The organism is Lacticaseibacillus jixiensis (assembly GCF_042847315.1).
Lineage (GTDB): Bacteria > Bacillota > Bacilli > Lactobacillales > Lactobacillaceae > Lacticaseibacillus > Lacticaseibacillus jixiensis.
In genome coordinates, this window is the sequence record NZ_BAAFPR010000002.1 from 114,217 (window position 1) to 229,559 (window position 115,343).

General features: G+C 52.6%; 107 protein-coding genes, 2 tRNA genes and 1 riboswitch (2 of these 110 only partly in view). Of the genes, 39 read left to right on the forward strand and 70 right to left on the reverse strand.

What is annotated here, in order from left to right:
- The 6 genes from ACGG90_RS01945 to ACGG90_RS01970 all read left to right on the forward strand — a co-directional run.
- On the forward strand, positions 1-134 hold the 3' end of the coding sequence (locus ACGG90_RS01945; protein ID WP_390405163.1) for a sulfite exporter TauE/SafE family protein. Its footprint begins 628 nt before the window's first position; the window shows 134 of its 762 coding nt (coding positions 629-762); its start codon lies off the left edge, out of view; it ends in the stop codon at positions 132-134.
- A 485-nt stretch (positions 135-619) separates the two neighbouring features.
- On the forward strand, positions 620-1,921 hold the full coding sequence (locus ACGG90_RS01950; protein WP_390405165.1) for a YeeE/YedE family protein: 1,302 nt from the start codon (positions 620-622) through the stop codon (positions 1,919-1,921).
- Between the two features lies 1 nt (position 1,922).
- Positions 1,923-3,623: an FAD-dependent oxidoreductase gene (locus ACGG90_RS01955; RefSeq protein WP_390405167.1), complete on the forward strand. Its 1,701-nt coding sequence runs from the start codon at positions 1,923-1,925 to the stop codon at positions 3,621-3,623.
- A gap of 83 nt (positions 3,624-3,706) precedes the next feature.
- Positions 3,707-4,477, forward strand: coding sequence for an ABC transporter permease (locus ACGG90_RS01960; protein ID WP_390405169.1), 771 nt, complete (start codon positions 3,707-3,709; stop codon positions 4,475-4,477).
- Positions 4,474-5,457 carry a taurine ABC transporter substrate-binding protein gene (locus tag ACGG90_RS01965; protein WP_390405171.1) on the forward strand — a complete coding sequence of 328 codons (984 nt, stop codon included), beginning with the start codon at positions 4,474-4,476 and terminating at the stop codon, positions 5,455-5,457. Before ACGG90_RS01960 ends, ACGG90_RS01965 begins: the two co-directional genes overlap by 4 nt.
- A gap of 2 nt (positions 5,458-5,459) precedes the next feature.
- A complete protein-coding gene (locus tag ACGG90_RS01970) occupies positions 5,460-6,206 on the forward strand; it encodes an ABC transporter ATP-binding protein (protein ID WP_390405173.1) in 747 nt (248 codons plus the stop codon).
- Positions 6,207-6,276: 70 nt separating this feature from the next.
- On the opposite strand, the gene ACGG90_RS01975 is transcribed toward ACGG90_RS01970, so the two are convergent.
- From ACGG90_RS01975 to nrdD, 11 genes are all read right to left on the reverse strand, one after another.
- Positions 6,277-8,208: a copper-translocating P-type ATPase gene (locus tag ACGG90_RS01975; RefSeq protein ID WP_390405175.1), complete on the reverse strand. Its 1,932-nt coding sequence runs from the start codon at positions 8,206-8,208 to the stop codon at positions 6,277-6,279.
- A complete protein-coding gene (locus ACGG90_RS01980; protein WP_390405178.1) occupies positions 8,208-8,480 on the reverse strand; it encodes a cupredoxin domain-containing protein in 273 nt (90 codons plus the stop codon). The genes ACGG90_RS01975 and ACGG90_RS01980 overlap by 1 nt, the downstream gene beginning before the upstream one ends.
- 18 nt (positions 8,481-8,498) lie before the next feature.
- Positions 8,499-8,870 (reverse strand): cupredoxin domain-containing protein, encoded by a 372-nt coding sequence (locus tag ACGG90_RS01985; protein ID WP_390405180.1) that lies wholly within the window; start codon positions 8,868-8,870, stop codon positions 8,499-8,501.
- Complete coding sequence (locus ACGG90_RS01990; protein WP_390405183.1) at positions 8,867-9,301, reverse strand: CopY/TcrY family copper transport repressor; 435 nt, start codon at positions 9,299-9,301, stop codon at positions 8,867-8,869. The genes ACGG90_RS01985 and ACGG90_RS01990 overlap by 4 nt, the downstream gene beginning before the upstream one ends.
- A gap of 727 nt (positions 9,302-10,028) precedes the next feature.
- Positions 10,029-10,559, reverse strand: coding sequence for an NYN domain-containing protein (locus ACGG90_RS01995; RefSeq protein ID WP_390405186.1), 531 nt, complete (start codon positions 10,557-10,559; stop codon positions 10,029-10,031).
- Entirely contained in the window at positions 10,559-11,422 is an 864-nt protein-coding gene (rlmB, locus tag ACGG90_RS02000; protein ID WP_390405188.1) for a 23S rRNA (guanosine(2251)-2'-O)-methyltransferase RlmB, read from the reverse strand. Before rlmB ends, ACGG90_RS01995 begins: the two co-directional genes overlap by 1 nt.
- Entirely contained in the window at positions 11,403-11,819 is a 417-nt protein-coding gene (locus ACGG90_RS02005) for a Mini-ribonuclease 3 (RefSeq protein ID WP_390405191.1), read from the reverse strand. The genes rlmB and ACGG90_RS02005 overlap by 20 nt, the downstream gene beginning before the upstream one ends.
- Positions 11,816-13,219 (reverse strand): cysteine--tRNA ligase, encoded by a 1,404-nt coding sequence (gene cysS / locus ACGG90_RS02010; protein WP_390405193.1) that lies wholly within the window; start codon positions 13,217-13,219, stop codon positions 11,816-11,818. The genes ACGG90_RS02005 and cysS overlap by 4 nt, the downstream gene beginning before the upstream one ends.
- Positions 13,220-13,332: 113 nt before the next feature.
- Positions 13,333-15,096: a DNA helicase RecQ gene (gene recQ / locus ACGG90_RS02015; protein ID WP_390405194.1), complete on the reverse strand. Its 1,764-nt coding sequence runs from the start codon at positions 15,094-15,096 to the stop codon at positions 13,333-13,335.
- A 121-nt stretch (positions 15,097-15,217) separates the two neighbouring features.
- On the reverse strand, positions 15,218-17,485 hold the full coding sequence (locus ACGG90_RS02020) for an FAD-dependent oxidoreductase (RefSeq protein WP_390405196.1): 2,268 nt from the start codon (positions 17,483-17,485) through the stop codon (positions 15,218-15,220).
- 194 nt (positions 17,486-17,679) lie between these two features.
- Positions 17,680-19,866: an anaerobic ribonucleoside-triphosphate reductase gene (gene nrdD / locus ACGG90_RS02025; protein ID WP_390405198.1), complete on the reverse strand. Its 2,187-nt coding sequence runs from the start codon at positions 19,864-19,866 to the stop codon at positions 17,680-17,682.
- Between the two features lie 266 nt (positions 19,867-20,132).
- On the opposite strand from nrdD, the gene ACGG90_RS02030 reads away from it, so the two are divergent.
- Positions 20,133-20,303 (forward strand): hypothetical protein, encoded by a 171-nt coding sequence (locus ACGG90_RS02030; RefSeq protein ID WP_390405201.1) that lies wholly within the window; start codon positions 20,133-20,135, stop codon positions 20,301-20,303.
- 54 nt (positions 20,304-20,357) lie between these two features.
- Here the strand turns inward: ACGG90_RS02030 and asnB are convergent, their stop codons facing one another.
- The 5 genes from asnB to ACGG90_RS02055 all read right to left on the reverse strand — a co-directional run bounded on the left by asnB (position 20,358) and on the right by ACGG90_RS02055 (position 25,173).
- Complete coding sequence (gene asnB / locus ACGG90_RS02035; RefSeq protein WP_390405204.1) at positions 20,358-22,316, reverse strand: asparagine synthase (glutamine-hydrolyzing); 1,959 nt, start codon at positions 22,314-22,316, stop codon at positions 20,358-20,360.
- A 188-nt stretch (positions 22,317-22,504) separates the two neighbouring features.
- On the reverse strand, positions 22,505-22,792 hold the full coding sequence (locus tag ACGG90_RS02040; RefSeq protein ID WP_390405432.1) for a type I toxin-antitoxin system Fst family toxin: 288 nt from the start codon (positions 22,790-22,792) through the stop codon (positions 22,505-22,507).
- A gap of 69 nt (positions 22,793-22,861) precedes the next feature.
- Positions 22,862-22,934, reverse strand: a tRNA-Ala gene (locus tag ACGG90_RS02045).
- 26 nt (positions 22,935-22,960) lie between these two features.
- Positions 22,961-23,033: transfer RNA gene (locus tag ACGG90_RS02050), tRNA-Ala, on the reverse strand.
- A 970-nt stretch (positions 23,034-24,003) separates the two neighbouring features.
- The gene (locus ACGG90_RS02055) at positions 24,004-25,173 is read right to left on the reverse strand and encodes an MDR family MFS transporter (RefSeq protein ID WP_390405207.1); all 1,170 of its coding nucleotides are present in this window, start codon (positions 25,171-25,173) and stop codon (positions 24,004-24,006) included.
- Positions 25,174-25,401: 228 nt separating this feature from the next.
- Here ACGG90_RS02055 and ACGG90_RS02060 point away from each other — a divergent pair, with 228 nt between their 5' ends.
- From ACGG90_RS02060 to thiD, 3 genes are all read left to right on the forward strand, one after another.
- Positions 25,402-26,241: an SbcC family exonuclease gene (locus ACGG90_RS02060; RefSeq protein WP_390405210.1), complete on the forward strand. Its 840-nt coding sequence runs from the start codon at positions 25,402-25,404 to the stop codon at positions 26,239-26,241.
- Positions 26,241-27,299: a hypothetical protein gene (locus tag ACGG90_RS02065; RefSeq protein ID WP_390405213.1), complete on the forward strand. Its 1,059-nt coding sequence runs from the start codon at positions 26,241-26,243 to the stop codon at positions 27,297-27,299. The genes ACGG90_RS02060 and ACGG90_RS02065 overlap by 1 nt, the downstream gene beginning before the upstream one ends.
- Positions 27,300-27,360: 61 nt before the next feature.
- On the forward strand, positions 27,361-28,182 hold the full coding sequence (gene thiD / locus ACGG90_RS02070; RefSeq protein WP_390405215.1) for a bifunctional hydroxymethylpyrimidine kinase/phosphomethylpyrimidine kinase: 822 nt from the start codon (positions 27,361-27,363) through the stop codon (positions 28,180-28,182).
- A 63-nt stretch (positions 28,183-28,245) separates the two neighbouring features.
- On the opposite strand, the gene ACGG90_RS02075 is transcribed toward thiD, so the two are convergent.
- From ACGG90_RS02075 to mutY, 4 genes are all read right to left on the reverse strand, one after another.
- Complete coding sequence (locus ACGG90_RS02075; RefSeq protein WP_390405217.1) at positions 28,246-28,767, reverse strand: DUF308 domain-containing protein; 522 nt, start codon at positions 28,765-28,767, stop codon at positions 28,246-28,248.
- Positions 28,768-28,837: 70 nt separating this feature from the next.
- The gene (locus tag ACGG90_RS02080; RefSeq protein WP_390405220.1) at positions 28,838-29,011 is read right to left on the reverse strand and encodes a hypothetical protein; all 174 of its coding nucleotides are present in this window, start codon (positions 29,009-29,011) and stop codon (positions 28,838-28,840) included.
- The gene (locus tag ACGG90_RS02085) at positions 29,004-29,597 is read right to left on the reverse strand and encodes an NAD(P)H-dependent oxidoreductase (RefSeq protein WP_390405223.1); all 594 of its coding nucleotides are present in this window, start codon (positions 29,595-29,597) and stop codon (positions 29,004-29,006) included. Before ACGG90_RS02085 ends, ACGG90_RS02080 begins: the two co-directional genes overlap by 8 nt.
- Positions 29,594-30,667, reverse strand: a complete 1,074-nt coding sequence (gene mutY / locus ACGG90_RS02090; protein WP_390405226.1) for an A/G-specific adenine glycosylase — start codon at positions 30,665-30,667, stop codon at positions 29,594-29,596. Before mutY ends, ACGG90_RS02085 begins: the two co-directional genes overlap by 4 nt.
- Before the next feature lie 80 nt (positions 30,668-30,747).
- On the opposite strand from mutY, the gene ACGG90_RS02095 reads away from it, so the two are divergent.
- Entirely contained in the window at positions 30,748-31,431 is a 684-nt protein-coding gene (locus ACGG90_RS02095; RefSeq protein WP_390405229.1) for a type 1 glutamine amidotransferase, read from the forward strand.
- Positions 31,432-31,695: 264 nt separating this feature from the next.
- On the opposite strand, the gene ACGG90_RS02100 is transcribed toward ACGG90_RS02095, so the two are convergent.
- On the reverse strand, positions 31,696-32,565 hold the full coding sequence (locus ACGG90_RS02100; RefSeq protein WP_390405232.1) for a LysR family transcriptional regulator: 870 nt from the start codon (positions 32,563-32,565) through the stop codon (positions 31,696-31,698).
- 97 nt (positions 32,566-32,662) lie between these two features.
- Between ACGG90_RS02100 and ACGG90_RS02105 the strand changes: the two genes are divergently transcribed.
- From ACGG90_RS02105 to ACGG90_RS02115, 3 genes are all read left to right on the forward strand, one after another.
- Complete coding sequence (locus ACGG90_RS02105) at positions 32,663-33,526, forward strand: DMT family transporter (protein WP_390405235.1); 864 nt, start codon at positions 32,663-32,665, stop codon at positions 33,524-33,526.
- A 139-nt stretch (positions 33,527-33,665) separates the two neighbouring features.
- Positions 33,666-34,163, forward strand: a complete 498-nt coding sequence (locus ACGG90_RS02110; protein ID WP_390405238.1) for a glycine/sarcosine/betaine reductase selenoprotein B family protein — start codon at positions 33,666-33,668, stop codon at positions 34,161-34,163.
- A 12-nt stretch (positions 34,164-34,175) separates the two neighbouring features.
- Positions 34,176-35,498 (forward strand): PTS sugar transporter subunit IIC, encoded by a 1,323-nt coding sequence (locus ACGG90_RS02115; protein WP_390405241.1) that lies wholly within the window; start codon positions 34,176-34,178, stop codon positions 35,496-35,498.
- A 43-nt stretch (positions 35,499-35,541) separates the two neighbouring features.
- On the opposite strand, the gene ACGG90_RS02120 is transcribed toward ACGG90_RS02115, so the two are convergent.
- From ACGG90_RS02120 to ACGG90_RS02140, 5 genes are all read right to left on the reverse strand, one after another.
- Positions 35,542-36,141: a TetR/AcrR family transcriptional regulator gene (locus ACGG90_RS02120; protein ID WP_390405244.1), complete on the reverse strand. Its 600-nt coding sequence runs from the start codon at positions 36,139-36,141 to the stop codon at positions 35,542-35,544.
- A 15-nt stretch (positions 36,142-36,156) separates the two neighbouring features.
- The gene (locus tag ACGG90_RS02125) at positions 36,157-37,500 is read right to left on the reverse strand and encodes an Nramp family divalent metal transporter (protein WP_390405246.1); all 1,344 of its coding nucleotides are present in this window, start codon (positions 37,498-37,500) and stop codon (positions 36,157-36,159) included.
- A gap of 933 nt (positions 37,501-38,433) precedes the next feature.
- Positions 38,434-38,574: a hypothetical protein gene (locus ACGG90_RS02130; protein ID WP_390405249.1), complete on the reverse strand. Its 141-nt coding sequence runs from the start codon at positions 38,572-38,574 to the stop codon at positions 38,434-38,436.
- Between the two features lie 95 nt (positions 38,575-38,669).
- Positions 38,670-41,774 carry an AAA family ATPase gene (locus ACGG90_RS02135; RefSeq protein WP_390405252.1) on the reverse strand — a complete coding sequence of 1,035 codons (3,105 nt, stop codon included), beginning with the start codon at positions 41,772-41,774 and terminating at the stop codon, positions 38,670-38,672.
- 1 nt (position 41,775) lies between these two features.
- Complete coding sequence (locus ACGG90_RS02140; protein ID WP_390405255.1) at positions 41,776-42,894, reverse strand: exonuclease SbcCD subunit D; 1,119 nt, start codon at positions 42,892-42,894, stop codon at positions 41,776-41,778.
- A gap of 55 nt (positions 42,895-42,949) precedes the next feature.
- Between ACGG90_RS02140 and ACGG90_RS02145 the strand changes: the two genes are divergently transcribed.
- Complete coding sequence (locus ACGG90_RS02145) at positions 42,950-43,567, forward strand: HAD family hydrolase (protein WP_390405258.1); 618 nt, start codon at positions 42,950-42,952, stop codon at positions 43,565-43,567.
- 1,524 nt (positions 43,568-45,091) lie between these two features.
- Here ACGG90_RS02145 and ACGG90_RS02150 read toward each other — a convergent pair.
- Positions 45,092-46,714, reverse strand: a complete 1,623-nt coding sequence (locus ACGG90_RS02150; RefSeq protein WP_390405261.1) for an ABC-F family ATP-binding cassette domain-containing protein — start codon at positions 46,712-46,714, stop codon at positions 45,092-45,094.
- 165 nt (positions 46,715-46,879) lie between these two features.
- On the opposite strand from ACGG90_RS02150, the gene ACGG90_RS02155 reads away from it, so the two are divergent.
- The 6 genes from ACGG90_RS02155 to ACGG90_RS02180 all read left to right on the forward strand — a co-directional run bounded on the left by ACGG90_RS02155 (position 46,880) and on the right by ACGG90_RS02180 (position 53,187).
- Positions 46,880-47,707 (forward strand): DNA/RNA non-specific endonuclease, encoded by an 828-nt coding sequence (locus ACGG90_RS02155; protein WP_390405264.1) that lies wholly within the window; start codon positions 46,880-46,882, stop codon positions 47,705-47,707.
- Between the two features lie 70 nt (positions 47,708-47,777).
- Complete coding sequence (locus ACGG90_RS02160) at positions 47,778-48,296, forward strand: hypothetical protein (protein ID WP_390405266.1); 519 nt, start codon at positions 47,778-47,780, stop codon at positions 48,294-48,296.
- A 168-nt stretch (positions 48,297-48,464) separates the two neighbouring features.
- Positions 48,465-49,769 carry an ammonium transporter gene (locus tag ACGG90_RS02165; RefSeq protein ID WP_390405269.1) on the forward strand — a complete coding sequence of 435 codons (1,305 nt, stop codon included), beginning with the start codon at positions 48,465-48,467 and terminating at the stop codon, positions 49,767-49,769.
- 108 nt (positions 49,770-49,877) lie between these two features.
- Entirely contained in the window at positions 49,878-50,783 is a 906-nt protein-coding gene (locus ACGG90_RS02170; protein WP_390405271.1) for a quinone oxidoreductase family protein, read from the forward strand.
- A 54-nt stretch (positions 50,784-50,837) separates the two neighbouring features.
- On the forward strand, positions 50,838-51,059 hold the full coding sequence (locus ACGG90_RS02175; protein WP_390405272.1) for a hypothetical protein: 222 nt from the start codon (positions 50,838-50,840) through the stop codon (positions 51,057-51,059).
- Between the two features lie 385 nt (positions 51,060-51,444).
- Entirely contained in the window at positions 51,445-53,187 is a 1,743-nt protein-coding gene (locus tag ACGG90_RS02180; protein WP_390405275.1) for a 1-deoxy-D-xylulose-5-phosphate synthase, read from the forward strand.
- A gap of 208 nt (positions 53,188-53,395) precedes the next feature.
- Here the strand turns inward: ACGG90_RS02180 and ACGG90_RS02185 are convergent, their stop codons facing one another.
- The 5 genes from ACGG90_RS02185 to ACGG90_RS02205 form a co-directional block, all read right to left on the reverse strand.
- Complete coding sequence (locus tag ACGG90_RS02185; protein ID WP_390405277.1) at positions 53,396-54,292, reverse strand: hypothetical protein; 897 nt, start codon at positions 54,290-54,292, stop codon at positions 53,396-53,398.
- Between the two features lie 9 nt (positions 54,293-54,301).
- Positions 54,302-55,471 (reverse strand): hypothetical protein, encoded by a 1,170-nt coding sequence (locus tag ACGG90_RS02190; protein ID WP_390405280.1) that lies wholly within the window; start codon positions 55,469-55,471, stop codon positions 54,302-54,304.
- Positions 55,472-55,475: 4 nt separating this feature from the next.
- Entirely contained in the window at positions 55,476-56,483 is a 1,008-nt protein-coding gene (locus ACGG90_RS02195; RefSeq protein ID WP_390405282.1) for a hypothetical protein, read from the reverse strand.
- Positions 56,484-56,728: 245 nt separating this feature from the next.
- Entirely contained in the window at positions 56,729-57,568 is an 840-nt protein-coding gene (locus tag ACGG90_RS02200; RefSeq protein ID WP_390405285.1) for a hypothetical protein, read from the reverse strand.
- Positions 57,569-57,603: 35 nt separating this feature from the next.
- Positions 57,604-58,482, reverse strand: coding sequence for a hypothetical protein (locus tag ACGG90_RS02205; RefSeq protein ID WP_390405287.1), 879 nt, complete (start codon positions 58,480-58,482; stop codon positions 57,604-57,606).
- A gap of 219 nt (positions 58,483-58,701) precedes the next feature.
- Here ACGG90_RS02205 and ACGG90_RS02210 point away from each other — a divergent pair, with 219 nt between their 5' ends.
- Positions 58,702-58,971 carry a PspC domain-containing protein gene (locus ACGG90_RS02210; RefSeq protein ID WP_390405289.1) on the forward strand — a complete coding sequence of 90 codons (270 nt, stop codon included), beginning with the start codon at positions 58,702-58,704 and terminating at the stop codon, positions 58,969-58,971.
- 68 nt (positions 58,972-59,039) lie between these two features.
- Here ACGG90_RS02210 and ACGG90_RS02215 read toward each other — a convergent pair whose 3' ends face one another.
- Positions 59,040-59,927 (reverse strand): NAD(P)H-dependent flavin oxidoreductase, encoded by an 888-nt coding sequence (locus tag ACGG90_RS02215; protein ID WP_390405291.1) that lies wholly within the window; start codon positions 59,925-59,927, stop codon positions 59,040-59,042.
- A gap of 168 nt (positions 59,928-60,095) precedes the next feature.
- On the opposite strand from ACGG90_RS02215, the gene ACGG90_RS02220 reads away from it, so the two are divergent.
- Positions 60,096-61,448: an amino acid permease gene (locus tag ACGG90_RS02220; RefSeq protein WP_390405293.1), complete on the forward strand. Its 1,353-nt coding sequence runs from the start codon at positions 60,096-60,098 to the stop codon at positions 61,446-61,448.
- A gap of 59 nt (positions 61,449-61,507) precedes the next feature.
- Here ACGG90_RS02220 and ACGG90_RS02225 read toward each other — a convergent pair whose 3' ends face one another.
- The 3 genes from ACGG90_RS02225 to ACGG90_RS02235 all read right to left on the reverse strand — a co-directional run bounded on the left by ACGG90_RS02225 (position 61,508) and on the right by ACGG90_RS02235 (position 63,361).
- The gene (locus tag ACGG90_RS02225; RefSeq protein ID WP_390405295.1) at positions 61,508-61,918 is read right to left on the reverse strand and encodes a pyridoxamine 5'-phosphate oxidase family protein; all 411 of its coding nucleotides are present in this window, start codon (positions 61,916-61,918) and stop codon (positions 61,508-61,510) included.
- A 114-nt stretch (positions 61,919-62,032) separates the two neighbouring features.
- The gene (locus ACGG90_RS02230) at positions 62,033-62,737 is read right to left on the reverse strand and encodes a TIGR00266 family protein (RefSeq protein ID WP_390405297.1); all 705 of its coding nucleotides are present in this window, start codon (positions 62,735-62,737) and stop codon (positions 62,033-62,035) included.
- Positions 62,738-62,833: 96 nt separating this feature from the next.
- The gene (locus tag ACGG90_RS02235; RefSeq protein ID WP_390405300.1) at positions 62,834-63,361 is read right to left on the reverse strand and encodes a GNAT family N-acetyltransferase; all 528 of its coding nucleotides are present in this window, start codon (positions 63,359-63,361) and stop codon (positions 62,834-62,836) included.
- 139 nt (positions 63,362-63,500) lie between these two features.
- Between ACGG90_RS02235 and ACGG90_RS02240 the strand changes: the two genes are divergently transcribed.
- From ACGG90_RS02240 to lepB, 8 genes are all read left to right on the forward strand, one after another.
- Positions 63,501-64,346 (forward strand): aldo/keto reductase, encoded by an 846-nt coding sequence (locus tag ACGG90_RS02240; RefSeq protein WP_390405303.1) that lies wholly within the window; start codon positions 63,501-63,503, stop codon positions 64,344-64,346.
- 561 nt (positions 64,347-64,907) lie between these two features.
- Complete coding sequence (locus ACGG90_RS02245; RefSeq protein ID WP_390405305.1) at positions 64,908-65,525, forward strand: SDR family oxidoreductase; 618 nt, start codon at positions 64,908-64,910, stop codon at positions 65,523-65,525.
- Positions 65,526-65,777: 252 nt separating this feature from the next.
- The gene (gene abc-f / locus ACGG90_RS02250; RefSeq protein WP_390405309.1) at positions 65,778-67,283 is read left to right on the forward strand and encodes a ribosomal protection-like ABC-F family protein; all 1,506 of its coding nucleotides are present in this window, start codon (positions 65,778-65,780) and stop codon (positions 67,281-67,283) included.
- A 280-nt stretch (positions 67,284-67,563) separates the two neighbouring features.
- A complete protein-coding gene (locus ACGG90_RS02255) occupies positions 67,564-67,722 on the forward strand; it encodes a hypothetical protein (protein WP_390405311.1) in 159 nt (52 codons plus the stop codon).
- Positions 67,723-67,736: 14 nt separating this feature from the next.
- Positions 67,737-68,072, forward strand: coding sequence for a helix-turn-helix transcriptional regulator (locus ACGG90_RS02260; RefSeq protein WP_390405313.1), 336 nt, complete (start codon positions 67,737-67,739; stop codon positions 68,070-68,072).
- Positions 68,073-68,085: 13 nt separating this feature from the next.
- Positions 68,086-68,229 carry a hypothetical protein gene (locus tag ACGG90_RS02265; RefSeq protein WP_390405315.1) on the forward strand — a complete coding sequence of 48 codons (144 nt, stop codon included), beginning with the start codon at positions 68,086-68,088 and terminating at the stop codon, positions 68,227-68,229.
- Positions 68,230-68,457: 228 nt separating this feature from the next.
- On the forward strand, positions 68,458-68,892 hold the full coding sequence (locus ACGG90_RS02270) for an OsmC family protein (RefSeq protein ID WP_390405318.1): 435 nt from the start codon (positions 68,458-68,460) through the stop codon (positions 68,890-68,892).
- Between the two features lie 40 nt (positions 68,893-68,932).
- A complete protein-coding gene (lepB, locus tag ACGG90_RS02275; RefSeq protein WP_390405320.1) occupies positions 68,933-69,496 on the forward strand; it encodes a signal peptidase I in 564 nt (187 codons plus the stop codon).
- Between the two features lie 57 nt (positions 69,497-69,553).
- Here lepB and ACGG90_RS02280 read toward each other — a convergent pair whose 3' ends face one another.
- The gene (locus ACGG90_RS02280) at positions 69,554-70,183 is read right to left on the reverse strand and encodes a pentapeptide repeat-containing protein (RefSeq protein ID WP_390405322.1); all 630 of its coding nucleotides are present in this window, start codon (positions 70,181-70,183) and stop codon (positions 69,554-69,556) included.
- A gap of 70 nt (positions 70,184-70,253) precedes the next feature.
- On the opposite strand from ACGG90_RS02280, the gene ACGG90_RS02285 reads away from it, so the two are divergent.
- Positions 70,254-71,057 (forward strand): Cof-type HAD-IIB family hydrolase, encoded by an 804-nt coding sequence (locus ACGG90_RS02285; protein WP_390405325.1) that lies wholly within the window; start codon positions 70,254-70,256, stop codon positions 71,055-71,057.
- Here ACGG90_RS02285 and ACGG90_RS02290 read toward each other — a convergent pair.
- The 5 genes from ACGG90_RS02290 to ACGG90_RS02310 form a co-directional block, all read right to left on the reverse strand.
- Positions 71,046-71,663, reverse strand: a complete 618-nt coding sequence (locus ACGG90_RS02290) for a LysE/ArgO family amino acid transporter (protein ID WP_390405328.1) — start codon at positions 71,661-71,663, stop codon at positions 71,046-71,048. The two genes, ACGG90_RS02285 and ACGG90_RS02290, sit on opposite strands and share 12 nt — an antisense overlap.
- A gap of 317 nt (positions 71,664-71,980) precedes the next feature.
- Positions 71,981-72,199 carry a P8 family protein gene (locus ACGG90_RS02295; RefSeq protein WP_390405331.1) on the reverse strand — a complete coding sequence of 73 codons (219 nt, stop codon included), beginning with the start codon at positions 72,197-72,199 and terminating at the stop codon, positions 71,981-71,983.
- 890 nt (positions 72,200-73,089) lie between these two features.
- Positions 73,090-73,755 carry an EAL domain-containing protein gene (locus ACGG90_RS02300; protein WP_390405332.1) on the reverse strand — a complete coding sequence of 222 codons (666 nt, stop codon included), beginning with the start codon at positions 73,753-73,755 and terminating at the stop codon, positions 73,090-73,092.
- Positions 73,756-73,948: 193 nt separating this feature from the next.
- Positions 73,949-74,647, reverse strand: coding sequence for an EAL domain-containing protein (locus ACGG90_RS02305; protein ID WP_390405335.1), 699 nt, complete (start codon positions 74,645-74,647; stop codon positions 73,949-73,951).
- 175 nt (positions 74,648-74,822) lie between these two features.
- On the reverse strand, positions 74,823-76,289 hold the full coding sequence (locus ACGG90_RS02310; RefSeq protein ID WP_390405337.1) for an MFS transporter: 1,467 nt from the start codon (positions 76,287-76,289) through the stop codon (positions 74,823-74,825).
- A gap of 367 nt (positions 76,290-76,656) precedes the next feature.
- Between ACGG90_RS02310 and ACGG90_RS02315 the strand changes: the two genes are divergently transcribed.
- Positions 76,657-77,154 carry a GNAT family N-acetyltransferase gene (locus ACGG90_RS02315; RefSeq protein ID WP_390405339.1) on the forward strand — a complete coding sequence of 166 codons (498 nt, stop codon included), beginning with the start codon at positions 76,657-76,659 and terminating at the stop codon, positions 77,152-77,154.
- Between the two features lie 141 nt (positions 77,155-77,295).
- Here ACGG90_RS02315 and ACGG90_RS02320 read toward each other — a convergent pair whose 3' ends face one another.
- Positions 77,296-77,796 carry a hypothetical protein gene (locus ACGG90_RS02320; RefSeq protein WP_390405342.1) on the reverse strand — a complete coding sequence of 167 codons (501 nt, stop codon included), beginning with the start codon at positions 77,794-77,796 and terminating at the stop codon, positions 77,296-77,298.
- Between the two features lie 319 nt (positions 77,797-78,115).
- On the opposite strand from ACGG90_RS02320, the gene ACGG90_RS02325 reads away from it, so the two are divergent.
- The gene (locus tag ACGG90_RS02325) at positions 78,116-79,144 is read left to right on the forward strand and encodes a DUF916 and DUF3324 domain-containing protein (protein WP_390405345.1); all 1,029 of its coding nucleotides are present in this window, start codon (positions 78,116-78,118) and stop codon (positions 79,142-79,144) included.
- A gap of 53 nt (positions 79,145-79,197) precedes the next feature.
- Here the strand turns inward: ACGG90_RS02325 and ACGG90_RS02330 are convergent, their stop codons facing one another.
- Positions 79,198-79,731 (reverse strand): phenolic acid decarboxylase, encoded by a 534-nt coding sequence (locus ACGG90_RS02330; protein WP_390405435.1) that lies wholly within the window; start codon positions 79,729-79,731, stop codon positions 79,198-79,200.
- A 121-nt stretch (positions 79,732-79,852) separates the two neighbouring features.
- Here ACGG90_RS02330 and ACGG90_RS02335 point away from each other — a divergent pair, with 121 nt between their 5' ends.
- Complete coding sequence (locus tag ACGG90_RS02335) at positions 79,853-80,389, forward strand: PadR family transcriptional regulator (protein ID WP_390405348.1); 537 nt, start codon at positions 79,853-79,855, stop codon at positions 80,387-80,389.
- Positions 80,390-80,443: 54 nt separating this feature from the next.
- Here ACGG90_RS02335 and ACGG90_RS02340 read toward each other — a convergent pair whose 3' ends face one another.
- The 10 genes from ACGG90_RS02340 to ACGG90_RS02385 all read right to left on the reverse strand — a co-directional run bounded on the left by ACGG90_RS02340 (position 80,444) and on the right by ACGG90_RS02385 (position 91,494).
- A complete protein-coding gene (locus ACGG90_RS02340) occupies positions 80,444-80,896 on the reverse strand; it encodes a hypothetical protein (RefSeq protein WP_390405350.1) in 453 nt (150 codons plus the stop codon).
- A 106-nt stretch (positions 80,897-81,002) separates the two neighbouring features.
- Positions 81,003-82,355 carry a putrescine aminotransferase gene (locus tag ACGG90_RS02345; protein WP_390405353.1) on the reverse strand — a complete coding sequence of 451 codons (1,353 nt, stop codon included), beginning with the start codon at positions 82,353-82,355 and terminating at the stop codon, positions 81,003-81,005.
- A 92-nt stretch (positions 82,356-82,447) separates the two neighbouring features.
- Entirely contained in the window at positions 82,448-83,827 is a 1,380-nt protein-coding gene (locus ACGG90_RS02350) for an APC family permease (RefSeq protein ID WP_390405356.1), read from the reverse strand.
- 13 nt (positions 83,828-83,840) lie between these two features.
- Positions 83,841-84,215 carry a nuclear transport factor 2 family protein gene (locus tag ACGG90_RS02355; RefSeq protein WP_390405358.1) on the reverse strand — a complete coding sequence of 125 codons (375 nt, stop codon included), beginning with the start codon at positions 84,213-84,215 and terminating at the stop codon, positions 83,841-83,843.
- 220 nt (positions 84,216-84,435) lie between these two features.
- Positions 84,436-85,827: an aspartate ammonia-lyase gene (locus ACGG90_RS02360; RefSeq protein WP_390405360.1), complete on the reverse strand. Its 1,392-nt coding sequence runs from the start codon at positions 85,825-85,827 to the stop codon at positions 84,436-84,438.
- A gap of 116 nt (positions 85,828-85,943) precedes the next feature.
- Positions 85,944-87,263 carry an MATE family efflux transporter gene (locus ACGG90_RS02365; protein ID WP_390405362.1) on the reverse strand — a complete coding sequence of 440 codons (1,320 nt, stop codon included), beginning with the start codon at positions 87,261-87,263 and terminating at the stop codon, positions 85,944-85,946.
- A gap of 182 nt (positions 87,264-87,445) precedes the next feature.
- Positions 87,446-87,910: a DUF956 family protein gene (locus ACGG90_RS02370; protein WP_390405365.1), complete on the reverse strand. Its 465-nt coding sequence runs from the start codon at positions 87,908-87,910 to the stop codon at positions 87,446-87,448.
- Between the two features lie 810 nt (positions 87,911-88,720).
- Positions 88,721-89,632, reverse strand: coding sequence for a PTS system mannose/fructose/sorbose family transporter subunit IID (locus tag ACGG90_RS02375; RefSeq protein ID WP_390405367.1), 912 nt, complete (start codon positions 89,630-89,632; stop codon positions 88,721-88,723).
- Positions 89,633-89,648: 16 nt separating this feature from the next.
- Entirely contained in the window at positions 89,649-90,464 is an 816-nt protein-coding gene (locus ACGG90_RS02380; protein ID WP_390405369.1) for a PTS mannose/fructose/sorbose transporter subunit IIC, read from the reverse strand.
- A gap of 55 nt (positions 90,465-90,519) precedes the next feature.
- Positions 90,520-91,494 carry a mannose/fructose/sorbose PTS transporter subunit IIA gene (locus ACGG90_RS02385; RefSeq protein WP_390405372.1) on the reverse strand — a complete coding sequence of 325 codons (975 nt, stop codon included), beginning with the start codon at positions 91,492-91,494 and terminating at the stop codon, positions 90,520-90,522.
- A gap of 474 nt (positions 91,495-91,968) precedes the next feature.
- Positions 91,969-92,138, forward strand: a riboswitch (Lysine riboswitch).
- Positions 92,139-92,238: 100 nt separating this feature from the next.
- On the opposite strand from ACGG90_RS02385, the gene ACGG90_RS02390 reads away from it, so the two are divergent.
- Positions 92,239-93,816, forward strand: a complete 1,578-nt coding sequence (locus ACGG90_RS02390; RefSeq protein ID WP_390405374.1) for an ABC transporter permease subunit — start codon at positions 92,239-92,241, stop codon at positions 93,814-93,816.
- Positions 93,813-94,556 carry an amino acid ABC transporter ATP-binding protein gene (locus ACGG90_RS02395; RefSeq protein WP_390405376.1) on the forward strand — a complete coding sequence of 248 codons (744 nt, stop codon included), beginning with the start codon at positions 93,813-93,815 and terminating at the stop codon, positions 94,554-94,556. Before ACGG90_RS02390 ends, ACGG90_RS02395 begins: the two co-directional genes overlap by 4 nt.
- A gap of 117 nt (positions 94,557-94,673) precedes the next feature.
- On the opposite strand, the gene ACGG90_RS02400 is transcribed toward ACGG90_RS02395, so the two are convergent.
- The 3 genes from ACGG90_RS02400 to ACGG90_RS02410 all read right to left on the reverse strand — a co-directional run bounded on the left by ACGG90_RS02400 (position 94,674) and on the right by ACGG90_RS02410 (position 96,609).
- Positions 94,674-94,964, reverse strand: a complete 291-nt coding sequence (locus ACGG90_RS02400; RefSeq protein WP_390405377.1) for a hypothetical protein — start codon at positions 94,962-94,964, stop codon at positions 94,674-94,676.
- 124 nt (positions 94,965-95,088) lie between these two features.
- Positions 95,089-96,300, reverse strand: coding sequence for a helix-turn-helix domain-containing protein (locus ACGG90_RS02405; RefSeq protein ID WP_390405378.1), 1,212 nt, complete (start codon positions 96,298-96,300; stop codon positions 95,089-95,091).
- Between the two features lie 15 nt (positions 96,301-96,315).
- On the reverse strand, positions 96,316-96,609 hold the full coding sequence (locus tag ACGG90_RS02410) for a hypothetical protein (RefSeq protein ID WP_390405380.1): 294 nt from the start codon (positions 96,607-96,609) through the stop codon (positions 96,316-96,318).
- Between the two features lie 582 nt (positions 96,610-97,191).
- Between ACGG90_RS02410 and ACGG90_RS02415 the strand changes: the two genes are divergently transcribed.
- On the forward strand, positions 97,192-97,425 hold the full coding sequence (locus ACGG90_RS02415; RefSeq protein ID WP_390405381.1) for a hypothetical protein: 234 nt from the start codon (positions 97,192-97,194) through the stop codon (positions 97,423-97,425).
- A 762-nt stretch (positions 97,426-98,187) separates the two neighbouring features.
- Here the strand turns inward: ACGG90_RS02415 and ACGG90_RS02420 are convergent.
- The 8 genes from ACGG90_RS02420 to ACGG90_RS02455 form a co-directional block, all read right to left on the reverse strand.
- Complete coding sequence (locus tag ACGG90_RS02420; RefSeq protein ID WP_390405384.1) at positions 98,188-99,006, reverse strand: HAD family hydrolase; 819 nt, start codon at positions 99,004-99,006, stop codon at positions 98,188-98,190.
- Between the two features lie 10 nt (positions 99,007-99,016).
- Entirely contained in the window at positions 99,017-99,283 is a 267-nt protein-coding gene (locus ACGG90_RS02425; protein WP_390405387.1) for a hypothetical protein, read from the reverse strand.
- 67 nt (positions 99,284-99,350) lie between these two features.
- A complete protein-coding gene (locus ACGG90_RS02430) occupies positions 99,351-100,634 on the reverse strand; it encodes a TPM domain-containing protein (protein ID WP_390405390.1) in 1,284 nt (427 codons plus the stop codon).
- Between the two features lie 505 nt (positions 100,635-101,139).
- Complete coding sequence (locus ACGG90_RS02435) at positions 101,140-102,111, reverse strand: DUF1002 domain-containing protein (RefSeq protein ID WP_390405393.1); 972 nt, start codon at positions 102,109-102,111, stop codon at positions 101,140-101,142.
- Between the two features lie 97 nt (positions 102,112-102,208).
- Entirely contained in the window at positions 102,209-103,132 is a 924-nt protein-coding gene (locus ACGG90_RS02440) for a Ppx/GppA phosphatase family protein (protein ID WP_390405396.1), read from the reverse strand.
- Between the two features lie 8 nt (positions 103,133-103,140).
- Positions 103,141-103,980, reverse strand: a complete 840-nt coding sequence (locus ACGG90_RS02445) for a GRP family sugar transporter (protein ID WP_390405398.1) — start codon at positions 103,978-103,980, stop codon at positions 103,141-103,143.
- Between the two features lie 808 nt (positions 103,981-104,788).
- The gene (locus ACGG90_RS02450) at positions 104,789-106,957 is read right to left on the reverse strand and encodes an RNA degradosome polyphosphate kinase (RefSeq protein WP_390405400.1); all 2,169 of its coding nucleotides are present in this window, start codon (positions 106,955-106,957) and stop codon (positions 104,789-104,791) included.
- A complete protein-coding gene (locus ACGG90_RS02455) occupies positions 106,954-108,483 on the reverse strand; it encodes a Ppx/GppA phosphatase family protein (RefSeq protein ID WP_390405403.1) in 1,530 nt (509 codons plus the stop codon). Before ACGG90_RS02455 ends, ACGG90_RS02450 begins: the two co-directional genes overlap by 4 nt.
- A 198-nt stretch (positions 108,484-108,681) precedes the next feature.
- On the opposite strand from ACGG90_RS02455, the gene ACGG90_RS02460 reads away from it, so the two are divergent.
- Positions 108,682-109,602, forward strand: a complete 921-nt coding sequence (locus ACGG90_RS02460; protein WP_390405404.1) for an aldo/keto reductase — start codon at positions 108,682-108,684, stop codon at positions 109,600-109,602.
- Positions 109,603-109,698: 96 nt separating this feature from the next.
- Here ACGG90_RS02460 and ACGG90_RS02465 read toward each other — a convergent pair whose 3' ends face one another.
- The 5 genes from ACGG90_RS02465 to ACGG90_RS02485 form a co-directional block, all read right to left on the reverse strand.
- Positions 109,699-109,983, reverse strand: a complete 285-nt coding sequence (locus tag ACGG90_RS02465) for a hypothetical protein (RefSeq protein ID WP_390405406.1) — start codon at positions 109,981-109,983, stop codon at positions 109,699-109,701.
- Positions 109,984-109,999: 16 nt separating this feature from the next.
- Positions 110,000-110,950, reverse strand: a complete 951-nt coding sequence (locus ACGG90_RS02470; RefSeq protein WP_390405409.1) for a LacI family DNA-binding transcriptional regulator — start codon at positions 110,948-110,950, stop codon at positions 110,000-110,002.
- A gap of 431 nt (positions 110,951-111,381) precedes the next feature.
- The gene (locus ACGG90_RS02475; protein WP_390405411.1) at positions 111,382-112,239 is read right to left on the reverse strand and encodes a sugar ABC transporter permease; all 858 of its coding nucleotides are present in this window, start codon (positions 112,237-112,239) and stop codon (positions 111,382-111,384) included.
- A 2-nt stretch (positions 112,240-112,241) separates the two neighbouring features.
- Positions 112,242-113,600 carry a carbohydrate ABC transporter permease gene (locus tag ACGG90_RS02480; protein WP_390405413.1) on the reverse strand — a complete coding sequence of 453 codons (1,359 nt, stop codon included), beginning with the start codon at positions 113,598-113,600 and terminating at the stop codon, positions 112,242-112,244.
- Positions 113,601-114,487: 887 nt separating this feature from the next.
- Positions 114,488-115,343, reverse strand: the 3' portion of a protein-coding gene (locus ACGG90_RS02485) for an extracellular solute-binding protein (RefSeq protein WP_390405416.1). It continues 389 nt past the right edge of the window; only the last 856 of its 1,245 coding nucleotides appear in the window; the start codon falls outside the window, past its right edge; the stop codon is at positions 114,488-114,490.

A 115,343-nucleotide genomic window follows, 5' to 3' on the forward strand; every position in this document is an offset into this window, starting at 1 on the left:
GCATTTTTTCGATTCTTGGCAACCATTTAGGAGCCACTTATTTCAAGCACTTCGGCGGCCGCGGTGCGCGACCGCTGATCTTGTTGGTGTTGACGATTTTCTTTGGCAAAACGCTTTGGGATCTGATGCATTAAAACGGTGATCCCATCGTCTTCGACTTTAACGCAGTAAATGACTAAGAATGGGGTTTTGACATTATTTTAGCGTGTAATCAATGAATTCTTGACGAGAAAAATTTAATTTAAGTCTTGACAGCCTTTACTGATTTGCGCATAATAGCAAACAATTACATAAGCGAAAACACATGCTGAGATGAGTAAACAGGGCGTCGTTTTAAGAGAGTCATCATACTGGTGCAAGATGACAACGGCTAAGCGTTGAAGATGGTCTCTAATTGCGTGGTGACACCGAGCGTTAGTTAAGTGTCAACGGGAGCTCCCGTTACAGAGTGACGGTATAAAGCCAGCAGTTGTGGCGAAGTACCCGAGAGGAATGATTCGTGAGAATTATTTGAATTAAGGTGGTAACGCGGAAAAGCACTTTCGCCCTTTGTCAATTTATTGATATTGGGCGGAAGTGCTTTTTCGTCTCTCGCATCGTCACAAGGGAGGTCACCGATATGATCAAGGAATATTTTGTCACTCATCATTTGAGTTATCGTCAACCGTTTTATGCCATTATCGCCATCATCGTGGCGGTTGCGGCGGGGATATTCGTCGCTGGTCGCGCCGCCAATCTGCCTGTATTCTTGATCGCAGGTTTAGCGATCGGTTATGTTTTCACCCGGGCACGCTTTGGGTTTGCCGGCGGGATCAAACAATTATATTACCGCGGCTCAAGCAGTTTAGCCTTAGCCTTGTTAGGTATGATCGCTGCAACGGCGATCCTAACAACTGGGATCCAATGGCACGCCGCGGCAACCGGCGGAGTGGTCGCTTACCTGGCCACAGCCAAGCAAGCAATCATTCCCGGCTCTGCTTCTGTTGAATATGCCAACATTGGTACGATCATCGGCGGCGCACTGTTTGGTTCCGGCATGATTTTGGCTGGTGGGTGTGCTTCTGGTACCTTGACTGATTTTGGTGAAGGCGAAGGCCACGCCATAATTGCCTTACCATTCTTCATCATTGGCTCACCGGTGGGCGTTTGGCTGAGTGCCAAATTAGATAATTCTGCCGTTGGCAAAATCGGCGGTAACGTATGGCTGCCTCAGTACTTCGGCTTTATCGGGTCATTTATCATCTTGCTTGTGTTCTTGGGCATCTTATACTTCATCATCCGCGCCTATCAGAAACATCGCCAAGCCGCTGGGTTAGCAAATGCTAACGCCGACTATGAAGATTTCGAAAAGCCGCTTGCAACTACCGATGCCAACTTATCGCTGTATCACAAGGTCTTCATCCAGCGCTGGTCATTCTTGACTGCCGGTTTGCTAACAGCGATCATTGCCGGCTTCATCATTATCACCACTGGCAACTCTTGGGGCGTGACTAGCGCATTCACCTTGCAAGGCGCACAATTTCTCAAAGCAATCGGCGTCAACTTAAGCGATCCGGTTTTTGCTAAGCTTAACGCACAAATCGCTGCTGGCGGCTTCTTATCCGATGGCTCTTCCATTCGTAATTTTGGGATCATCTTAGGTTCTTTGATTGCATTCTTATTGGCTGGCCGCTTCAAGTTCAACTTCAAGTTTCGCGCCAATGATGTCGCCACTTACGCACTTGGTGGTTTATTTATGGGTATCGGCGCGCGCTTGGCCAAAGGCTGCAATATCGGGGCACTATATTCTGGTATCACCAACTACTCGCTGCACGGCTATATCTTCTTGATTGCATTGACGCTAGGTTCTGTCGCCACAATCGTTGTCTTAGAAGGTAAAGTCAGCTTGCTGCCAAAGCGGCAAGGATTGGAGGTTGCTTAACATGGTCAAGAAAATTATCGTCGTCGGCGGTAACGCCGGTGGGGCATCTGCAGCAGCGCGTGTACGGCGCTTAGACGAGCGTGCTTCGATCACCATCTTCGAAAAAGGGCCGGCGATTTCGTATTCAAATTGTTCCCTTCCCTATCACCTTGACGGCACTATTAAAGACGCCAATAGTATCGTCTTGCTGACCCCGGCTGAGCTCAAAGCTCAATACAACATCACCGCTCACATCAACAATGAAGTCATCGCTGTCGATTCCCATGCTCAAATCGTTACCGTTAGAAATACCCGTACTGGCAAGCAAACCACCCATGCTTATGACGACTTGGTGCTGGCTCCTGGTGCCACACCTGTGATCCCCACTTTGCCTGGTGCTGATCGCGATCACGTCTTCGCTGTTCGCGACGTCGCTGATATCGACCGCTTGGCCAAGTATCTGCACGCCAATGCAGTCCGACATATCGCGGTGATCGGTGCAGGATTTGTTGGCTTGGAACTAACTGAACACCTCGTTAATGCTGATTATCAGGTGAGTTTGATCGAAGCAAAAGCGCACATCTTGGCTAACTTTGATGATGATTTTGTCCAAGTGCTGCATAAGGAATTGATCGATCATGGCGTCGATCTTCACACCGCAACAGCCGTCGCACAAATCGGGGCACATAACGTGACGTTAGCCGATCAAACCACCCTTCCCGCAGAAACGGTAATTTTCGCCGTCGGGGTACAACCCAATACCGCATTGGCCCAGAAGATCGGTATCACATTAGGTGAAACCGGCGCAATCGCCGTTGATCGCCACTATGCCACCAACTTGCCGCACATCTATGCCATCGGCGACGCCATTGAAGTGACCAACACGATCACCCATCAACAAACGCGGCAAAATTTGGCCTATCAAGCCCAACTGCAAGCGCGGATCGCCGCGGACCACATTTATGGCCGCAACAGTGTCCCTATCAGCACCCAAGGTTCACAAGTGCTCCCGTTGTTCACCCTTAACGCCGCCGCGACAGGTCTAAGCGAAGCCGCGGCAAAAGCTGCCGGCATTCAAACGCGGATCGCAGAAATCATCCCCAAAGACAAGGTTCCATTAATGCCTAACGCAAAGCCGCTGCGGCTCAAAGTCGTTTTTCGCTATCCAGACGGTGCATTGTTAGGTGCGCAAGCGATCGGTGCCAGTCAAGTTGATAAGCAAATCGACATCATTGCCACGGCGATTCATTTTCATGGGACTGTGGCAGATCTGCCAGCATTAGACCTGGCTTACCAGCCGCAATTCGCCACGGCCAAGAATGCCGTTCAAACAGTCGGTTTGGTCGCCTCAAACATCCTCAACGATGAATACAAACAAGTGCCAGTCAGTGCTGTGCGCGAGCTTGTCGAAAGCGGCGCCACGATCATCGACACGCGCGAACCGGATGAATATGCTCAAGGCCATATCCACAACGCCATCAACATCCCATTGAGTCAATTCCGCAAGCGGCTGGCAGAAATTCCAACTGACCAGCCAGTTTACCTGCATTGTCTTTCCAGCCAGCGCAGCTATAACGTCGTGCGTGCCTTGGTCAACTTAGGGTACACCAATGTCTACAACATTGTCGGTTCATTCTTGGGTTTATCTGAGTACGAGTATTATCATGATCAAACCTCCGGCCGCAAGCCAATCATCGATCATTATCGCTTCGACTTGCTATAACCGCGTTTTGGCACACCGACCATCCGGTACATTCGTTGGCCGGTGTGTTTTGCCATTGCCGCTTAATAGAATGGAGCTTAATCGTGAAACAAACTCATCATCGTCGGCTAACACTTGGCGCATGGCTTCTGATTATCATCATCTGGCAATTGATCACGCTGACCAAGTTGATTCCTGCTGTCTTGCTGCCCAGCCCGCTGCAGATCGCTCAGACTTTTATCCAGCTGTGCCAGCACGGCTATAATGGCATTAGCTTGGCGAAACATTTTAGCATGACGATGCTGCGCTTGCTTGTTGCGTTGAGCTTAGCGGTTCTCACCGCGATCCCGTTAGGTTTGTTAAGCGGCCATAATGCGCGCGTCAACGCCTTAATCGATTCGTTCGTGCAGTTCGTCCGGCCGCTGCCGCCGCTAGCTTATTACATGATCTTGATCTTGTGGCTGGGGATCGGTGAGCAATCTAAGATCATGCTCTTATACCTGGCGGCGTTTCCGCCGATATATTTGGCGTGCGTCAGTGGCGTGCGCCAAGTGCCAACGGAATATCTCAACGCTGCAGCATCACTGGGTGCCGATAGCACGCAGATCTTCTGGCACGTCTTATTGCCGGCAGCTTTGCCGAATATCATAACCGGCATTCGTACCGCGACCGGTGTTGCTTATACAACCGTTGTAGCTGCCGAAATGGTTGCTGCGACTTACGGCATCGGCTGGATGATCATCAACGCTTCCAAATATCTTAAATCTGACGTCATGTTTGTTGGCATCATCATTCTCGGCGTCACTGGTGTTCTGATCGATGCGCTGCTGCAATGGTTGCAACGCCGATTCGTGTATTGGAGTGATCAAGAATGAAGCGATTAAAGCTAAGCCTGCTGCTGATGGGCTTGTTAATTATGACAGGTTGTCACTCCCAGCGAACAAGTGAAACCACGATTCGCATCGGCATCTTACAAGTGCCTGATGATGTTGCCATTGCGCGGCATCAAGGCTATTTTACCGACTTGGCCAAGCAACAGCACGTCCGCATCCAATATATTCCTTTTGATTCAGGCGTTGATGCTAACAAAGCCTTGATGTCTGGTGATATCGATTGTGCCTCAATGGGCGATACGAATGCATTAGTCGCCTTAAACGCCGGCATCAAAGTGAAACTAGTGTGGATCAATAGCATCATCGGCAATAATGAAGGCCTCGTGGTTAAAAAAGGCCGCGGCATCACCACTTTGGCGGATCTGCGCGGTAAAAAAATCGCCACCCCTTTTGCTTCCACCTCCCACTACAGCCTGATGATGGTACTCAAAAAACAACACTTACTGCATCAAGTCACCTTGATCGATATGGACACCCAAGACATCGTGGCGGCTTGGCAGCGCGGCGATATCGACGCGGCTTACACTTGGCAGCCGACGCTTTCACAACTCACCCAAACTGGCAAGCTGTTGACTACCAGCGCGACCCAAAGCCATCAAGGCAACACGACCGCCAACGTCTTACTTATGCGTACCGCCTTCATTAAAAGCCAGCCCAAGTTAGCCCACGGGATCCTTACCCAACTTGACGCGGCTCACCAGCTTTATCAGCATCATCCCCAACAAGCGATTCAAGCTGCCGCCAAGCAAATCGACATCACCCCGCAAGCGGCGAAACAGCAACTTGGTTCATCCCTCCTGCCGACTGCCGCAACTCAGTGCAGTACACGCTTGTTAAACGGCGAATTTCGCCGCGCTTTGTTACGCACTGGTCAGTTCATGGCCCAGCAACAAACCATCAGGTCCGCACCAACACTAGATCAGCTGATCGACTTTATCGATCTTCCAGCAAAGGAGCCTTAACGATGCTTACACTCAACGATATCGCTGCAACTTATCCAGGCGAACAAACGCCAGCCATTGCCGGGGTCGATTTAACCGTCGCCCCAGGTGAATTGGTAGTTGTATTAGGCCGCTCTGGATGTGGTAAAAGCACATTATTGAAAGTCATCGCAGGATACTTGCCTGCCAGTCGCGGCCAGGTTCTACTGGACGAGCAACCCATCGTCGGTCCAAGCTGGGAGCGCGGTGTCGTCTTTCAAAATGCCAGTTTATATCCTTGGCTTGATGTCGAACAAAACCTTGCTTTTGGCTTACGGATGCGGCATCAAGCCCAAGCCCTGCAAGCCTCGCGCATCGAATTGGCCTTGCACCAAATCGGCTTAATCAACCAGCGCCATGCCCGAGTTGCTTCTCTTTCCGGCGGGATGAAACAGCGCGTCGCCTTGGCGCGGGTGTTGGTCAATCAACCGCGCTTGGCTTTATTGGATGAATCTTTTGGGGCTTTGGATGCATTTACCCGCCAAGAAATGCATCAAGTCATCTTGCAGTTATGGCAAGCAACGCACACGGCGTTTTTTATCATCACTCACGATATCGATGAAGCCTTAAAGCTTGGTCAAAAAATTGCTGTGATGGCTGGTCGGCCTGGTACGATCCGCCACGTCATCGCCAATCCCTACTTTGCCCAAAGCAGGTCAGCACAAGGCTACCCAGAATTTCGCCAACAGTTGCTGGAAGCCTTAGATTCGCGCACCAACATACACCGTTAACGAAACGATAACTTGCATTAAAATAGGCGGGGTCAGCCAGCACATTGTGTTGACTGACCCCGCCTTGATTTTACGCACTAACTTGTGCACTTGGCAGATTGAGTTTGACCTTGTTCAACAAAACCGAACTGGTAACCACTGACAACGATGAGAACGCCATCGCCAAACCTGCCAGTTCCGGGCTGAGGCTCAAACCAATGGCGAAGAACAAGCCTGCCGCCACCGGGATCCCTAAGATGTTATAGATGAACGCCCAGAACAAATTAAGCTTGATGCGATTGAACGTTTTCCTGCTTAATTCCAACGCCAATGCCACGTCGCGCAAATCGTTGCGCACCAAGATGATTCCACCTGAAGCAATCGCCACATCGGTCCCAGCGCCCATGGCAATGCCAACATCAGCTGTCGTCAGCGCCGGCGCATCATTGATGCCATCACCGACAAACGCCACCTTGCCGGACTGCTGCAAAGCTTGAACTTGCGCGGCTTTGTCGCCTGGTAATACATCGGCAATCACGTCGTCGATTCCGACTTGCTTGGCGACAGCTTCAGCCACCCGCTGATTATCGCCGGTGAGCATCACCGTTTTCAACCCGCGCTCGTGCAAAGCGGCGATCGCCGCTTGCGAAGTGGCTTTAGGCGTGTCTTGAATGGCAATGGCTCCGATCAACTCATGGCCAACGCCGACATAAACCACCGTTTTGGCTTGTTGCTGCAAGGCGATCGCTTGTTTCTTCAAATCATCGGCCACAGGATAGTCTTCGATCAATTTGGCATTACCTACCACAGCAGGCTGGCCGGCGACTGTTGCCGCTACCCCTTTGCCTTGGATCGCTTTGAAATCTGCGGCTTGAAGCGGCGTGATCGCTTCAGCTTCAGCTTGGGCCAACACGGCTTGGGCCAAAGGATGTTCTGAAGCAGTTTCTAAGGCCGCAGCCACTGACAAGACGCGCTTGGAATCCCCCAGCACATCAGTGACCACTGGCTTGCCGTTGGTGATGGTGCCGGTTTTATCAAACACCACCGTGGTGATATCATTAACAGCTTCTAAGACTTCACCGTCCTTGATCAAGATGCCAAGCTTGGCAGCACGCCCGGTACCGACCATCAAAGCCGTTGGCGTCGCCAGTCCCAAGGCACATGGGCAGGCGATGACCACAACTGATACCGCAAAGATCAAGGCATTGGCAACACTGGCCCCAATGAACACATACCAGATCAAGAACGTGACCAAAGCCAAGATCAACACCACTGGCACGAAAATGTCCGACACCTTATCGGTCAGCTTCTGAATCGGCGCATGGGAATTCTGCGCGTTCTTGACCATCACCATGATTTGCGCAAGCATCGTGTCGTCACCGACTTTAGTGGCGGTGTAAGTCAGCGCGCCATTGGCATTGATGGTCGCGCCGATCACGCTGTCGCCGACAGTCTTGGCCACTGGCATGGATTCGCCGGTTACCATGGACTCATCAACACTGGATTCACCAGCAACAATCACGCCATCCACAGCGATTTTCTCCCCAGGCCGCACGCGCAAGGTGTCACCGACTTGGATCTCGCTTAACGCCTTGCGCTGCCAAGTACCGTCAACTAACACTTCAGCATCTTTGGCTTGCAGCTGACCGAGCTTGGCCACGGCTTCTGACGCATTGTTGCGCATCCGTTCTTCAAACACTTGCCCCAACAAGACGAAAGCCACCACGATCGCCGCACTTTCAAAAAACACCGCTTGCTGCGTGAACATCGCATAGATGCTGTAGAAATACGCTGTGGCGGTACCGATAGCGACTAACGTATCCATGTTAGCGTGATGCTTGGTGAAACTTGCCCAAGCACTTTGCCAAAACGGTACTGCAGACACTGCCATAATGATCGTCGTCAAGATCAACATCGTCCACTCGCCACCAGGCAGCATGATGCCAAAAGGCTTAAGGATCATCTCTGCAATCATTGGCAAACTTAAGATCAGCGACACCCAAAAGCGCGCAAGAATCGACATTATTGCACCACCACCTTGCCAAAGAACATGTCCATCCCGCAACTGTATTGAAATTCACCGGCTTGTTTGGTATCGATCGTCACCGTTTGCGGCTGGTTCAATGGCAAGTTCTGCTCAAAATCTAAGTCCTTTGAATGCACCACATCCAAACAGCCTTGGGCATTGGTGCGGGTAAAGGTCAGTTCAGCTGGGACACCTTGCTTGACCGTCACAACTTCTGGATCATAGCCGCCGGCAACGTTGATGTTGATGTGTTGAATGTTTTCACTCATGATAATCTCCTTAATTGACTATTCGATGACTAATTGGCCATGGAACATGTCCATGCCGCATGCCCAAGTGTATTCACCTGGTTTGCTGGTGTCGATTTGAATCGTTTGTGTTTCGCCTTTAGGCAAGGCTTGGTTGATCCCGAAATCCGGAAACACCACGCGGTCCAAACAACTTGACGGATCCGTGCGGGTAAAGTTCAATACCGCCGGCACCCCGGCTTTAAGGACGACGCGCTCTGGCGAGTAGCCGCCTTTGACCAGCACATCGACTTGTTGTTTCTGGTCGGCGACGACAGCTTCTTGTGTGGCGACGGCATGCTTGCCGAAGAACCACCATAAGATGAAGCCGATCAGCAACAGCCCGACGATCAATACGATCAATTTGATCATGACGCGTCTCCTCCTTCACAATTACAATCCCCTAAACAGTTACAAGCCACCTGCTTTGGCGCGGTTTGCGCCTTGTGGGCCAAGATGATTTGCATTTGTTGAATGTCTGCTTGGCTTAATGTTGTGGTTTGCAACAAGTCGGCAAGGACCGCGCCTTTTTTCATGTCACACAAGCTGGCAAATAAGTTCTCCGCGGCTTCTTTCATTGCCGGCTGTTCTTGGATCTGCGGCGTATAAATAAATTGCCGCCCTTGTTTGCTGGTGGTTAAGGCCTGCTTGGCCACTAAGCGCCGCAACAAGGTCTTGATCGTTGATTCTGCCCAGTCGCGCTTTTGCTGCATCACCGCGACGATGTCGGTGGTCGATGCCGTGTTTTTGGTCCACACGACGCGCATTACTTCCCATTCAGCGGGGGATAAGGCCTCTGCCATTGTTGCGCCTCCTAAAAACTACATTTGTAACTTACAAATACAGGATACTGCCAAAATTTACATTTGTCAACGATAAAATGTATTTACCGGTTTTGCAGGTCGGACAGGTGATGCTGCGCATTGTGGGGCCAGCCAGTCGGTCAGGCGGTGCGGCCGGCTGCAACCGCGCTGAAGGACGCGCGTTTTCCGCCTAAGTTTCAAGCCCCGCATCGCTGCGCTCAACGCGGGTCTTCAAACTTACCGCGATCAGCAGTGCGAACCAAGCAAATCCCACTTGTTTCGCACTGCCGATCGTTTCACGGCCTGACCAACTGGCTGGCCCCACAACACTCCGCATTACCTGTCCTACATCATTAGTAATCTGTTACAAGATTTTCGACCAACATATGCTCGAGATCAATCGCAACCTTGAGCTGCTTTGGAGGAAACGGCTACTGCGGGCGAGATTCCACTCGACCGTAGCAGAAATGGCCAATTATCACCCCACCACTGCCATTCCACACCATCTAAACGCCACACGATGTGCCCACCAGGCGCTATTTCCTTGAAAATTTGTTTTAGCATACGACGCATGTCGATCACTGTTTCTCCGACAGTCTTTTAACCTGTTGCGAATTGTGTAGGGCATGGGTTGCGAAGCGTCGTGGGGAAAGCGGTGGCCAGGCCCTAAGCCCACACAAATAGCCTTGTTCTGCGATTCAATGAATCGCAGAACAAGGCTATCAATTTAGTCGTCGCCTTCTTCAAGCTTGCGGCGCAAAGCGTCAAGCTCAGCTTGTTGCGCGTCATTCCAAGGGACATTGCGCTTCTTCTCACGCATGATGAAAGGATTAGCCGACTTGGTGAACTCTTTGTGCGAACGGCGCACGTAACCGAGAAAATCTCGCGATGAGATCCGCAAGGCGCCACGGGAAAACACCGTCCACTGCTCAGCTTGATCAGAAGTCACCACGGTCAATTGCACCAGCGGCGTGTTGTTCTTCTCGGCCAAAGCTTCGATGTAAGAATCTGCGGTTTGTTCCTCATCGGTCCAAACGATTTGCATATCCCATTGGTCATATTTTTGCCCGATGCCTGGCACGTACATCGCATCAAACACCACGATCATTTCGGCATTCTCATGAGCGCGGTATTCAGCGAGCACTTGCAGCAGCAGATCGCGGGCGGCATCGAGCTTGCCATCGGCTTTGAGCTTGGCCAGTTGCGGCCAGTTGCCAATGACGTTATACGCGTCCACGATCAGGATATGCCGGCGCATTAGGCCCTCCGGCTATTGAAGGCTTGATACATCAAGATTCCAGCGGCAACCGAAGCGTTCAGGCTTTGTACATGGCCGACCATTGGAATAGTCACGGTGGCATCCATCAGCTTGGCGATACCTGGACTGATACCTTTGCCTTCATTGCCGATCACCAAAGCGATAGCGCCATGCGCATCCCACTGGGTGAAGTCTTGGCCGTCCATGGCGGTACCAAACACCCACACGTTGCGCTCTTTGAGCGTCTTGACCGTGGCGGCTAAGTTGGTGACCCGCGCCACTGGCACGTGTTCAATAGCGCCGGTGGAAACCTTGGCTACCGTTGAGGTCAAGCCCACGGCACGATGCTTGGGGATGATGATGCCATCGACGCCAACGGCATCAGCCGTGCGCATGATCGAACCTAAATTATGCGGATCTTCCAAATTATCCAAGATCAAGAAGAATGGGTCGTGGCCGGCGGCATGGGCAAACAAGTCGTCGATAGTGGCATAAGCATAAGGGCTCATGGCCAGCAACACGCCTTGATGATTGCCGCCGTCAGTCATCAAGTCCAATTTGGACTTAGGCACTTGGCTGACGATGATCTTCTTGGCTTGCGCGGCTTTGACAATCATATGCACTTGATCAGACTTCATGTCGGTTTGCACAAACAGCTTGTTAATGTTGGCTGCACTGCCGACTTTCAAAGCTTCTTCTACCGCATGGCGGCCAAAAGTGAATTCGTTGTCTTCCGGCGCCTCTGGAACTGGCACGACTTGACGGCGATCGTCTTCGCGAGCGCGGGCAACGCGTTGATCGCGGCGCGCCTTTTGTTCAGGATCGCGATGAAATTTGTTGCGATTATTCTGTGATTTGACCATGTCCGGTCCTTCCTGCTTCGACGTAATCGATGCACCATGTTGCTAGCGTCTGGATCCGTTCGTCTTGCTGCGTGAGCTTCAAGTAACCAAATAAGGCCTCAAAGCCAGTGGAGATGCGATAAGTGACCACATCAGTGTGCTTGGCGTGGGTGTAAGACTTGGCGTTTCTGCCGCGCTTATAATAATCCCACTCCGTATCTGTCAACAAAGTTTGTTCTTCCATGCCGGCGATCAGCGCCGCTTGGGCTTTAGCTGAGACAAAATTCGTCGCCGCGTGCTGCAATTGATTCGGCCGCACGAAACCGCGATTTAATAAGTGTTCTCTGACGAAAACTTCATACACAGCATCCCCCAGATAAGCCAAGGCGATCCCATTGAGTTGTTTAGCATCTGTCATTTGCGGCGCCACCTCGTTCCTTGCGGGGTATCTTCTAAGATGATCCCCATGGCTTGTAATTGGTCACGCAGCTTGTCGCTGGTGGCAAAATCCTTGGCTGCCCGCGCCGCGTCGCGCTGGGCGATCATGGCATCAATATCGGCATCTAAGGTTTGCTTTTGGGCAAAGGTGACCCCAAAGATTTGCAGCCAAACTTTGAGTGTTTGGCGCAACAAAGCCAAGCTGTCTGCTTTAGGTGCTGAGGCTTGGGCGTATTCATTCATCAGCTTGGCCAGCTCATACACCACTGCCAAGCCGTTTTGGACGTTGAAATCATCATCCATGGCTGCAATGAACTGCGCCTTCAAATCGGCAACTGCAGCGCTGAGTTGTTCATCGGCTCCTGCTGGCGCATCGGCTTGACGGAAGGCGACGTTGTTGTCGGCGGTTTGCAGCTTCGCCAAGTTAGCGGCTGCTTCTTGCAGCCCGGCTTCTGAATAACGGATCGGGCGGCGGTATTGGGTGCCGGCCATCAAGAAGCGCAAGACGTTGCCGTCGACGGTTTTCAGTAGATCATGCACCGTGATGAAGTTGCCTAACGACTTAGACATCTTCGCGTCATCTTCGCCAATGGTCACAAAGCCGTTGTGCAGCCAATAATGGGCAAACGTCTTGCCAGTCTTTGCTTCTGATTGGGCGATTTCATTGGTGTGGTGCGGGAACTCCAAATCTTGGCCGCCGGCGTGAATGTCGATGGTGTCGCCTAATAAGGTGGTGGCCATCACGGAACATTCAATGTGCCAGCCCGGCCGGCCGCTGCCCCAAGGCGAGGTCCAAGCAATTTCACCGGGTTTGGCCCCTTTCCACAAGGCAAAATCCACCGGGTCTTCTTTGCGGGCAGTTTCTACATCATTGACGTGTTGGCTGGCGCCTAATTCCAATTCATCGATATGCTTATTGGCCAATTGTCCGTAATGCTTGGACTTGCGCACGCGAAAATACACGTCGCCGTCAACGGCATATGCATAGCCTTTGTCCATCAAGGCTTGGATGAAGGCAATGATCTCGGGGATCATTTCACTAGCGCGCGGATGCGCCGTGGCCGGCTCGATGCCAATGGCCTTGGTGTCGGCCATGAACGCATCAATGAAGCGCTGCGCCAATTCTAACGGCGGCACGCCTTCAGCCTTGGCGGCGTTGATGATTTTATCGTCGACATCGGTGAAATTCGACACGTAATCGACTTGATAGCCGCGATATTCAAAATACCGCCGGATCGTGTCAAAGGCGATGGCGCTGCGGGCATTGCCGATATGGATGTAGTTGTATACCGTCGGACCACAAACGTACATGGTCACGCGGCCTGCGGTGATGGGTTTGAATTCCTCTTTGCGTCTGGTCAAGGTGTTATATAGTTGCATCGCATACTCCTTTGAATTCGAGTCTCTTCCTCATCATACCCAATTGTCTGCCATGCATAAAGCCCAATCGACGGAATATTCACGCCAACTGGGCCAGCAATAAACAAAAACGATCACGCGTCTTTTAACAGCGCTAAGAACTGTTCGCCGTATTTGTCGAGTTTGTTTTGGCCGACGCCGCGCACCGAAAGCATTGCCAAGCGATCTTGCGGCCGTTCTTGCGCCAATTGCTTCAAGGTTTGATCTGAGAAAATCACATATGGCGGCACGCCGGCAGATTCGGCTAACTCGCGGCGCAAATTGCGCAGCGCCTGGAACAAATCATCGTCAATGGCCAAAGTCGCCTTGGCTTTGGCGGCCATTTTGCGTTGGACCTGCTGTTGGCCTTTTAACACTTGCGCGCCAGCCATGGTGATGCTCAAGGTCGGATATTGGCCGCCGTTGGCTTGCAAGAACCCGCTGGCGGTCAGAAAATCAATGAAGCCGGTGATGTCCTTTTGCCGTTGAGACGCCATCAAGCCGTAAGTGGACAGTTCCTGCAGGTGCAAGTCTTTAATGCGCTGATTGTTGGCGCCGGCCAGTACTTGGGCAATCAAGCCTTTGCCAAAGCGTGAATGCATGCGCACCACGCAAGACAAGACCTTCTGCGCGTCTTCGGTGACATCAACGAGCTCGCGCTGATCCAAACAATTAGAACACCGCCCGCATGGCGCACTTTTCTCGCCAAAATAGCGCAAGATGAATTGTTGCAAGCAATCGCCGGTGTTGCCATACTGCGCCATGGTTTGCAGCTTCATGTATTCGCGCTGCTTGTAATCGTCATCGCCTTCAGATTGATCGATGAAGAAATGGCGGATCTGCAAGTCTTGCGGTGCAAACAACAAAATCGCTTCACTTGGCAAGCCGTCGCGACCAGCGCGGCCGGCTTCTTGATAATATGACTCCAAGTCGCCAGGCACTTGATCGTGAATCACAAAACGCACATTGGACTTATCGATGCCCATGCCGAATGCATTGGTGGCGATCATGATCGGCAAGCGGTCATATAAGAAATCTTCTTGATTCTGGGCCCGCTCGGTTTCGCTTAAGCCGGCATGATATTTGGTCACTGGCAAATGCTTCTTGCTTAAGAAGTTATACAGCCGCTCCACTTCTTTGCGCGTGGCGGCGTAAATGATCCCGGATTGGTCGTGATTGAGTTTCAGATATTCAGTGAGGTATAAATCTTTATCTTGATCACGCACCACGCTGAAGCTCAAGTTGTCCCGGGCAAAGCCGGTGTTGATCATCTTCTGCGGCGCAATGGCGAGGCGCTGACAGATATCTTCGGCCACTCGCGTTGTGGCCGTTGCCGTCAAAGCCACAATAGTCGGCTGCGACGGCAAGTTGGCGGCAATTTCTTGCAAGTGCAAATAACTCGGCCGAAAATCATGTCCCCATTGCGAAATACAATGGGCTTCGTCAACTGCCATCAAGCTGATGTTCAACCCAGATAATTCTTCTTGAAACTGCGGCTGATCTAAGCGCTCCGGGGCCACATACAACATCCTAACGGCACCTTGGGCCGCTAAGGTCAAGCGATTCTCCGCTTCTTGGTAGGTCAAACTGGAGTTGATATACGTTGCAGCGATACCGTTTTCGTTCAAGGCATCGACTTGGTCTTTCATCAACGCGATCAAAGGCGACACCACCAAAGTCAACCCATCAAGCAATAAAGCTGGGATCTGGTAACACAGCGACTTCCCGCCGCCAGTCGGCATCACCACTAAAGTATTCTCGCCGGCTAACACCTGATCGATCGCCTGAGCTTGGCCTGGCCGAAATTCCGGATAGCCGAATTTATCTTGTAGAATCGCAAGCGCCTGTGCATTGGCCATGGTTTGTTCCCCCGTTTCTATCCATCTATTTTACCGTTCATACTATTAATACGCAAAAGATCTGTTCATTTCACTGCACCAACATAAAACACCACGTCCAAACGGCGTGGTGTTCATCAATTTATTTGGCTTGGCGCAAAGCGTCTTTAACGGCTTCTTTCAACGCACTGCTGGAAACACTGGCGCCGGTGACGGCATCAACGTCAGGTGAGTTCTTAGCAACCATCGCTTGCGGCAAAGCTTGGATCGCTTTGAGTCCAAAATCGCCGGACTCATTCTGCTTCAACACTTCGACATTTTCGATCGTGTGGTCTTTGTAAGTAACGCGCACCACGATTTCATTGCCCATACCGGCAGTTGAGCGGCCGATATATTGATCTGGTCCAGTTGGGTAATCTTCACTGGCGCCGGCAAGATCAGAAGCTGCGGCAGCATGTTGGCTGGCGCCTGATGTCGCATCAGGCGCCGCTGACGCCGCCGCGGTTTGCCCAGCGCTGACTGCGACATTGTGCTTTGGCCGCGCCGCGTTCATGCCGGCGATCTTACCAAAAATCAAGCATTCGGCTAAGTTGTTGCCGCCTTGGTACTGATTGGCAGAAATCCCGCCAAGCTCCCCTGCTGAATACAATTGCGGAATCGGCTTGCCAGTGGGGTCAAGCACTTCACAGCGCACATTGCGCCGTGGGCCGCCTTGGGTATTGAGCATCGACTGGCGCAGCGGCAGCGCATAATACGGGCCGTCGTCAAAAGCCGTCATCGATTGCGGATCCCGATCAAATTGCGGGTCGTCGCCGGCTTTGGCAAATTGATCAAAGCGCTGTTGCGTCTTGGCCAAGTTCGCGGCTGGCACATGCAACAACGCCGCTAAATCAGCGATGTTTGGGGCTTTGATCACTTGCTTCAACCACGCAGGTGATGCTTGTTCAAACGCCGCATACTTCTTGGCATCAAAGATCAAATAAGGGTGCACGTTATTGGCTGGGATCCGCCAAGTGCCATGATCATATAAGTGCCCATGGCGATTTTCTTCGGCTTCATTCAAATACCGCGTCCCGTCATCACCAATCACAAACGCACTGCCTTTGGTCATTGCGGTCCAGTCAAACAAGATCTTGCCGCGTTTGCCTTCAGGTTCGCGCACCGTCAAGCCCAATGACTCATAGTTGTGCATGTGCCACATATCGGCACCAACTTCTTGGGCCATCGCCACGCCATCACCTTTGTTATAAACCGTGCCAAGCGGGGTCAAGGCTTGCGCACCTAAGTAATCTTGGATCATTTGCTTGTTGTTTTCAAAGCCGCCAGTGGCCAGCACGACCCCATTAGTAGCTTGGATGTTTAACAACACATGCTCGCGTTCGATTTGGGCACCGATCACGGCTTTGGTCGTTGGGTCTTGCAGCAAGTGACGGGCTGGTGATGCGAACCACACATCGATTTGGTCGGCGCGATCGACAACTTGTTGCCGCAGCGTTTTCCAAAAGGCCGAATCAAATGTGCCATCATGCACCAGCAACACGTCATACGCCTCGCCGCCTGGATATTCTGGAAATTCCGGCAGCATTGTCTTGAGGTTGGGCTTGGTCTTGGTCCAATCACGCCGCACTGAAAACGGCTTGGCCACGCCCAGATACTTCTGGAAATAATCGCTCATCCCCACCATGCCGTCAACGTAAGTATCGATCATTTCTTCATCAAGATCTAACGGATACTGCAGCCGCTCATAATATTGCTTCATTTCGTCAAAATCGCTGGCCGAGCCGACGATTTGCCCAGCGTAACGCGTGTTGCCGCCTTCATGGCCATTCGGTGCCGCATCCACCAGCAACACCTTGGCGCCGTTGTCTGCAGCAAAGCGCGCTGCAGTTGCGCCAGCGCCGCCAAAACCTAACACGATAACATCATAAGTCGCATCCCATGCGATCTGCGGTTGTTTCATCGTTTCATCCTCCTGTGTCATAGCGGCAGTTAACTTGGCCGCCGCTGCTTTTAATTGCGGCATCTTTGCTTGGCGCCTGGCGTCACCAAGTTCAACTTGGGCGCACAGCGCAGCTTTCACGCCGTGGCCGGCCAGAGTTTGCGCCAATGCTTTCGTCGCCCGAAAACTGTCCATGCTCGTTGCACTGGCGCCGATCAAAAGCGTTGGCATCCCAGCTAACAGCGGCTTTGTTTGGGTCAACGCCGCAATTGCTTGCTGCAAGGCGGTTAAGACGCCTGGCTCGTGTTCTGGTACGACCACGATCAACCCGTCTGCTGCAGTGATCGCCGCTTCAAGCTTAGGCGCATCAGCTGCGATCTTGTGCGCAGGCACCAAGGCGCGCAAGCGATCCAGCACCGTTTGGCTCAACGTTGCCGCACCACTTTCACCTACAAGGGCTAAAACATTCACAAATCATTCCCCCTATCACGGTACACTTTAAGTTTACTGCTAACGGTTACATGTGTGAAGATACACAGCTTGCGTGTCGTTATGCCGCAGTCGGCATAGCGGCTGCCGGACAGGTATCGCTGCGCGGCGTGGAGCCAGCGGCGGCGCAAACAAAAAGCCACGCACTTTTAAAGCGCGCGGCTCAACGATTTCGATTAAGCTTGACCGGCCAAGTGGTCGTTGCCTAAGCTCATATGCTTCTTGCGATGGATGATCTCTTCTTGCCGACCATGAACCATTGGGCGCTTGTTCGGGTTGCCCAAGTAGCCGCATAAGCGCTTGACCACATCACAAGTGTCTGGGTTGTGGTTGCCGCATTGTGGACATTCGTAGCCTTTTTCCGTGGCTTTGAATTCACCTTTGAAGCCGCATTCGAAGCACTGATCGATTGGCGTGTTGGTGCCAAGATAGCCGACACGATCATAGCCATAATCCCAGACGGCTTCCAAAGCCTTAGGATTCTGCTTCAAATTCGGGTATTCGCAGTAGTGGATGAAACCGCCGGAACAATACTTCGGGTAATCCTTCTCGAAGTCCAACTTCTCAAACGGCGTCGGCTGCTTGCGTACGTCGTAGTGGAAAGAGTTGGTGTAGTAGTCTTTATCGGTGATGTCTTTGACCACACCAAAGCGCTTCTTATCGGCGCGGGCAAAAGTGTCAGTCAGCGATTCGCTAGGCGTTGAGTAAACTGAGAAGTGATAGCCGTATTGCTTCTCCCAATCCACACAGTGGTCGTATAGATCCTTGACCACATCAATGGTGAATTGCTTGGCTTCTGGGTTCTTCTCCCATTCTGGGCCATAAAACACCGTGCCGACTTCATACAAACCAATGTAGCCTAATGAAACCGTGGCGCGAGAGTTCTTGAAGACTTCATCGACTTTCTGATCATCAGCCAAGCGCTTGCCGAATGCGCCATACTTATACAGAATCGGCGCAGATTCAGGGGTAGCTTCCTTAGCGCGCTCAACTTTGTAAACCAAACCGGTTTTGCAGATCTTCAAGCGAGCTTCTAAAATCTTCCAGAACTTGTCTTTGTCGCCTTTGGACTCCATAGCGATACGCGGCAGGTTCAAGGTGATCACACCTAAATTCATGCGCCCGGCGTTGACTTCTTTGCCGGTTTCTGGATCCTTCCAGCCTTGCAAGAAGCTGCGGCAGCCCATTGGCGCCTTGAAAGAACCAGTGAGTTCAACGATCTTGTCATAAGACAAGACGTCAGGGTACATGCGCTTAGTGGCACATTCCACGGCTAATTCCTTGATGTCGTAGTTAGGATCGCCTTGGTTCAAGTTTAAGCCGCGCTTCAACGTGAACACCAGCTTCGGGAAAATCGCGGTGCGTTTCTCCTTGCCTAAGCCGCCGATGCGGATCTTCAAGATGTCCTTTTGAATTTCGCGTTCGATCCAGTTGGTGCCCAGCCCGAAGCCAACCGTGACAAAAGGCGTCTGGCCTTGCGTAGAATACAAGGTGTTGACTTGGTATTCCAAGGTTTGTAAGGCGTCTAAGATGTCTTTCTTGGTGCGGCGCTTGGCGTAAGTGTCTTGCTTGGCCGGATCGTCAGTCAATTCAGCGGCCTCAACCAAGTGCTTCTGGTAGTTCTTCTCGGCAAAAGGCGCCAGCACTTCATCGGTACGGTCACTGGAGCAGCCGCCATATTGGCTGGAAGCCACATTGGCGATGATCTGCGTCATTTGGGTGACGGCCACTTGAATGGAGTTGGCCGGTTCTACTTCGGCATTGCCGATGACAAAGCCGTGATTGAGCATTTCTTTGAAGTCGATCAAACAGCAGTTGGTTTCCGCCATGAACGGTGTGTAATCCAAGTCATGCCAATGGATGTCGCCGCGCATATGGGCGTTGGCCACTTCCGGCGGCAGCATCTGCAAGCCCATGGCCTTGGCCACCGCACCAGCGGTCAAGTCACGCTGAGTGGAGAAGACGCGGGAGTCTTTGTTGGCATTCTCATGAACGACCGTCGAATCGCGATCGATCAGCTTCTGGACGTTGTAGTTGACGTCGGCTTTCTTGGCCCGTTCGATATCGCGCTGCATGCGATAGTCGGTGTAGGCTTTGCCCCAGTCATATTGATGCGCGTTTAAGATCGCTTCTTCGACCACAGATTGGACCTCGGCGATGCGCACATCTTTGTCGAAGCGGTCGCACAAAGTCGCCACTGCGTCATCAGAAATGGCGTCAATGGTATGATAATCCGTTGGTGACAGCGGGTTGGTCACTGAAGCTGCCGCCTTGGTGATGGCGCGCGTGATCTTTTGTTGGTCGAAGTCGACGATGCGCCCATCGCGCTTCTTGATGTTGAGTTTGACTTTAATGTCGATCATGAAAATGCCTCCACGTGATAAGCGGAGGCCGTATGGCAACCTCCGCTTGATTGATGTCTATATCATACCACGATATGGGCCTATATGTTGTGGATAAACCAAAAAATTGGCCTTTTTCGTCCTAGATATGGTGTACTTGTCGATTTCTGTCTTTCGGGTTTACCGTCAGTCTTAAGCCTGATTTTACCCTTTTGGGCCCCGAACGTCCGGAATTTGCGGTACACTAAAACCAACAAATCCCGAATCCTGTAAGGAGTCTTACGCTAATGAACGCTAAAACCAAACAGATCCTCACCTGGATCATTATCGCTGTGATCGCCTTGATCCTGTTGCCATTCGTTGCCGGCATCCTCAGCTTGATCGTTAAACTGGTGTTGTTCGTCGTGATCGTGGGCGTCTTATATTGGGTCTATCAGAATTACCTCGCCAAACGTTAAGCCGACAAAAGCGCCGTGAAACTGCAATGCAGTTTCACGGCGCTTTTTGTGTGCTTAGACCAGCTTGCCGCTGGCCATTAATTTGGCCACGTCAGGTTGGACATGGGCATATTTCTCAACGGTTTTGTCCCATTCGATGAAGTACATCTTGTACCACAACAAGAAGGTATACAAGACCCAAATCTGGCGGCGGCCGTCAGTCTTCTGATCGAAGTTATCTTGCAGCAGCTGCAAGATCTTCTGTTGGTCAAACAACTCGCTGACCCAATCTTCTTCAAACAACGCCTTCACCACGTTGCAATACTTGGCTTCGCGCAGCCAAGTCTTCACCGGCACTGGAAAGCCCAATTTCGGCCGCTTGGCGAAGTCTTCCGGCAGGTGCTTCTCAGCAGCCTTGCGGAAGGCCCACTTGCTGCCGTTAGGGTTCAACAGCATGCGGCTGGGAATGGTGTTGGCCAATTCCGCCACTTTGCGATCCAAGAACGGCACGCGCAGTTCCAAAGAATGCGCCATGGAGATCTTGTCGGCTTTTTGCAAGATGTCGTTTAACATGAAGTGATGCAAATCAATGTATTGCATCTGCTTGAGGTCTTCTGCCGATTCAACCTTGGCGAAGTCCTTCTGGTAGATGCCATTGACAGTCAAGTCATTCTGGTAATCGGCTTGTAAGATGCCGTTGGCTTGATCGCTGGTAAAAATAGTCGGCTGACTTGGATCGTAAATAAAGGCTTCGCCGACGTAATATTCAGAAGGCTTGGCGGTCCAAGTGTACAAATGCACCTTGCCTGGGAAAGCCGGCAAGTGCTTGATGCCGCGGCCTAAGCTGTAGCGGATCCCGCGCGGCAATTTGTGCAAGGAGTTGGCGAACACGCGGATCACTTGCTTCTTGGTGTGCATGCCGTAGTTAACGTAACCGGCGAATAATTCGTCAGCACCTTCACCAGACAAGGCGACGGTGACTTTCTTGCGCGCCAAGCGGCATAAGTACCAAAGCGGGATCACTGACGGATTGGCATCTGGTTCATCCATATGATATTGCATCTCGGCAAAATCATGGAACGCTTCATCGCCGTCGACAGTTTCAACGTTGAAGTTCAACCCATTCTGTTCAGCCAAACCGCGCGCGACACTGGCTTCATCAAACGGCCCGTTGTCAAAGTTCACCGAGAACACTTCATGCGGCTTCAATACCGTGGTGACATAACTTGAATCGACCCCTTCTGACAAGAAGCTGCCCACCGGCACATCGGCAACGTTGTGCAGCTTGATGGAATCCACCACTTCTTTGTCAATGGCATCGATGGTGTCGGCTTCAGAGCGGTCTTGGTTAAGTTCGTATTTGGCATCCCAATATTCGTGGATGTTCATTTGGTTGTCTTTGAATTCGAACCAATGACCTGCTGGGAAGCGGTAGACGCCTTTGAAGAAGGTTTCGTCTAAGTCGTTGTATTGGTTCATCAGATACGGCTTCAAGGCTTCTTTGTTGAGTTCCTTCTTGAAGTGGGGATGCTTCAAGAACGCCTTGATCTCACTGCCGACAATGAAGGTGTCGCCATTTTGGTAATAATACATGGGTTTGATGCCAAAGAAGTCCCGCGCACCAAACATGGCGTGCTTGTTTTCGTCATAGATCAAGTAAGCAAACATCCCGCGCACGCGATTCAACGTGCCTGCCATGCCCCATTCTTCATAACCGTGCAACAAGACTTCAGTGTCAGCATGGGTCTTGAACACGTGCCCTGCGGCAATCAATTCGTCGCGCAACGGTTGGAAGTTATAGATCTCACCATTGAAGGTGATGACGATGGTGCCATCTTCGTTATAAATCGGCTGACCGCCACCGCCTAAATCGATGATACTCAAGCGGCAAAAGCCAAGCGCGACTTCATCATTAATGTAATGTCCGCCGCCTTCGATATTGGGCCCGCGATGCCGGATCATCTCCATCATCGCTTCGATGGTTGCTTCTTTATCCAGCACCGTCGGGTCATTAAACGCAATAATTCCACACATGTGTGCTATCTCCTCCAGCCATTGCCAGTAACATAAACTGTTATCAGAGTATGGAAAAAAGCCGACAGTGTCAAGCACTCCCGGCTGAGTTTACACAAAGTACAAGAAACAGCAAATGTAAAAAGGCGTCATCCCCGCAAGAAGATGACACCCTAGTACCAAACTGCTAGGCGCTGCCGCTACTTAACCTACTTGTGGCCGTCTAGCCAGTGGTCTACCATAAGTAAGATCACACCGACAAGTAGGGGCGCGATAATCGCTCGATCGAAAGTTGACATGTTTACCACCACCTTTTGGCGCGGTATCGCGTTCGCAAGGCGCTTGCGGACGACATAACGCACCAAAGGGAAAGGCTGGCAGTTGCCCGGAACGTCTAGCGGTGTTAAACTAAAGTCAGATTGAAAGCTGGCATGTTGCCACATTCCGCACAGTCCGCAAGCTGTGCGGCTTTTTTTGCGCTCAGATACTGCATGCATTAACTGCAACAAAAATAGCGGTACCACAAGCTTGAATAAGCTTCATGACACCGCTAATGTTTCACACTCTGGATCCGACGTGACTTGAACACGCGACCTCCTGCATGCCATGCAGGCGTTCTCCCAACTGAACTACGGACCCGGGATGATCTATTTAATTGTTAACAATGGATCCGAAGAGATTCGAACTCTCGACCTCTGCCATGCGAAGGCAGCGCTCTCCCAGCTGAGCTACGGACCCAAAACACAAAGTTAATTGTATCGAGGCCTATGCCAGTTGTAAAGGCTTTTTTTCAGCCGGATTCGTCCATCGCCAAGATCGAACGGTTTCGCGATCGGATCGCCACTCCGTTTCCGACATTTAAACCAATACTTTAATTGTGAATGCAGCGTGATTACTGATCACTAGCTACTGAATTTATCGCTAACATCCATCTATGATCTCTTAGATTTGGTTTACTGCACGATCTACTATCCTGATTCGACTGCTGTAGGCCGGGGTGGTGCGCAGGCGCGTGGTGCGGCAAGCCGGTCAGGCCGTGAAACGATCAGCACAGTAAGACAAGCGGGCTGTACTTGGCTTACTGTGCTGATCGCGGCAACTTTTGAGATTTGCAAGGCGAGCGCCAGCGAGCGCAAAGCTCAAAAGTTAGGCGGAAAACGCGCGCTTCTCAGCGCGGTTGCAGCCGGCCGCACCGCCTGCGCCGGCTTGCCGCACCACGCGCCGAAGCAGCACCTGGCCGGGCTTTGCCAGGTCCGCGCCTTATACGACTGTGGGCTTCGTCGAGCTCCGTGGCGCAACGCGGCGTGATATAAGTCGTGACGCCGCTTGGGCCAAGTACGCCCAAACGTCATCCCGCCTTATATCCACCGCTAAGTGCGCGCCACTGCGCTCTGGGGTCTTCGTCGAGCTCCGTGGCGCAACGCGGGTGCGGTTAGCTACGCTATCGAACTCGAGGCAAAGAACGCCTCAAGCCCGATAGCTAGGCTACCCGACCCGCTAAGTGCGCGCCACTGCGCTCTGGGGTACTAAAAGAGACCGCCTGGGGTGGCGGCCTCTCTACTTGGGGTTGGCCGTTTGCTTGGGAGGCTTGCGGCCAGTTCACTTCTGGAGGAGTGAATAGAAAATGGGGTTGGGGTGTGAAACAAGCGGGAACTCATTTCACAACCTTATGGTAACCATCGCCTGTGAAGAAAGTGTGAACACAAGCTTAAGGATTCTTCAAAGCCGCCGCACGCCGCGCCTGCAGCGTAAATACCGCATTCACGCAAAGCAAGCCGATAATCAAACCGATAAACAATACATGATAGCTGGTCGCTTCGATCAACAGCGCGCCGATCAATGGCCCCACCGCGCGGCCGGCACTGGCGATCATTTGCACCACGCCTTGATAGCGCCCGCGCGCATCTGCTGGTGAAAACAGATCCACATAAGTCGACACCCCAGGCAGCGCCAAGATCTCGCCCATGGTCAATACCGCCATGGCCACTAAGAACAACCAATACGCCTGGGCAAAACTCAAGATCACAAAGCTCACCGCAAACAACGAGAAGCCCACCGTTAACCGCGCGCGCAAGTGTTTCAGCAGCCAATCATCCAGCATCGTCAACACTGGTTGGAAACACACGATCAACACGGCATTCAACGTCCACACCAAACTGTAATTGCGCACGTTCATCCCCAAGCTCAACATGAACGCCGAAATATTGGATTGCCACTGCTCATAGGCCACCCAAGTCACAAACAACAAAGCCAACAGCCACAAGACATTGGCGCGCTTGCGGGTGTGCTTGGCTTTGACTGCGGCAGAATTGCGCTTGGCAACGGGTTTGACCACGTTGAATTGCCGCCACGCCACCACGAAGAACAACGCAAACATCGCACAAGCCAACATGAAAATGTACTGGATCCCCAGCGGCAACACGAAACCCACCACCAGCGTGCCGATCACCAAGCCTAAGTTGGCCATGAAATACAACACGTTAAACACATAAGAAGGCTTGCGGCTGGTGGCTAATGTCGCATAAGAATTGATCCCCGTGGCCACCACGCCGTTGCCTAAGCCCAATGCGATCAAGAATAACGGATAAGCCGGCCAGCCATGCCACAGCGTCAAACATAACGTTGCCACCACGTTAATACCGATTCCGCCTAGAATCGTCGGATATGGCCGCCAGCGGTCAAACAAGCGCCCGCCGACGTAATTGCCCGTCATCGTCGCCATAGAATTGATGAATAACACGATCCCTGACACCGTTAATGATTCGTGCAGATACTCATGCATGTAAATGGTGGTCAATGGCCAAATAAAACTGATTCCAGTATTGGTGATCAAACTCCCCAGAAATAGCCACTTCAACTGCAAGTGGTCCCGTTGCATAACGCCGCCTCCTTACGCGATTTTGCCAGCCAACAAGCTGCGTTGGCTTCCTCTAGTGTACTAAGCGTCAGCGCTTGAAAACACCTGAATGGGCAATTTCTCATGGAACTTTGGCAAACACTCATCTAATCGAAAGTTTATTTTTGCTTGAATCGTTCGGGAAGCGTTCCCGAATGCCTAGTGTTGCGGTAAACTGGAACTATCAGCAATCATGCAGAGGTGAATCCGATGACAGTAGAATCCAGCTTAAACTACCAACGATCTTTTTTTAATGATTTCGCAGACGCCTGGGCCAAGCGCTCGACGTTTAAATTGTACCAAGGTATCGATAAAACAGCCTCCACTTTACGCCTGGAGGTTTCTGAAACCCCAGGTTATATCTTAGCTTATGACAAAGGTGCCCAAGATGAACTGCGCACTTTCTTGCAGAAGGCTTTCGTCGTGTTCTTGCGCGACCATGTGCCGTTTTTTGAAGTTTCTGACGATGGCCGGGTGTTTTTTGGTGACTGGTACCATCGCCGCCAATTCGGGGTGTTGAGCATTTTTACCCGCACCATTGATCAAACCACCGCCGAAGAGCGCAACATCATGCCGCAGCTTAACGCCTTCGCCCAAGACCCGGATCATTACTTGGACAATCAGCTTGAAGCTTTGCGCAAAGACATCTACCGCGGCGTCAACGACTTGCACAACCAATTAGAAGCCGCCGAAGTCGAAGCACCGGCGCAGCCTACCCGCACGACGACTAGCGGCGGTTCGCTGCGCGGCTTGTTGAAGAACTTCATCGATCCAGACGATGAAGAAGAAGACACGCCAATGCCTAGCCAACCCACTCGGCGCCGCAGCCAAGCGCCAGCAGACTTGAAGCAGCGCTTTGATGCCGCGAAAGCCGCCGCAGACGCAGAATTCGACGCCAAAAAGCGCGCCATGCAAGTGTCTGCTGCGATCACGCGTTACGAATATCAAGCAGTGATCGGCACGTATAGCTCGATCACTCAATTTGAGAACATCCTCGCCAACCTCCAGGATGATTTCATGCGCGCGCTTGAAGTGAAGGAGGAAAACTGATGCTTAACTACCAAGATCCCGCCATTCAAAACATTGTCACCACCGCCTTGTCGGCCAAAGACGCCCGCATCAAAATCACCGAGTCATACGCCGATGCCTTCGCCAAGTTGACCAACTCGGCGATCTTCGCTTCAAACGAAGCGGCCACAGCAGCCTTGACCACCAGTTATACTGCATTGTTGGCTGACAAATTGCATGAAGCGTTGCGCGCCTTACCAAACTTGCATCCGCATGTCGCCGAGCGCTTATGGTTCGCCCCGGAATTGCGTTCCAGCGGCCACAGCCAGATCACGGCATATTTGGCAACTGACAATGAGAATTTGCCATTGTTTGTGATCGATTCACCGCTGTTGGATTCTGCCAGCTTGGTGGCCAAGAACCTGCCGACCCTGTTGCAAGTCACTGCCAAAGACGATACGCCGCTGGCTTTTGACGACAACCAGCTGACGGCTTTGAGCATCTTGACTAAAGGCTTGTATCATGCCGATTACGCCTTCAAAACGGTTGATGAAACGGTGCTGCAACCAGTTGACGGCTTGACGTTCAAGACCAAATACGACAACACCACCAAGCTCACCGCCGCCAAGCATGTTGATGCCGCCGGTGATATCAGTATCAGCTTAGACTTGGCTGATGCCGCAGCGGTTGGCTTCCATGTCTTTGACGATGCTGGTCACGACTGGATGGATCTGGGCACTGACAGCAACGATGGCAAGACCTTTACTTGGGCATCCACCACGATCCCAGAAGAATTGGTTGGCCACGCCTTGACCCTAACCGTAACGGTCCGGGCCGGCGAAATCGCCCCGGCTTTAGACGAATTATTCGTCATTGCTTCCAACCACGCGATCTTAATGCGCCAAGGCAAACAAGCCGGCAGCTACGAATTGGCCTTGCCTAACCATGAGGCACTATCCGTCACCAGCAATGCTGATGATGATACACTCAGTCTGCATTATCCGGATCCAGACGTACAAGTTTTGGAGCTGAATCATCAATATCCGTTCCTAGGCGAATGGTTGAAGGCAGTCCTGCCGCAAAGACGCGCCTTCAATTGATATTCTGAGCAATTGATAGTATTATGATGAGTAATCTATTAGAAAAAAGAGGACTCGTCCTATGGCTAATGAATTTCCACAAGTTTTAACAATTGCAGGGGTCGACTCCGACGGCTCTGCCGGCGCCCAAGCCGACTTGCACAGCTTCTTCATGCGCGGTACATATGGCACTTTGGTGTTGACTTCAGCCGTCGCGGGCAATTCCTATGGTATCCACGACTCGATGGTCATGCCGACGTCCTTCATCGATCATCAATTCGATGACCTCGCCGCTGACTTGCATATTCGCGCTGCCAAAACCGGCATGCTCGCCGACTCCACCACCATCAACACCGTGGTCAAGAATTGGAAGAAATATGATTTCGGCCCCTTGGTGCTTGATCCAGTGATTTCCACCAAGCATGGCAACATGTTGTTGGAAACCGAAGCATTCGATACGCTTAAGCGCGAATTGATCCCGCTGGCTTATGTGATCACGCCCAACTTCTATGAAGCCGAGCACCTCACCGGCTTGAAACTCAATTCTGATGACGCCATCAAACAAGCCGCCCAAGCGATCCACGCCATGGGTGCCAAGAATGTCATGATCAAAGGCCGCCATGATTCTGATGAACAAACCACGGTGCGCGATTACATCCTGCTTGAAGACGGCAAAGAATTCTGGCTGGAGGGCCCCTACTTCCCAACCACGCGCAAGAACGGCACCGGCGACAGCTTAAGCGCGGTGATCACCGCAGAACTTGCCAAAGGCCAAGATATTGAATCGGCAATCCGCATTGCCAAAGCCTTCGTGGATAACGCGATTGAACATTCGATTCCAGTTGGCCATAAATTCGGCCCGATCAACCACTGGGCCAATGAGCTGGTAGAACCGAAATACTGATCATTTTCGCAATATAATAGCCTCAAGCGGCGTGATTAGCCGCTTGAGGCTATATTTGCGTGACTAATGCTTATGCGCATTGACCAATTCCATCACAGCCATCACCAGCATCAATGCCCCGGTGACTTGAAACAACACCAACACCGCATGAAACGGGTTGAGTAACAATACTGCACCAGCCACGATCACTAAGATCCCATACAAGATCTGCGGCAAGGGGCTGACGTTGATGAAACGCTGATCAGCTCGAGCTTTGCGGATCTTGTCAATGCCATATAAGATCACCAAGATCCCAATCAGCGCCGGCAGCATGCTGATCACCGGCTTCAACAAAAGTGCCACCAGTAATGCCGCCACCGCCAAGCTCACGCCGCGCGTCAATGTCCAGCCGCCGTTGCCAGTCGCCTGTTTAGCCTTCAAGCCGTTGATCAAAGCCGGCGCCGCTTCAGCTAACAAGCCGATGACCAAGACCCACTTGATGACACTGTAAACTGTTCCTGGTAAGACGACCCACCACAAGCCGACAACAGCGAGCACTAAGCTGCGCAGCCAAACTGAGCGCAATGCAGACGTGATTTTTGCCATGTTCAACACTCCTTTAGTGCCTCTATCATAACTGCTTTATTGCTGCATTGCGTCGGTCTTGCGGCGGAAATCACCACTGCGTATGGTCCCATAACTCACCATCCAAACGGCCTTGTGCCTGATCGATGCGCTTAGACTGTTCTTTGATGAAGCGCGCCAATTCTTGATAGAAGGCCTGCTGGTCAAATGTTGTCGCTTGGGTTTGCTGGCGCTTAGCTTCTTGCATCAACCATTCGTCATTCATTGTCATCCTCCAATGCCTGTTGCAAACTCACAAGCTGATCTTGCCGCGCTTGCAACGCATCTTTAAGCGGGCCAGCCGGCAGCTGCTGCAGCCACCACGCCGCTTCATCGTTGAAGTGTTGCGGCTGCGGCAGGCTTAAATATTGTTGATACGCCACCAACATTTGGCCGCGCGCTTGCTCATCTAAATAGGCAAATTGCGCAATGACAAAAGGCGGCAGATACTGCATTTGCTGCGTATGTGCCAAGGCGACAAACGGACTTAACAAGGCCTCAAGACTGACGCCAACGCGGCCACCGGCTTGGTAATCTTTCAACGGCCGGCCGAGATTGACGACCACGCCGAATTCCTTATGGGCCAAAAGCGCCAGGTCTTGGTCAGCCAGCCAAGCGGTGAGGCTGGCCGGGGCTTGATACCAAATCAACGGAAACTGAAACAATACCCGATCCGCCGCTTGCAAGTCGGCTGATTGAACGGTTTCAACGGTGCGCCAAGTCGCCTGTGCCAAGCGCGCGCCTTCTTGCAGGAAGGCTTGGGTAGTGGAATCGGCCAGTTGCGGGTGCGCCACGATCACCAATGTATTCAAGCTAACACCTCATTGAGTAATTTCTTCTGCACGGTAGGCAGCGCCAAGTCTTGGATCTGCGCTTGCGGCACCCAGCGTCCGCCGATATCTTTAACGTCAAATTCTGCACACGCTGCAGTCAGGATCGTCAGCTGCCAGCGCCGATGGGTAAAGGTGTGCACGACTTGCTTAAGCCCAGCATCTTGCAAGTTCAACACCTCCCCAGCTACTTGCGCATAGGCTTGGGCCGCAGCCGCAGGCGTCACCTGGGGCAAGTCGGCTTGCGCCACCAGCGGAAACATCCACAAATCCGCCAGCATCCCGTCTTTGGGGCGCTGCACAAATAAATACCCGGCTTCGCTGTGGATCGCCAAAGCGTAATACGGCACCAATACCGGCGGCTTCTTCTTGGTTTTCACTGGGAAATCCAACACACGGCCAGTTTGATACGATTCATCAAATGCCGCCACCGGCGAATGTGCCGGGTCTGGATCTTTGGCCTTCATGTAACTGGCGCCAAGATCCATGATCGCCTGATTGAAGTCCCCTGGCCGCTTCGGGTCGATCACTTGCCGAATCAAATCGTCAAACACTTGGCGGGTCTTAGGCTGTGCGATGTCGTCTGACACGCAAAACAATCGGGCAAACACGCGAAAAGCGTTACCATCGATCGCCGGTTCCACTTCGTTAAAGGCGATGCTGGCAATGGCCCCGGCGGTATAAGGGCCGATCCCTGCCAGCTGCTGCAATTCCTTGGCCGTATGCGGCCATTGGCCTGCATACTCTTGCATCAACTGTTTGGCTGCCTTGTGCAAATTGCGCGCCCGCGAATAATAGCCCAAGCCTTCCCAAGCTTTCATCACCGTTTCTTCTGGTGCCGCGGCTAAATCCGCCACCGTCGGAAACTGCGCGATGAAGCGCTGGTAATAATCGATCACGGTGGCCACTTGCGTTTGTTGCAGCATCAGCTCGCTGACCAACACGTGATAAGGGTCGTGATCCTTGCGCCAAGGCAAATCGCGGCGGTTATGGTCGTACCAATCTAATAATGTCCGGCGAAAGTCCCGGATCTTCTCTTCTGTCCATTGCATATGGCTAGTGTACGGGAATTTTGTGGTAGAATGCAACTATCTTAACGGCGGTCACATTGGATCGTCAGAAAGGACTGCTTATGCGCATTGCCGTATTGCAACACACCCCCAACGAAGGCCCTGGTGCGATCGCTGCTTGGAGTGCTGCTCACCATCATGAAATAACGATTTACCATCCTTATCAATTCAACATCTTGCCGCAAGCTGACGAACTGGATCTGTTAGTGTTGCTAGGCGGGCCAATGAGCCCCAACGACGATTTGCCTTGGATCCATCAAGAACGCGCCTTGATCCAAACTTTGCTGGATGAAGACAAGCCGATGTTTGGCGCCTGCTTTGGTGCGCAACAAATCGCCAAAACGCTGGGCTATCCCGTTGATACCGCCGAAGCCAAAGAAGTCGGCTGGGCCAAGATCTATCGCAAAAGTACGGTGATTCCCAACTTGCCAGAAACGCTGCTGGCTTTGCATTGGCATCAAGAACGCTTTGCCATCCCCGAAGAAGCACAGTGGCTGTTTGCCAGCGACTTGGTAGCCAACCAAGGCTTCGTCATGCGCCATAAGATCGTTGGCTTGCAATGCCACTTAGAGCCCTTAGCCGACAACGTCCGCACCATGGTGGCCAACGACGGCCAATACACCGCCGGCTCCGCCTTACACCAAACCCCTGCTGATATCCTGGCGCAACCGGTGCCTGCCGCAAATCAACAAGCCATCAACGCCATCTTAGACTACATCACCCAAAGCGAAGCAAAGCGGGCCTAGCGGTGGAGATAAGGCGCGATGACGCAAAGGCGTTCTTGGCCTTGGCGGCGTCACGACTTATCTCACGCCGCGTCGCTTTGCGCAGCTCGACGACCAAAGCGAAGCAAAGCGGGCCTAGGGCTGTCTGTAAGGCAAGATGACGTTTGGGCGCTCTTGGCCCAAGCGGCGTCATGACTTACAGATAAGCCCGTCGCTTTGCGCAGCTCGACGACACAAAGCCCGTTACCCCTCAACATAACGCGAGAGGCAGCGGGCTTATTTTCATCAAAGCGGTTCATGGCGCTGCGCTAGCATATACTCGACAAAGCGCTGACTGGCCAATGGCATCGCTGCGCGGTCTTTGAACCCCAAAGCCAGGTCCAACTGTAAAGCGGGGTTCGTTGGCTTCTGCACGATGTCAAAAGGCATGCGGGCCAACACACCAGTCGACAAGATGCTGTAGCCTAAGCCGGCTTCCACCATCCCCATGATCGCGTAATCATCGTGAATTTTAAATTTAATATTGGGCGTGATCCCAACTGCTGCAAACGCGTTGAGCATTTCGGAATAATCACCTTGCTCAACCATGATGTAAGGATCTTGGGCTAATTCTTTCAAGGACACCACTGGCTGATGCGCCAGACGGTGGTGTGGCGGCAACACCGCGCGCATCGCCATTTGGCCAAATGGGATCGTTTCAAGCATCGGCGCAGCTTTAGGTGTCACAATGCCAAAGTCCACCTCGCCAGATTCGATCCACTGACGGTTCAGCGCATAATCGCCTTGATGGAACACGAAGCGTACCTGCGGATAAATCTGCTCAAAGCCGGCGATCAACTTTGGCAACCACTGCCGCGTCACCGAACTGATTGTACCAATGCGAATCACACCGCCGACTAGGCCTTGCACCGCTTCAACTTTAGCTTCAAAAACCTGATACTGTGTCACCATCTGCTTGATCCACGGCAGCAGTTCTTGGCCTTCAGCGGTCAAACGGACCCCGCGGCGGGAGCGGCTCACTAAACGCACACCGCATTCATCTTCCAATGCCTGCACCATTTGGCTGACTGCTGACTGGGTGTAACCCAACACCTGCGCGGCTTGGGTGAAGCTGGCACAATTGACCACTTCCAGAAACACTAAATAGCGATTCATCGTTACATCACCTTTGCTTATATTTGTATTAGCAGAATTCGTTTTTCTAATGTATCGCTCCAGTATACACTAAAGACCAACGAAAGAAGGTCTAACGATGAATAAACAACGGGCGTTCGCCTTGATGGTCGCCGTAGTCGCGGCTTGGGGCGCATCATACATGTGGATGAAAGTGGCATTAGCAGCGGTGTCGCCGTTAATGTTAGTGGGCTTGCGCTTTGGCATCGCGTTTATCGTGACTTGGGCCGTGTTCCCCCATGCCTTGGCCCACCTTGATCGTCAACAGTGGCTAGCCGGTCTCTTGTTAGGCAGCTTGCTGTTTGCCTTATTTGCCAGCGTGATGTTTGGCTTACAAACCACCGCTGCCACCACCGCTGGATTCCTGGTTTCAACCACAGCAATGTTTGTGATGCTGTTTACGGCCATCAGCACCCATCGCCTGCCTAGTGTTACCGCCATGACGGCGACTGGGTTGGTGCTTTTAGGATTATTTCTGCTGGTCACCAATGGCAAGCTGATGATCAGCGGCGGCGCGGCATTGTGCCTGTTGACCGCGGCGCTTTATGCGTTACATATCTTGGCCTCCGGGCAGATCACCAAACACCTGCCAGACACCTTTGCCGTGAGTGTCCTGCAGCTTGGCGTCGCCGGTGGCGAAGGCTTAATCGCTAGTTGGTGTTTTGAAACACCGACTTTGCCGCAAACAATCGATCAGTGGGGTGCAATCATTGCCTTAGGGGTTGTGTGTTCAGCTTTTGGCTTCGTGGCGCAAGTCCATTGCCAACAGCGCTTGAGCCCGACGACAATCAGCATGATTTTCTCACTGGAGCCGCTGTTTGCTGCAGGATTTGGGATGTGGTTATTGCGTGATCAGCTAAGCGGCTTGCAATGGCTTGGCGCCTTGGTGATTTTCTTAGGCGTTTTTGGCCATGAGTGGTTGACTGCGCGCCTGGCTTCATGAACTTTTGAGATCCGTTTGCCACCATGGCAGGCGGATTTTTTTGCAAAATGGCAAGCTCAAATTTGCGATCACTGCCAGCGTTTTGTCACAATGAAGTTAGGAAGAAATTTACTTTCATAAATTAACGAGGTGATGTGCGATGAGAGTCATTGTTGTGTTAGACCAAATCAGAGCCGGGCTAGGCGGCAAAGAGCATGCCGACTTACCATTAGGCGGCAACAAAGCTGCACTAGGCGTGGCCGAACTGCTGGCGCGCCAGTTGCCAAAAGATGCCGTCGTGGCAACTTTCTATTGCGGCCCGGCTTACTATCAAGCCGCTCCTGCCACCGTTGCCGCCAAAATCGACAAAATGGCCGCCCAGCTCGATGCGGATCTGTTGGTGTTGGGGCCGGCTTTTGACGATCCGGCGTTTGCGCAAATGGCTTGTGAACTAGGCGCCGGCAGCCAGCACAAAGCCGTAGTCGCCTTAGCCCAAGAAAACAACGCCGCCACCATCGCCCAATACGCCCAGCAATTGCCGCTGATCCGCCTGCCGAAAAAAGGCGCCACCGGCTTATCCCAAGCCTTGCAAGACCTAGGTCAAGCATGTGTTGATTACGTCGCTGGCCAGCCGATCGACCGCTATTGTTACCCATAAGGAGGGCTCATCATGCAACGTAAACTGGAATCGATTTTAATGCCGATTTCCATCAAACTCGGCAACAACATCGTCTTGCGCTCGTTGCGTGACGGCTTCATGATCGTCACGCCTTTATTGATCGTGACCAGCATCTTCTTGCTGATCGGCAACTTCCCGATCCCAGGCTGGAGCGACTTCTGGACCGGGATCTTAGGCGAAGACTGGAAGACTTGGTTTTCTGCGGTGTCCAATGCGGTGTTTAGTTTCACCGGGATCTTGTCCACCGGCGCCATCGCCTATGCTTATGGCAAAAACCGCGGCTTGCAAGCGATCCACCCGGCTTTTGCCGCGTTAGTCGGTTTCTTGATCGTCACGCCAACGACCATGCTGGTTGGCAAAGAAACCTATGGCGCCGTGCAAACCATGTATCTTGGCGCTAACGGCGTGTTCTTAGGGATCTTTGTGGCCTTGGCCACCGTGGAATTGTATCGCTTCTGCGTACGCCGCGATTGGCGCATCAAGATGCCTGATGGCGTGCCGCCGGCGGTAAGTCAGTCTTTTGACGCGCTGATTCCGACTGCGCTAGTGATCACGTGTTTCTTCTTGGTGCGGATCATCTTTTCCTTATCACCTTTTGAAACCGCTTATAATTTTATCTACACCATGTTGCAAGCGCCGCTGAAGCATGTCGGCAATTCCTTGCCTTCGGTGTTGTTGTATAACTTCTTGGCCAGCTTGCTGTGGGCGTTTGGGATCAATGGCCCGTCGATCACCAACACCGTGTGGTCGCCGATTTTCATGGTGCTGACCCAAGACAACCTTAAGGCCTTCCAAGACGGCATGGCGCTGCCAAACATTTTCACCCAGCCATTCATTGATATCTTCACCACTTATGGTGGCGGCGGCAGCACGTTGTCGTTGTTGATCGTGATGTTTGCGGTGTGCAAGTCCAAGCGCATCCGTGAATTAGGCAAATTGTCGCTGCTGCCAGGGATCTTCGGCATCAATGAGCCGATCATCTTCGGCTTGCCGGTGGTGCTTAATCCGATCATCGCCATTCCCTTCATCTTGGTGCCGACGATCAACACCTTGATTTCAGGGCTGGTGATGAGCTTCGGCTGGGTGCCTTACACCAACGGCGTGATGCTGCCTTGGACCACGCCGCCGCTGATTTCCGGATGGCTGGCGACTGGCAGCTGGACCGGGTCGGTGCTGCAACTGTTTGAAATCGTGCTTGGCGTGGCGATTTATTACCCGTTCATCAAGACGATGGACGATCAATATTTGCGCGAAGAAGCCAGTCAACCAACCGCCGCAGACGAGTTGGACTTCGACGCTTTAGACGTTGATTAACCACCAAAAATCCCGCCAGACACGCCTGGCGGGATTTTTGCGATTAATCATGCAAGATGAAGGCGACTTCTTCTTGCAGCGTCGTTTTCTGAGTTGCGCTTAATTCACGGCGGTTGCCTAACAACAACTCGGTATATAACGGCGTGATCACCAAGGCGATCACCACTTTGGCCAACACCGGCGCTTGTGCTTGGCGATAGCCTAGCGTCGGCATCACCTGCGCCAAAGCCGCTTCAATGCGCTGCTGCAACAAGCTGGTGTATTGCTCCAGCCAACTGGCATTGTGCTTGGACAAAAGCATGCGGTTGCGCACCGTGATCAGAAACGACTGATAATTGTCCTCGCGGGCGAACATCCCCCACACTTGCGCGATCATCGCCACCAAAGTTTCGCTTAATTCCTGGCGCGTGGTTGCCGCAGAGAAGTCGATTGTAACTTCGCCGACGCGTTGGATCAGGCCTTCTTTGACAATAGTGTCTAATATGTCTTGTTTGCCATGCGGAAAATAATAATACAACAAGCCGTCGCTGGTGCCTGCTGCTTGATTCAATGCCTTATTGGTTGTGGCTTCATAGCCTTGCTCGGCAAATAGATCCCGAGCGACATCGATCAAGTGCGCGCGCTGCTGCTCGCCTTTGTGCATGAACTGCGCCTCCTATTAGGCAACGATCCCCACCGTTTGCAGGATCAAGTAAATGTTTAACAACACCAACACCACCGTGGCGAACCAAGAACAGATCCGAATCCAGGTGCGATTGGCGAATTCGCCCATTAAGCGCTTGCTGCTGGTGAAAATAACCAGCGGCACCACTGCAAAAGGCAAAGCGATACTTAAGAACACCTGCGAAAACGTCAGCAGATTCTCGATTTTGGCTTCATTGCCATGGTAGATAAACGCAAAGATCAACACCGGCGTCACCGACAACAGCCGCGTGATCAAGCGCTGCGCCCACATCGGGGCTTTGATGCGCACAAAGCCTTCCATCACCACTTGTCCAGCCAAGGTGCCGGTGATCGTGGAGCTTTGCCCAGAAGACAACAACGCCACCGCAAACAGCATGGATAATACCGGACTGGCAATGGCCCCAACGATCGCCGGGTTGTTCAAGGAAGCAAACAGATCAGCGAAGCGGCCCATGGAAGAATGCGTGCCATAAAACAATGCGGCACCTAAGATCAACAACAGTGAGTTGACGATGAAGGCAATGAACAATTGAATGTTGGAGTCGATGGTGGCAAATTTCACCGCTTGAGCCAATTCTTTGCGATTCTTGCGGTCCACTTTACGCGTTTGTGAAATCGATGAACCCAAGTACAAATCATGCGGCATCACCGTGGCCCCCACGATCCCTAAAGTCAGATACAACATGCCGTGGTTGGTGATGATGCTTGAAGACGGCAAGTAACCGCGAATGATCCCGCCCATATCAGGCTTGGCTAAAAACACTTCATAAGCGAAAACCACTAAGATCACCGCCACCAAAGTCGCCACGATCGCTTCGATCTTCTGAAAGCCCAAGCGCATCAGCAACAATAGCAGCAACACATCTAAAGCGGTGATCATGATCCCCACGATCAAAGGGATCCCAAACAGTAGCTGAATCGCGATCCCAGAACCGATGATTTCCGCAATATCCGTGGCCATGATCGCCAGTTCTGCGATCACCCACAAAATCGTCCCGCCAAGCTTGCCGGTGTGTTCACGCGTCAATTGGGCCAAGTCTTTACCGGTCACGATGCCAAGTTTAGCCGCCATGGCTTGTAACATCATGGCGATCAAACTAGAAATCAGGACCACGGCTAACAGGCGATATTTATATTGCGCGCCGCCGGCAATGGAAGTGATCCAGTTACCTGGATCCATATACCCCACGGCGATCAAGATCCCCGGTCCCGTGAAGGCTCTTAATGTCTTCCAGAATCCCGCATTCTTCGGGACTTCAATGGTGCCATTGACCTCGTCTAAGCTTCTCGTTGGTGCTTCGTTTGCGTTCTTGATCATTATATGACCTCTTTCCTCAGGTTTGGAATTCGGTGTCTCTTGAAAAATTGAGCGCCCACTCAATTTTATTTCCATAGTTCATTCTACGGACTGTACAGCGAAAAGCAAGCACAATCGCTCGATTCTGAGAAAAAATTTAGTCTAGCCAAACAATATGCATTCTGGCATAAGTGCTGATAACAAGGCATAGGCGGCAGTTGACGGCGCTCTCAGTTTTATATTGTTGAGGATGAATTAAACATCTGCAAATCTTATTATCGCGTGTGCTTATTTGTTGATTCCCAAGACTTCCGTGTCTAGGTGACGCACTTTCACAGCAAAGTAACCTTGGCGCCAATTCATTATCAAAACATTGAATAATCATCGTAAATGGTGATTGACTTCGATTTCGTTGATATCTGTGACCAACTGATAGTTGTCCCTGCACTAGCCATATCTTGATCCAGATACGAAGGGCAGGTATTGCGTAGGCGCGCGGTGCGGCAAGCCGGTCAGGCCGTGAAACGATCAGCACAGTGAGACTTGCGGGCTGTGCAAGGCTTGCTGTGCTGATCGCGGCAACTTTTGAGATTTGCAAGGTGAGCCGCAGGCGAGCGCAAAGCTCAAAAGTTAGTCGGAAAACGCGCTTACTTTGCGCGGTTGGAGACGGCCGCACCGCCTGCGCCGACTTGCCGCACCGCGCGCCGGAGCAATACCTGCCCGGGCCTGACCAAAACCGCGCGTTGATCAAGTCCCCGCCTTATACGACTGTGGTCTTCGTCGAGCTGCGTGGCGCAACGCGGGTGCGGTTAGCTACGCTATCGAACTCGAGGCAAAGAACGCCTCAAGCCCGATAGCTAGGCTACCCGACCCGCTAAAAGCGCGCCACTCCGCTCTGGGGACAAAAAAATCCTGCCGCGTAGTTACACGCGACAGGATCTAATCATCCGTAGCTTACCGCTCATTTTCGAGCTTCTCGGCCTCGTGGTCGATTGTAGCAAATCCGGACTCGGTCTTCTTTACAGGATGTTCGGCACGCTTCTTTTCTGCTTCTTGAATCAGTGCCTTGCGTTCTTGCTTACTGAGTTTTGCCATGGTTCTCGCCTCTTATTCATTTGAATTAGAGTTGAGGGGGTAATTGGCTCTCTCTCGACAACTTAGTTATACCACTTTTGGCCAAAGGATGTAAGTTATTGGCCTAAGTGGACCACTTGGATATGGCTGTCGCCAGCACCGGTTGGCACCACGCGCAGTTGGTCGGGGATGCCGGTTTGCAACGACTCAACGTGGCTGATGATCCCGATCATGCGCGATTGGCCATCGATGGCTTCTAACGCCTCCAGCGCCGTGTCGAGGCTGGCGCTGTCCAGCGAACCAAAGCCTTCATCGATAAACAGCGCATCGATGCTGATGCCGCCGGCAGTTTGTTGGATCACCTCGCCTAATGCCAAAGCCAAGGCTAAAGCGGCGATGAACGATTCCCCGCCAGACAACGTGTGCACTGAACGGATCTCGCCGACTTGATCATCATAAACATCGATTTCAAGCCCGGAGTCGTTGTGATAACTGCCTGGATCGGTGTGCAGCTGCAGCTGATAGCGGCCGTCAGACAAGCCTTGCAGGCGCTTGTTGGCCACCACCAGCACTTGTTGCAAATAAGCGCGCAGCACATAGCGTTCCAAGCTGAGTTTCTGGCGGTTGTTGCCGTTGACGATGGCCGCTAAGTTCTGCAAGCTGACTGCGGATTTCAATGCGGTTTGGTTAGCGGCTAATTCCGTTTCGATGGTTTCGGCTAATTGCGTCGCTTGCTGGCTTTGACCTTGCAGTTGGGTGACGCGCTGGGCAGCTTGTGTCGCTGCTTGGTCTGCTTGAGCACGTGCCGCCGCCAGCTGCTCAAGGTCCGGCTGGCTGCGGTTGGCAATTTGGCGCGTGGCTTCTTCAAGTAAAGCGCTTTGTTTGGCTTTGGCTTGGGCAGCTGCTTGCAGTTGTTGTTGCAAAAGCGGGATCTGGGCTTGATCAGCCAATAACGCAGCTAATGTTTGCGCATTGCTGTGGTGTTTGGTCAGCGCCAACGCCAAGCGCGCTTGATCTTGTTGCAAGGTCTTAGCTAAGCCGCTTTGTTGCTGCTGATGATCTTGCAAAGTCGTTTGCAAGCGAGTGTGTTGCGTGCGCGCTTGGTTTTGAGCCTCGCTGTTGTCGGCGATGGCTTGTTCATAGGCGCTGATTTGTTCGCTAAGCTGCTGTTGTTGGACCAACAGCTCATCAAGCGTCGGTGCGTCTTGTGGTAACGCCGACGTTGCCGCATCAAGCTGCGCTTGGGCTGCGGCTTGGGCTAAGGCTTGCGCTTGGGCCGCTTGAGTGGCGGCTTGTTGGTTTTGTTGGGCCTTTGTCAATTGCGCTTGCAGCGTTTGTTGGGCTTGCATTAAGTCGCTTTGCTGCTGGCGTTGTTCTGCCACTGTCTGCCGCAACGCGATCAACTGCGCGCGCAGTGCGTCTAAGGTGGCTTGAGCCGATGCTTGCGCCTGCTCTTGCGCTTGGGCTTGAATCAATGCGGCAGCTTGTTGCTCATCTTGGTTAAATTGCGCGACGTTCTCATCCAGCTGGGTCAATTCAGCTTGCGCGTCTGCTAGTTGTTGTGCGGCTTGTTGCCGCTTGGTATCGGCTTGGCGCAAGGCGCTTGGCGACACCGCTTGCGTTGCTTGCACTTGGGCAGGATGCGGATGCTCTAAACTGCCGCATACTGGACACGGTGCATCTGCAGACAATTGCGCCACTAAAGCCGCGATTTGATTGTTCAAATGCGCATCATGCAGCTTGGTGTAAGCCGCTTGGGTTTGGGCAGCGGCTTGCTGGGCTGCAGTCACTGAATCCTGCAACTTGGGGCGTTTGGCCAGCAAAGCTTTCGCGCGGCGCGTGGCTTGCTGCCAAGTTTTGGCGGTGGCGGACAAGCCGGCAGTTAAGGTTTCAAGCTGTTGCAGCGCCGCGCTTTGATCAGCTTGGGCTAATTCTTGCTGGGCTTGGTGATTGGCCAGCACTTGCTGTTGGATCGCCTCAACGGCCTTTGTCGCGGTGCTGGCTTGCGCTTTGGCCGCAGAGGCCGCCGTTTGGATCTTTGCCAAGGCGACTTGGGCTTGGTGCTGGCGCTCCAATTGTGTTTGCACTGCCGCCAAGCCGCTTAAAGTTTCACGCGCTGCGGCGATGCGCGGGGCTTGCTGCTGCAGCGCTGCAGCGGCATCGGTGGCCGCGCCTAAAGCTGCCGTAGCGCGCAACAAATCAGCTTTGGTTTGGCTGATCTGCTTGGTTAACTGCTCATGGGTGGCTTGATTGTTGGCGATGGTTTGCACCAGCGGCGCTTGTTCATGGGCCCAGGTTAAATCAGTTAATTGCTGCTGGGCTTGCGCCAAGGCTGGCGCTTCTGCTTTCAGCTCAGCCAAGGCAGCTTGGGCATTGGTTTGCCGCTCAAACGCCGCTGCTAAAGTGGCGCCGGTTGTATACGCAGTGTTTGCGGCACTGTAGGCTGCTTTAGCGGCGGCCGCCTGGGCTTGTTGCGCCTTCAATTGCGCAGCCAAAGCGGCCAGGCGCTGGTGCATCAAGGTCACTTTATCAGCAATCGTCGCTTGATTCGGCGGCGTGAGCTCGCCATAGTCAAACTGGCTGGCCAAAGTTTCCAAACGGGCTTGTTGTTGCTGAATCGCCGCAGTTTCTTTCTTGGCAGCGGTGTTTAACGCCGCTTGCCAGCGCGCATATAAGTCCGTCCCGAACAGCTGCCGCAACAGTGCACCTTTGGCATCGGAGTTGGCATCTAAGAATTGACGAAACTTCCCTTGCGGCAGCAGCACCATTTGCCGAAACTGATCGGCGTCCAGCTGCAGCAGACTTTGAATACGGGTGCGCACAGTTTGCACCTTAGTCAGTTCTTCAACTTCTTGGCCATCCACCAAGATCTTCAGCGCGACTTTCGCCGGTACATTGGTCAAGCCGCTGCCGCGCTTTTTGGCAAGTAATTGCTCCGGCGCGCGCGTCAGCAAATAAGTCTTGCCGCCATGAGTGAAGCGCAGGCGCACCACTGTCGGCTCATCAACAGAAGCGAAATTGGCGCGCATTTCGGCACCGCTGCGCTCGCCGCCGGTAGTCGTGCCATACAGCGCAAACACCAGCGCGTCGAAAATGGTAGTTTTGCCGCTGCCGGTTTTGCCGCTGATCAGAAACAACGGTGTCGTTTCAAAAGCCGAAAAATCAACGGCTTCGTCGCGATACGGGCCGAAATTCTGCATGGCCAAATGTTCTAAGCGCATCTCATTCACCATCCTTTTGGGCAGCTGCCAAGGCCTGCTTGGCCCAGGCCACTTGTTGTGCGGTCATTTCGGTGTCTTGCATGGTGCCAAAGAAATCTTCCAACAACGGCATTGGACCGAGTTTGGTGGCGACTGTGGTCGGCGTTTTGGCCAGCTGAACGCCTTTTTGCCGATCCAAGCTGATCACCTGCGGGAAAATGGCGCGCAGGCTGGCCATGACGTTGGGGATCACTTCCGTATCGGTCAAGGTGATGGCGGTATACGCATCACGATCAAGCTTGGCCACGTAAGCTGAATCGCTTAAGTTTGCAAAACTGTCAGTCAGATGCTGCACCTCGCGCTTAGGGGTCAGCGGCACAAAGCGGCGCGCCATCGTTGCGGTATCTAGAATATACACGCCTTTGGTTTGGTCGACTTCAGACACCGAATACTTCAACAAGCTGCCAGCATATTGGATCTTCTCGCTGTCTAAGGCGTGGCGGTTGTGCAAATGACCCAGCGCCACATAATCAAATGGTGCCAGATCTGCCACCGCCACGGCATCCAAGCCGCCGACGTTGACGCGCGTTTCGGAATCAGAATGATCACTGCCTGCCGCAAAGAAATGCGCCACCAACACATGGCGCAGCTTCGGGTCAAATAAGCTTTGCATCTTAGCCACTACCGGCACCATCGCCTTGGCGATATTGGTCAAACTATCGTCATCAAAATACAGCCGTGCATCTACCGGTTCAAAATACGGCAACAAGAAAAACTGCGTGTCGCCGATCACCACCGGCTTAAACGCCTGCGCCAAAGTCGTATTCAAATACAGCTGCGTGCTGCGATACCAATCTCGGCCAGTGTTCAACCGCACCGCTGAATCGTGGTTGCCAGACACCACCAATAGCGGATAATTAAGCTCGCGATTAAGCCGATACAGCATGCGATTGACCATCGTAACGGCTTGTTCGTTAGGCAACGCCCGGTCGTATAAGTCGCCGGCGATAATGATCGCATCCACGGCTTCTTGTTGAGCCACCTGGACAACCTGTTCAAAAATCGCGTCTTGGTCTTCGCTTAAATCAAAACCAGCAAGCTTCTTGCCGATATGCCAATCGGCGGTGTGTAGAATTTTCACGTTTTACAATTCCCCTTTGTTATACTAAAGGCAATAACTAGAAAGGACTCTGCTAATGTCTACGTTTATCTTCGATATCGATGGAACTTTGATCAATTCACCAATGATGTATCTGCGAGGCTTACAAGACGCTTTGGCCAAACGCGGGCGACAAGTTGAAATCGCCGATTTGACCTTCTCCAATGGCATCCCCTCCAGTGAAACTGCCCAACGCCTAGGCTACAGTGATGCTGCAGCTAAGGCATTGGTGCAAGACTGGGTCGAAGACTCCAAAGCCTACGCCGCCAGTGTCAACTGGATTCCAGGCATGACTGACACCTTGCGCCAATTGCGCCAAGCCGGCCATCGCCTGGGCATCGTCACGTCCAAAGCCGCCGCGGAATTTGCGCCAGATGATGAGAAATTCGGCTTCTCCCAATACGTTGACACCTGCGTCTTAGCCCATGATGCCAAGCGCAACAAGCCCTTCGGCGATCCGATCACCTTAGCCCTTGAGCGCCTGCACGGCAGCGTCGATCACGCGGTGTACGTTGGCGATACCATCACCGACTCGCAAGCTGCCAAAGATGCCGGGGTGCCTTTTGCCTTAGCGACTTGGACCACGGCTGCTAGCGGTGAGCTGGCGCCGATCGCCTACGCCTTGAACCAGCCGCAAGACTTACTCCAATTATAATCAAAACTCGGCGCAACTGCGATGGCAGCCGCGCCGAGTTTTTCGATTGCCGCAAGCGGCAATTGTAAAGATTGTAAAAGGTTAGAAAAACGCTTGCATTAGTTTTGAGATAGTGTTATCTTATACTTGCTCAACCGCATAGGGGAGAGGAGACGAACGAAGGCCAAGCTTGTCTGTACCCCAAACCCCCAAACAGGCCGGTCTGGCACGAATGAGTTCTGCTCAGGAGTGTGGCCTGTTCCCCCAGAGCGCGCGCTATGAAGCCCGGTCACCTAGTCCACGGGCAATGCCAGGGCGTACCACAGGACCGTATCACGACCACCTCAGCTGGAGTAGGCTTACGAAGGCTGGGTACTTAAATGAATAATGATTGGCAGACGAGAAGATCAGAAATAAAGCGCCTGCCTTAACAAATACACGATAGCCAGCAAGCTGATCGTGTATTTGTCGCGTGCAACCGGACCAGCGAAACAGAAGCGGTGCATTAACGCTTGAAATTGAAACAACCATCAAGCACAGCGAATGGACCGCCTATCCCAGATAGGTGTTTCTTACAAAAAATGACCCAACAAAAATTTGCTGGGTCATTTTTTTGATTCAGTTGTGAAGTTTTACGTCTATTGGCCAAAGCCAATTGATTCAACCGCTGGCCGATCCGAGAATTGCTAAGTTCACGACTGATACGATTATGGTCTACGTCAGGCTGCGCGAATATCCAATACTTTACTGATACAAACTAAGCGCTTGATCATGAAAACGACATCTGTACGCTCGACAGCTCCCCACCATTTCTGGATCTAACAAAATTCCTGACTCACTTGGCTTTGATTCATCGCGCTTATGACTATCCTCATTCGAAGAACGCAGGTCAGGTGTTGCGCAGGCGCGCGGGGCCAGTGAGACGGTCAGGCCGTGAAACGCTCAGCACAGTGAGCCAAGCGGGCTGTGCTTGGCTTGCTGCGCTGAGCGCGGCAAGTTCAAAGACAGGCAAGGTGAGCGCAGCGAACGCCTGGCTTTGAACTTAGGCGTAAAACGCGCGAACCTCAGCGCGGTTGAAGCCGGCCGCACCGCCTGCGCCGTCTCACTGGCCCCACGCGCCGGAGCAACACCTGACCGGGCCTTACCAAGTCCACGCCTGATACGACTGTGGTCTTCGTCGAGCTGCGTGGCGCAACGCGGGTGCGGTTAGCTACGCTATTGCACTCGGGACAAAGTACGTCCCAAGCGCAATAGCTAGGCTACCCGACCCGCTAAGAGCGCGCCACTCCGCTCTGGTTTTTCGTCGAGCTGCGCAAAGCAACGCGGGTGCAATTAGCTACGCCCCCGCACTCGCGGCATAGTGCGCCGCAAATACGAGGGCTAGGCTAATTGACCCGCTAAATGCGCTTTGCTCCGCTCTGGTTTCTTCGTCGAGCTGCGCAGCCCAACGCGGCGTGATATAAGTCGTGACGCCGCTTGGGCACAAACCGCCCAAACGTCATCCCGCCTTATATCCACCGCTAAGTGCGGGCTGCTCCGCTCTGGTTAATAGATCCCAGCGACTTGCTTTTGGGCGATTTCGTGCTTCATAAATTCATCATAAGTGGTATCGGCACGATCGACGACACCTTTAGGACCAACTTCGATAATATGGTTGGCAATGGTTTGAATGAACTGGTGATCATGGCTGGTGAAGATCACCGCCCCTGGGAAGTCGATCAGCGCATCGTTTAAACTGGTGATTGATTCCAGATCCAAATGGTTTGTCGGGTCATCCAACAACAACACATTGGCTTTTGACAGCATCATTTTGGCCAGGTAAGAACGGACTTTCTCGCCCCCGGACAAGACTGTGACTTTCTTCAACGGTTCGTCGCCGCGGAAAAGCATCTGGCCCAAGAAACCGCGCAAGAAGGTGTTGTCGGATTCTTCCTTGCTGGCAAACTGGCGCAACCATTCCAAGATATCAAAGCGCTCGTCAGAAAACTCCGGCGTCAGATCCTTGGGCATGTAAGCGCGGCTGGTGGTCACACCCCAAGTCACTGTCCCGGAATCTGGTTGCAACGTGCCGGCAACGACTTGCATCAAGTAGCTGGTCGTGACATCTGAGCGGGAAATGAAGGCCGTTTTGTCGCCTGGGCGCAAGATAAAGGACACGTTATCTAAGACCTTCTCGCCTTCGACGGTCAAAGACACGTTCTCCACCCGCAGCAAGTCGTTGCCTAAATCGCGTTCCGGCACGAACTTGATGAAGGGATACTTGCGGGAACTTGGCTTGATATCATCAAGCGTGATCTTCTCCAATTGCTTCTTGCGGCTGGTGGCTTGCTTGGACTTGGAAGCGTTGGCTGAGAAGCGCGCCACGAATTCTTGCAGCTGCTTGATCTGTTCTTCTTTCTTGGCGTTGGCGTTAGAGCGCAATTGCTGGGCCAGCTTGGAAGATTCCATCCAGAAATCGTAGTTGCCCACGAACATCTCGATCTTGCCAAAATCCACATCACACATCATGGTGCAAACAGCGTTTAAGAAATGCCGGTCATGGCTGACGACCAAAACGGTGTTTTCGTAATCGGCCAAGAAGTCTTCCAGCCAAGCAATGGTTTGCGGGTCAAGCCCGTTGGTAGGTTCGTCTAACAGCAACAAATCCGGCTTGCCAAACATCGCTTGGGCCAGCAAGACTTTGACCTTCTCGCCTTCTGGCAATTCAGCCATCAAAGTTTGGTGCTGGGATTCTGGAATGCCCACAGACTGCAACAGCTGCGACGCGTCGGATTCGGCGTTCCAGCCATCCATTTCCGCAAATTCGCCTTCTAATTCGGCGGCTTTGATGCCGTCTTCTTCAGTGAAGTCGGCTTTGTTATACAAGGCGTCTTTTTCAGTCATCACTTGATATAAGCGATCATGGCCTTGCAGCACCGTGTTCATCACGGTTTGATCATCGAAAGCAAAGTGATCCTGTTTCAAGGAACTCATGCGTTCGTTAGGATCCATCGACACACTGCCGGTGGTGGGGGTGAGCTTACCTTCCAGGATCTTCAAGAAAGTGGACTTCCCTGCCCCATTGGCCCCGATGATGCCGTAGCAGTTGCCTGGCGTGAACTTCAAGTTGACGTCTTTATACAGCGTCCGATCAGAGAACGTCATCGACACGTTATTTACTGTGAGCAATTCTTTACCTCGCTATTGATTGAGTCTGACTTTTGCATATTGCAATTATCTTAGCAGATATTACCCTTTGCGGCAATACATCCGAGCGCATCTATAGTAGCAAAAGTCTCCAGCAGTTGCCGAATGCGCACGCCTTTTGTACACTAGCGAGGGAGGATAATTCGCATGTTAATTCTTGGTATCATTGTCGCCTTAGCCGGGGTGATCGTCGGCTTGACCTTGCCTAAACCTAAGCGCGCCCGCGCCAGACGCCGCAAACTGGCCACAAGTTTGGTGATTTTAGGCGTGGCCATTGGTTCAGGCCAACAAGTCCAACAGAAAGTCTTCGGCCCAGGCGAAAGCCAAAGTTCCAGTGTCGTGCAACAAAACACCAACGGCAAACCGACCCAAAGTCAAAACACCACCGCCCAGCCGGTAGCCAAACTGGCTCAGCTTAGTTATAACGGGGATCAAGAAATCACCATCAACAACAATGACCCCGCCTTCACTGCTGAAGAGCTTAGCACAAAAGCCGGGGCGTGGACCAGCTTCTCGGCGCTTGATTCACTTAAGCGCGTAGGCCCTGCCGAAGCGATGCTGAATCAAAGCATCATGCCCACTCAAAAGCGCGAACCTTTATCCGTTGACCCCACCGGCTGGCACAACCAAGAGATCAACGGCACTTGGATCTATAACCGCAGCCACTTGATCGGCTTTCAACTGTCTGGTGAAAACAACAACCCGAAGAACTTGATGACTGGCACCCGCGAACTTAATTCGCCGCTGATGCAAGCACATGAAGACGACATCGCCCATTACCTTAAAGCCAGCCGATCTCGTTATGTCCGCTACGAGGTGACGCCGGTTTTTCGCGACAACGAATTGTTGGCGCGCGGCGTGGCGATGCGGGCGCAATCCGTTGGCGACAACACGATTCGCTTTAACGTCTACATCTTCAATGTCCAACCCGGGGTGGTGTTGAATTACCAGAATGGCCAAGCCCACGCGCAATAATTCCGCCTCTAGACTGAGGTTTGCTGATTGATCCAGGCTTACACTTAAAGCACAATGGAGGGGTTTTATTATGTCGAAGAAATCCACAAGCGTTGGCCTAGATGTCACTTCTGCCAGCCATTATTGGCAACAAAAAGAACGCTTGGCGCGCTTTACCGCATTAGGCGTGGCGGTGTTAATCGCAGCGTTTGCGTTAACGGTGTATCTATCTGACAACGTCAACGACAACGTCAGTGCCGCCGCGTATTTGGTGAGCACTGCCGCCGGTGTCATGTTGATCGTTTGGCCGCATCTGCAGCACACCAAGCGCCACAAACATCACCAAGTGCCGATTGCTGAAACCACCCGCAGCGTGGCCCAACGTCAGCTTGATGCGTATCGCACTCAGCGCTTATTAGGCAACTGCTTTGGCATCGGCATGGGCGTGTTGGCCATTGCCGGGGCCGCAGTAGCCGGCAACTATCCTGATAACACCGGTGTCGTGATCTTCTTCTTATTTGTGGCTATCGGCGTGTTCTTCTTGATTTATGTCAACGTGATCGCCGCCAGCTACAAGCGTTTGACCCGCAAAAAGACGCGATTGGCATAGGCGTCAATTGATTCTGTCAGCAATGCTCACATGAAATTCTAATTTGAAAACGCCGCGGTGACGGCGTTTTTTTCGTGTTCTCAGAAATTTTTCAGACTAAGATTGCTCATATCAGATTGGTATGGCCAAAAGCGGGGTTACAATACTGCCATCAAGGGAGGGATTCATATGAACATCGCCAACACCGCATTCGTCTTGCTAGCCAGCGTCTTAGTCTGGTTTATGACCCCAGGGCTCGCCTTCTTCTATGGCGGGCTGGTCTCCAAGCGCAACGTCGTCAATACGATGCTGTCGGTGTTTTACATCACCGGCATTGCGATCTTGTTGTGGGCCTTGTTTGGGTATGAGATGTCTTTTGGCAAAGATATCGGGGGCATTATCGGCAAGGTTTCCGGTTTGTTTATGAACGGGATCGACTTAACGGCATTGCGGCCGGATAAGTTGTCCAACGCGACTTTTGCCTTATTTCAAATGATGTTTGCTATTATCACACCGGCATTATTCATCGGCGCGGTGGTCGGGCGGATGCGCTTCTCGTTTCTGACTTGGTTCATTGTGTTATGGAGCATCTTCATCTACTACCCGCTGGTGCACTTGGTTTGGAGCCCCGACGGCATCATGGCTGGCTGGGGCGTGCTGGATTTTGCCGGCGGGACGGTTATTCATATCAACGCCGGGATCACCGCCTTGGTTCTGTCAGCATTCTTAGGTGCGCGGCATCAGAAGCAAATCGAACCATCCAATCGGCCTTGGGTCTTGTTAGGTACCGCGATCTTGTGGATCGGCTGGTACGGCTTCAACGCCGGGTCAGCGTTAGCCGCTAACGGCACTGCGGTAAACGCAGCCATGACCACCAGTGTCGCTGCTGCCAGCTCCTTAGTAATGTGGATGTTCTTAGACGTCTACAAACACGGCAAGCCAACACTGATCGGGGTTTGTACCGGCGCGTTGTGCGGCTTAGTCGGCGTCACCCCGGCTTGCGGCTATGTGACGTTGTTTGGCAGCTTCATCATCGGCATCTGCGCGACTGCCGCGTCTTATTGGTTCATCGAATACCTCAAGCCGAAATTAAAAGTCGATGACGCCTTGGACGCTTTTGGCTGCCACGGGGTGTCTGGGATCGTCGGTTCGATTTTAACTGGCTTGTTTGCCACGAAAGCCGCCAACCCCGCCATCGCTGAGAACGGTTTGTTCTATGGCGGCGGCTTGCATTTGTTCGGCATTCAAGTGGCCGGAACTTTGGTCACCATCATCTTAGTGGCGGTAGTGGCCACGGTGATCGTCTTGATCTTGCGCCGCTTTGTACCGATGCGTGTCACCGAACAAGACGAGAAAATCGGCTTGGATATCGCCGAACACGGCGAAGTTGCCGAAAGCACCACTAACGACCACGGGGATGTCTTGCGTTACCCTGATGAATTCTTAGGCCAAATGCGCGGCTTTGATCCGCGTTCGCCGAAATCACCTAAGTAAAACCCGCGCCAACACAAGGTTTTCGCCAAAAGTTTGCGTAAAAATAGGCCTCGCTTCTACAATTAAGACGATCGTAAACATCGTCTTTCTCGTATAAGGAGGCCCTTTATGCAAGCAATTGGTTTGAACCATCCAAATGGTCCTTTCATCACCATGACAGTCCCTGACCCCACGCCGCGCCCTGGCCAATTGGTGATCGCCCCCAGTGCCGTGGGCTTAAACAACCGCGACCGCTTGGAACGCTTTGAAGCACCAGAAGGCCGCTTCACCATCCCCGGCCATGACGTTGCCGGCGTGGTCGTTGATCCTGGCACCACGCATTACACCGTGGGTCAAGCCGTGATCGCGCACACGACGCATGCTTATGCCGAATATGTGCTGGCCACTGAAGATACCACCGTCACCTTGCCGCCGAGTTTGACCCCGGCTAAAGCCGCGGCGTTAGTCACGCCTGGCATCACCGCTTGGCGCGTGGTACACCGTTTTGCCACGATCGATCCTGGCGATACCGTGATCGTCAAAGGGGCCAACGGCGGGATCGGCTCGCTGGTGGTGCAATTGGCCACTGACTTAGGCGCGTCGGTGATCGGCATCGCCAGCGCCCGGCATCAAGAAGCCGTGATCGCAGAAGGCGCTTTGCGCGCAGTCCCTTATGACAACGCCGATTTAGTCAGCGTCTTGGCCAACGCCGGGGATGTGGTGATCAACGTGGCCATGGACGGCGTCGGCTTCGCTGAAGACGCCGCGATGACGCGCCCGGGCGGTCAGCTGTTGACCGTCGCCCATGTGGAAGGCCGCGCCGGCGACAAAGCGATCCAAGTGATCCACATTCAGCCGGTGCAAACGCCAACTGATGCCGTGGCGTTAGATCACTTGGTCCCAGAATTAGCCGTTGGCCACTTGCGCTTGCAACTGGCGCCGACGCTGCCTTTTACCGCCGCTGGGGCCCAAGCGGGCCATGAATTGCTCGCCAAGCCCCACGACGGACGCATCGTTTTGGTAAAAGAGGCTTAACCTCCCTGCCGACTCGGCGTATACTGAAGTTATCTATATTCTGGGAGGCGCGGCATGGCATTTAAGAAACTTCGCAACACCGCAACCAAGATCAAAACCGAAACTCCGAAACCAAACGTCGAAGGCGTCGTGTATTCGATTGTCTTCGGTACCACGGCGGTGATCGGCCTGTTGAGTTTCGGCGTGTACAAATTGTTAACGCCTGAACGCGTGCTCGCTAAGAAAGCAAAGCAAACAGTCGCCAAGCATCGCGAACACGACGGTAAAGAAGATTAAATCAACCAAGCTGCTTGATGAAACCATCAGGCAGCTTTTTTGTGGGCTGCTTTAACAAGCCTTGCAACATGACAAGCAGGCCGCTCTGTTCTCGTTTCATCACCTTGAGTCGGTTACAAGCACCGATTGCTCATAGCTCACCTGCGCTTGATCCGAATCAGAATGGCATCGACACAATCTCAGTTTTCATACACCAAGCAAACGCTGATGCTGATTCAAACCGTGTAGGCCGGGCCTCATCCCTGTGACACCACCAAGGCAAAGACCGCCTTATATCCACCGCTAAGAACGCGCCACTCCGCTCTGGTTTTTTATAAATTAACTTGTACACGCCCTATCGCAACTAATATAATGTAAGTATCATTTTCGTGAAAGAAGGCTCTTTATGTCCATTCTAGAAACGATCCAACAACCCAGCGACTTGCGCACTCACAGTGTCGCTGAGCTCACCCAACTGGCCGAAGAGATCCGCCAGGCGTTATTGACCAAGCTGTCCAACACCGGCGGCCACGTCGGTCCAAACCTTGGTGCCGTGGAATTGACCATTGCCTGGCATTACGTCTTCGACTCCCCGCATGACAAAATCGTCTATGACGTGTCGCATCAAAGCTACACCCACAAGATCCTCACTGGCCGCAAACAAGCCTTCTTAGACCCGGCACATTACCATGATGTTTCCGGCTTCACCGAACCGCGCGAGTCTGAACATGACTTCTTCACCATCGGCCACACCTCCACTTCCGTCGGCTTGGCAGCAGGCTTGGTCTTGGCGCGCGACGCCAAACACAGCCACGATCACATCACCGCGTTGATCGGTGACGGCTCGCTTTCCGGCGGGCTCGCCTATGAAGCGTTAGACAACGCGGCAGTGCTTAATCGCCAGTTGTTGATCATCGTCAACGACAACCAATGGAGCATCGCCGAAGACCACGGCGGCATCTACCAGAACCTCAAAGCCTTGCGCGACAGCGAAGGCCAAGCACCTGACAACTTGTTTAAAGCATTGGGCTTGGATTATCGCTATGAAGCCCAAGGCAATGATATCGGCGCGTTGATCAAAGCCTTAGAAGCGGTCAAAGACCTCGATCATCCCGTGGTGCTGCATGTCAATTCGCAAAAAGGTCGCGGTTATGCCCCAGCGTTAGCCAACGAAGAAGGCTGGCATTGGCATCAGCCTTTCAACTTGGCCGATGGCAGCTTGAAGCATCCGGCGCAAGGCGTGAATTACTGGGATTTGATCTTCGCCGACCTTGATCACCAGGTCCAAGCCGGCAAGCCGATTTATGCGATGAACGCGGCAATTCCAGGCAGCTTCCACCTCAAGAATTGGGCGGCAAAATATCCTAAGCGCTACATCGACGTGGGCATTGCCGAACAAGTTTCGATCACTTTAGCCGCCGGCATGGCCAAAGGCGGCTTGCGGCCGGTGGTGTTCCACTCAGCCACGTTCTTGCAACGGGCCTATGATCAACTGTCGCACGATTTAGGCATCAATGAACTGCCAGTCGTTTTGTTGATCAACGGCGGCCGTATTTCCGGCGGCGACCCAACGCATCAAGCCGACTTGGATCAAGCAGAACTGGCCAACATCCCCAACCTCAAATACTTAGCGCCAAGTGCTAAAGAAGACTTGCTTGCGCAACTGGACTGGGCGTTAGAACAAACCAGCGGTCCAGTGGCGATCCGCGTACCAAGCAACGGCGTGCACAGCGATCCGCTGGCGGCAGATTTTGCCCCAGAGCAGATGCATGTTCTGCATCACGGCAGCCATGTGGCGCTAATGGGGCTGGGTTCGATGCGGCCGCTGGCAGAAGAAGTTGCCGGCCGCTTGAGCCAACACGGCATCGATGCGACGGTGATTGATCCGCGCAGCACCAACACCTTAGACGTTGCCGGCTTAGAACAGCTGCGCGGCTTGCATCAGCTGGTGGTCACCATGGAAGAAGGCACACTAGACGGGGGCTTCGGCCAGAAAATTGCCGCCTACTTTGGCCCAACTGATGTCAAGGTGTTGCCGCTGGGTGCCAAGCGGCAATTCAACCATAACGAAACGCGCGAAGCCTTGTTGACCCAATTCAACTTGACGCCAGAAACGGCCACCCAAGCGATTTTGGACGCCTTGAAATAAGCAAATTAAAGGTGAGACATAAAGCGATTTTAGCCAAGTAACGCAAGCTGCTCTGCACCACGATTCGCACTATGAATCGCGGTGCAGAGCAGTTTGCGTTACTTGGCGTTGCAAAATGTCTCGCGACTATGTGACTTATGTCTTGGTCACTTTGTGCTTAATCGCGCAAAAAAGGCGCCGACTTAGCAGTTCGTCAACGCCTGATATTTTATTGCGGATAAGGTGTGCCCGTATCTGACCAATCTCCCCCGGCAGACACCTGCAGCTGCCCGCTTTCATTGACCCGGTACATATTGCCTAGAGTTTGGAAAGTATGCGTGCCATTCCACGTGTACACTAACACTTCGGCATAACCATCTTTAAATTGCGAATCTAATTTGACCTGATTGGGATCCTCCAGCGCAGCTGCATCTGCGCCTTGGTTAATTAAATCAGCCTTGACCCAATTAATCATTTGCGCCGTGGTCAGATTCTTAACGTCTACTGTTGTCGAATCGGCACTTGCATCTGAAGTACTTTGTGCAGCAGCCGCATCATCAGCTTGTTGGTCTGAGCCAAGCGTGATCTGCTTGCACAACTTGGCCAAATCAGCGCTTTGGAAATTCTTCTGCCACGCCTCTTTCAAGTCCACTTTCAGGGCATGCTTGCTCAAATAGTCATATGGTACTGGACTTTGGGTCGCAAACAAATAAGCAAGATCTCCAACGATCGTGACAAAAGGCGTCTTATTGTCACGTTCAAGGCTTAAGCCATAAACCACCGTCCCGGCTGGCGCGCCATCCACCAAACCGCCACCACCCAAGGTTGCAATGTCTTGGTCACCTGCGGCCAGCAGCCGACTGCCAGCCATTGAATATTGTTCTGCGCCAGGGGTCAATAACACCAAGGCGATTTTTTCAATTGCGTTGGGCTGCCGGGTCGGTTTGGCTGCGGAACTGGCACTGCTGCTGGCGGTTTTGCTGGCACTGGCAGCAGCTTTTGGCTTAGTCTTGGCAACTTTGCTGGACTTGGCACTGCTGCTGGAACTGGTGGCGGGCTTGTTGCTGCAAGCCGCCGTGCTGCTGGCTAACCCGAATAGAGCCAGCGCGATGACAATTTTTTTCATGACTACCCCTTATTGGCGATTAAACTTGCCATAATAATTAATATTCTTAGAACGGATGGTGTACGTGTTGGCATCAATGAGATCAAAAGTGATATCGATGATATTGCTGCTGTCAAACGGCGAAACTGCTTTCCCGGCGAAGATCTGGCCCCCTTTACCATCGCCGCCTGCAGGATGCAATCCGCTCACATCATACTCATATTTCGGCGCACCATCGCCATAATGATAGGCAATCCATTGCCACTGCCCATCTTGGCGATTGACCTCGCTTAACTGCGGCGCGCCGTCTGAAACCGTTGAATCGTCTTCAATGAAGCGCCCTGACACTTGCTGCCACGCGGTATCCAAATCGCCGCTGATGGCATCGTCTTGACTGGACTGGCTGGTACTTGACGATGTGGCATCACTGCTGGCTTCAACGATGGAAAGTTGTTTGACCAGCTTCGCCAAGTCACTGCTTTGCCACAACTCGCGCCATTGGCTGGTTAAGTTGACCGTTAGCGCATCCTGCTTCAAATCTGCAAATGAAACCGGACCAGTGGCTTTGCCAAGATATGCCGTGTCTGCATCGATCACGATCACCGGATAAGCTTGGGTGTTGTCGTCTGCGTTGCTGGCGTGCCACATGGCATAGGTTCTGCTGCCATCAGGTGCATCAGTGACTAAAGTGTCGTCATGCGTCGCTTGTGCCGGTAAGCTGCCATCAACGATTGCCTGACCGCTTGGTGAATACCGCGACGCACCGCTGGTTAACAACACCAACCCTAATTGTTGTTCAGTGGTCGGATCGTGAGTTGGCGTTTGAACACTGCTTGCAGACGCTTTGGCTGCTTTGCTTGAGGCCACAGGCTTCACCGTTGGCGCTTTATTGCTGCCGCTGGTGGCAACCACTGCGACCCAGATGATACCGATCACGACGGCGGCACCAACAAGGCCGCTGCCGACTTTTAACCACAACGGCCATGGCTTGCGTGACTTGGCGCGCTTGGCGTGCGCTGGTTGTGGTGTTGTAGCGGCATCAGGGGTGGCTTGTGGCACTTGGGTGGCTTGCCCGCCGGCAATTGCTGCCAATTGATCCAGCGCAAAGCCGCTGGCCTTGCCTTGTTGGTACTCTTCAACAGTTGGTGCTCGGCCGGTTAATGCTTGAAACTGTTTGACCCACTCTTCATTTGGTGCCATGACTTCACTCTACCCTTCGATTGCGCCCAATCACGTTGATCACAATGCCCAACGCATACACACCCATCACCGCCAGCGGCAAATACTGCCCATAAGCGGCCAAATCACCAACGTCACTCAAGCTCATCCCATTATCATAAGCGGCTTTGGCGGCAGTATACGCGCTATCTAGCGGATGCGCATAGACATAGGTCAAGATCCCGGCGCAGGCGATCGCCGCCAATACGGCTAAGGCCTTAAGTGTCTGGCCAAAATTCCCCTTGTGCAAGAAGCCTTTGACCAAGCCGCCGATCAGCGCCATTAAACCTAAGCGCGCGGCAACATAGCTCCAAATCAGAATATAGCCGTCGCTGCTTAAGCCGCCGTTTTGCAGCAGCGATTGTAATTGGGTCTTGAGATCAAACGCGCCGCCACCCATGAACTGCGTCATGACAAAACCTGCCGCCGCCATGATCAAGCCAAACCAGAATTCTAAATTATTGCTGAAAAGCGGCTGGTGAACGGCGGCTGGCTGGGCCGCAGGGGCAGGGGTCGGCCGCTCAACGCTGGCCTTCAACTTATTGGTTTGCTCAGCCAGATTGTCACGCATGGCCTTAAGCTGCTCACGCTGTTTGGCTTGCAGTTGGACTTTAGGATCGACCAGCCACTTGGCCAAGCGCGCTTCCCAAGCAAAGCGTTCATGGCTTGAAAGCAAAGGATAGCCATAATAAATTACGGTGACCAGAATCAGCCACCACGCCGATTGCGGCAGCAACACCGCCAACCACGCCGCCGCAAACAAGCTGACGCCGTTGTTTTGGACAAACTTCACGACTTGTTGGCGATGCGCCCGATTTGGCACCAAGCGCTGCAAAACGGTGGGTTTGGCGGCCTTTTGTGCTGCTAGTTGCGCTTCAAGTGCTGCGATCTTGGCTTGCAAAGCTTGCGTGTCAGCGTCTGTTGCAGCCGGCTTGCTTTGATCTTCGAGCTTTGCAGTAATGGCTTTGATCTGCTCATCATCTTGATTGCTCATCACAACCTCCTTAAATTTGTCTAGCATCTGCCTCTTGACGGTACAATAAAAGACCGGCCGTTACCAACTCCAGTGATGGAGGCGGTAATTCGAGGTTTACCCAACGTTTTTGCATATTTGCAAAAACTGTTTTGAGTGAAACATCTCGAAGCGATCGGCCGATCTTTTTTCGAAATATCCAGATACTGATAAGGCTATTAAACCTTATGATACCGGCATTGTCAAGGCATACGCAGGCACTTGCGTCAGGTGAAATCTGCAGCAGTAAGCCATCCTTGCTCGATCATGTATTGCGTAAACGACTCAAAGTAGCCTGCCGGATAAATCAGCTTAGTGGTGTTTAAAACAGCGACCAAAGCAGCCTTGTTGGCTGGTGACTGATCGCGTAAATAGTCATATAAAGCCGCGACCACGTGATAGTTATAAGCGGCGATTGGCTGATTAGGCATAGTGGTCAAAGCCTTGGCCATCATGTCGATCATTTCCTTCATCACCGTGAAATCCGGTGCCAACACAGCAGAATTAGCCAAGACGCCGCAAAAAGCAATGAGGATCATTTTCTGCCTGACCGTGGCTTGAGTTGGATCGTCCATCACGCCATGATAAATTGGGTCGATCCAAGCGCGGCATTCAGTGATAGGCGTGTACTCAATTGCAGCCTGCAACAGCACACGTTCCGAATAACCGTATTGATGCAAATTTCTCACGTATTGATTGATTTGATGTACCACGCTTGGGGCAACTCGCGAAGCACGCTGATCATGGATGTTGATCAATTCGTTAAGCACCGCTACGGCGAATTCATTGTACGGGTTCTTCGTCTGCGGGATCCGCGAAGCCAGCAGCCGATCACGCAACGCAACCACCGCTTGGCGGTCCCACAATTCAGGCGCCACTTTCGACCATGCTGTTTCTTGTACATCAGCCACCAGCTCGCGAAGCGTCAAATCATCATAATCGACACCCAGCGGCACCAACATATCCCCCACAACATCCGTCGTGACATCCAATTGTCCTTGTTCCCAGCGTGAAATCGTTGCGATGGAGCGCCGATTGGCCACTGCTTCAAGCGGCACATGCCGCATTAGGCGCAATCTCCGAAAGCACGCACCAAGTGTCGTCATAACACTACCCCTTTGGTCGCACCTGCAGCCAGTGCCATAATGGTGCGGCAATACGCTTCAATTTCGCGCAATTCTAAAACATCGATGGTTTGTCGAAAGTCTGCCAATGCCACATCATCGAAATGTTCAATGCGCAAATCGCCGTAAAGCCGCTGCAGAAAGTTCAACATCAATGAATCTTCAAACGCATAGCCGTTAACACGCAGCGCCTGCAGATCAGTCACATAATGCGGCAGTGCTGTCGGTACCTGCCGCACCAACAAGATGACGCCGACTTGAGTCACCACGTCATTGGCGTAACGCTGATAACCCGCCTGAAGCGTCGGCAACTGCTTGTGTAACAGTTGATAACACCCAACGATCCGCTCAGTATCCAAATATCCAAGCGAAAGGCGCAACAGCAGATAATCATAAATCAACCAATCTGAATTGGCGCTTAATATCTGCTCGATTTGGACTTGGCACTGCTCGGGCAGCAAAACCATCTGCTGCTTAGCCACAACTTGTTGAATATGGTCGAAAAGAGCTTGATTCAACTTGGCGATTGGTCCTTGGGCATGAACTGTTGCCAGATGATATTGGTTAACCAGCGTTGCCACCCCAGCGCTGGTTGGTGCGTACCGATTGGCGATCATACTTTGGGCGGCATGCGTAAACGGTGAGCCGAAACGTTCAAAGTCATCATCAAGATCTCGATAGCGCAAACCGATCCGCGCCATCACGTGATGGAATTGGGCCAAAGCCAAGCCGTTCTTGCCTGCGCAAAACCGTGAAACTGCCGATTCCTTTCCTGGTGCTAACGCCGCAAGCGTCACATGCCTGGCTTGACGATAGGCGCCGAAATACTTCCCCAACGCTGCTTGTTCAGCATCCATTATCTTTCCTCCAAACTAAACCCAAATTAAGCCAATTTTATCATCATTGTTGGCGAAGTTAAATCACACCACCAACCGCATGATTAACCGGCGAGTTGGGTTTGGGTACCTGGCTCATGATTTCATTTGCCGAGGACTTTTTCAGTCTCTGGCCTGACAACTGCGGCTGCTCAACCATGCTATAATGTAGCCAGCAAATCAGAAAGTGAGGCCGTATCAATGAATCAATCCTATCGCAAACTGCGCCGGTCGCGCGACAACGCCGTTATCGGCGGGGTGTGCGGCGGCCTCGGTGAGTATTTCGGCATCGATCCGGTATTGCTGCGCATCGCCTTTGCCGCAGCGTTCTTCTGCTTTGGCAGCGGCTTGGGCATCTACTTGATTATGTGGCTGGTGATCCCCCAAGCCCCGCATGCACCGCATACGCCACACCCAGACGACACCGCCGCTCATGGACATGAAGACGACGATGACTGGTCAGATTTCTAATGACAAAATGCGCGTACCCGCTTGCCGGAGTACGCGCATTTTTTTAATCCGTTCAAAATCGATCAGGCCTATGCTGGATACAAGCGGGCCACGATCTTGGCCACTGGTTCAATGGCGTGAACTTGACTGGCGATTTGCCCAGCCATCAACGTGCCATGTGCCACATCCCCGGCAATCGCGCGACTCAAGCTGCCATCAAGCAGCTTATGCAGCGCGTCTGCGGATGCACCTTGCGCCACTTGGGCAAAATAATCTTGCGTCAGCGGATTCTGCAAACACCGTACCGCATCACCCATCTCTTGGCCGGTGACGACGGTACTGGTGTCGCCGGCATCGATCACGGCTTGTTTGTAAGCGTCAGCGATCGGGGTTTCTGCAGCGGCTAGAAACGCCGTACCCACTTGTACCCCAACAGCCCCTAACGCTTCCATCGCCGCAACCCCGCGCGCGTCAATGATGCCGCCTGCGGCAAACACCGGCAAGTCTACCGCATTAACCACCGCTTGCACCAGACTCAGCGTGGTTTCTGTGCCAATATGGCCGCCTGATTCCAGGCCTTCTGCCACCAAGGCGTCAACGCCAAGCGCCTGCATTTTGACGGCGACTTTGACATTGGGGATCACCGCGATCACCTTGGTGCCAACCGATTGCAGTTGCGCGGCAAAATGCTTCGGCGAGCCGGCACTGGTGGTAACTGCCGGCACCGGATGCGCCAGCAAATAAGTCAGCAGCTCGGCAATATTAGGTTGCTGCAACATCAAGTTCACGGCAAAAGGCTGGTCGGTTTGCGCCCGCACTTCAGCGACAGCTTGTGCTAAATCAGCGGCGGTTAAGTCAGTCGTCGTTAACACGCCTAACCCGCCGGCCTTGGCCACTGCTGCGACTAGCGGCGGGGTTGAGATCTGCGCCAAGGCGCCTTGGATCAAGGGTAATTTCGTGCCTAATACATTCGTCATCGTATCCCTGCTTTCTCATCTGATTCCATCTATAGAATACACGCGTCTATAGGAAAACGCCACCATCCGACTTGGTGTTTACGATTCGTGACACGTGTTTGCCATTCGTGAATGAAAGGCGTATAGTTTTTAACGTTGTCTGTCGCTGAGTAATATAGGAGAATCTTCATGCAACGCAAACTTTCGGCGCGCCACATGCAAATGATCGCCCTAGGCGGCACCATCGGCGTCGGGTTATTCATGGGCGCCACCGCCACCATCAAGTGGACCGGCCCGTCAGTGTTATTGGCCTACGGGATCGCCGGTATTTTCTTATATTTGATCATGCGCGCGTTAGGCGAGATGTTGTATGTCGATCCGGCCACCGGCTCTTTTGCCAAGTTTGCCACCGAATACATGCATCCGGTGTTCGGCTACCTCACCGCTTGGAGCAACGTGTTTCAATTCGTGGTGGTGGGCATGTCGGAAATGATCGCGATCGGTGAATACTTCCAATTCTGGTGGCCAAACCTGCCAGGCTGGCTGCCAGGGCTCGTGGCCATTACCACCTTAGTGTTGGCCAACTTGATTTCCGTGCGGATGTTTGGCGAAATGGAATTCTGGTTTGCCTTGATCAAAGTCGTGACCATCATCTTGATGATCGTAGCCGGCTTAGGCGTGATCTTGTTTGGTTTTGGCAATGGCGGCCAGCCTTTGGGCATCAGCAATCTTTGGACCCACGGCGGCTTCTTCACCGGCGGGGTCAAAGGCTTCTTCTTTGCTTTGGCCATCGTGTTAGGGTCGTATCAAGGCGTTGAGCTCTTAGGCATCACGGCTGGTGAAGCAGAAGATCCCAAGCCCACTATTGTCAAGGCGGTTAAAGATACGGTTGGCCGGATCTTGATCTTCTATGTTGGTGCGATTTTTGTGATCGTGGCGATTTATCCTTGGAATCAATTGTCGGCGATCGGCTCGCCTTTTGTCCAGACTTTCTCCAAAATCGGCATCACCTTCGCTGCCAGCTTGATCAACTTCGTGGTGATCACCGCGGCGTTGTCTGGTGCCAACTCAGGCGTTTACTCAGCCAGCCGCATGCTGTACACCTTAGCCGAAGAAAAGCAGCTGCCTAAGAAATTCAAATTACTTAACCGCCATGGAGTGCCCTTGTATCCAGTGTTGCTGATTGGCTTAGGCATCGGCTTAGGTGTGCTGCTTAATGCGCTATTGCCGCTGATTGCGCCAGAGGCTGGCAATATCTTCGTGATGGTGTACTCCAGTTCGGTGCTGCCGGGGATGGTGCCTTGGGTGGTGATCTTGTTATCGGAAGTTCAATTTCGCAAACAACACGCCGCTAAGATGGCCGCGCATCCCTTCAAGATGCCAGGGGCACCTTACACCAACTACATCACTTTGGCGTTTCTGGCGTTGACTTTGGTATTTATGATCATGAATCCAGAAACGCGTATCAGCTTGTTGATCGGCGTGATTTATCTGGCAATTATCGTGGTGTTATACTTCACCCGCCACGCCAAGCGCGCTTAATCTAAAATGGCCCGCATCCTGATGAAAAGGATGCGGGCCATTCTGATGTACAAGGTGGTTTATTCAGGAATATCAACGGTGCTGGTGACGCCTGCGATGGTGACTTCGGCTTGTTTGAAACTCAGCGCGAAGAAATCAGAATGCGCCGCGTATTTGGCTGTTTGCGGGTACTTATGGTTGTACAAGGCCAATTGCGCATCTGTTGGCGTGATCGGCTTAACGGTGGCTTGGCGAATGCGCGCGGCATCTTCACCAAATTGCGGTGTTGCCAGTGACGCTTGGGGATGGGCGGAAATTTCTGCGACTTTCTGCGCCTTGTCCGCCGACATGAACAACACTTGGTCACTGGCTGGATCGTACACGCCTAAAACGATGCGCACATCAGGCGCACTGCCGTCTTCAGTCAGCGTGGCCACGGCAATTTGTGACGCGCTATCAATGATCCTGGCTAAATCTTCACGACTACTCATAAGGTTCCCTCCAATTGTTTGTGGGTTCATTCAGCGACAAGAAAGCTTCGCCTAATTATCATGGTAAGCGCTCACCAAAAGAATGACAAGCACGCTTGGCGAATCGTCACCGCACTAAGATTGTTTCGTTGGCACAAACGGCACGATCAGCTTCGCCAACGCTTCAACGTTGCGGGTTTGAATATAAATGCGGCCTTGCCCAGAGAAGCGGTTGACCAAGCCTTCGCCAGTGGTAAAGCCAAACACCCCGCTGGCGGCTTCGATCCGATAATCCAGCGTGTCTTCCCAAGCCACCACATGTGCATTGTCGACCACATATTCGTGGCTGCCATCAAGATCCACCGGCAGCATGTCACCATATGCACTGACCAAGATCGTGCCAACACCAGTGGTTTGCATCACAAAGAAGCCGCCGGTGCCGCCAAACAAGGCGCCGCCAACTTTTTGCGAGATCATTTGATAACTCGTGCTGGCATCCCCGGCTAAATAAGCACCGGTATTTAACAAATATTGATGCTGGCTGTCCACTTGCAAGGCCTTGATCGCCCCAGGATTGCCTGGCGCGATCCCCAGCTCACCGCCGGCGGCTTGGCCAATGGCAGTGGTGATAAAGAAGCTTTCGCCGCTGGTCATACTGCGCGCTGCCGCTGACAACAAGCCGCCAAGGCCGCGACGGCCGTTGCTGTTCATCTTGCCTTGCAAGTCGACGGCACCATTGTGATAGATCATGGCACCAGATTCGATTTGCACCGCATCGCCTTGATCCAAGGCGATGACCACGATTGGAAACGTTGTCGAACCTTTGAGTTGATATTGCATAATATTCCCCTTACCATGTTGATTTGTAGAAATTATACCAAAAAGCCCCTTCGGCTCACAACGAACAAAATTTCGATAATGCTTATCTATATTTCGTTAATGCCGCTTGCTTATGGGGTTGGCCGCGTAGAACCCGTAATGCGGCATCTGCAGGCCATAATAGGTTTTGACTTGGCGGCCTTGCACCAGCATCCCGTTTCTGATGGCCACATTCATCGACGCATAGTTGTTGTCGCGAATGATCGACCACACGCCAGACACCGCCAAGTCGTTAAACGCATAAGCTTTGGCCCCTTGCGCCGCTTCGCTGGCATAGCCGTTGTGCCAATAACGCCGCTCAAGCAAATAGCCGATTTCAACGACTGGTTGAGCTTGCCAAGTCTGCATCGTCAAGCCGCATTGGCCGACAAATTGATCGTCTTGTTTGCGGATCAACGCCCACAAGCCAAAACCATCCGCTCGATAGCGGCGCTGCTGATTTCCTAACCAATCTGTCACTTCCTGATTTGAGAAAGCATGCGCATAGGCGTACATCGCCTGCGGATCTTGCAAGGTCCGCGCCAAATTGGACCAATCTGCGTCTGTCAACGGCCTGGTATATAGCCGCTTGGTTTGATAAATCATTGTTTCACCTCACTATTGTTCACTTCAGATACGCTTGTCACTTGCTGCTGGTAAAGCAAGTTAAGGGCCTGATTTAACACAAGCAATCGTTTACAGTATAATGAAGACGCACACACAAAATCAAAGTAGGTGATCATTCTTGAAAACTTTTCAACTTGCACAAACAACTGTACCGGCACTCGGTATGGGCACTTGGTACCTTGGTGAAGGCGACCAGGCCACCAGCCAACAAGAGATCGCTGCTTTGCGCTATGGCTTAGACCATGGCTTAACGGTGATCGATACCGCTGAGATGTATGGCGAAGGCAAATCCGAAACATTGGTCGGCCAAGCCATTGCGGGATATCCGCGTGAGCAATTGTTTCTGATCTCGAAGTTCTACCCGTGGCACGCCGGCGCCCGCCAAATGCGCCACGCTTTGGAAAACAGCTTGGCGCGCTTAGGCGTCGACTATCTGGATCTGTATTTGTATCACTGGCGCGGCACCACCCCGCTTGAAGAAACCATGGCCGGCATGCAAGCGTTGCAAGAAGCCGGCTTGATCCGCCATTATGGGGTATCAAACTTCGATGTCGGCGACTTGCAAGAAGCTGCCACTTGCACCGGCGGCGAAAACATCGCCGCCAATGAAGTCTGCTACAACCTCGCCGCTCGCGGCATCGACTTTGACTTGCGTCCGTATCAGAAAGAACATCACCAAAGCTTGATCGGCTATTCCCCATTCAACTCCGGATCAGGTGATACCATCCGCTTGCCGCAAAGCGTGCAAGCCTTAGCGCGCGCCAAGCACATTTCCAGCCATCAATTGATGTTGGCTTGGACCATGCGCGACCAAGATGTGTTACCGATTCCTAAAGCCAGTTCCGCTGCCCATATGCAACAAAATATTGCCGCATTAGACGTGACCTTTACGCCAGATGAATTAGCCGTGATCGACGCAGCCTTCCCGGCACCAACCAAAAAGCAGCCGCTGACTATGATCTAAACCAGAGCAGAGCAGCCCGCTCTTAGCGGTGGATATAAGGCGGGATGACACAAAGGCGGTCTTTGCCTTGGTGGCGTCACGACTTATATCACGCCGCGTTGGGCTGCGCAGCTCGACGATAAACCACAGCGGAGCAGCCCGCTCTTAGCGGTGGATGTAAGGCACAAACTTGGCAGTGGCCCGGACAGGGGTGGCTTCGGCGCGCAGAAAACGCGTCGGCGCAGGCGGTGCGGCCGGCTGCAACCGCAAAGTACGCGGTTTACGCCTAAGTTTAAAGCCCGCATCGCTGCGCTCAACGCGGTCTTTAAACTTACCGCGTGTGGTGTCGGGTAAGCCTCGCATCTAGCTGCGCTGCGCTTGCGTCGACGCGAGGCTCACCTGACACCACACGTTTCACGGCCTGACCGACGCGTTTTCCACGCACCTACGCCACCCCTGTCCTACAAATTCGAATCAGGATAATAAATCGCGCAATCATCAAAATACAATGAAACAACCTGTTATTAGCCGCTCATGCCAATCAACTCGTCGCTTATCTACCCCCTCAAAGGAGGATGTCTTATGAAAATTTTTGTTATCGGTGCCCATGGGCAAGTTGGACAACATGTGATCGACACCTTGTTGGAGAATGATTATCAAGTCGTCGCCGGTTACCGCGACCCTGAACATCAAGCACCACAAGCCACCACGGCGATGAAGCCTGTCTTGTGTGACCTTACCGGCTCGATTGCTGATTTGGCCAAAGCCATGCAAGGCTGTGACGGGGTGATTTTTGCCGCGGGTTCACGTGGTAAAGCCTTGTTGGCCGTTGATTTAGACGGGGCCGTGAAGGCGATGGAAGCCGCGCAATTGGCTGGGATCCCGCGCTTCATCCACTTAAGCACCTTAAACGCCGAAAACCGCGCACAATGGCCGGCAAGCTTGAACGATTATTACATCGCTAAATACTACGCCGATGAATGGCTGCAACATCACACGACTTTGGACTATGTGATCGTGCAGCCGACCACGTTGACTAACGATGAACCAACTGGGGCCATTAAGTTTGCGCCGACTTGGCAAGATACCATCACGCGCGCCGATGTCGCCACAGTCCTAGTCGAAGCGCTGGAAGCTGACCAACATCGCACCACTATCAAAATCGCCAACGGCAACTTGCCAATCGCCCAAGCGCTGTAAGCAGCCTTGACAAGTATTGTCAGACATGATAACTTTTGTGATAATCAATAACAGAACGGAGTGAAGCCCTTGAAGTAAGCCCATAGTCAATTTGTACCCGATTCGCAACGCAATTGCGTAGTTTGGTGTGCCAACACACCGGATCAGGACATCTGTACTATGGACTGACTACCAAGGGGTTCATTGACCCTTGGACGATCAGTGTGCTCGTCTTTTTTTGCGTGCGGATCCGCCATTCACGGAGGAATTCTCATGTCTACGATCACCTTAAATCATCTTAACTTTGCTTATGACGGCCAAGCCCCGCTGTTTCAAGACGTGGCCTTTAACTTCGACACCAGCTGGCATCTGGGCTTGGTCGGCAGAAACGGCCGCGGCAAAACGACCTTGTTGCGCCTGTTGCAACACCAACTCGATTACACTGGCACCATCAGTGTGCCAGTGGCGTTGAATTATTTTCCCCAACCGATCAGCGACCCGGCGCAGCTGACCTTGTACGCCTTACAAGCGACCAATGATTTCGAGCAATGGCAGCTTGAGCGGGAAATGAACTTAATGGGCTTGAATCCGGAATTGTTATGGCGGCCTTTTGCTGACTTATCCGGCGGCGAACAAACCAAGGTGCGCTTGGCGTTGCTGTTCACCGACCATGACCGCTTCGCCTTGATCGATGAGCCCACCAATCACCTCGACCAAGCCGGCCGTCAGCAAGTCGCCGCTTACCTCAAGCAACAAAGCGGCTTCATCACCGTCAGCCATGACCGCGACTTTCTGGATGCGGTGTGCGACCACATTCTGGCCATCGACCGCCAGCAAATCACCTTGCATCAAGGCGATTACACCACTTACGCCACCGCCAAGGCCAGCCAAGATCAAGCCGAAGCCGCGCAAGATCAGAAACTGCGCCAAGACATCAATCGCTTGCAGCAAACTGCCGCCAAGAAAGGCGAATGGGCCGCGTCGCGTGAAAAGGACAAATACGGCGATCGCCATGTCAAAGGCTCAGGTGCCGTTGCCGACAAAGGCTTCGTGGGAGCCCGCGCCGCGCGCGTGATGCAAAAGCGCAAGAACCTTGAACACCGCATGGATAAGGAAATCCAAGCCAAATCTGCCTTATTGCAAAACGTTGAAACGGTAGCACCGCTGACGATCAGCGTTATTCCTGATCATCATGACGTTTATGTCCATGCTGAAGATATCACGTTAAACTATCCTGGTGCCAAGCCCTTGTTTGCGCCGGTGCGCTTTGATATCCGCCCAGGCGACCGCGTGGCCTTAGTTGGTCCTAACGGCATCGGCAAATCCACCTTGTTGCATGCCATTGCCGGCACTTGGCGCGGTGAGCAGCAAGGCAGCTTGACGCAGCCCAAACTTGCCACCAGTTGGCTGGCGCAGCACAATCACGCCACCGGCACCATTCAAGCATGGGCTGAAGCACAACACTTGCCTTATCAAGCGCTGCTGAACAACTTAAAGAAACTGGGCCTTGAGCGCACCAGCTTCACCACACCGATCGAGCATCTTTCGTTAGGCCAACAGAAGAAAGTTGCCTTGGCCGCCTCTTTGGTAACGCCGGCAAGTTTATATGTGTGGGATGAGCCGCTGAATTACTTGGATCTGTACAACCAAGATCAGCTGGCCGACAGCATCTTGGCGGCTAAGCCAACGCTGCTTTTTGTCGAACATGATCAAGCCTTCATCGACAAAGTCGCCACCAAAATCGTGCGCCTGAACCAAAGTGAAGCAAAGCGGGTTTAGCGATGTGTATAAGACAGCCTGAGGCAATGAAGTGCGCCTTTTGATACGCTAAACAATCTCATTAATCTTAAATCTTCTTTACTAACGTGGTAAAGTTTACCTATGAGGCAAATGCATGTAATACTCTGGTGAAACAACCAAGCTGACGAAGATACTCAGCAATCGAAGACTGCGTGTCAAAGCCTTCGGGCGTGACCGTGCCAATCGTATTGGTCAACGACTCGCCGAATTTGAACAAGCGAAGACCTTAGACGACATCTCGCGACTTCCGCCAGCGCGGATGCACGCGCTGCTCGGCGATCACGAAAACATGTTTGCCGTTGACGTTGGTCCCAACTGGCGCATGGTCTTTGAGGGTTATGATCGCCATGATCAGCAAACGATCAAAACCGCAGAAATCATCACGATCTCAATCATTGCAATCGAAGACTACCACTAAAGGAGGAAGATCCGATGTTAAATCGTCAAAACAAAATTGTCCCAGACGACCTTAGCGAATACTCAGCCGCCGACACGATCGAAGAAACGCTGGCGACCTACCATATTGCGCATGTCGACTTTGCCAAGCGCATCGGCGTTTCGGAAAAGCACCTGTCTCAAGTACTCCACCGCAAAGCATTCATCTCCCCGACCGTGGCCCTTTCGATCGAAGAAGTGACTGGGATCCCAGCACAAATGCTGCTCGGCTTGGATACCACCTATCGTCTGGCGCATACCACCAAGCCCACGCCTAAAGACAAAGCTGGCGATCCCGACTATCTTAAGCAGTATGACTGGTCACTGGCTTAGAGGAAGACGATAAATGAGCAAAGATCTGCACGAATTCACCATGGCACACACCGGTGATCTCGACGCCTACTTCGCGGAAATGATGAAGGACTCTTCCTACCGCGAAGTCTACAATGAGGAAAAAACAAACTCGCCAACGCCCTCGGCCGGCCGTTGACCTTGACCATTGGTCCTGTGGCAACTGCGTAATCAATTGGCGCTTGAATCTGGATGTGCAGATTCAGGCGCCTTTTGCCATTGAATCGGAATGACTTATCTACGCGTCGGGTTGCCAGCTCACTGATAATACGCAGATTTCGTATAACTTGTGAAATTGTGTTAAACTGAAAGCGACTACAAATAACCTAACCGCGGTGGGGGGCCGACGGTTTGAGGAGGAATTCTCATGCCATCGCTTTATCATACGTTCGTGCAGAATCACAACGGGCTCACCGGTACCAGCTTCGTCGAAGGCAACGAAGGCTTGGCACTTGGGGTGTCCAGCTCTTTGCTCAAAGAACCAGGCACCAATCCTGAGCAGTTCATTGGCTTAGCTTTGGCCACTTGCTTCAACGCCACGATCCGCATTGTGCAACATCGCCAGCATCAACCAGAAGACTCGCAACTGCGCGTCCGCGTCGATATTGAACATGACACCATCGGCTATCGCTTCGTGGTGCACGCTCAGATCCGCATGCCTGGCTATGCGCCAGCAGATGCGCAAGCCATTATCGATCAAGCTTTGGATGAATGTCCAGTCGCAAAGCTCTTGAAAGACAATGAGACGGTGCATTTTGCCTTGGTCGATGAATTCAGCGATGAGCCGCAGTTAGGAGAATAATCGGTCCGCTTCTTGCGTGACCATGAAGGTGGTGGCGCAATTGGCCCAACATGATAAATTCTCTTGGCGGTGGCTGCTGCTTTTGGCAGTGGTGTTCATCGGCGTCTTCGCCGGCACCAGGCATTATTTGGCCAACGATATCGTCGACGGTGATTCAATGCAGCCGACCTTAGAATCCGGCCAGCGCTTGTTGTCTGTGAAACAAGTGCAGCCTAAGCGCTTTGACATCATCGTGTTAAATGCGCCAGACAAAACCAATCAGCTCTACATCAAGCGCGTCATCGGCATGCCTGGCGATACGATCAAAGTGACCAATGATCAGCTGTATATCAACGGCCACAAGCAGAATGAACCTTATTTGCACACCGCTTTTGCCAAACGGTCGCTGAAACATTATGCCGTGGCCGACTTTACCGGCAACTTCTCCTTGGCTACCCTTAAAGCGACTGACAGTACCAAAGTACCGGCTCACCACTATTTCGTCATGGGCGATAATCGCTTGATCTCCCATGACGGGCGTGCTTTTGGTTTCATCAGCGACGCACAAGTTGAATCCGTCGTCGTCTGCCGCTACTGGCCGCTGTCGACTTGGCATAAGTTCTGAGCATACAAATAAGCGCCTGCATCACGATTGACGTGATGCAGGCGCTTATTTGTATGCTCAATCCACGATCACCAAACCCAAATAGCGCGCCGCCAGCGCACTGGCTTGTTCGGCGGTGACGGTCAACCCGCGCACGTTGCCGCTATCCAGCTCTAATCTGGTGAAACGGCAAGTGCTCAGGTTCAAGCCTTTCAACGGCACCCGCGACAAGCCTAAGCCGTTGATGTCGCAGTCGTCCATGGTCAGCTTAGTCACTTTACTGCTGCTGAATTCGGCATTGGCCAAATGACAAGTGGTAAAGCTGACGGTTTTCATCGTGGCCGCTTGCAGCCAAACCATATCCATTTGGCAATCTTCAAACGCCACGTTAGCCAAATACGCGCGGCTTAAATCACACCCGACCAAGCGGCAGTCAATGAACTGCACCCGGTATAAGCCGGCTTGATTCAAATCCACATTGGCAAAATCACAATGGCGAAACACCACGTCACTGGCCTCGAAGCGCTCGGCTTGCAGCTTGGTAAAGTCACAGTGCGCAATGCGCGCGTTCTCAATTGTTGGATGATGCAGCAGCCTGGTCGGGACAGGCGCTGCTTTGATCTCAACGCCAGTTAAATAAGGTTCTTCGCTTTGCCAGGCGGTGTAATCTGTCTGGGTCAAATCTGCACTGATCTGCGGTGTAAGCATTTCCAAACCTCCCAAGTGTGGTACAGTTATCGTAACCGCTTAATACACGGACTGCAAGGGGGAACGAACAATGATCCGACACATTTTTACCGATATGGATGGTACCTTACTGGATTCGCAAGGACAATTGACCGCGACTAACGCCGAGAAGATCCTGTCCGCCAAGATCCCAGTGACCTTGGTATCGGCGCGCGCACCGATCGAAATGGCCCCGGCAATCGATAAACTGCACCTCACTGGCGCCCAAATCGCCTTCAATGGCGGCTTGATCTTCTTGCCTGATGGCGGACGCTTCACCCCGCTGGCCCAAACGCCGTTGAGCCATGCCGCTGTGCGCAAGCTGTTGACGGTGATTGCCCGAGATTTTCCTAAAGTGTCCTTGAGTTACTACGATCGCAGCCATTGGTACACCGCTCGCATCGACGATGGCATCAAATATGAACAAAGTCTCACTGAACAAGCGCCGCAGTTGATTGTCAAACCTGCCGACACCGCAAATGCGCTGCACATCTTTAAGATTATGCTGATCACCTTCAACGAAGCGGAAATGGAAGCGCTGGAACAAGCGTTAACAGCGTTGGCCATGCCGGAAATCGCCGTTCAGCGCTCAGGCGGGGCATATTTGGAAATCACTGCCAAAGCCGCCAAGAAATCCACCGGCATTCAATATGTCTTGGAACACTTGCATTTGCGCCGCGAAGAAACCGCGGCTTTTGGCGACGGCCATAATGACCTGCCGATGCTTGAAGCCGTGGGCACACCCATCGCCATGGCCAACGCGCATGAAGACGTGAAGAAAGTCTGCACGTATATCACCGATGGCAACGACGAAGACGGGGTTGGCGTAGGTATCTTGCGCTGGCTAAAAGATTAACGTCACCGCATGCCATAACAAGCTGCAGCCATAAATCATCACCACCACACCGGAAATCAAGTTGACCCACAACAAGAACTTCTGCGGCAGGCGGTTTTTGACCACGTTAATGATCAGCGTCACGCCAAAGAACCACAACGCCGTGCTAGTCAAGATGCCTAACAGAAACGGCAGCACCTCGCCATTGGCCAGCGTCCCGCGCATCGCCCCAAATGACACACTGGTATCAATGATCGCCTGCGGGTTGGCAAAAGCCACGACCCACGCACCGCTGAACGCTTCTTTCAATGGCAAAGGCGTTGGCGTGCCGTCGATCGTCTTGGTATTGGCCCCAGCAAAGATCCCGTAGCCCATCCACACCACCACTGCGCCGCCGACGATCAAAATCGTCAGCCGCAGCCAAGTATAATGCATGATCAAGCTGCCGACGCCTAAGAAGGCAAACAAAGTCAACACCGTATCGGCAAGCCACACGAAACCTGTGATCATCAAAGCCCGCCGCATGCGGTTGGCCATGGCGTTGTTGAACACGAACAGATTCTGCATCCCAATCGACGACACCAAAGCGATTGAGATCAACAAACCGCGCAAATAAACATTTAACATCAAACTTCCTCCAACTGCTACCAAAACAAAAGGCATCCGCTCCCCGATCTTCCAGCGTTGCCGCTGTGCCTACGATCGTGGAACGGATGCCTAAATCATGCGCCCGACGACGACATGATCTAATAGCGATTTGATTTATTGTTATTCTAGCGAAGCATTTGCTTGGTGTCAACGCCAGTCTTTAACAAAATACCGATGGCCCACGATTTAAGAAACGATCGCGGCCCATCGGTAATTTTTTTGAACCGAGCCCACACAGCAGCTCAGTCGTTTATTCACATATTTATTGGTGCAACATTTGTAATGTCAGGCAAGCCTTACTTCTTGAGCAACTTCTCAGCCAAAGCCTTAACATCCTCGTTGGAGGCGTCGAGTAATGGCTTCATCTGCTCTTCAGTCTTGATTGTGTCGTGGGCATTCTGCTCCATATAGAAGTTCCAAAGCGCGTCACGAACGGGCGTTTCGTCCTTGCTCCAATCGAATACAGCGTTCATCGGTTCGTCCAACATCATTGTCTTTTCTACAACTGCAGCCATGATTCAATTCCTCCATATGCTATTTTTACTTACAAGTTCATTATAGTCCTTCTCACTGATTTCGGCACAATTAAATTAACATAATCTTGAAATCGGGATATTTCACAATGGCGTTGGCAGTTCAAAATTGTAACCCCACGCAACAAGGCCAGAACCGCTAACGAGAAGTTATCGGCTCTGGCCTTGTTGCGTTAGGTTGATGACATTGAAGATAACGACCTGCTGGGACAAAACTGTGCAGCGCAGAACCGTGAAACTCGCTGGGCTCGCGACTCGAACAATATCCATGATCTCCTGCGTATTGATTCATTGCGCCACTGACTATCCCGACGCGAATTCAGTAGGCCAGGCGTTGCGTAGGCGCGCGGGGCAAGCGTCGGTCAGGCCGTGAAACGATCAGCGTAATGAGACAAGCGGGCTGTGCTTGGCTCGCAACGCTGATCGCGGCAAGAATTGAGACAGGCAGGCGAGCAAAGCGAGCGCCTGGCTCAATTCTTAGGTGGAAAACACGCGCACTTGGCGTGGTTGGAACCGGCCGCACCGCCTGCGCCGACGCTTGCCCCGCGCGCCGAAGCAGCGCCTGGCCGGGCCTTACCAAAACCACACCCTGCTCAAGTCCCCGCATGCTGCGACTGTGGTCTTCGTCGAGCTGTGTGGCGCATCGCGGGTGCAGCTAGCTACACCATCGAGCTCGAGGCAAAGTACGCCTCAATCCCGATGGTTAGGCTGCCTGACCCGCTAAGTTCGCGCCACTCCGCTCTGGGGTTCGTCGAGCTGCGCAAAGCAACGCGGGTGCAATTAGCTACGCCCCCGCACTCGCGGCAAAGTACGCCGCAAGCACGAGGGCTAGGCTAATTGACCCGCTAAGAACGCTTTGCTCCGCTCTGGTTTTATTCTGCGATGAGTGCTGGTTTGCCCATCAGATACCCTTGCACCACATCGCAAGGGTATTCGCGGCGGATCTGGTCGAGCTCTGCTTGCGTCTCGATGCCTTCAATGGCCAACCACTTATGCTCGCGCTGGGCCATGTCATACCAGAAATCCAATTCCGGCTTGATTGCTTCAAGGTCAGCAAATGGGCGGAAATTCTGCAGCGCAAATTTATACTCAGCAACTGAATCATTCATCGCCTCGACCATTTCCGGCGTGTTCTGGCCAGTACCAACATCATCGACGCACACCAGCAACCCTGCATCGCTGTAACGCTTGGCGGCTTGGACCAATTGGGCTTCGCTCACGCCGTCTGCCAAGCGCTCAGTTAATTCGATGAACAGTTTCAAATCCGTGCGTGCCTGAACGCGCTGACACATCGCCATGAATTCCGGCGCAATGAACTGATCTTGCTCCAAGTTGAATGACACCATCGTCACGCTGGCCGGCATCACTTCCAAGACCTTATCCAACAACGATTCGATCAGCGTATCTGTCAATGCACTGAAATCTTCAGGCAGTACCCAGCGCTCGTCTTGCCACTCTCGAATAAATAATTCATAACCGATCGGCGCCTTATGCCCTGGCACCAAATCAAACTTCGGTTGTCCAAAGAACCGGAACATCTACATACCTCCAACAAGCCCACGAAAATACAAAACGACCCGAGCATGTCTCTCTCATGCGCGGGTCGTATGCTCGAACAAATGTCGAACTTGAGCAGTTTTGCTATTGCGAATTTTTTACTGACTGTAGATTATTGTAGCTTACTTATTATTTATACACAATATAAATTCAAAAAATCTTGTTAATTATGCGCTATTCACCGCAGGCGGCTTGCGGCTCATAGGCGACACCTGGAATGCGCATCGGCCGGCTAAACAAGAAGCCTTGCAATAAGTTGCCTGGATAACGCGCGCTCAACAGCGCCAGTTCAACGCCGGATTCGATGCCTTCCCAAGCCAAGACCTTGTGATGATGCTGGGCCATTTCTGTCCAAAACCGCAGCTGCGGCCCTAATTCGTGAACCGTGGCAGCAGGCCGGAAGTTCTGAAAGGCAAATTTATATTCGTCAACATAATCATTCATCAAGGTGACCAAAGCCGGTGAGTTCTGGCCGGTACCAACATCATCGATGCATACTTCCAAGCCTAACGCCGTGAAGCGCTTGGCTGCAGCCAGCAATTGTTGCGGCTTGACGCATTCGCTAAGCCGTTCCGTCAATTCGGTGACCATGCGGATCTTGGTGTCACGCTGAACACTGGCGACCATTGCGGCATAAGCCGGATCAACGAACTGATTCTGCTCCAAGTTGAACGACAACAGCTGAATGCGCGCCGGCATTCTGGCGATCGTTTGCCGCAAAAGATTATTAAGCATCACGATCCCGATCTTGTCGAAAGGATCCGGCAACACCCACTGTCCATTATCCCAGCGGCGCACGAACAATTCATAGCCGATGGGTTCAGCTTCCGGCTCATTCATGGCGTATTTAGATTGTGCAAATATGGTGTACATCCCGTTACCCCCCGCAGCTTCTTAGAACAAAAAAACGACTCGAGCATGTCTTTCTCATGCGCGGGTCGTATGCTCGGGTGAAACACCCGAACTTGAGCAGTTATGTTCTTAAGTTAAATCCATTATAGCAGGTTATCCGTAAAAATCCACAAGAATTATTTAACAATTCCGACCATCAAGCCAGCTGCCGTTCGCGATGCAGCGCATATAAGTTCACCGCTAACGCCACCAGCATCAACGCCAGTCCCAACCACATAATGTGGTGCAAGCCGTTGAACATGATCGCCCGCATTTGCGGCAAGAGCTGCTTAGGCAAGCTGGCTTTGCTTTGGGCGTTAGATAAGTTATTCATCATTTTGATCGTGATGGCGCCATGGCTGTGGGCCACACCTAAGCGCAAGGCGTGATTCATCAACAAGCCATACACCGCGGCGGTCATCGTTTGCGAAATCATGCGAATCAAGAAACTGAAGCTTGTCGCCACCGGCACGTCTTGAGGATCGGCATCGGTTTGCACCTTGACTTGCAGCTCGGCAAACACCATCCCGTTGCCATACCCTTGAAAGGCTCCGGCTAACATCACCGCCCAATAAGGCGCGTGCACATTGACCAACACCATGATCACAAACGTCATCGTCAAGGTCAAGATCCCGACTAACACCACTTGCTGAGCGCTTAAGTGGCGGCGCAGCGGGGCGCTGCTGCTTGAACCTAAGAAGTTGGTGAATGAGCCTGGAATCTGCGTACAGCCGCCGACTAACGCCGACACCCCTAACAACGCTTGCACCCACATCGGCGCATACACGATAAAGCCCATGAACGCGCCCCAAATCAAGGTAAACAAGACGAAATCAATCACCAATTCAGGGTCTTTGAACAAGCGTCCCGGAATAATCGGGTCACTGGCATGCCGCTCGACTGCGCCTAATGTCGCCAACGCCACCACAGCCACCACCAGCAAAACGGCAATGATGATCACCGGTGCGCTGCCGATCATTTCAATGCCTGCCAATAGCGCCACCAACCCGCAGATCAGCAAGCTGGCACCGCGATAATCCACCGGTGCTTCACTGGCGGCGCGCTTTTCTTCTTTGAAGAATAACTGCACCAGCAAGGCTGAGATCAAGCCGATCGGCACATTAAGGTAGAATACCCAATGCCACGACCATGCATCAACGATCGCCCCGCCGACTAACGGGCCAATGATCGTCGCAGTTGAATAACTGGCCGAAACCAAACCCAGCACCTGCATCCTTTTGCGGGGATTCTTATATAATTGCGCATAAATGATGTATGGCAAAGAGACCATGCCGCCGTTGCCGACGCCAGCTACCGCCCGCGCCACGATCAGCGTCAACATGTTCGGCGCCATGCCTTGCAAGAAGCTGCCCACCACAAACAATAAGGCCGCAGTTTGATAGGCGCGCCGGTTGCCTAACCGTTCGCCTAACTTGCTCCAAAGCGGCGTAGATACCGCCGTTCCTAATAAGAAGATCGCCACGATCCATCCCATTAACTCCAAACCGCGCAAATCGGCGATGATCGCCGGTAAGGCCGTGTTGACAATGGTGTTGTCCAAGCCGCTCATCGCATTAGACAATAACAATGCGAAAGTGACCAGCCAGATATTTTTCTTTGACACGATAAACCCCTTTTCTTCTTACACTAAGCGCGCATCGCAGCAAGCAATCAACAAAGACAACATCCAATGTCATCCAGTCTTATATCCACCGCTAAGCCCGCTTTGCTGCGCTATGGTTTTCGTCGAGCTCTGTGGCGCAACGCGGGTGCGGTTAGCTACGCGATCGAACTCGAGGCAAAGAACGCCTCAAGCCCGATAGCTAGGCTACCCGACCCGCTAAGTACGCGCCACTGCGCTCTGGGGAAAAATCCGATACTATCTACTATACCGCTAATCTGACACGACGCCTAATGGCAAAATTTCTGCCATAATCCCTCGCCACACCCTGCACTGACGCGTTATGATAGTGGAAAATTGGGAGGAAATCATGACACTTAAATTTACTTATGCGACGCATGCCGACTTGCCAGCAGTCGTCGCGATTTATAATCAAGCCATTCCCGGCCGTTTAGCCACGGCTGATCTTGAACCAGTCACTGTTGCCGATAAAGAGGCGTGGTTTGCTGCTTACGACCATAACACCCGGCCTTTGTGGCTGATCCAAGTTGACGATCAAATCGCCGGGTGGGTCGGCTTAGAGGCTTTCTACGGCCGCCCTGCCTATGCCCACACCGCCGAGATCAGCATCTACATTGCAACCGCATTTCACCATCAAGGCTTGGGCCAGCAAGCGTTGGATTTTGTAATTAGCCAACTGCCGCGTTTGGACATCGACACCTTAGTGGCATTTATCTTCCATCACAATGCACCAAGTTTGGGCTTGTTCACTCATAACGGCTTTGAACGCTGGGCACACCTGCCGGATGTCGCCTTAATGGACGATCAATTGCGCAGCTTAGACATTCTGGGCAAGCGCTTCGCCTGAAATTTCGCATGCAAAAAGGCCATTGCAATAATGACCTTCTAGCATGAATGAAAAACGACCCGCCGCAGCAAGCTAAGCCGCTGTGGCCGGATCGATGAGTGAGCAGTTAAATTCACTTGTTATGGTACCACGTGTTGCCCATCATTCTTGGATACTGTTAACCAGCGTCCAAGTCAAATCTGCCTGATAGCTGCCTGCAGCATTGCCAGTTGGAATACGCAATGAAACGCCTTGAGCAGTGTCTGTTGCGACTGGCGTACCGGCAGGATCGCCGGTTGTGACCGTCGTGCCTGAACCCAAGCGCAATTGCGCCGCTTTGATCGTGTGCTGGGCCGCTTGATCAACTAAGTTCGAAGCGGCAACCGACAATGTCCAACCTTCGGCTAAACCCAGCTCGGTCATGGCGACTGGTTTTGCCACCTGCGCCGTCAAGACTTGTGCATCTTGGCTAGCGGTGACAGTCGGGCCAAGCTTGATACTTTCGGCATCGGCCACTGCGATCACAGCGGCTTTAGGTCTGGTAAACGTGACAGTAGCAGTAGTCGTTTGCGCTGCGTGCACAGTAACTGGAAACAAACTCAACAAAGCTGCGCCGCCAACGCAAAGCGTCAGCAGCCGCAAGAAGGTCAAGTGCTTGATCATGATGATTCCCCCAAACCATGAATGACAAGTGTGGTATGTACCTTTCAATGTAAACAGTTATACCATTCGTTCTCACCGATCACAATCGATTTGAAAAAATAGATTTAGGATAATGGTTCAACCAGCCTTGTGTAAGCGTGAGGCTTTGTTATTATATTCGCCATCGCGCCATGACACGGCTTTGGCGCCTGACGATCGCTGATATTTTAAGAAATATCGTGATTTTCACCAGATTCTCATGATTACTTACATAGTAGAAAACAATGCCGTACATTATCTCGTTGGTCACCAGGTTGCCGACCAACTCAAAGGAATGCTCATGCGAAGAATCTGCTGCATCATTTGGTTGGCGCTGTTAATGGCGCTTGGCTTGATGCCCAGCTCACCGGTTTCCGCTGAAACCCTGCATTATCGCGTCGCTATCCAACAGCCCAGCAATCAAATCGATCACTCGCTGGGTTATTTTGCGCTGCGGGTTGCCCCAAACACCGCGCAGCAATTAACGATCACGATCACCAACCAAGACACCTGCGCCCATCGCTACCTTTTGGCGATCAACCGGGCCACCACCAATGCCAATGGGGCCATTGATTACACCAACCACGCCAATAAGCCCCGTGCCGGTTTAGCCGCGGACTTGCAACAAATGGCGACTGTGCCAGCGTCAGTCACTGTGCCGGCTAAGACGACCCAAACCGTGCCGATTCGCTTGCACACCCCGCCGACGCATTTTGCCGGGTTGGTGCTAGGCGGGTTGCAGGTCCAAGAAGTCAGCACTGCTGCGGCCGCTTCAGGTCAAGGCGTTCAGTTGCATAATCAATTTGCATACGTGATCGGCATCGCCTTGCAAGAAGACGCCAGCTACACCGCCTTGAAACCGCAATTGGTGCTGCGCGGGATCAAAGCGCAGCTGCACAACGATCACAACAGCATCACCATCAACTTGGCCAACCTCAAGCCTAACTTGATCCATCAGCTTCAACTGGCGGCGATCATCACCAAACAAGGCCACGCCAAGCCCGTCTTGACCAGTACCAAAGCCAACATGACCATGGCACCGAATTCGACTTTTGCCTACCCGCTGTCAACGCAAAATCAGCCCTTGCAAGCTGGGCACTACCGCTTGCAACTCACTGCTTCAGCCAGTGGCGGCAAGTATCAGTGGCACTTTACCAAAGCCTTCACCATCACCGGCGCATCTGCTGCCAAGCTCAATCAAGCCGCCGTTGACTTGAAGCACCCTGCCCCGCCTTGGGGGCTTTATCTGATGCTTGACGCAGGACTGGGGTTGTTGCTGATCGCGATTTTTCTGGCCCGCGGCAGCTTGCGGCATAAACGGCACCATTGAACCACCAAACGCCTCTGCACAAATTCGTGCAGAGGCGTTTTGGCAAATCGAGATTACTTGATCATTTGGTAGTTCTCGTCATAGAACTTGCCGTTACGGATGTCATCTGGCATGCCGGCGTAAGGTTCTTTGGCAATCACTTGGTCGTTGTCCACGCCAGCGTCGCCGATGTAAGTGATGGTGGCAAATTCTGGTACCACCAGCTTCGGGTAAGTTTCGTACTTCTCGCGGGATTCTTCCATCAAATCGATGTGCTCGTTCTGGTAGCAAACCGTGATTTCTGGATGTTCTTGGACCCACTTCGGGAAGAAAATGGTGCCGTTGAGCTTGTGTTCGTTAGGCACGAAGTCCAGCGCGACATCGGTGCCAGTTGGTTCCGTCCAAGCGATCTTGTAGACGCCTGGAATCAGCATTGTAATATGGGCTTCTTGATCGGTGACCCAGCGGCCTGCCACCATGCCGCCATGGATGCGGTAATCAACAGTGTGGTCGTTCTTGCAGTACCATTCGTATTCCCAGCCATTGTCATAGGTATAAATGAAGTGCGTACCTAAGAAATCTTCTAAAGTTTCGAAGTGTTTGTCCATATGATTTAAGTTTGCCATCAAAAGGGCCTCCTGTTTTTAATATCATGTATTTATTGACATGTTTTTGTCGACTTGATTATGATATGCTAAACAGTGACAAACAGTCAAGGAGAAAATAACAATGGCGCAAAAAAACATTCTGCAATTCATCATCTTAGGCCTGCTTCATCAACAACCGCGCACCGGCTATGAGCTGACGAAGGCCTTTGATTCAGACCTGGGCGAGTTCTGGTCGGCGCAGCATTCGCAGATCTATCCGCAATTGCGCCGCTTAGAAGAAGCCGGCGCGATCGTGCATGCCGATGAAGTCACCGGCGAGAAATTGGAGCGCAAGCGCTACTCGCTGACAGAAAGCGGTGAAAACACCCTTAACGATTGGTTAGGCGAAGAAACGGTGCCGGCTGCTAGCGGCAAAGACGAGTTTGCTGTGAAGCTGTATTTCATCGACACCTTAGCCGACCCGCGCTTGCCGGCGATGCTGCACGCTCAAGCAGATTTTCATCAAGGCAAATTGGAACACCTGCGCCGCCAACTGGCCACGAAATTTCCGCTAGGCCAACCCGCTTCAGGCATCGGACATTATTTGATCCTCGATCACGCCATCAAACGGGAAGTTGAATACTGCCAGTGGCTGCAAGCGGCATTGACCATGATTTAACCCAAAACACCAGGCTCACTGCCAATAAATGCCTGCAGTGAGCCTGGTGTTGAGTTAAGCGATAATATCTGCTGCCAATAAGGCCAGCCCGACTGCATCATCTTGCCACTGGGTCAAATCGCCCGCTTGTTGTGCTTGCTTGACCACTGCAGCAGCATGTTTGCGCAAGTTGGCCAACTCATCAGCAGTCGTCAGCTGCGGCACCCGCAACACGATCAACGTGGTGACTGGTGTTGCCGCCGCCACCCAAACGATCGGATGGCGCAAGGTCAACACCACCACCCCTGGCGTGGTGCAGTTAGGATCGGTCACATGCACCAAGGCCGCTTGTGTCGTCAGTTGCACACTATCGCTTGCTGCACTGGCCAATAAGCTGGCCCGCGCTTGCATCAGGTCCATCCCCAGCGCTTCATGCAAATACGCAGCCGTTTGCTTTAACGCGCTGAGTTTATCATAGCGCGCCAAATGGACTTGCGGATAAACTGGCGGCAATGTATCGATGATCATCCTACCACCCCCTCAGCTTTACTGTAACGCCTGTAACGCGTTACAGGTCAAGGGGCTTTTAAGCGCAAAATACCGCTGCTCTTCAAGGCAACGGTATTTTGCACGTCTATTTAACGCCGCTGGCGCGAGTAGCGGCTAAAGCTTCATCCATGCGGGCGATCACCTTGTCGATTTGTTCATAAGTGATCACTGCCGGCGGCTCAAAGCGGATCGTCTTCGAGTTGACTAACGTGCCTGCCGTTAAGACCCCACGCGAGAACAGGCCTTTAGATACGCTGTAGCCGATAGCATCAGAGTGGAATTCGACGCCGATCATCAAGCCGACGCCGCGCACTTCTTGAATCACATCTGGGTACTTGTCCGCTAAAGCCTGCAGCTTCGGGATCAGGTATTCGCCTTTGGCCTTGGCTTGGCCTGGAATATCTTCGGCTAACATGAAGCGAATCGTCGCCAAAGCCGCTGCACAACATAGCGGGTTGCCGCCAAAAGTCGGCGAGCCTAACAGCCGAGGGTTATCGATGAGTTGTTGCACCCACAGCTTCTTGTTGCAAATAATGCCGGTGATGGGCATGATGCCGCCGCCAAAGCTCTTGCCATAAGTCATAATGTCTGGTGTGACACCTTCAGCTTCACAACGCCACATCGTCCCGGTGCGTCCCATACCAGTTTGGATCTCATCAAAAATCAACGCCACGCCGTAACGGGTACAGATATCGCGAACCTTGGCTAAATAGCCCTTAGGCGGCACAATGACCCCGGCCTCGCCTTGCACCGGTTCCAGGATCACTGCGGCGACTTTCTCGCCCACGGTTTGCAAGTTGCGGATGGCTTTTTCCATGTCTTCGGCGTTGCCGTATTCCACATGCTGCACCTGTTGCACCATGGGAATATATGGCGTGCGATAGGCGCCTTTGCCGACCATGGAGACGGCGCCCATCGACTTGCCATGAAACGCACCGATCGTGGAAATGTACCAGCGGCCGCCTGTGGCGATACGCGCCAGCTTCAAAGCCATTTCAACGGCTTCAGCACCGCCGTTGGTGAAGAAACAATAATCCAACCCTTCAGGCGTGATGTCAGACACCGCCTTGGCCAAATACCCCCGCAGCGGATCCAGCAATTCTTGTGAGTGCAAGGCTTGATGCTTCAACTGGGCTTTGACGGCATCCATGATGAAATCATTGCGGTGCCCGGCAGTATAGATCCCGAAACCGCCTAAACAATCAATAAATTCTTCACCCCGCAAGCCGCGGCAAACGGCGTCTTTGTCTGACCATTCCACCACGGTAGCATCAGTAGAAACCGACTTGCGATACTTCAACCAGCCTGGTGACACATAGTTATCAAAATAATTCAGCGTATCTGCAGTGATCTTATCTGCCGTTGGTTCATCGACATGATCACTCTTGATGAAACTCAACACATCGTCAAGCTCTGAAATCACAGCTTCTTTACTCATAGACTGACCTCCTTGGGATGTTTCAACATTACCAACAAGGCAGCCTGGTTGGCGGTTTGGCCCACCGGGGAATATTGACGATCATCATATGATTACCTCCGAAGCGGCGCTTGCACCGGCGTTGGCTGCGGTGCACCCACTGGCACCAAGTGTTGATGCCGAACGACGATTTCACCAATGACCAACAAGGCGAATGTCCCGCCCCACAAGATGACGCCTGCGACCAGCGAATCGACTGCTAATAACGTAAAGACCAACGTCGCCAGCAACAACAATTCCGGAATCACCGCCATTAAGGTGAGCACCAAGCGATTGCCGCCAACTTTAAACGGCCGCTTGGCATTCGGGTCTTTTTGGCGCAGTTTCAAGAAGGCGGGAAACATCAACAGATAAGCCATCAACAATGCCACGACATTCAAGGTGAACACCGGCGTGAAGGCATCAGTATTGGCCAAAGGCACCATCACCACACAAATCAAGCTGGCTAATAATCCGGTCAATCGTCCAGCACCCACGCTTTGACCATGCGCGTTAGTCGCGGCAAACGCCTGCGGCAGCGCCTTGTCTAAAGCAGCTTGCGTCGCCACGCTGTTAACGCCGCCGATCCAAGATACCATTTCCACAAACAAGGTGAACATAAACAACAAACCCAACCCAATCACGATTAGCGGCTGCCCTTGCAGCAGCAACACCAAACTTTGGATCAACCCAGAAGCACCAGAAACGGCTTTGGTCGGCAGCGCGGCACTGATGCCAAAGGCCGCCAATAAGTAGAACACCATGACCAACACCCCGCCTAATAACAAGGCTTGCGGGATCTGCTTGCGCGGGTTTTGCATATGCGGTGCCATGCTGGCTACCACTTCAAACCCCAGGAAGTTGAAGATGATAATCGACAGTTTCGACAAGCTGGCCATATCCGCATGCGGCAGCATCGTGGCCACGGTCAACTTGGTGGCCATGCCGTGATGCAACAAGGCGTAGACGCCCATGACCCCTAATACGATCACCAAGAGCATTTTGGCAAAAGCTGCGGCGTTGATCAGCAGCTTGCTTTCAGCCACCGGCCAGTTGCCAACGACCACCACGCCCCAAACAAAAGCCAATTCGACCAAGAGCATGACAGGTGCTGGCACATGCACATGGAACAATTCGGTATAGCTGTCGACAAACAAGATCGCCATGCTGGCCAGCCAAATTGGAAAGTTCACCCAATACAGCCAAGCCGCGCGGCCGCCGAAGCGCTGACCGAAGGCGTTGCGCACCCACACATACAACCCGCCGGCTTCTGGATACGTCGTGCCAAGCTCACTGGCGATCAGCCCATATGGCACAAAGAAGAACACCATCAAAAAGCCCCACCAGAAGAATTGCGCCGGCCCAATCGCAGCTGCCGGGGTGATGGCTTCAACCACCATCACCACCACCACGGCCATCAATACGGCGTCAAACAAATGAAATTTATGTGGCATAGGCGTGCTCCTTTCAGACTGCAGTGTCGGCGTATGGCCGAAAATGATCATGGGCGAGTTGATACTCGCTTAAAGCCACAAGTTTCCCACCTTGGATGAGATAGTCAGACATGCCATCGACCACAACGGCCATCATCGGCGTGCTGGCGTCGGCATAAGTCAAGGTCCACTTCGCTAATGTGTGAAACCCTTGCGGATACTCACCGCTTAGCTGCCAGTCCAGCATCACAAAGCGCTGGTGCCATGCATCAAACCATTGTGCCGCTTCAGTTAAACCATTGTAAGTCGCACCGTCTGCTTCAGTCGCAGAGAAATCTTTGGCCAACAGCGCCAAGAATGCTTCACGATCCGCTTGCTGCCAAGCTTTCATGTATGCTTGAGGACTCATGTCAACACCGCCTTATTGATTGATGAGCTTAGTTTACCGACAATCGCGCCTCATCGCATTGGCCCGCATCGCCAATATTCACCGATCAATGGTGCACAATGAACAGGGAAAGCGGTTTCTTTGTCAGGTATTATCACAATTACTGAATTTATTTGCGTTATCGTTTCAGAGTAACAAAAAAGCCTCGAACCCAATGTTCGAGGCTTGATGATCACGATGTTTATACGCGACGTTCTTTAGTCGCTGCCGGCATGCGATTGGTCAACACTGCCGGGGAAAATAAGTGACTGATCAAACTATCCGGCATCAACCGCTGCGCTTTCAGCAGCGCTGGCACACTGCGGCCGGAAGCGACCGCCTTTTGGATCAAGGCCGTCGTTTTGGTGTAGCCCAGATACGGATTCAACACCGTGGCCGCCACAGCAGAGTGCTGGACGTTATCAATACTGTGTGACGTGTTGACGCGCAGCTGAGCGATGCAATTGTCGCATAATGTGCGCAGCGCCGAGTTAAGCTCATCTTGACTCAACCGCAAATCACGAAAAATGATTGGCTCAAATGCGTTAAGCTCCAGCTGCCCGGCACTGGCGGCCATCGTCACCGTTAAATCATGGCCCATCACTTCAAAGGCCACTTGGTTAACCACTTCCGGAATCACCGGATTGACTTTGCCTGGCATGATCGAGCTGCCGGCTTGGCGCGGCGGCAGCTTCAATTCATTGAACCCGGCTTGCGGACCGCTGCCAAGCAACCGCAAGTCATTGCACAACTTGGTCAGATCTACCGCCAAAGCTTTCAAGGCGCCGGAATATTGGACGTAATCGTCGGCATTCTGCGTGGCATCGATCAAATCATCAGCCAATTGCAGCGGCAGCTCGCTTAACTCCGCCACGCGAGCCACGATATGGCTGCGATAATAATCGCTGGCGTTAAGGCCAGTCCCCACCGCTGTGCCGCCAAGGTTGACCATAGCCAAGGCCGCCCCGGCTTGTTTGATGCGGCGCATATCGCGCGTCAACATGGTTGTATACGCGCGAAAGCTCATCCCCCAAGTCAAAGGCGTGGCGTCTTGCAGTTGGGTGCGGCCGACTTTGACCACTTCGGCATAATCGTCGGCTTTGGTCAACAGCGCATGGCACAACTTGGCCAAAGCGTTCAGCAAAGCTGGTTGGGCCATCAACAAGCTCATGCGTCCGGCAGTCGGGTAGGTATCGTTAGTCGATTGGCTTTGATTGACATCATCATTGGGATGCAAGGTGAGCTCTGGATGCAGCCGCATCCCCAGCTTGGCCAGCACTTCATTGACGTTCATGTTGACGCTGGTGCCAGCGCTGCCTTGAATGGCCGGCGCAACTAGCGCGTCTTGATGCTTGCCCAACAACAGCGCATTGCATGCGTCAGTAATGGCTTGAGCCTTGGCGGCATCTAAGGTGCCGGCTTCGGCATTGATCGCCGCAGCCGCCTTCTTGATCACGATCAAGCTGCGAAACAGCAATGTGTCAGTCGCTTCATCACGGATCGGGAAATTGGTCAAGGCGCGCATTGTATGAATGCCATACAATACATTATCGTCTACCGCCAGCCGCCCGATACAGTCTTCTTCGTAATGCATCATCTTAGCCCCCTTATGGTATGGGGTCAGTATAGCCGTTAGCCGCGCACAAACAAGCAGATTTGTGATCTTGTCTGACAACCTGTCAAAAAAACTGCCAAAATTGGCAGCTTAGCTCACATTACTTTCTTGCCGCGGCGATACAACCCGTAGCCGATCGCACAAGTGAGCACATCAGACACTGCTTGGGCCCACACGATGCCATCAAAGCCCAACCACTGCGGCAGCAGCCACAAAGCGATGGCAAATACCACGCCTTGGCGAGCGACAGCCATGACCAACGCCCCAAGCGGCTGGCCGACTGATTGAAACACGGTGGTGAACACCAAGATCGCCCCAATAAACGGCGTCGTGATCAATAGCGCCCGCATCATCAAACTGCCCATCGCCACGATTTGCGGCTGATCCATGAATAGCGCCACCAGCGACTTGGCAAACAGCATCAACAACGCCGCAGCCACGACGGCATAACCGATTTCCACTTTAAAATCAAAGCGCAAAATCGCCTGCAAGCGCTGATGCGCCTTGGCGCCGAAGTTATAACCAATCAACGGCTGGGCGCCAAAGGCAAAGCCCACCATGATCAACATCACGATCATATAGACTTTCTGCGCAATGCCCATCGCAGCGATCGCATTAGCACCGTAAGCGGCCAGACGCTGGTTTAAGAGCATTGTGCCTAAGCTTTGCATGAAATTCGTCAAGCTGGCTGGGATCCCGATTGCCAGAATCGCCCACAGCGCCTGCTTACTGGCTTTGGCCACTTGCGGCTCAATGCTGAGATATTGGGCACGGCGTTGCGTAAACCACAACAACAAGCCGGTATTCAGCGCATAACCTAAGACATTGGCCAAGCCCACGCCGCTTGCGCCCCAATGCAAGCCAAACAAGAACACCGGATCTAAGACGATCGTCAATGCCGTACCGGCCAGCGTCGCGATCATCGACTGTTGCGCCAAGCCTTCGGTACGAATGATGTTGCCAGGCACCAGCGAGACGATGATAAACACTGCGCCAAGCGAAAGCATGGTATAGAAATCCCCTGCATACCCGCGCGTGGCTGCAGTTGCGCCTAACAGCGTCAAAATCGGCTGCTTGAACAGCAGCAACGCCGCGGTGATCACCAACGCCAAGCCGATCGCCGCATACAAGCAGAAACTCGACAACGCCCGCACCGCTTGGCGCTTACCATCACCTAACAGCCGCGACAACAGTGCTGAACCGCCTAACCCAAAAATGTCGCCTACCGCCAGCATAAACGAAAACAACGGTGCCCCTAACGTCACCCCTGCCACCAAATCAGCATTGCCGGTTTGGGCGACAAAGAAAGTGTCTGCCAGATTGTACACCATGCTGGCCACCATCCCCAACACCACCGGCAGTGCCAAGTGCATGTACGCCTTAGGTACCGGCGCATGCGCAAATAATTCATCCATGAGCTTTCTTCCTCCACAACGCGCGGTATCCCCGCGACGAGATACGTCGATGCCGGTCGCTCGTCCATGGACTTGCCAGATCTTCGCTGGTTCCATCCTATCATCAACCAAAGCTTGCCGCCAATAATATTCAACCCCATAAAAAAATCGGCCGCCTTTTCAGGTGACCGATGCTTCGCCAATTATTTGGCGCGCTTATTGCCCATTTTGCGCAGCTTGTTAGGAATATTACTGATTGTTTGCGGCAAGTTGCGCATGATCGTCGGAAAGTTCTTGATCGCCGGCTTAAGCACCTGCCAGAAAGTCAAAGACCGCACGATGTGATCTGCTGGGATATGTTCGCGACAAGCCCGCAACAATGCTTTAGGATCATGCGACGAGAACGTATAAGTGCCGTTCTTCTTGGTACGCACCGCCATGCGCGGGATCCACTTGCCTTTGAACATGATCGAGGCGATGATCACATCGACTTCGTTCCACGGGATCTGGATGTAATTCTTGATGTTGCGATCGTCATAGAATTCGAAACCGTGATCACCGACCATGATCTTGCCATAATCGCCCAGCCCCATGTAACTGGTACCTCTGGTCTCGTATTCGACTTTAGAATTCAACGACTCAACTTTAGCGACAACTGATTCGACCATTGATAATCACCGTTTCCCCTCTTATTCTGCTTACATTATACCAGACCCGGCAACTTGCAGGCGTCGGGCTTAAGACTGTTTCGTGTGCTACCCGCAATCGTCAAGTGCGGTGCTTTGCGATTGCGAAGATGCTGTGGCGTCACTTAGACCAAATCATCCAGTCTGAGACACATCATGAAACCAACCTTGCATCGCGCTGGCTTCTTCGTCAAACTGCACTGCCAACACTGCAGTGCTTCAAGATTGATAAATAATCCCTCAATGCATCTCATGCCAACTTCGGTTCATCGAACAATCAGATAACCTGATTCGAATGCTGGAGGACAGGTGTTGCGTAGGTGCGCGGGGAAAGCGTCGGTCAGGCCGTGAAACGATCAGCTCAGTGAGACAAGCGGTTTGTGCTTGGCTCGCTATGCTGATCGCGGCAACTTTTGAGATTTGCAAGGCGAGCCGCAGGCGAGTGCAAAGCTCAAAAGTTAGGTGGAAAACACGCGCACTTTGCGTGGTTGGAACCGGCCGCACAGCCTGCGCCGACGCTTTCCCCGCGCACCGAAGCAACACCTGTCCGGGCTTTGCCAAGTCCACGCCTGATACGACTGTGGTCTTCGTCGAGCTCCGTGGCGCGCACTGGTTTCTTCGTCGAGCTGCGCAGCCCAATGCGGCGTGATATAAGTCGTGACGTCAATTGGGCCAAAACCGCCCAACTGCCATCCCGCCTTATATCCACCGCTAAGTGCGGGCTGCTCCGCTCTGGTACTAAAAACGACCCGGACACGAATGCCCGAGTCGCAGAAATCTTGCCAAAACTGATTACATAACCTTCAGGACGTGCAAGACGATACCAACAATGAACAGGCCGAAGATGATGATAATCGGGCTGACCTTCTTCTTGAGTAACCACATGCAAAGCAGGGTTACCAACAAGCCGGCCAAACCTGGAATCAAGGAATCCAAGTTCTGTTGCAAAGTGGTGATCTTGTGGTCAGTCAAAGACAAACCAGCCGCTTGATCTTGTAAGGCCTTTTGGATACCTTTAGCGCCAGCTGGCAGAGAATTCCAGTCGATATAAGCGCCTTTATCAAGCTTAACATCAGAAACCGTTGGCGTGAACTTGACAGAAACCCAACGTTCAACCAGGGAACCCAAGATGAACATCCCTAAGATGGAAGCACCCTTGGTAACATCTTGCAACATGGTCCCAGACAAGTCGTCGGCGATCTTGGAACCAGCCTTGTAACCGAATTCCTGCGTGTACCACAGGAAGGCGATCCGGATGATGTTCCAAACCACGAAGAAAATGATTGGACCGATGATGGAGCCGGACATGGCCATGGAAGCAGCCAAGGCCCCTAAGATAGGACGAACCGTGAACCAGAAGACAGGATCGCCGACACCAGCCAGCGGGCCCATCATCCCAATTTTGACACCTTGGATCGTAACGTCATCAACAGGTGCGCCATTGGCACGTTCTTCTTCAAGCGCCAAGGTAACCCCGATAACAGGCGAAGCCAAGTATGGGTGAGTGTTAAAGAATTCCAAGTGACGCTTCAAAGCAGCCACGCGGTCTTCTTTAGTCGTGTATAACTTCTTTAAGGCAGGGATCAAGGAGTAAGCCCAGCCACCGTTTTGCATACGTTCGTAGTTCCAAGAACCTTGCAGGAAGGTTGAACGCCAGCAGACGTCCCAACGATCTTTTTTGGTTAATTTGATCTGATCAGCCATTGTGTTCTACCTCCTTCTAATAGTTGTCGATGATGTCGCCAACGGCATCACCTGTACCGGTACTTGCACCACCATCGGAGGAGCCAGAACCGCCCATCTTAGACAAGTTCAAGTAAATGAGGGCAATGCCGACACCGATCGCACCAAGACCGATCAAGGTGATCTCAGTAACAGTGCCAAGCACGAAGCCAATGGCGAAGAATGGCCATACTTCAGCAGTTGCCATCATGTTGATAACCATGGCGTACCCAACGGCAACAACCATGCCACCACCAATGGACAAGCCATCAACTAACCAAGTCGGCATTGCATCAAGCATTGCCTTAACAGGACCGGAACCAACGGCTAAGACGAAGCCGGCAGGAATCGCGATACGCAGACCCTGTAAGGAAATGGCGATCCATTGCCATAAATCGATCTTGGAGAAGGAACCTTCTTCAGCAGCGTGGTCCATGATATGCACAATACCAGTGGTAATGGTACGAACCAAAGTCGTCAGCAGCAAGCCGGCAACGGCCAGCGGCACAGCCAGCGCAACGGCGGCAGAAACGCCCGCCTTACCTTGGCCGCCAAGAACCAGAATGATAGCAGATGCGATAGATGCCAAGGCAACGTCAGGCGCAACAGCGGCACCGATGTTCGCCCAGCCTAAAGCGATCATCTGTAAGCTGCCGCCTAAGATGATACATGGCACTAATTGGCCAGTAACCAAGCCGATCAACGTGCAAGCCACAACTGGTTGGTGGAATTCGAATTCATCAAGAATCCCTTCCATCCCAGCTAAGAATGCAACGATGAGGACTAGGATGATTTGAATGAAATTCAAAGACATTGTAGTATCCTCCCTTTTTGTAGGAAAAGTCGTGCGCTTCAACAGCGCTTCATAATTATTTAGCCGCGTTCAAGGCGTCTTGCGCCTTCTTCAAGATCGCGTCCATGTTATCCTTGGAATCAGTCGGAACCTTGCGAACATCAAACTTGATGCCCTCAGCCTTCAACTTACCAAAAGTGTCGATGTCATCTTGGTCAAAAGCCAAGACCTTGTTAGGCTGTACCTTACCTGCAGAGTGCGCCATGGAACCAACGTTGAGCTCTTTAAGCGGTACGCCGCCATCGATGGCACGCAAAGCGTCTTGAGGCGTTTCGAATAATAGCAGTGCACGTTCGCCGCCGAAGTGCTGATCGTCTTTGGCGATCTTGATCATTTGATCAACTGGCACAACATGGGCATGGACGCCGCCAGGTGCGGCGTCGGTGATCAATTGCTTTCTCAGCTTATCGCGGGCCACGTTGTCAGAAACAACGATGATACGCGTTGGCTTAACAGACTTGGACCAAGCAGTTGCGACTTGACCATGCAACAGACGAGAATCGATACGGGCAAGCACGTATTCGAGCTTGCCTGGCTTGCCGGCATTGCCGCCAGTGGCCTTTGGTGCAGCCGCAGCTGCAGGCTTTGGCTCCAGGCTTTCCGGCTTGATCTTGACGCCATCGCGCCCTGCTTCCACCAAGTGTGCTGCGATTTCGTGTGCCGAGGTCATCGACAGACGTGAGCCATAAGCTTCAATGAGCATTGGCAGGTTCAACCCTGTGACAATTGCCCACTTGTCCTTATGTGCTTCGAACAAACCGTTGGATTGGTTGAATGGTGAACCGCCCCACAGATCGACTAAGAACAACACTTCGTCGTCTTCGCCGAACTTCGCAATGGCTTCTTCAAGGTGCTTCTTGAGGTCGTCTGGGCCTTCGTTAGGCATGAAAGTTACTGCTTCGACTTTCTCTTGCTCACCGAAGATCATCTGACCAGATTGCTTGATGCCAGCGGCGAATTGCCCGTGACTAGCAAGAATGATTCCGACCATTGTTTGTCGCCTCCTAAATAATATTTGGGTGCAGTCTACGCTGCGCTGAATAAATAATAAAAGTGCGCAGAATATGACCGGTAAATGAATCCCCAGAAATTAGTATGCCGTTCTCCCGCGGGTTTTGCAATCCCTTTCTTGACGTAAAATCGAGCGTTTTCATGAAAGGTCTATGCCGCTGGGACTGAGCCGAATATTTTTTTGTTAATTTTTCTGGACTAAAGCTTGCATGAATGCAGGCAAAGCCGGTAAAAGCGGGCCGGTATAAGCTCGGCGTTTGCACGTCAGCGGCGATTTACATGCGTTACTAACAGAGAAAACGCTTCTTAATTTTCGGCAATCGTTTTCCTTGTTCTTGAGTTGTTGGTGTAGGATATCCCTTACGACTTAGGCTGATGTCAGCTTAGCGGCCATGGGTGATTGACGGTTGGTGACTGCTTGGGTTATACTCAACGCCAGACAAGTGAATATCCACCAAGAAATAGAGGTCGCGGGTGGTGACGAACGCAATGGAGGGCCGAAGCCCATTGAAATTGCCTTAAGCATCCCCGCCGAAATCTTCGGCGCGATTCGGCGCGCCTTAGGTTGGGCCAAGCGACAACATCGCTTGGACTGTCGCAGCAATGCGGAGCGCTAGATTTGGTTTAACAACGAAATCGGGGACCGACAATTTTCTAATATTGTCGGTCCTCTTTATGTTCTCTCTATTCCTTCGGTTGGCAAAACACGAAGGAGGAACTTGTTATGAAGAAAGTGTGGCTCACCCTTAGCGGGGTCATCGCAGCGATCGCCATGTTCTTGGCGCTGGCTGCGCCGGCTCCAGTCAGCGCCAGCGGCACCTTGAAAGTCGGCATGGAAGCCGGCTATGCGCCGTTTAACTGGACGCAATCCACCAGCGCTAACGGCGCGGTGAAGATCCAAGGCTCCAGCGAATACGCCAATGGCTACGATGTGCAAATGGCCAAGAAAGTGGCCAAAGCCATCGGCAAGAAAGTCATCGTCGTCAAAACCAGCTGGGACGGCTTGCCGCCAGCTTTGACTTCCGGCAAAATCGACGCGATCATCGCCGGCATGTCGCCAACTGCAGAACGGCGCAAAACCATTGACTTCACCAACACCTACTATGCCTCCAAGCTGACGGTGGTGGTGCGGCGTGATTCCAAGTTCGCCAAAGCCAAAAGCATCAAAGACTTCAAAGGCGCCAAGATCACCGCGCAATTGTCGACTTTCCATTATCAAGCCATCAAGCAAATGAAAGGCGTCATTAAAGAAGAAGCCATGAACAACTTCCCTGCCATGCGGGTGGCTTTGGAATCCGGCACCATCGACGGTTATGTCTCTGAAGTCCCAGAAGGCATCACCGCCCAAGACGCCAACCCAGATCTGACTTACCTCAAGTTCTCTAAGGCCAACGGCTTCAAAACCAACCCAGAAGACGTCGATTTGGCCATTGGCTTGCGCAAAGCAGATCCTGATAAGGCCAAGATCAACGCAGAATTGGCCAAGATCTCCACTGCCGAGCGCAACAAGATGATGAAAGAAGCCGTGGCTGTGCAGCCAAACACCGCCAGCCAAGGCAACTGGTTCATGAACATCTTGAAGCACTACGGTCCGATGCTGCTGCGCGGCACCGGCATGACCTTGCTGATTTCTTTGGTCGGCACCATCGTCGGCTTCATCATCGGCTTGTTAGTCGGCATCATCCGCACCATCCCCAAGCCTAAAGCCAAAGGCAAGCGCGGCTTACAAGCTGTGATCAACTGGCTGCTGGCAGTTTATATCGAAGTCTTCCGCGGCACGCCAATGATCGTGCAAGCCGCTGTCTTGTATTATGGGGCTGCCCAAGCTTTTGGCATCAACATGAACAAGACCATGGCTGCTTTAGTGATCGTCTCGATCAACACCGGGGCGTATATCTCTGAAATTATCCGCGGCGGGATCATCTCCGTGGATGAAGGCCAGTTTGAAGCCGCGCATGCGCTGGGCTTCACCCACTTGCAAACCATGATGAAAGTCATCTTGCCGCAAGCGGTGCGCAACTCGCTGCCAGCCGTCACCAACGAATTCATCGTCAACATCAAGGATACGTCGGTGCTGTCTGTCATTTCAGTTTCCGAACTGTTCTTCTCTGCCGAAACGGTGGCGGGCCAGAACTTCCAGTTCTTCCACACTTACCTGATCGTCAGCGGCATCTACTTGATCTTGACCTTCACCATCAGCCGCTTGTTCCGCTTGATCGAAAAGCATATCGATGGGCCGAAGAACTATAACGTCATGAACAACCAAATGCAGATCCAAACCCCTAAGGAGGCGGGAAAATGAGCGACGTGATCATTCAAGTGCAGAACCTCAAGAAAGCCTTCGGGACTCATGAAGTCTTGACTGACATCAACTTCGACGTCCACCAAGGCGAAGTTGTCTCCATCATTGGCCGCTCCGGTTCTGGGAAATCCACCTTGTTGCGCAACATCAACTTATTGGAAGAACCAACCGGCGGCGATATCTTATTCCACGGCAAAAGCATCCTCGATCAGAACTTCGATTTGCCGCATTATCGCGCCGCAGTAGGCATGGTGTTCCAGCAATTCAACTTATTCAATAACTTAACCGTGCTGGATAATGTTGTCACCCCGCAAACCACGGTGCTTAAGCGCAATGCCCAAGAAGCCAAGACCCACGCCTTGACGATCTTGCAACAAGTTGGCATGGACCCGTTCATCAACGCCAAGCCTGATCAATTATCCGGCGGCCAGAAACAGCGTGTGGCGATTGCCCGCGCCGTGGCCATGGATCCGGAAGTCCTGCTGTTTGATGAACCAACATCGGCTTTGGATCCGGAAATGGTCGACGATGTCTTAAACGCGATGAAGCAGCTGGCCACTACCGGCTTGACGATGCTGGTCGTCACCCACGAAATGGCCTTTGCCAAAGATGTTTCTGACCGCGTGGTGTTCATGAACGAAGGCGTCATCGCCGAAGTCGGCACCCCGCAAGAGATCTTCGAACACCCTAAGCTGCCAGCTACCCAAGACTTCTTGAAGCGGTATCTCAACCGCGCTTAGCCATTTATATCAAAATACCTTCCCGCCCTCACGATTGCGATGGTGGGAAGGTATTTTTGTGTGATTTTGGTACACAAGCACCTGGAAGAACCGTCAATTATACATATTCTGACCTAATTACCGTTTCTTATACCATACTTTCATACTTTCTGATTCACGTCGGGCCTGCTTCTTACCGAAAGCTTTTGACACTTGTCCTTTGGCAAATGAAGCTTTTTGAGCTGGCGACAACTCGCGATGATACTTTCTCTTAAGTTGTTTGTCCGCCTCCTCCTGGGTCATCAAGCCTCGAGCAACCAGCATCTTGAGTCGAACGGTTCGTTGATATTCCTCCGCCTCCCGCCGTTCCTCATCAAGAATTGGATTACTCTTTGTTCTGCGTTGCTTACCGGTAATGTAATGAGCCATCTATTGACACCTCGATCTTTAACTTACAGATACTCCTGTTAGGTTGCACTTATGCCCGGATAATTACGAAATTCGTGTTCAGCATTTACTAGCTCACGTTTGTTGCACGCATCAATTAAGAACCTCATCCAGCCGTCGAATCCGCTTCATCATCGACATCATGACCGTCAAGATTGACGACCTGCGGTGCCGCGCCGAACTTGGCGGTATGTAAGGCCATAATATGGGCGACTAAGCCTGCTTGATAAGCCGGCATATCGATTGCCTCAGCCCACCACGGATAACAGCGTTCCGGATGGCGCTGCGCCGTCAATGAAGGCGTGGCTTCTGGATCCAGAATGATCAAGTCGCCGCGCGCTTGAACGCGTTGGGCTGTCCAAGGCACCACATTGAGAAACTCCACTAAGCGAGCATAGCCTGGCGAGTCTGGCGGTACACACACTTCCACCAGCAGCCGATCCCCGTGATCTTGATACCGCAAGAATGGCACCGCCAATGTCGCCACTTGCAGCGCCAACATGGCACTGCCGCGCTTATAGCCGGCATTATCGGCTTGATTCGGCAAATCAGCCAACACTTGCAAACAACCGGCTTGAACCGTTGGATCGTAGCCATAACCGCGCGTGCCATCCACGTAATCATCCGGGATCGGCAAAGTCCCGTTAAACAACGCATAGCCAAAAGTCAGCCGCAACAAATTGGCACAAAGATCCGGCGGCAGCGCTTGTTGATGGCGCGCGGCTTGTTGGATCACCGCGCCTAACTGATTGGCAACGGCTTGGCAATGCGAATCAGCCAATAACGCCACTTCTTGGCGCAGCGCCGCTTGCCCGCGCTTGCGCCAATCAAAGCGCGGCCGCGACAATTGAAAATAATGAAACAAGGTGATGGCTTCATCTGGGATCTGTTTCGGTGCGGGATTCGTGATGATCCTGCCAGATTCATTGATGCGCTTGCGCAAGCCTGCCAACAAGGGACTGTCTGCTGGGTCTAAGTGCTTGCCCACCCGCGTGAAGATCACACCGATGAACAAGTCATTCTGCGTCGCTTCAAAAGTCGTCGGCGCTACGATACTGACACATTCAGCAAACGTGTGCGCTTTGGCCTGCGTCGTGGCAGCAAATGGCCAATACTGCCCGCGATGCGCCCACCAGTAAAAAGCATACAAACAGTAGCGAATATTACCCTCTGCGCCTTCGAACTGCAAGTCATTGGATAAAACGACCCCATATTCGGCACCAAGCGCATTGATCCGATGCAACCGCCGCAACAACGTCGGACGGCTGATGTAGTGCGTCGCCATGAATTCCGTGGCACTAGGCAGCGGATCGCGCAAGGCATAATCGACCAGCTAATAATTCAAATTCTGCCGCGCCAGCCACGAGCGATAAGCATCAACGGCCAACACGCGACCATCGCCTTTGAGCAAGGCGGTTTTCAACGCAAACTGCGACTCGCCGCTAATGGTTTCCAGATCTTGCGCAAGCTCTTGCACCGCAGCATAAGCCGCTTGATAATGCCACCCCAGAAACGCCGCCAACTGCCGCACAGTCAAGCTTTCCCCTGGATGCTTGGTGAACATTTGATATGTTTGCAGCTTCGTTAAGTCCGCCGGCGTCAAGAACACCTCATCGTATGTCGGCAATCCCGTGCACCCCCATTAATCACTTGCCAATATCATAGCGCGTCAAAGCACCCTGGGCAACTTGGATGCGAGCGGATACAGTGCGAGATAAGTGCGGACTGCGCCACTCTGGGTTTCGTCGAGCTGCGTGGCGCAACGCGGCGTGATATAAGCTGTGACGCCGCTTGGGCCAAGCGCGCCCAAACGTCATCCCGCCTTATCTCCGCCGCTAAACCCGCTTTGCTCCGCTCTGGTACAAAAAAAGCCGCCATGGGCTTGGCGGCATCAGGGGTTGGGGTATTACTTAGGAGGAGTAAAAAATGAAAAAGTGGGATAGAAACTTGCGAGGTAGCTCGTTTCTATGTTGTTAATACTACCGGTGAAGTATGACGAATCTGTGAAGCGGATATGGCAATTACAAGATCTTCCATGGACGACGCTTTTGAGGAAAATCATTTATCGTTCCTGTGAAATCGTTCACATTAATTCACGAAAGCGCTATAATAATAATGCAGAGAAGTCTGCATAAGGGATCTGGGTCAACGCAAACACTGTTTCGGCTGGTTTCCAAGTCCAATGCTTGGTTATAGGAGGATGAGTGTGATGGCTGCAGAGTTATTTGTATGGCTCGTGTTAGCTGTTTTGTTTGTTGCCATGATGGCAATCGGGGTTCAGATCTACCGCGGGAAGTGGGCACAAGAGCTCGCTGTGGACGTTTTCGGCACAACGGTGGCTGATTTCAAGCGCACCAACGGCGCCCATAAAGCAGGGATCTTGTTCATTGCGGTAGTGTTATGGACTTTCGGCTACTGCGCATTCGTGGCATTGACTCATTGATGCTTGGGGCTGTCAGAAGACGGCCCCGTTTTTATACACCTCAAGTGCAGCGGCCCGAATTTAGCGGTGGATATGAGACAAGACAATGCAAACGCGCTCTTCGCCTTGGCAGCGTCTCGTCTTAGATCACGCCGCGTCGGGTTGCGCAGCTCAACGCCCCCCGAATATACGTGTTGTGGTTCTCACTTAGCTTAAGTGATGATATAATAGAAACACAAAGAGCGTGGCCTCTGTAAAAGGCCACGCCCCAGCAGAACCGTTTTAAGAACGGTGGTCAACAATAGACAAGCTCTAAGCCGCTAGTATCTCGCCAAAGTATGAAGCGGCTTTTTGCTTGCTCATTTTTTTCGGATTCTTCCGAACGCCACCATCAGCAAGCGCTTCGCACAAAGCAGACGTGTTAGTGATTTGATCAAACGTGTTATCACGTTGACCAATAGCACTAACATACCGATGATGGCTGCAACTGATGCAATCGCACCAATCACAAGCCTTGCTGTACTCCCTTCTTTCAGAATACGACGCTAAGGTTGTTACACCATAAGACCCACCCTCTTTCAGAGTTAGTACCACCGCTCATTAAACTTTTCTGCCAATCAATTATATCGTATAAAACGTTGAATTAATACAACATAGGGTAATTGTGAGCTTGGTACACCGTGATTACTAACTCAACAGTTATCCTGCGAAGCTCAACGATAAAACCACATCAAAAATCCGGCGCGACTAATTTTTTTCAGTCACGCCGGATTCGTTACATTATCATTCAAATACCAACTCAGCCAGCTTCGTCACCGGATCATGGTCATTGTCCACCGGCAACACCAGCTTGGCCGCGGCTTTGATGGCCGGCACGCCATTATGAACGCTCACGCCTAAGCCCACTTTCTTGATCATCGCCATATCGTTGAGATTGTCGCCAAGGCCGATGATCTCATCAGGCTTGATGCCGCACAACTTGCCCAAAGCAATGGCCGCGTCGCCTTTATCGATCCCGGCAGGATTGAATTCGACATAGCGATTAGACGAATAGCTGACCGTTGGCTGATAGTCGACTTTCTGCGCCACTTCTGCGGCGAAAGCTTGCCGCACCGCCAAGTCCGGATGCTGGAAAATCACCTTGGCCAGCTGCTGGCCCGCTAGCGCTTGTAAATTGTCGTCATGCCACAAGGTGTAGCCGACGCCGCGATTTTTCAAATAAGCCAGTTCGCTGGTTGACGGCCGATACACATAAGCATGATCGAACGTGTAGATATGCGCGCCTAATTCTTCATGCGCCGCTGCCAGCCGAAAGATCTGATCTGCCACGGCAAAAGGCAGCGGCGTCGACGCCACGATTTTGCCGGATTCATTGTCAATGATCGCGCCGCCATTATACGAAATCACATATTGTCCGGCTTTGCCATACGTGCCGATGGCTTTCAGCAGCGGCTGAACGGATTGGAAGCCGCGGCCGGTGTTAGGCACAAATTTGACCCCTGCAGCCCGCAGGCGCGCAATCGTCGCGATATCGTTAGGCGACACGCTGCCATCGGTGCGTAATAAGCTTTCATCCAGGTCTGATACGATCATTCTGTACATAACTGCCTCTTCACTTCTTGACTTGGTTGCGGGTGCCATAAAGGTACAACACATAATAAATCGCAGCCACCATTAACGCCCCTGTGACACTGGAGGTCACACTGCCATTCTTGCCATGCGCCATAGCGGTCATTGCCACGCGAATGACAAAATACGCCACTGGGATGATCACCCCATATTTGCGCGGCTGGCCGCGTTTGCCAATGCGGTAGTTCAGCAGGCCCAAGACAATGGTTAACACCACCACGATCCCAATCAAGATCAATCCGATTACCATAAGCGTTCCCCCGTTTATGCGTGACTTATCCTTTCATTATGCCGTAACGCCACGCCTGGCGTCAAACTCACCAGCCCCCATCAAAGCCGCCGCCACCAGAATCGCCACCGCCGAACCCGTCGCCGCTGCCAAAATCATCATGATCATCACTAGTCGTGTCAACTGTGCCATAGTCGCGATCGACCCACACCGGCAACACTGCTAAATCCAAGTTGCTGGCATCTTCACCAGCCAAATGCCGCCTGATGGCTTCAAAAGTCGCAACTTGCGCTGCTTCTTCAGCCAACAGCGCCTGGTCTTCAGGGTGCACATTCTCAGTAAACTCGCGCCACACGTCTTGTTTGTCTTGAAGTAACAAGTTCTTGCGCCATGCTTGAAAAGCCGGCAAGTACCTTGCATAAGGCGCCAATTGTTCAGTCACTGCTGGCTGCACCTGCTGCAACAAAGCAGGCAGATCCGGCGCATTAACGATCGTATCCACGGGTTCGTCTAAGTCGACGCTGGCATAAGCAAACAGCGGGGTTGGTGCATCTGGCCGCATGCGTAACACGATTTCTGCCAGATGCCACTGAATGTATTCAGCAAAATCAGCTCGCAAATACACGTCAACATCACTTGGAAACGCCCGCCACCAAGGTGCATGCAGCGCATGACGATACCGCTCTTGTTCGGCTTGAGGCAAGCCGCCAAACAGCGGCATATGCGCATCAGTCAGCGCCGCTTGCAATTTGCGCTTGCGGCGGCGATGCCGACCAATCAAAAACACCAGCCCTGCCAGCGGAACCGCGACTACCGCGTACATTAACAGCCGATGGCGCTTGGCTGCCGCCTTTTGGGCCGCAATGTCCGCTGGTGCCATAATCGCACTTTTGTTTTGCACCAAGGTAGCGGCGATGTTGCGTACAATGATGCGCATTGCCGCATCGTATTTCCCAGCCTGTAAGCGGCCTTTCGCCAGCTCAGTGACAATCTGGCTTTTGGTTGCATCAGGCAAGGCGCTTTCCAAGCCATAGCCGACTTCTAAACCGTATTTGTGATCTTGTGTGGCCAGAACAAAATATAAACCGTTGTCCCAATCGTCATCACCGATGCCAAGCTGTTCAAATCGCTTAGCCTTAAAGGCAGCCACGTCGTCACCTGGCACATGCCGATAGGTCTCCACCGCCAAACGCGGATGCCCGGGCAATTTAGCGAAGGTCTTGTCGTTGATGGTTTGGATCTGTTGCCTTGTCTTGTCTGTCAACACATTGGCGTGGTCGCTAACGTACTGATTCTCCGCCGCATTCACCCGATTGCCGCCGAAAAACAGCACTAATGCAAGCATGGCACCTACCCAATACCGTTTCTTCATAGTGTTCCTCCAAAAGTATCAATATAGCCATTATACCAAACCTAGCTTAGTGTTTGGCTGGAATGCTTGCTGGACAACGATTCCCAAACCACCAATACGGGGCAAATTGCCCGGGAAATAATATCAGAGCGGAGCAAAGCGGGTTTAGCGGGTCAATTAGCCTAGTCCCCGTGCTTGCGCAGCCAGACGATACCAGGTTGCTATTGCCGTGATTGCTCGGATCCCAGCAAAATGTTTCACGTGAAACATTTCGTCAAAACTCAAGCTCAGCAAAGCTTTACCGCAGAATTCAAAAAATGCGCCAGCTGCCAAAATAGCAGCTGACGCAATGGCTGGCACTTAAATCGTTGAGTTGTGTCGCTAACCGCACCCGTTAAGGACGCGCCGCTGCAACTTCTTTGTCGCGTTGCGCAGCACAACGCAAATGTGTGCTTGGGCAACAAACGCCTCAAGCACAATCACTAGGCTGCCTGACCTGCTATAAACCACACCATTTTGCTTTGGTTTATAGCAGGCTTTGGATCCAGGCGATAATGCCTTTAAAGAAGTTCATGATCGCATCGCCGATCTTTTGCAAGAAGTTGCGATTTTCTGGTGTATTCAAGCTCTTGAGTTTGCCAAACAAGTTCTTGGCAGAAGCTTGGATGGAACTGGCTAGTTTGGAGGCTTGGGCCTTGAAATCACTGGACTTCAAGGCGCCGGAGTTTTGGATCTTGACCATTAAGTTGATGATCTGAGTCCGTTGATTGTTGTTGATCACATTGGTCAAGTTATTGGCTTTGAGCTGCGAGTCGACAATATTGCCGATGGTGTTTTGCGACAAGGTTTGCTCACCGGAGTTGGATTGCGTCGCCATGTCCTTCTTCATGCCAGCCACGGCGTTGTTGAGCTGCTTGTCGGAGTAGCCGTCTTTATTCTTATTGGCGTCAGTGATGTCAGACAAGGTGTTGACCTCGCTTTGTGCCGCGTTGATCTGACTGGCATTCAAGGTTTGCCCATTCTGTGCAAACGCCGCGTACACCCCAGCCAAAGCACCTGAGCCGTCGATTTTGACGGCGCTGGTAATGAATAAGTTAGCGTTGGTGACGCCGGCAGTGATCGCCGCGTTGCGGTATTGGTCGCTGGTGATGGTGGTGATATTGTTGGTGCCGTTATACGGTACGATCGTCACATTGATGCCGCCGCTGCTAGTTTTCTGCACCAGTGCTGAAGACCACACGCCGCTGCTGCTGGTGAAAGTCGAACCGCTGGGGTTGAGATATTTCACTAAGGTATCGCCATTGACTGTCAGTTGTGAAACTGAGCTTAAGTTGGCAGCTTTCTCCAATGTCGACAAAGTGCCGGATTTCTGATCTGCCGTCAAGCTGGTGCCAAGGGTGGCCACCGGCTGCCAAGTATCATCAGCGTGGACTGGCCGTGCCGCAAAGCCGATCACAGCCAGCGCCAACGCACCAAGGGTGAATAAGAATTTCTTCATGAGAATCGCTCCGTTCACAAGAGTATTAGCCGCTTATCGCGGTGACTTGACTATAACATAAGCGCCTGCAGACACCAGCTGCAGGCGCTTATCTTAACTACTTCTTATCGGCTAGATATTGATACAAGGCGCCTTCGCGCAAGCCGTATTGCGAGAAAGTCAGCCGATCCGAATCCAAGTAGCGGATCATCATCACCACTGGTACCATGCCGCCAACGATAATGTCGGCGCGGTCTTTGGCCAGCCCTGGGATCATTTTGCGTGATTCAAGATCAGCGCCAACGACTTTCTTGAATACCGTGTTGACTTGCTCGGTAGGCATGCGGTAGCCATGAATGTCTTCGTAATCCGGCGCCTGATCCACGCGGCGTTGGATCTTGGCCAAGGTACGGTTGGACCCGCCTAACGCCACGATCGGCAGATTCTGAGCTTTGCGCAGCCACCAAATCGAATTATAGATGCGATTGATCGCCGTGATCAATTCAAACAGCGCCACCGCCGACACATGCGGACCGGGCAGGTACTGCTCACTAAGATTTACCGCGCCAAAAGGAATCGACACCACATGCTGGCACTTGCCATTTTGGACTAAGATCAGCTCCGTTGAAGCGCCGCCGGTGTCCATGATCAAGGCATTCTGGATCGGCAAGGTGTTGATCACCCCGCTGTAATCCAGCATTGCTTCTTTGGTGCCAGGAATCACTTCGATGTCGATGCCCACGGCTTTCTTCACGCGCTTCAAGAATTCCTTCTGGTTAGCGGCTTGGCGCGTCGCCGCTGTGGCATAAGCCACCAGCGTCAACGCTTCCAGATCCGCCAAGGCCGCCTTGAAGTTCGTCAGCGTCGCAATCGTCCGCACCATCGCGGCTTCTTGCAAGATCCGCTGTGGCCCCATGCCTTCTGACAAGCGGACCATTTCTTTAAGCCGCAGCACTTGCTTCACATCACCATCTGCATCGATTGTCCAGACGCTTAAGCGCGCAGAGTTACTGCCTAAATCGATCACACCAAAATGTTCCATACTTCTCCTTAGATCGTCACCAACCACGTCGCACCAACTAACAGCACCACTAAACCAGCGGCAGTTCTCGTACCTTGCCCATGCGCAAACTCATGCAACACGATGCCGCCTAACAAAGTGGCCACGATCACGTTCATTTGCGACAAGACGAAGGCATTGACTAATCCGTTCATGGACAAGGATACCAGATAAGTCGCCGCTGCTACAGAAAAGATCAACCCAGAGGAAATGTTTCGCACCATCCCCATCTGTTTAATTTCTTGCGGATGCGTCATGCTGATCGCCAAAGCCGCCGCCAACATCCCCAGCGCCTGCGGCAAAAAACCGTTGAGATTACTCGAAACATGCGCATAATGCGGCAGCGCCGAATATCCCCAATACCCAACCGTTGAGCCAACCAGCAACAAATAATCCACCAGCCGCCCTGTGCTGTGCATTCGCCCATTGGTCAACAAGACCCCAACGATCAACACCGCCAGCGCCAGAATGCTCAGCAGCACATCTTGAACACCTTGCCATTCGCCAAACACCAGCCCGCCGATCACACTGTTGCCAATGATCTGCAGCGCCGTGGACAACGGCATCGTGGTGCTGACGCCCAGCCGCTCATAACTTTCGTATTGCCCGCCTTGCCCGAAGCTCCAACAAAACCCCGACAAGAAGAATAACCCTGCCGACACCAGATCCACTCGCAAATGCAAGACCAACGTCAACCCCGCTGCGACCACCGCGATCCCGATCGTCGTGCCTAGCAACTGTTGGCGCGCGTTGCCCTTTGCAAATTTGCGGATCCATACCGGCAGCACACCCCAAAATAACGCCGGTACCAAGCCAATCATCATCGCCATGTTTTCCTCCTGTGGATATGTTTCATTGCGCAACGTTTCGCACAACCATCCTCAAGAGTTAACCACAATTCACAGCCCATTGTCAGGAACACATCCACAGCAAACCGCAACAAAGGCCTATGCACACCGCCTGTGGATATGTTACGAAGCTTAATATAAAGTCTCACATCCTCGAACTCTAACATCAGGAAGTATAACGGTAAGCGATGAATTCACTTACCCACAAAGCAGTTTCGTCCGAGTATCTGATCCCCCCTAACCTCGCCGCATTAGAGTTGGCCTGCAAGGATCGCGATGAACGCCTAACCTGATACGAGTACAGTAGGACCGGCGGTGCGTAGGCGCGTGGGGGCGGCAAGCCGGTCAGGCCGTGAAACGATCAGCACCGTAAGACTTGCGGGTTGTGCAAGGCTTGCGGTGCTGATCGCGGCAAGTTTGGAGACAGCAAGTGAGCAAAGCGAACCTGGCTCCAAACTTAGGCGAAAAACGCGCCGCACTTTGCGCGGTTGCAGCCGGCCGCACAGCCTGCGCCGGCTTGCCGCCCCCACGTGCCGAAGCAACACCGGTCCGGGCCTGACCGGTAGTAGTCTTCGTCGAGCTGCGTGGCGCAACGCGGCGTGATATAAGGCGTGACGCCACTTGGGCAAAGTTCGCCCAAATGTCATCCCGCCTTATATCCACCGCTAAGTTCGCGCCACTTCGCTCTGGTTTTCGTCGAGCTTCACAGACCAACGCGGGTGCAGTTAGCTACGCCATCGCACTCGCGGCAAAGTACGCCGCAAGCACGATGGCTAGGCTACCTGACCCGCTAAGTGCGGTCTGTTCCGCTCTGGTTTTCTTCTGGTGCTTTCATTGGTTGGAAGCGGTGCGCGTCTGTCGGGTCGGCAGTCTTTTGCTGGGCTTGGGCGGCGCGGGTTTTGGCCTCGGCTTCTTGCATAAAGACTTCTTGGGCGTTGATCTTCTCCACGCCGCGCAGATCCACGCGCTCCCACTCGCCATTTGGCTGCAAGACGCGGCTTTTCAATGTATCGGCCCACATCGTATCAAAAATCGCCATCACCCGCTGATGTACCGGCGCTGCCAAAATCGGAAACAGCAACTCGACACGCCGCGACAAGTTGCGCTTCATCAAATCAGCGCTGGACAAATACAAGCGCTCATCGCCATCAGCATAGAAATAATAGATGCGGCTGTGTTCCAAGAAGCGCCCGACAATGGAATGCACCGTGATGTTATCGGAAACGCCAGGGATCCCGACTTTCAAGTTGCAGATCCCGCGCACCAACAACTCCACTGTCACGCCGGCGGCCGAAGCCGCGTACAGTTCTTTGATCATATCTGCGTCAGACAGCGAGTTCATTTTCATCCGGATCAAAGCTTTGCGGCCGGCTTTGGCGTTGGCGATTTCAGTGTGGATCGATTGCACCAAACTTTCGCGCAAGCCGATCGGCGCAATCGCCAGCTTGTGGAAATATGCCGGTTCCGAAAAGCCTGACAACATGTTGAACACATTCGACGCGTCGGCACCCATTTCGGCATTGGCGGTAAACAAGCCCATATCGGTGTAGAAGTTGGCGGTAACGTCGTTGTAATTGCCAGTGGCCATATGCATATAGCGGCGGATGCCGTCTTCTTCGCGGCGCACTACCAGTGCCAGCTTGGAGTGCGTCTTCAAGCCCACCAAGCCGTAAATCACGTGGCAGCCGGCGCGCTCGAGTTCTTGGGCCCAGTGCACGTTGTTTTCCTCATCAAAGCGCGCCTTGAGTTCCACCAGCACTGTGACTTGTTTGCCATTTTGCGCGGCTTGTTTGAGATAAGCGATGATCGGCGACTTGCTGGACACGCGATACAGGGTCATTTTAACGGCTAAGACTTGCGAATCGATGGCGGCTTGATGGATGAAATCCACCACTGTGGCAAAAGAATCATAAGGATGCTGCAAGAAAATGTCGTGATCACGGATCTGCGCAAACAAGTCGCCTTGCAGCGCCGGATCGCGATACGCGTGAAAAGGCGGATACACCAAGTCTTCATGGCCGTGCACGGCTTTGACCAAGTCAGACAGCACATTCAAGTCGATCGGCCCATTAATGGCGTAAATGTCCGAGTTGTCAGGCACATCCAAGCCTTTGACCAAGCGCTTCTTTAAGAACTTGCTCATGTCGGCATCGATTTCCAAGCGCATCACCTTGCCGCGCTGGCGCTTCTTAAGCTGCGATTGAATCTCTTTCATCAAATCCGACGCGTCTTCTTCCGCCACATCCAGATCCATATCGCGCGTCACGCGAAACATGGCGGTTTCTTGAATCACGGTGCCGACGAACAACTCGCCGACATAAGCGCGCAAGACGTCTTCCAACAAGATGAAATCATTATCTGCGCCAGGCAAGCGCAACACCCGCGAGAAGACGCTAGGCACTTGCACCATGGCAAACGAATGCGCCTTGTCATCGCTGAGCTCTTCTGGGCGCTGCAAGCGAATGGCGATGTTTAAGCTGTTGTTGGCCAGAAACGGAAACGGCCGCGTTGGGTCTACACCCATCGGGGTCAACACCGGATACAGCTCTTGATGGAAATAACTGTCGACAAACTCGCGCTGCTTTTCTGATAACGCATCAAACGGCAATAAGTTGATCTTCAGCTCGGCTAAAGCCGGGCGCAGCGAGCGGCTCCAGGTGCTGTATTGTTTGTCGACCATTTGGTGCACGGACTTGGCAATGGCTGCCAGCTGTTTGGCCGGCGTCAAGCCTGCGGCGTCTGGTTCGTGGTAATCCACGGCAACCATTTTGCGCAAAGATGCCACCCGCACATTGAAGAACTCATCCAAGTTGCTTTGGGTGATGCTTAAGAAGCGCACCCGCTCCAACAGCGGATTGCTGTGATCGCGTGCTTCTTCCAACACGCGGTCGTTAAAGGCGATCCAGCTGAGCTCGCGGTTTTCAAAATAGCTTGGTGATGTGAAATCATGTGTACTCATATACGCGTCTTCCCCTTCAATTCGATCCGGATCCCATACACATCTTCAAAGAAGCGCCCTTTGCGCTGCAAGGTCCAGCGCTCTAGCGCCAGCTCGTCATTGGCAGTGGCCATGATCAATACTTTATCATCGCGCAAGGACACGCGAATGCTTTGGATCTTCTGCAGCCGTGATGCATCCAAGCTGTCGGCCACCCGCAAAATCGCCGACAACTTGGCGATCAACAGGCGCTGGCTGGCATCCATCGGCGGCAAGTCGCCTAAGTCGGTTTGCGGACTGTTGCTGGAGTGAAAACGCGCAATCGACGCGACGATTTGTTGTTCCGCAGCCGTCAGCCCTACCAATTCACTGGCGCGGATCAAATAATCTGAATGTTGATAATGTTTGTGGGTAGCCACGAAGCTGCCGATGTCAGTAACGATCGCCGCCACTTGCAGCAACAAGCGCTCGCGCTTGCCCATACCATGCAGTTTCTTCAAGCGATCAAACAGCTGCAAAGCAAAAGTCACCGTGGCATCGCGGTGGGCCGGATCGACGCGGTAGCGCTGCGCCAAGTTCATGGCACTGACCACGATTTCTTTGGTCGGATCCAGGTCCACCGGCTTATAGCCTTGGTCTAAAGCAACATTGACCTCGATGCCATCAAGCATCTTCAAGTTGGACAACCAGATCTGATCGCTTCTTAACGCCTTGGCCAAGCGCCATACCAGCATCACCGTCGGCAGCACTTGCGACACTTGATCGTTAGGCAGCCCATAAACATCCATCAAATACTGGTCACTGGCATGGGTCACTTCGTCATAAATCAGCTCAAAGCCTTCACGATCAGTTTCTACTGCCAACTGACCGCTGGGGATCAGCGTTTCTAACAACGACATGCTGCTGCCCATGACGATCATGTTGTGATATTTGATGTTGCTAGGCATCAAGCGCATGAAGTCTACCAGGCGGCTGTCGATGTAATCGCGCATCACCTCGACATAATTTGGTACCGTGGCTTGCAAGTCGCTCATCACTTCAAACACCCGCAGCGGCCCGATGCTTAAGTTGCGCGAGAAGCCGAATTCGCCATGATGAAACACCGCCAGTTCCACCGAACCGCTGGAAATATCCACCAGCACTGTGCCCACTTGGGTAATATCGCGAAAATGCGGAAAGCGCGCATACACCGCTTGGGTACGGTAAAAGGCTTCTTGCGCCAAGGTGGCATGTTGGATCTGCCAGCCGGTACGCGACAACAATTGATCCCAAACAAACTGGGCATTGATCGCTTCAAAGAAGCTGTGACTGGCCACCACTGTTTGGTCTTTGATGCCATAATCGCGGAACAATTGGCCAATGGCATCCAAAGCCGTCACCATTGAATCCACTGTTTCTGCAGCGATGCGCCGTGTTTCATACACGTCTTGGCCGACATCGATGGGATATTGGCCGCGCTCAAGTTCTTCTAATGTGCGCAAGTTCGTGATGCTAAAGAAGATCGCCTGCGCGCCGATCACAACGAATCCGCGGTTTACATTTGCCATATGCCGTACCTCTTATAAAAATATTAGTTGACCCTAAACCCGTTATCTCCATCATACCATGCTTAATTGCCTGAATTGACTGGTATCCGTTTTCATTAAAACATTTTGCAGTGGCACTTGGCAATGTTTAAGGCGCTTTCATTTGGTAATTGCTTGTGCTAAGCTATGTGCAGACTGAAATATTCGGAGGTGCACTTTATGCAAAAGCTCAATCTTGGCAACTCAGGTTTATTGGCCAGCCCCATCGCCTTAGGGGTGATGCGCATCACCAAACTCGACGAAGCAGGCGCCACTGCGCTGTTAAACCGCGCTTATGCTTCAGGGATCAACTTCTTTGACAACGCCGACATTTACGCCGACGGTGACGCCGAGGTGCTTTTTGGCAAAGCCTTGAAGCAAGCTGATTTCTCGCGCGATGACGTTCTGGTCCAAACCAAAGTCGGCATTCGCCCTGGCAAAGCCTATGATTTCTCCAAAGCGCATATCCTGGAAGCCGTTGACCACAGCTTGCAGCGCTTAGGTTTGGATTATGTCGACAGCTTGTTGCTGCATCGGCCTGATGCCTTGATGGAACCAGACGAAATCGCCGAAGCCTTCAACACCTTGCAGAATGCCGGCAAGGTGCGCCAGTTCGGTGTTTCCAACTTCAACCCCGGCCAAGTCGCCTTATTGCAACAAGCCGTGGGCCAGCACCTGTTCGCCAACCAGCTGCAGCTGTCGATCATGCACACTGGGATGATCGATTTCGGCTTGCACGCCAACATGCAAGATCCGCGTTCCGTGTCGCATGACGACGGGATCTTGGAATACTCGCGCTTGCATCACATGACCATCCAAGCTTGGAGCCCATATCAATACGGCTTCTTTGAAGGGGTGTTCATCGACAACCCGAAGTTCCCGAAGCTCAATGCTTTGCTGCATGAATTGGCTGACAAGTATCACACCAACGTCAACGCTGTGGCTGCCGCTTGGATCTTGCGCATCCCTGGCGACTTCCAAGTGATCGCCGGCACCACCAATGCCGATCGCATCGCTGAAATCGCCGAAGCCGGCGACTTCACCTTGACCCATCAAGAATGGTATGACGTGTACTTAGCCGCTGGCAACGATTTGCCATAAAGCAGTTATCCCCTGTGGATAATTTTCCATGTTAAAAAGCACTTATCCCCTTGTGCATAACCAATGCGGGATAAGTGCTTTTTGCGTGATTCACAGTTAAAACCAGTGCAATCGCGTGATCCCTGTGCTAGGCGGGGTGGTGCCGCTTTGCAAGGCTTGCACCGTGTTGTACCACGGCAACACCGGATGCGATAATCGCCGCTGGCGGGCCAATGGCTGCAACCCTTGATGCAATGCGCGCCACAAGCGGTCATTGGTGTGGCCGGCCACCAGTTCAGCTTGGACTTGGGTCAGAACGGTCCGCTCAGCGTCGCTGATCGATGCCGCCTTAAGCAGCGTCACCAGGCTGGCAGCAAATTGGGTCCGATCAAACTTGTGCATATTTCCTCCTGTCAAGTCAGCGCGTTGTACCGCGCTTGGTCAATTCTGGAGCCATCAAGACTTCCCCTTGTTGGGCGCCGGATTGGCTGATTTTCGACAACAACATGCGCGCCAAGATCTGCCCTAAAGCGTCGACTTGTTGGCGTACCGTGGTCAATTGCGGGTTGGAGACTTGATCCAAGAACACCCCATCAAAGCCGATCACACCAAAGTCATTGGGGATCTTGCCGCCTTGGGCCAAAATCCCGCGCACCACGCCAAGCGCCAGGCGGTCTGATGCGCAAATGAAGCAGGTATTTGGCGCAAACTCGCGCCAATGTGCTTCGATGAACGCCTGCGACAAATGCGAGCGATTGGCCATGCGGTGGATGCGCGGCACGGCGTTGGCTTGTTGCATGGTGTTGATATAGCCGGCTTCGCGCGAATATTCAAATGGTTCTTTGACATCGATGCCGATAAAAATGATCGATTGATAATTCAATGCCTGGGCATACCGTGTCGCTTCGGCGGTGCCTTGTTTGTTGTCGGTGTCGACAAAATCATACCCTTGGCGATTCTCCCCAAACAGCACCACCGGCTTACTCAGTGAATCCAGCCAAGCATAATCGCGCATGCGCGCTCCGGTGATCAAATAACCGTCAGCAGCGCCTTGGGTCAAACTGGCAGGGTTGGCCACCAGCTGCATGGCGTATTGTTGCTTGTCCAAGCCTTTGGCAATGCCAAATAACAAGTCCATGTAATATGGCTCAGTGGTGTCGATATCTTCTAAGATCAAGAACTTCACGACATTGGTGCGATTGTTGGCCAGCGCCTTGGCTGCGGCATTGGGGTGGTAATCCAGTGCTAACATCGCAGCTAACACCAGATCCTTCAATTCTTGGGTGACTTGTTCCGGGTGGTTGATCACGCGCGAAACCGTCATTTTGGATACGTTCGCCTGCTTGGCAACGTCTGATAATGTGGCCATGCCGATGCCCCCTTCTGCTGATAAACCTATCTTATCATGTTGGCCGATCAGCGCCCAAGTCTTAGGCTTAAGCTGCAAGGAGGAACCAGGGGCGGCTGGGGCTACGGTTCCTCTTTCATACACAGTACCGTTCAGATCACAATCCATATTAATCTGACGTTACACTATCAACTGAGTTCACCCAAGTACCGTATCACGCAGGATCAGTAAAGCGAAGCGGCGTGGGGCAAGAATTGAGACAGGCAAGGTGAACGCAGCGAGCGCCTGGCTCAATTCTTAGGTGGAAAACACGCGTCCTTGGCGTGGTTGGAACCGGCCGCACCGCCTGCGCCGACGCTTGCCCCGCGCCGCGCAGCTTTACTGATCCGGCCCAGTAACACAAATGGCTGCAAGTCACGGCTCAACGCGACCCACAGCCATTTTGTAAATTGTTAGCCCTTGTCGGCCCCGGCGGTGATGCCGGACACGTAGAACTTCTGCATGATGATAAACAAGATCGTGATCGGCAAAGCGATGATCACACACCCGGCGATGAACTGGGCAAAATACGTTGTTGATGCACCGCGGGTACTGTGCAGCATATTATACAAGCCGTATGCGATCGTGTAATTTTTGGCGTTGCCGGAACTGGATAAGATGATCCCAGAGAAGATGAAATCGATCCACGGCCCGATGAAAGCCGTCAGCGCCGTGTACACGATGATCGGCCGCGACATTGGCAAGCCGATGTGCAAGAACACTTGCCAGCGTGTTGCTCCATCCATCAACGCCGCTTCATCAATAGCCACCGGCACGGTATCAAAGAACCCTTTGGCAATATAGAAGCCCAAACCTGCGCCGCCCACATACACCAAAATCAAGCCGCCAAGGTTCAACATATTGAAGTTCTTCAAGATGTAATACAAGGCGATCATCGACATGAACCCAGGAAACATCCCCAACACCAACGCGATTTGCAAGAATGGCTTGCGCAAAGCAAAGCGCAGCCGCGACAAGGTGTATGCCACACAAATCGTCACGAAGGTGGACAAAATAGTGGTCACCACTGAGACAAACAACGTGTTGCGGATCCAGTAAACAAAGGGAAACTGCTCACTGGAGAAGATCCCGATATAATTCTGCAAGGTAAATTCTTTTGGCCAATACGTCGAGACAAAACCGGTATCGTTGTACGAGAAGCTGGCCAACACGATCCACACGATCGGCACCAACCACACCACGGCCAAGAAGATGAGTAACAAGTAGCGCAGGACTAAAGATAGTCGCCGCTGTGCACGATAAGACTTCATCATCATCCCTCCTTAAAGGCGTTGGTGCGCCGATATGCCAGCAAGCTGAAGGTCGCACTTAACAAGAAGATCAAGATCCCCAGCACCGCCGAAGCGTTGTAGCGCTGCGTCTGGCCGAACACCAAGTTATACAACCAAGTGACCAATAAGTCTGTGTCGCCGGCACCGTTGTAGTTATTGTTCATCGGATAACCACCAGTCAACAGATAGATCACGTTGAAGTTGTTGATGTTGCCGATGAATTGCTGGATCAACGAAGGCGCCATCACAAACAGGATCTGCGGGAAAGTGATCGAACGAAACACCTGCAAGGCGCTGGCGCCATCGATTCGCGCCGCTTCGATTTGGTCTTGCGGCAGATTCTGAATGATTGCCGTGGACACCAGCATCGACACCGGGATTCCGATCCACATGTTCACCACGATCACCGTCAAGCGCGCCACTGTGGAATTCGCCGAGGCGCCGATGAAGTTGATCGGATCTTGAATCAGATTCAGATGCATCAAGATGTTGTTCAACGGCCCTTGCAAGTCCAAGAATTGGGCCATCATCAACAATGACACGAATTGCGGTACCGCATAAACGATCACAAACAAGGTCCGCCAGAAGCCTTTATGCGCGATGCCTTTAGACTCGATCAGAATTGCCAACAATACCCCGAAGAAGAACGTCGTGGCCGTTGCCGCCACCGCCCACACCAGCGTCCACCCCAACACCGGGAAGAAGGTGCCGGCCAAATCGCCAGTCAGCACATTGCCAAACGCCTTGAACCCTGTCCAAGAAAAGCCGATGGGATGTTTGCCATCATAATTAGTGAAGGCCATCGAGATCATATACAGCGTCGGCAACACCGTGAAAGCCATGATCCCGATCACCGGAATGGTCATTAGCGTTGCGTGCAAGCGCGTGTCCAACAGTGACTTAAGGTCTTCGCGGTTAGTGGCGATCGCCAAGTGGTCGCGCTCTTGGACGTAAAGCTTCTTGGTCGAGCGCAGATGCACGATATATAATCCCAACATCCCTAGCAGCAACAAGACACTCATCACGCCAAACAGCAAGATCACCACTGAATTATCCGGCGACTTGGTGATATACACCCCTTGCGCATTATCGAAGACGACTTTTTTGGTCTTGATCGTACCTAGATTGCTCAACAAGCTTAACGCCTGAGCCCCAGTGGTGAGAAACCATGTCCAAAAGGCAACTTGCAGCGCCAACAAGCTAAAGCCCTTGGCCCATTGCTTATGCTTGAGTTGGGCAAGACCCATGATAATGAATGAGAGCTTGAAGCTCCAATCCCCTTTGGCCCACACTTCGCGATACGTCGCAGCAGGCTTTGGCGCGTTTTTTCTTCTTAACATAGGCGTTCTCCTTCCCGGTTGTGCATGTGCAATGGGCGGTTGGTTAAACGGATAACTGTGTGTTGGTTGATCATAACTTTGGTCAGTTAATTGATATCAGCACTCCAACTCAGACAAAGAATCGTAAACCACCAGTGTCAACACATCGACAGTTAACGAATTACCTGCCTGATACATTTCCAGATTCGACTATCGCAGGACAGGTGTTGCGTAGGCGCGTGGGGCGGCAAGCCGGTCAGGCCGTGAAACGATCAGCGCAGAAAGACATGTGGGTTGTGCATGGCTTTCTGTGCTGATCGCGGCAAGAATCGAGACGGGCAGGTGAGCGAAGTGAGCGCCTGGCTTGATTCTTAGGCGGAAAACGCGCGTACCTTGCGCGGTTGCAGCCGGCCGCACCGCCTGCGCCGGCTTGCTGCACCACGCGCCGAAGCAATACCTGTCCGGGCCTTTCACGACTGTGGTCTTCGTCGAGCTGCGCAAAGCAACGCGATTGCGTGTAAGTCATCCCGATCCAATGGCAAAGACCGCCATCGGCTCAGGCTGCCTTACACACATCGCTAAACCGCTTTGCTCCGCTCTGGTTTCTTCGTCGAGCTGCGCAGCCCAACGCGGCGTGATATAAGTCGTGACGCCACTTGGGCAAAGTTCGCCCAAATGTCATCCCGCCTTATATCCACCGCTAAGTGCGGGCTGCTCCGCTCCTGGTTATCGTCGAGCTGCGTGGCGCAACGCGGGTGCGGCTAGCTACGCCATTGCACTTGAGGCAAAGACCGCCTCATGCGCAATGGCTAGGCTACCCGACCCGCTAAGTGCGCGCCACTCCGCTCTGGGGTGATCGCGACACCATGACGCAAACCACCTCTGTGGTTTGCGCGGTGTTATCGCGATCAGTTATCCTTAGAAATCGCCTTAACAAACGTATCCAGCTTTGCCGCATATTGATCAGGTTTAATGGAGCCGGTGTACGCGCCGTTGATCAAAGGTGCTGACAAGTTCCAGTACGTCGCCATTTGCGTCATCTTTGGCATTACCGTAGAGTAGCCTTTTTTACTCATGGTCATCACAGCCTTAGCCACTGGATCATCGGCAACCGTTTGATCCTTTTGCGCAGCCAAGTTCACTGGGATGGCGCCGGAGTTCTTATACACCACCAGTTGAGATTGCTTGTTGGTCACATATTCAGCCAAGGTCGCCGCAGCTTTCTGATCTTTGGTGGCAGTGTGGGAGTTCACCGCAAAACAGCCAATGCCTAAGAAAGCCTGCATTTGCACTTGCTTGCCGTTTAAGGTGATCGTCGGATATGGCGCAACGGCAAAGTTATCGCCTAAGATCTTCTTGATGTTGGCCGCGTTCCACGGGCCGTCTAAGGTCGCTGCAGCTGCGCCTGACTTCAATTGATTCAAGGTGTTAGACGTTTGCATCACGTTCTTGTTGGCTTTTTGTTGCGCCAGCCAAGTCATTGCTTCAACGCCTTTAGCCGAGTTGGCATCAGTGCCAGTCAAGGTTTCGCCGTCTTTGCCATACAAAGTCGTGCCAGCCGAGAAGAATACCGGATAGAAGTTATAGGCATTGGTAAAGTCCGTGGCCAGCACCCCTTTGGCCGTCAACCCGTCCCAAGTTTTCACATCTTCGGCAGATAACTTGGACTTGTTATAATACAGCGTCTGTGCTTGTTGCGAAGTCGGATAGCCATACATTTTACCTTGCCAAGTCACCGCATCTTCGGTCACGCTGGAATTATCC

Excerpts from the sequence above, each read along its gene's own strand:
- ACGG90_RS01950 (WP_390405165.1), top strand. The coding sequence starts at position 620 with ATGATCAAGGAATATTTTGTCACTCATCATTTGAGTTATCGTCAACCG.
- ACGG90_RS01955 (WP_390405167.1), top strand. The coding sequence starts at position 1,923 with ATGGTCAAGAAAATTATCGTCGTCGGCGGTAACGCCGGTGGGGCATCT.
- ACGG90_RS01965 (WP_390405171.1), top strand. The coding sequence starts at position 4,474 with ATGAAGCGATTAAAGCTAAGCCTGCTGCTGATGGGCTTGTTAATTATG.
- ACGG90_RS01970 (WP_390405173.1), top strand. The coding sequence starts at position 5,460 with ATGCTTACACTCAACGATATCGCTGCAACTTATCCAGGCGAACAAACG.
- ACGG90_RS01975 (WP_390405175.1), bottom strand. The coding sequence starts at position 8,208 with ATGTCGATTCTTGCGCGCTTTTGGGTGTCGCTGATCTTAAGTTTGCCA.
- ACGG90_RS01980 (WP_390405178.1), bottom strand. The coding sequence starts at position 8,480 with ATGAGTGAAAACATTCAACACATCAACATCAACGTTGCCGGCGGCTAT.
- ACGG90_RS01985 (WP_390405180.1), bottom strand. The coding sequence starts at position 8,870 with ATGATCAAATTGATCGTATTGATCGTCGGGCTGTTGCTGATCGGCTTC.
- ACGG90_RS01990 (WP_390405183.1), bottom strand. The coding sequence starts at position 9,301 with ATGGCAGAGGCCTTATCCCCCGCTGAATGGGAAGTAATGCGCGTCGTG.
- ACGG90_RS01995 (WP_390405186.1), bottom strand. The coding sequence starts at position 10,559 with ATGCGCCGGCATATCCTGATCGTGGACGCGTATAACGTCATTGGCAAC.
- rlmB (WP_390405188.1), bottom strand. The coding sequence starts at position 11,422 with ATGGTCAAATCACAGAATAATCGCAACAAATTTCATCGCGATCCTGAA.
- ACGG90_RS02005 (WP_390405191.1), bottom strand. The coding sequence starts at position 11,819 with ATGACAGATGCTAAACAACTCAATGGGATCGCCTTGGCTTATCTGGGG.
- cysS (WP_390405193.1), bottom strand. The coding sequence starts at position 13,219 with ATGCAACTATATAACACCTTGACCAGACGCAAAGAGGAATTCAAACCC.
- recQ (WP_390405194.1), bottom strand. The coding sequence starts at position 15,096 with ATGGCCAATGCACAGGCGCTTGCGATTCTACAAGATAAATTCGGCTAT.
- nrdD (WP_390405198.1), bottom strand. The coding sequence starts at position 19,866 with ATGATCGACATTAAAGTCAAACTCAACATCAAGAAGCGCGATGGGCGC.
- ACGG90_RS02030 (WP_390405201.1), top strand. The coding sequence starts at position 20,133 with ATGAACGCTAAAACCAAACAGATCCTCACCTGGATCATTATCGCTGTG.
- asnB (WP_390405204.1), bottom strand. The coding sequence starts at position 22,316 with ATGTGTGGAATTATTGCGTTTAATGACCCGACGGTGCTGGATAAAGAA.
- ACGG90_RS02040 (WP_390405432.1), bottom strand. The coding sequence starts at position 22,792 with ATGCATGCAGTATCTGAGCGCAAAAAAAGCCGCACAGCTTGCGGACTG.
- ACGG90_RS02055 (WP_390405207.1), bottom strand. The coding sequence starts at position 25,173 with ATGCAACGGGACCACTTGCAGTTGAAGTGGCTATTTCTGGGGAGTTTG.
- ACGG90_RS02060 (WP_390405210.1), top strand. The coding sequence starts at position 25,402 with ATGACAGTAGAATCCAGCTTAAACTACCAACGATCTTTTTTTAATGAT.
- ACGG90_RS02065 (WP_390405213.1), top strand. The coding sequence starts at position 26,241 with ATGCTTAACTACCAAGATCCCGCCATTCAAAACATTGTCACCACCGCC.
- thiD (WP_390405215.1), top strand. The coding sequence starts at position 27,361 with ATGGCTAATGAATTTCCACAAGTTTTAACAATTGCAGGGGTCGACTCC.
- ACGG90_RS02075 (WP_390405217.1), bottom strand. The coding sequence starts at position 28,767 with ATGGCAAAAATCACGTCTGCATTGCGCTCAGTTTGGCTGCGCAGCTTA.
- ACGG90_RS02080 (WP_390405220.1), bottom strand. The coding sequence starts at position 29,011 with ATGAATGACGAATGGTTGATGCAAGAAGCTAAGCGCCAGCAAACCCAA.
- mutY (WP_390405226.1), bottom strand. The coding sequence starts at position 30,667 with ATGCAATGGACAGAAGAGAAGATCCGGGACTTTCGCCGGACATTATTA.
- ACGG90_RS02095 (WP_390405229.1), top strand. The coding sequence starts at position 30,748 with ATGCGCATTGCCGTATTGCAACACACCCCCAACGAAGGCCCTGGTGCG.
- ACGG90_RS02100 (WP_390405232.1), bottom strand. The coding sequence starts at position 32,565 with ATGAATCGCTATTTAGTGTTTCTGGAAGTGGTCAATTGTGCCAGCTTC.
- ACGG90_RS02105 (WP_390405235.1), top strand. The coding sequence starts at position 32,663 with ATGAATAAACAACGGGCGTTCGCCTTGATGGTCGCCGTAGTCGCGGCT.
- ACGG90_RS02110 (WP_390405238.1), top strand. The coding sequence starts at position 33,666 with ATGAGAGTCATTGTTGTGTTAGACCAAATCAGAGCCGGGCTAGGCGGC.
- ACGG90_RS02115 (WP_390405241.1), top strand. The coding sequence starts at position 34,176 with ATGCAACGTAAACTGGAATCGATTTTAATGCCGATTTCCATCAAACTC.
- ACGG90_RS02120 (WP_390405244.1), bottom strand. The coding sequence starts at position 36,141 with ATGCACAAAGGCGAGCAGCAGCGCGCGCACTTGATCGATGTCGCTCGG.
- ACGG90_RS02125 (WP_390405246.1), bottom strand. The coding sequence starts at position 37,500 with ATGATCAAGAACGCAAACGAAGCACCAACGAGAAGCTTAGACGAGGTC.
- ACGG90_RS02130 (WP_390405249.1), bottom strand. The coding sequence starts at position 38,574 with ATGGCAAAACTCAGTAAGCAAGAACGCAAGGCACTGATTCAAGAAGCA.
- ACGG90_RS02135 (WP_390405252.1), bottom strand. The coding sequence starts at position 41,774 with ATGCGCTTAGAACATTTGGCCATGCAGAATTTCGGCCCGTATCGCGAC.
- ACGG90_RS02145 (WP_390405258.1), top strand. The coding sequence starts at position 42,950 with ATGTCTACGTTTATCTTCGATATCGATGGAACTTTGATCAATTCACCA.
- ACGG90_RS02155 (WP_390405264.1), top strand. The coding sequence starts at position 46,880 with ATGTTAATTCTTGGTATCATTGTCGCCTTAGCCGGGGTGATCGTCGGC.
- ACGG90_RS02160 (WP_390405266.1), top strand. The coding sequence starts at position 47,778 with ATGTCGAAGAAATCCACAAGCGTTGGCCTAGATGTCACTTCTGCCAGC.
- ACGG90_RS02165 (WP_390405269.1), top strand. The coding sequence starts at position 48,465 with ATGAACATCGCCAACACCGCATTCGTCTTGCTAGCCAGCGTCTTAGTC.
- ACGG90_RS02170 (WP_390405271.1), top strand. The coding sequence starts at position 49,878 with ATGCAAGCAATTGGTTTGAACCATCCAAATGGTCCTTTCATCACCATG.
- ACGG90_RS02175 (WP_390405272.1), top strand. The coding sequence starts at position 50,838 with ATGGCATTTAAGAAACTTCGCAACACCGCAACCAAGATCAAAACCGAA.
- ACGG90_RS02180 (WP_390405275.1), top strand. The coding sequence starts at position 51,445 with ATGTCCATTCTAGAAACGATCCAACAACCCAGCGACTTGCGCACTCAC.
- ACGG90_RS02185 (WP_390405277.1), bottom strand. The coding sequence starts at position 54,292 with ATGAAAAAAATTGTCATCGCGCTGGCTCTATTCGGGTTAGCCAGCAGC.
- ACGG90_RS02190 (WP_390405280.1), bottom strand. The coding sequence starts at position 55,471 with ATGGCACCAAATGAAGAGTGGGTCAAACAGTTTCAAGCATTAACCGGC.
- ACGG90_RS02195 (WP_390405282.1), bottom strand. The coding sequence starts at position 56,483 with ATGAGCAATCAAGATGATGAGCAGATCAAAGCCATTACTGCAAAGCTC.
- ACGG90_RS02200 (WP_390405285.1), bottom strand. The coding sequence starts at position 57,568 with ATGCGGCATGTGCCGCTTGAAGCAGTGGCCAATCGGCGCTCCATCGCA.
- ACGG90_RS02205 (WP_390405287.1), bottom strand. The coding sequence starts at position 58,482 with ATGGATGCTGAACAAGCAGCGTTGGGGAAGTATTTCGGCGCCTATCGT.
- ACGG90_RS02210 (WP_390405289.1), top strand. The coding sequence starts at position 58,702 with ATGAATCAATCCTATCGCAAACTGCGCCGGTCGCGCGACAACGCCGTT.
- ACGG90_RS02215 (WP_390405291.1), bottom strand. The coding sequence starts at position 59,927 with ATGACGAATGTATTAGGCACGAAATTACCCTTGATCCAAGGCGCCTTG.
- ACGG90_RS02220 (WP_390405293.1), top strand. The coding sequence starts at position 60,096 with ATGCAACGCAAACTTTCGGCGCGCCACATGCAAATGATCGCCCTAGGC.
- ACGG90_RS02225 (WP_390405295.1), bottom strand. The coding sequence starts at position 61,918 with ATGAGTAGTCGTGAAGATTTAGCCAGGATCATTGATAGCGCGTCACAA.
- ACGG90_RS02230 (WP_390405297.1), bottom strand. The coding sequence starts at position 62,737 with ATGCAATATCAACTCAAAGGTTCGACAACGTTTCCAATCGTGGTCATC.
- ACGG90_RS02235 (WP_390405300.1), bottom strand. The coding sequence starts at position 63,361 with ATGATTTATCAAACCAAGCGGCTATATACCAGGCCGTTGACAGACGCA.
- ACGG90_RS02245 (WP_390405305.1), top strand. The coding sequence starts at position 64,908 with ATGAAAATTTTTGTTATCGGTGCCCATGGGCAAGTTGGACAACATGTG.
- abc-f (WP_390405309.1), top strand. The coding sequence starts at position 65,778 with ATGTCTACGATCACCTTAAATCATCTTAACTTTGCTTATGACGGCCAA.
- ACGG90_RS02255 (WP_390405311.1), top strand. The coding sequence starts at position 67,564 with ATGCACGCGCTGCTCGGCGATCACGAAAACATGTTTGCCGTTGACGTT.
- ACGG90_RS02260 (WP_390405313.1), top strand. The coding sequence starts at position 67,737 with ATGTTAAATCGTCAAAACAAAATTGTCCCAGACGACCTTAGCGAATAC.
- ACGG90_RS02265 (WP_390405315.1), top strand. The coding sequence starts at position 68,086 with ATGAGCAAAGATCTGCACGAATTCACCATGGCACACACCGGTGATCTC.
- ACGG90_RS02270 (WP_390405318.1), top strand. The coding sequence starts at position 68,458 with ATGCCATCGCTTTATCATACGTTCGTGCAGAATCACAACGGGCTCACC.
- ACGG90_RS02280 (WP_390405322.1), bottom strand. The coding sequence starts at position 70,183 with ATGCTTACACCGCAGATCAGTGCAGATTTGACCCAGACAGATTACACC.
- ACGG90_RS02285 (WP_390405325.1), top strand. The coding sequence starts at position 70,254 with ATGATCCGACACATTTTTACCGATATGGATGGTACCTTACTGGATTCG.
- ACGG90_RS02290 (WP_390405328.1), bottom strand. The coding sequence starts at position 71,663 with ATGTTAAATGTTTATTTGCGCGGTTTGTTGATCTCAATCGCTTTGGTG.
- ACGG90_RS02295 (WP_390405331.1), bottom strand. The coding sequence starts at position 72,199 with ATGGCTGCAGTTGTAGAAAAGACAATGATGTTGGACGAACCGATGAAC.
- ACGG90_RS02300 (WP_390405332.1), bottom strand. The coding sequence starts at position 73,755 with ATGTTCCGGTTCTTTGGACAACCGAAGTTTGATTTGGTGCCAGGGCAT.
- ACGG90_RS02305 (WP_390405335.1), bottom strand. The coding sequence starts at position 74,647 with ATGTACACCATATTTGCACAATCTAAATACGCCATGAATGAGCCGGAA.
- ACGG90_RS02315 (WP_390405339.1), top strand. The coding sequence starts at position 76,657 with ATGACACTTAAATTTACTTATGCGACGCATGCCGACTTGCCAGCAGTC.
- ACGG90_RS02320 (WP_390405342.1), bottom strand. The coding sequence starts at position 77,796 with ATGATCAAGCACTTGACCTTCTTGCGGCTGCTGACGCTTTGCGTTGGC.
- ACGG90_RS02325 (WP_390405345.1), top strand. The coding sequence starts at position 78,116 with ATGCGAAGAATCTGCTGCATCATTTGGTTGGCGCTGTTAATGGCGCTT.
- ACGG90_RS02330 (WP_390405435.1), bottom strand. The coding sequence starts at position 79,731 with ATGGACAAACACTTCGAAACTTTAGAAGATTTCTTAGGTACGCACTTC.
- ACGG90_RS02335 (WP_390405348.1), top strand. The coding sequence starts at position 79,853 with ATGGCGCAAAAAAACATTCTGCAATTCATCATCTTAGGCCTGCTTCAT.
- ACGG90_RS02340 (WP_390405350.1), bottom strand. The coding sequence starts at position 80,896 with ATGATCATCGATACATTGCCGCCAGTTTATCCGCAAGTCCATTTGGCG.
- ACGG90_RS02345 (WP_390405353.1), bottom strand. The coding sequence starts at position 82,355 with ATGAGTAAAGAAGCTGTGATTTCAGAGCTTGACGATGTGTTGAGTTTC.
- ACGG90_RS02350 (WP_390405356.1), bottom strand. The coding sequence starts at position 83,827 with ATGCCACATAAATTTCATTTGTTTGACGCCGTATTGATGGCCGTGGTG.
- ACGG90_RS02355 (WP_390405358.1), bottom strand. The coding sequence starts at position 84,215 with ATGAGTCCTCAAGCATACATGAAAGCTTGGCAGCAAGCGGATCGTGAA.
- ACGG90_RS02360 (WP_390405360.1), bottom strand. The coding sequence starts at position 85,827 with ATGCATTACGAAGAAGACTGTATCGGGCGGCTGGCGGTAGACGATAAT.
- ACGG90_RS02365 (WP_390405362.1), bottom strand. The coding sequence starts at position 87,263 with ATGGATGAATTATTTGCGCATGCGCCGGTACCTAAGGCGTACATGCAC.
- ACGG90_RS02370 (WP_390405365.1), bottom strand. The coding sequence starts at position 87,910 with ATGGTCGAATCAGTTGTCGCTAAAGTTGAGTCGTTGAATTCTAAAGTC.
- ACGG90_RS02375 (WP_390405367.1), bottom strand. The coding sequence starts at position 89,632 with ATGGCTGATCAGATCAAATTAACCAAAAAAGATCGTTGGGACGTCTGC.
- ACGG90_RS02380 (WP_390405369.1), bottom strand. The coding sequence starts at position 90,464 with ATGTCTTTGAATTTCATTCAAATCATCCTAGTCCTCATCGTTGCATTC.
- ACGG90_RS02385 (WP_390405372.1), bottom strand. The coding sequence starts at position 91,494 with ATGGTCGGAATCATTCTTGCTAGTCACGGGCAATTCGCCGCTGGCATC.
- ACGG90_RS02390 (WP_390405374.1), top strand. The coding sequence starts at position 92,239 with ATGAAGAAAGTGTGGCTCACCCTTAGCGGGGTCATCGCAGCGATCGCC.
- ACGG90_RS02395 (WP_390405376.1), top strand. The coding sequence starts at position 93,813 with ATGAGCGACGTGATCATTCAAGTGCAGAACCTCAAGAAAGCCTTCGGG.
- ACGG90_RS02400 (WP_390405377.1), bottom strand. The coding sequence starts at position 94,964 with ATGGCTCATTACATTACCGGTAAGCAACGCAGAACAAAGAGTAATCCA.
- ACGG90_RS02415 (WP_390405381.1), top strand. The coding sequence starts at position 97,192 with ATGGCTGCAGAGTTATTTGTATGGCTCGTGTTAGCTGTTTTGTTTGTT.
- ACGG90_RS02420 (WP_390405384.1), bottom strand. The coding sequence starts at position 99,006 with ATGTACAGAATGATCGTATCAGACCTGGATGAAAGCTTATTACGCACC.
- ACGG90_RS02425 (WP_390405387.1), bottom strand. The coding sequence starts at position 99,283 with ATGGTAATCGGATTGATCTTGATTGGGATCGTGGTGGTGTTAACCATT.
- ACGG90_RS02430 (WP_390405390.1), bottom strand. The coding sequence starts at position 100,634 with ATGAAGAAACGGTATTGGGTAGGTGCCATGCTTGCATTAGTGCTGTTT.
- ACGG90_RS02435 (WP_390405393.1), bottom strand. The coding sequence starts at position 102,111 with ATGAAGAAATTCTTATTCACCCTTGGTGCGTTGGCGCTGGCTGTGATC.
- ACGG90_RS02440 (WP_390405396.1), bottom strand. The coding sequence starts at position 103,132 with ATGGAACATTTTGGTGTGATCGATTTAGGCAGTAACTCTGCGCGCTTA.
- ACGG90_RS02445 (WP_390405398.1), bottom strand. The coding sequence starts at position 103,980 with ATGGCGATGATGATTGGCTTGGTACCGGCGTTATTTTGGGGTGTGCTG.
- ACGG90_RS02450 (WP_390405400.1), bottom strand. The coding sequence starts at position 106,957 with ATGAGTACACATGATTTCACATCACCAAGCTATTTTGAAAACCGCGAG.
- ACGG90_RS02455 (WP_390405403.1), bottom strand. The coding sequence starts at position 108,483 with ATGGCAAATGTAAACCGCGGATTCGTTGTGATCGGCGCGCAGGCGATC.
- ACGG90_RS02460 (WP_390405404.1), top strand. The coding sequence starts at position 108,682 with ATGCAAAAGCTCAATCTTGGCAACTCAGGTTTATTGGCCAGCCCCATC.
- ACGG90_RS02465 (WP_390405406.1), bottom strand. The coding sequence starts at position 109,983 with ATGCACAAGTTTGATCGGACCCAATTTGCTGCCAGCCTGGTGACGCTG.
- ACGG90_RS02470 (WP_390405409.1), bottom strand. The coding sequence starts at position 110,950 with ATGGCCACATTATCAGACGTTGCCAAGCAGGCGAACGTATCCAAAATG.
- ACGG90_RS02475 (WP_390405411.1), bottom strand. The coding sequence starts at position 112,239 with ATGAAGTCTTATCGTGCACAGCGGCGACTATCTTTAGTCCTGCGCTAC.
- ACGG90_RS02480 (WP_390405413.1), bottom strand. The coding sequence starts at position 113,600 with ATGTTAAGAAGAAAAAACGCGCCAAAGCCTGCTGCGACGTATCGCGAA.